Below are 115,343 nucleotides of genomic sequence, written 5' to 3'. Positions count from 1 at the left end.
TTATCTATATTCTGTCATCAGTTTGTAAAGACCTTTTACAAAAATTTCGGTCATTTTCTGCAGACTCTCAATGCTTAAAAATTCATTTGCTTCATGAGCCAGTTCTTCCTCATACGGAAACAGCGGCCCAAATGCCACAGCATTAGGAAGTGCCCTTGCATAGGTAGCTCCGCCAATAGCCATTGGCTCTGTATCCATATCCCCTGTCACTTCCTGATAGGCCTCCATCAGACACCGGATCAGTGCTGAGTCCTTTTTATGGTACACCGGAGCCAGATAATCTACTTCATTATAAAAGAAGCCATATTTTTTCAGCTGTCTCTCCAGCAGCTCCCGAATATCATTATACTCCACAGATGCAGGATAACGAATATTACACTGCAGAAAAATCCTTCCATTTTCATCCATATTCACAGTTCCCACATTAAACGTCAGTGCCCCTGCGGAATCCTCCATGGCACAGCCCAGACGCTCTCCGTCATAATCCATTCCTATGGCCTGATGAAAACATTTCATATAAGAAGCATGAGAAAGTTTTTCGCCAAATTGTCCCAGCGTTTCCAGAAGACAGGAAACTGCATTAAACCCTTTTTCCGGACTCATACAATGTGTACTGATCCCTCTGACTGACAATTTCAAAAATCCATCTGTGATCTTTGCTGTAACCTGTTCCGGAAGCGCAATGCTTTTTACTGCCGCCTTCGGATCTTCACATTTCAGAAGACAGGACGCCTCGTCCGGAACAATATTTCTGCTACGTCCACCTTTTAATTCCACAATTTGTATCTCTGCTCTTTCATCCACAGATTCCACAGAAGAAAGATCAAAGTCAAGAAGTCCTTTTTCGCAGTATAAAAGTGGAAAATTAGCATCTGGTACGATAGATACCTGTGGAAGTATTTCTGCATGATCCAGATAATAACGAATACATTGCCAGCTCTCTTCCTCATCGGTTCCCACAATCATGCGAAGACAGGTATCTTTTGGAATCAACTGATTATCTGCAAGATATTTCATAGCAAAAAGTGAAGACACCAGAGGGCCTTTATCATCTGAAGTTCCTCTTCCATAAAGCTTTCCATCTTTTTCCACAGGATCAAACGGATCTGTGTTCCATCCCTCTCCTGCACTGACCACATCTGTATGGCAGAGGATTCCGATCATCCTGTTTCCCTCTCCGGCAGTGATCTCTCCGGCATAACCATCATAATTTTTTACCTGAAATCCCATTTGCTGTCCCATTCTAAGGACGTACTCCAGAGATTTTTGGATATTTTTTCCAAAAGGTGCTCCTTTAGATGGTGCATCCTCAAAAATCCCGGGAATAGCTACCAGTTCTTTTAGACATCTGACCATTTCCGCTGTATTTTTTTCTACATATTCTCTAGCCATTTATTTATCACCTTTTTTTACCAGTCTCCACACCAGATACAGGATTCCGGAAACCAGCATTCCATTGATAAAAGAAATTCCCACAGTCAAAAACGTAGCTGCAAAACCAAGAGCCCAGGTCACGATTCCAGCCACTGACCATCCTTCACGTAATGTAAAGTTCTCTGCTTTTCCTTTCCCAAGGCTCCAGTATTCCACAATAAACAGAGCAATGATCGGCATAAACGCATTTCCAAGAAGTGTAAGAAATCCCTCAAAATTTCCGGCTACACCAACAGCTGCCAGAACTGTTCCCACAGCTCCAAGTATAACCGTTGCCATAGAACGGCCGCTTTCTTTCAGATTGAATACCATAACTGCATTTAAGCCTGCACTGTAGGCATTGGTAGTATTCGTTGTCCAGGTTGCCAGGATCAGTACGACCATTCCAAGGAACGGAAGGCCAATATTAGAAAATACAAGTGAAATGTCATACTGCTGGGCAATTCTCGTCATTACCGCTCCGAGAATAAGCATAGCCATTCCTGCCGGCATCACACCGATAGCAGAAGAAAGGACTGTATCTTTTCTTGTTCTCTGATATCTGGTAAAATCAGGTGCATTCAAGGCGCCGGTGGCCATAAAACTGATAGTAAGTACAACTCCATCTGCAAAGCTCATGGCCGGATCTTCGATAGTCATACTTAAATTTCCGGTTCCGAAACGCTGGATTGCTACCACACACCCGATCACAGTTACGATCACAAGTGCAGGAATGGCAATCTTATTCAGTTTATCCAGAGCATTGATTCCATATACAGCTGTAACCAGCATGATTATTCCCCACACAACCGTTGATACCGGAATCGGGATTTTTACTCCTGTGCTTGCTTCGATCAGATTGGAAAATGCAGAGCCACAGACACCGTTCTGCACTGCAAACCAACCGATCATGGAGATCATAAATAATGCAGAGATCAGCTTTGATGATCCCTGTTTTCCAAAAACGCCAGATGCAACAACACATGTCGGTACACCAAGATCACTTCCCATGATTCCACAAAATATCATCAACGCCACGATCACTGCATATCCGATTACCCCTGACCAGATGGCCTGAGACATCGGCATAGACTCTGCCAGGATTCCTCCCAGCATCAGACTGGGCACACAGATCATAATTCCCGCCTGGATCATGGCAACATCTGCCCAGCTTTTTCTCTCTTCCATCGGAACCTGTTCCAATGTGACAGATTCCACATTTCCTGTTTTCTTTTCCTGTTCCACTCTCATACCTCTTTATTCTTTTTTATCTCCAGCATAGATTCGATCCGCACAGCCAGAGAAATGATCTCATGAAAAAGCAACGGCTGTTCTTCCACATCAAGATAATTTCTCAGACGGTTAATACGATAACGGATCGTATTCTCGTGCTGTTTCAGTTTTTTGGCAGTTTTTTTAAAATCTCCATTGCACTGTACATACGCCCTTGTTGTAAGAAGCATGTCCTCCATGCCTTCTTCCGTTGTTTTCGCCGCAATCTCTCGACAAAATTCGTCATAAAATTCCTGCATTTCCCGACTTCCCCTGATAGGCAAAAGAAGCTGCTGCGGAGACAATGGATCATAGACCTGCTGCCTCCGGTCCGATGCCTGTGCCATGTCCAGGGCGTCTCCTGCTTCAAGAAGTGTTCGTTCTACTCTGTATCTGGCATAAGGTCTGCCAATTCCAAGTCTGCGGTTATGATAGCTTCTCAAAAGCTGTTCACACACTACATTTTTATGCTGTTCCAGTTCCTTCCTGGAATCTGCACTCAAAATACAGATATCATAGTTATCCGCCGGAATAAATATATCAAAAGATGAACAGACTTCTCCTGTTTTTTTTCTTTGTGTGATCTTCCGCCGTTCATCCCGGATATAAACAGCCTGTACGTACTCCCTGATCCCCGGATTAATGCTAAAAAGGATCTTCATTCGCTCCTGGGGCAGAGTCCTCGATGCTAGGATCTTATCCAGTTTCAGCTGATTAAGCACATTTGTCTGTTCTTCCAGGATACATTGATTAATAACTCCAAGGACCTCTGCATAAGAAATATCTTCCCTCATACAGATCACAGGAAACTGCTTCTCTTCACAGAAAGCAAGCATTTCTTTCGAAAAAAGCTCTGCTCTCTCCTCCATCATCACACAGAGCCCACTGCAGTTTCCTTTTACAAGAAGCGCCAGAACCTGCATCAGTTCTTCTGATTTCGGCTGAAACTGCAAAAGAGATGTGATAAAAAAATCTCCAGGTGCCAGAATATCTTTCTCCAGCACATCCTCTTTAAATGGCGCATCAAAAACAGATGCCCGCTTTACGATCCGGCCAAGTCCGGCCCGTCCTGACAAAATTTTTACATTCTCAAACAAAGGTGCATTTAAAACCTGCAATAAAGATATGTTCATATTATTTATTCTCTGAATGCAGCCAGCTCTTTCAGATATGGATCTGTTATTCTCCCTTCATCCATGATCTGTACACCATCAAGCCATACAGAAGAATTCAGGCAAATGCCATCACAGTGGGATTTTGCATCCTGTCCGTGCGGCGGAGCGTCAAATGGGCTGACATAACCAATTCCCCACTCTGTGGATCCCCATACACGCTCATCCTCCACAATATTGCCGGTAAGAACCGCTCCTGGATTAAACCCATACGCAATATGTGCAAGCTTGAACATTCCCTCATCTTCAAAGCTTTTCAAATGCTCTTCAAAAATGGCTGCATCACGGCCTCCTTCAATTTTTACGATTTTACTGTTTTCAATTGTAAGACGGATCGGCGCATCCGGTGTGGTTCCAAAAGGTGGGGTTACAGATCCGTCAAAAACGATCACGCCATTGATGCTTCCAAATCGCGGCACAACATTGATCTGTCCTGTAAGCATATGGATTCCTGGTACTGTTGCGTTTCCGCAGTCACATGCTGTATAATGGCCAGGATCGATTTCAAATGATATATCACATCCAGCCGGAGTTGTGACACGCATGTTCTTTGCATTTTTTGTTTTTTCAGTGATCGCAAGCATAAATTTTTTGAGCTGCTCTGTCTCCACATTGCCGATGGTACGGATCATGAGGTCAGGGTTAAAATCTACCAGACACATGTAACGCATTTTTTTGTTCTCTGCTTCTGCACGCTCAAATGGTGTGGAATAAAGAAGCCACTGATGATTAAATTCGATCCATACATCTGCACAGAGAAGTGCTGCACTTAACGCATCGACCGGAAGATCCGGATCTGCTGCTTTTCCTACTCCCCCTGGTGTGGGAACTGAAATTACCATTGCATGTGCTCCTGCATTTTTTGCACTGTTTTTTACTGCTTCTACAACCGATGCATCCGAATCATCATCTGCTGTGATGATCACAGTTTCTTCAGGCTTCACGCCAAAAATTTCTTTTACCAGCTTATCTGCTGCTGTTTCAAGTGTGATATCCATGTTTTTTCCTTTCCAATTCGTGGTGTCCCGAAAAATATTTATCTGATCTTTAACTTTTCCAGGTCACTGTAATTGTTTAACATGATAGCACAGTGATTTTTTAATTTGTATGGAATTATTCCAAAATACAGAACAGAAATTTGTAATTTTTTCAAAAAATAAGCCATGGCTTATTTTTTGCCATGGCTTATGGAGATCATCATTTATGCTTTTATCGCCCAGCGCATCTTCGTTGATCTGGCACGTCCATTCTGAGCGCATTCCTGAGCAGACGGTCGGATCACATCTTTGGAATAATCAGAATAAATTCCTTCTTTGTATCCCTGTTTCAGTGCTTTCTTTACCAGTTTGTCTTCTCCGGAATGGAAGGTAAGGATTGCCACACGTCCGCCTGGTTTCAGAGCTCCGGGGAGTTTTTCCATAAAATCATAGAGAACCTCGAATTCCCGGTTTACATCAATACGCAGCGCCTGAAAAACTCTCTGGCATGTTTTTTTGACCATGTCTTTTTTCTCTTTTTCCGGAAGAAAATCCAGAGTCTTCTCGATCACTTCCCGAAGTTTCGTAGTGGTATCTATGCGGTTGCCCTTACGGATCTCATCGGTGATGGCTTTGGCGATCTCCTCACAGTACAGCTCATCGGAATTTTCATCCAGCATTCCGGCAAGTTCTTCTCTGGAAATGGTATCCAAACGTTCCGCCGCACTGATCCCGGATTCCTGATTCAGTCTTAAATCCAGAGGTCCGTCCACTTTAAAGGAAAAACCTCTCTTTGGATTGTCGATCTGCATGGAAGATACTCCGAGATCTGCCAGGATAAAATCAAATCCGCCTACTTCTTTCGCAATCTCATCAATGGTGCAGAAATTCTGGAGTTTAATTGTCAGGATATCTTCCCCGAAACCCTGCTCTGCCAGACGTTTTCTGGTCTTGGCGGATTCTTCCGGGTCCACATCTGTCGCATACATATGACCCTGGCCTTTCAGACATTCCAGCATGGCTCTGGTATGTCCACCATATCCAAGTGTGGCATCAAATCCAACCTGCCCCGGTTTGATCTCCAGAAAATCAATGATCTCCTTCACCATAATGGAAATGTGCATTCCCGCCGGTGTATTCCCCTTGCTGATCACATGTTCAATAGTATCTTTATATTTCTCAGGCTGAAGCTCTTTATATTTCTCCTCAAATTTCTTCGGATATTTTCCTTTATATCGTACCCGCCTCTTATGCGGTGTCTGTGATTCCTGGTTCATAAAATTCTCCTTATCCTCTGGCATGATCTGCCCTGTTTCTTTCATGATACCATGAATCCTTTTTTTCGTAAACTGCCGGAATCACCCCAGCAGAAAACTTTCAGTTATGCAGCCGAAAATTTCTCTGTATAATACTTCTCCAGATACTCATAAAAATGGTCTCTGTCTATATGATATTCCTCCGGAACGTCAAAGAGGAGTTTTTCCAGCATCTCATCCATAATCCCTCTGGCTTCTTCCTGGCTCATCCCTGCTTTCAGATGTTTTCCCAGATACATGTTGGAAATATAATCATAGATCGGATAATATTTTTCTGGGTTCTCTGCCGTCTTTTCATCGTAGTAATCATGATATTGCTCATCCATCAGCGTCAGGATCGTCGTTGCATAGTTGTCATCCTGATTATATTCATCCAGCTGTTTTGCGTAATATCCAAGACTGTGATTCACATAATCATCCAGAGAATAATTGTCCATACATTCGATCATTATTTTATGGGCATTGCTCTGCATCTGATAGGCAATATCGTTTTCCTCATAATCAAAAAGGCTGACCGCAAACAGGGAATTGATTGCCTCCGCATTGGGAACATCATAATAATTCAGTCCGGCAAATTGAATGTATACTTTGTTTCCGTCTTCATCTGTATAATGGCTGTCCCGCAGACAATGGCTCAGTTCATGGAAGATCACCTGATAATCCCAGGTTCCTTCTTCGTATTCTTTATCTTTCAGCACATAAATCTTATTCTCTGATTTCACGTAACATCCGCAGGAATAAACATCCCAGCTGACTTTTAACAGTTCATCCTCTGTACATTCCACAACTTCCAGGCTCTGAAGATTCTGATAAAAAGGACGAAGTTCCACATCCGGATATTTTTCAAACACACATTTGCAATATTCTTCCATAAGTGGTTTGAATTTATCCGGGATTTTCGGATTCTGCCTGATCACCTCCTCAAAATCCTGAAGGCTTTTTTTCTCAAAGGAAATGGCCTTTTCAATATAATCCATGTCGTAAATATACAACCGGTGAGTCATATCTCTGTGATCCAAATACGTATCCAGCTCAAACGCTTTCTTCTCTTCTTCCTCTGAAACTTCTTCGTTCTCCGCAGCTGGCTCATCTTCAGAATCTATCCCCGCAGAATCTGCCCCGGAATTGGCGGATACATGAAAATCTTTTTCAAATTCTTTTACTGCCTGTCTGGTTCTGATCACGGAAGGCACGATAACTATTCCTGCCAGGATACACAGAATCATTCCTGTGATAATAAAAATTTTCTTTTTCATGGTTCTTTCCCCTGTATAAAAAAAGCTCCTGACAATCTGTATTTCTACAGACTGCCAGAAGCTTTCTATGCTTGATCAGGCTGAAGTTTCAGCCTTGAAGCAATATGAAGTTCTGCTTAGGCGTTCTTCTTAGCGATTGCTGCCTGTGCTGCTGCAAGACGAGCGATCGGTACACGGAACGGTGAGCAGGATACATAGTCAAGTCCGATCTCGTTGCAGAACTCTACGGAAGACGGATCTCCACCGTGCTCACCGCAGATACCTACGTGAAGTTTCGGGTTAACCGGTTTTCCAAGCTGGATTGCCATCTTCATGAGTTTACCAACGCCAACCTGATCAAGTTTAGCAAATGGATCGTTCTCGAAGATCTTAGCATCATAGTATGCGTTAAGGAACTTACCAGCGTCATCACGGGAGAATCCGTATGTCATCTGTGTAAGGTCGTTTGTACCGAAGCAGAAGAAGTCAGCCTCTTTAGCGATATCATCAGCTGTAAGAGCTGCTCTCGGGATCTCGATCATAGTACCAACCTCGTACTCAAGGTCAGAACCTGCTGCTTTGATCTCAGCATCTGCTGTCTCTACAACGAATTTCTTAACATATTTAAGCTCTTTGATGTCACCAACAAGCGGAATCATGATCTCCGGTTTGATGTTCCAATCCGGATGATTCTTCTTAACGTTGATAGCTGCGCGGATAACAGCGCTTGTCTGCATCTTAGCAATCTCTGGATAAGTAACAGCAAGACGGCATCCACGATGTCCCATCATCGGGTTGAACTCGTGAAGGGAAGCGATGATTGTCTTGATCTGCTCTACAGTCTTGCCCTGAGCATCAGCCAGTTTCTTGATGTCCTCTTCCTCTGTAGGAACGAACTCATGAAGTGGCGGATCAAGGAAACGAATTGTTACAGGATTTCCTTCAAGTGCCTCATAGAGTTTCTCGAAGTCTCCCTGCTGCTCCGGAAGGATCTTAGCAAGTGCTGCTTCTCTCTCCTCTACTGTCTCAGAGCAGATCATCTCACGGAATGCATCAATTCTGTTGCCCTCAAAGAACATATGCTCTGTACGGCAAAGACCAATTCCCTCTGCACCAAGCTCACGAGCTTTCTTAGCATCAGCAGGAGTATCAGCGTTTGTACGAACTTTCATTGTTCTGTACTTGTCAGCCCATCCCATGATACGTCCGAACTCACCAGCGATCTTAGCATCTACAGTCGGGATAAGTCCGTCATAGATGTTACCTGTTGTACCATCAATGGAGATTGCATCTCCTTCATGGAACTCTTTACCAGCAAGTGTGAATTTCTTGTTCTCCTCATCCATAGCGATATCGCCGCATCCGGATACACAGCAGGATCCCATACCACGAGCAACTACAGCTGCGTGAGATGTCATACCACCACGAACTGTCAGGATACCCTGAGCAGCTTTCATACCTGTGATATCCTCTGGGGATGTCTCAAGACGAACAAGAACAACTTTCTCTCCTCTTGCAGCCCACTCAACAGCGTCCTCTGCAGAGAATACGATCTTGCCGCAAGCAGCTCCTGGAGAAGCACCAAGACCTTTACCCATCGGTGTAGCAGCTTTAAGAGCAGCTGCATCGAACTGCGGATGAAGAAGTGTATCAAGGTTACGAGGATCGATCATTGCAACAGCCTCTTCCTCAGTTCTCATTCCCTCATCAACGAGGTCACAAGCGATCTTAAGAGCAGCCTGTGCAGTTCTCTTACCATTACGTGTCTGAAGCATATACAGTTTACCATGCTCTACAGTAAACTCCATATCCTGCATGTCTCTGTAATGTTTCTCAAGAGTCTCGCAAACCTGTTTGAACTGTACGAATGCTTCCGGGAACTTCTGCTCCATCTCGGAGATGTGCATAGGTGTACGAACACCAGCAACTACGTCCTCACCCTGTGCATTGGTAAGGAACTCACCGAACAGACCGTTAGCACCTGTAGCAGGGTCACGTGTGAAGGCAACACCTGTACCACAGTCATCACCCATGTTACCGAATGCCATCATCTGTACGTTAACAGCTGTACCCCAGGAATATGGGATATCGTTGTCACGACGATATACGTTCGCACGTGGGTTGTCCCAGGAACGGAATACGGCTTTGATTGCGCCTACAAGCTGCTCCTTCGGATCAGTTGGGAAATCAGCACCGATTTTGGATTTATACTCAGCTTTGAACTGGTCAGCAAGCTCATGCAGGTCAGCAGCTGTAAGCTCAACGTCCTGCTTAACACCTCTCTTAGCTTTCATCTCATCGATAAGCTCCTCGAAGTATTTCTTACCAACTTCCATAACTACGTCAGAATACATCTGGATGAATCTTCTGTAGCAGTCCCAAGCCCAACGCTCATTGCCGGATTTCTCAGCAAGAGTGTTAACAACTTCTTCATTTAAACCAAGGTTGAGGATTGTGTCCATCATACCAGGCATAGATGCTCTCGCACCAGAACGAACGGATACAAGCAGAGGATTTTCTTTGTCACCGAATTTCTTACCGGTAACTCCTTCCATCTTGGTAATTGCTTCCATGATCTGAGCCATGATCTCATCGTTGATGGATCTGCCATCCTCGTAGTACTGTGTGCAGGCCTCTGTTGTGATTGTGAAGCCCTGCGGTACAGGAAGACCGAGGTTTGTCATCTCAGCAAGGTTGGCACCTTTGCCGCCCAGAAGATTTCTCATAGTAGCATTACCTTCTGTAAACATGTAAACCCATTTTGCCATTTTACATTTTCCTCCTAATTATTGTTCTTTAAAACATAAAAAATGTATGTTTTCTACGCACATAATTATTTTATAGATTTATCCTTCATTAGTCAAGGTTATTCTTCCAAAAAACAGCAATTTCTCTTGTGAAATATGACAGATTTTCCAGTTATATTTTTCACAGATTGTATTTTTCTCGTTATCATCTGAAAAATGTGCTAAAATAGAAAAAAACATGCAGCAATTCCGAGGTAATATTACCCGAATGCTGTCATACAGGAGGTTTATCATGACACGAACGATTGAAAACAGCTTTCTTAAGATTTCCGTTTCCGATCACGGTGCTGAACTCACCGGCATCTATGACAAGACTAATGACAGGGAGATCCTCTGGCAGGCAGATCCGGCTTACTGGAAACGCCATGCACCTGTACTTTTTCCCAACGTGGGACGTAACTACAAAGATATCTGGCGTCTGAACGGAAAGGAATATCCTTCCAGCCAGCACGGCTTTGCAAGGGACAGCGATTTTATCTGCACGGATATCACCGATACTTCCCTTTCCTTTGTCCTTAAGTCCTCTGAAGAAACCTTGAATGTTTATCCGTTTGCTTTCGCTCTGAAGATCACCTACACTCTGAAGAAGCACGACCTGGAAGTATGCTGGGAAGTAGTTAATAATGATTCTGAAACTATGTATTTTACCATCGGCGGCCATCCGGCATTCCGTGTTCCGGTACGTGAAGGCGAATCCCAGAGTGATTACCGTCTTGCTTTTGAAGGCCTGGACGCTCTTACCTATCTCCTTATCGATACGTCTGTAGGAACAGTCCTTGCTGACGAGCCACATACACTTTCCCTTGAAAACGGAACCTGTTCCATTGCTCCTCACATGTTTGATAAAGACGCTCTTGTTTTTGATAACGGCCAGATCCAAAAGGCCGGTATCCTCTTCCCGGACGGAACTCCATATCTGACACTTACCAGTGAGGGCTTCCCGAATTTCGGTATCTGGTCCGTACCCGGTGCTCCCTTCGTATGCCTGGAGCCGTGGATGGGACGCTGTGATGACTGTGGTTTTGAAAAGCCTCTTTCCAAAAAAGCAAATATCAATGTGCTGAAACCGGATGAGGAATTTATCAAGAGCTATCAGATCACCGTACACTGAGCTATGATAAAAAAGATCCGCCATACATCGGCTTTTTCAGCTGTCTGTATGACGGATCCTTTTATTTATCTTACTGTCTCAATACGCTCTTATTCTCTCACAAAATGATACTGATAAGCTCTGTACTCCCCAAACTCTGCAGGAAGCGGCATTCCACCATGCATCAGAGCAGCTCCGGAATAGATCCTGCCGGTAGTCTGTTCCTTATAAAGTGCACTCTCATCAAGGCCGCGAAGCTGCACATAATTCACAGTCATATTTCCATGGATCTCCTCCATGACAACATTGAGCAGAACTTCTTCCTGAGAATTTCCAACGATCTCCCATGCACAGACCTCACTCTTAAACGGATCTGTCAGGCGATAGTACCGTCCGTTCTGGATCAGTGGCGCATATTTACGGAATTCCCCGATCTGGCTGCGGACCTCGTCTTTTTCTTCCTCAGTCAACTTCAGAAGATCCAGCTCGTAGCCGAAGGTTCCGGACATTGCAACCACACCTCTGGTATGTAACGGGGTGATCCTTCCTGTCTGATGGTTCGGCACTGCAGACACATGTGCTCCCATGGCCGATACCGGATATCCGAAGGAAGTGCCATACTGGATCCGAAGCCTGTCAATAGCATCAGAGTTGTCGCTGCACCAGATCTGCGGTGTGTAATACAGCATGCCTGCGTCAAATCTTCCACCACCGCCGCTGCAGCCCTCGATCAGAAGATCCGGATAACGGTTCACCATACGGTCCAGAAAATCGTACAATCCCAGGACATAATCATACATTACACGTCCCTGATCCTTTGTCATTACGGAAAATACATCCATCAGGCTTCGATTCATGTCCCATTTAACGTACTCAATATTGGCATTATCCAATACCGCACTGATCTGTCCAAAAATTCCGTCTACAACTTCTTTTCTGGAAAAATCAAGTACCAGCTGATTTCTGGATCTCACTGGATTTCTTCCCGGAATCATAAGTGCCCAGTCCGGATGCTCGCGGTAAAGATCACTGTCCTCAGAGATCATCTCCGGCTCAATCCAGATACCGAATTTCACTCCGAGGTCATTGACTCTTTTTACCAGTCCGCCGAGAGTCTCTCCAAGCTTCTTCTCATTGACATACCAGTCCCCAAGACCACTGTTGTCATCGTCACGTTTTCCAAACCAGCCGTCATCCAGAACCAGCATATCGATACCAAGGCTCCTTGCCTCTTTTGCCAGATTATATAAAGTCTCCCCTGTAAAATCAAAATATGCTGCCTCCCAGCTGTTTACCAGCACCGGACGAACCTCTGTCTTATATTTACCACGGCAGATATGATGACGGATGCAGCTGTGCAGATTCTGGGAAAGACGGTTCATTCCCTGATCTGTGTAGCTTAAGATCACCTCAGGTGCATAGAAGGTCTCCCCAGCTTCCAGCGGATACCGGAAGCACTCCTCCTGTACACCAAGGAGCATTCTTGTCTGATTGTACTGATCTTTAAGAACCTCACCCTGGAAATTTCCACTGTATACAAAGGACATAGCATAGCAGCCTCCATGATCCTCTGTTGTGTCCTTCTCTGCCAGGATCATCATCGGATTATACTGATGGCTGGATGTGCCACGGACACTGCCGATCATCTGACTTCCATGAGCCACCGGTACTCTCTGCAGATTCCGCTCCATGGCATGTCTTCCGTAAAAAGTAAGCAGGTCATAATCTCCGTAAAGAAAATCCAGTTCTGCGGACATCACCTTGTTCACATAGATCTTCTCACTGCTCTGATTGCGGATATAGACGCTTCTTGTAATGATATCCAGTTCCGGAAGTACACCGTAAAGAAGCATGGCCTCCACGCCGGTAGCCGGATCCTCCAGTACGATCTCCAGAGTCTGTGCCTCATCATTATCTGCATAAACCGCCGGAAGCCCCGGAAGGCTGTATTTACCGTCACGGATAGTATAGTTCTTGTAACGCATATCACAGCTCATGCTTCCGTCACCGTTTTCCAGCATCAGTGATGCACTGCGGAAATCTCCGTTTCCGTAGCAGGAAAGCTCCTGTGGAAGAGAGTCCATGGAATAGGTTCTGTCTGTTCCCGCATCATAGGGATTTCCGGAAAATCCTCTGTCATAGTAGGTCAGAAGATAATCCATGCAGCCTTCTGCCTTTTTACCATAATAGAGATGAAGAAGAAATCCGTACTGATCCACCTGCATCTGATATGTAGTTTCTTTTGTCTGCAGGGTAAACGTTCTGTCTTTCTCGCAGTAGATGATTCCCATATGTGAATCCTCCTTTTTCTTGTGTTTTTATTTTACGGCACCGTTTACAACACCATTTAAAATGTGCTTCTGGCAGATCAGATAAAACAGAAGGATCGGAAGCAGTGCCAGCAGATAAGAGGCAAACGCAAGGTTATAGTTTGTTCCGAACTGAGTCTGGAAATTCAGCTGTGCCAGAGGCAATGTGGTTCCACCTGTAGATCCGGACATGATAACCAGTGGAGTCATAACGTCATTCCAGGTTCCAAGTGCTGTCAGAACTGCCACTGTGGCATGCATCGGCTTCATGATCGGAAAGATGATCTTCCAATATGTTTTCCAGGTGCTGGCTCCATCCACACAGGCAGCCTCCTCAAGGGCCATTGGAATGTTTGTCAGATATCCGGAATAAAGAAGCACGTTCATAGGCATATAAAATACCGTATAAAGAATGATCACACCGACTTTGTTATCAAGGCCCATCTCAGCAGTCTGCTTTACAAGCGGCATCATCAGGATAGCAAACGGAACAAACATACCGCTCACTACATAGAGATAGATAAATTTATAAAATTTACTTCTCTTGTTTCTGGCTATAGCATAACCTAAAAGTGAATGAATTACAATAGCAAGAACCACTGTGATCACAGTGATCAATACACTGTTTCCAAGAGAATGCCAGAAGTCTGTTACCTCCATAGCTTCCCTGAAATTGGCAAGACTGAATTTCTCTGGCAGAGACAGGATCCCGGCTACACTGTTGGTCATCTCTGTCGGCTGCTTGAATGCGATCACAATTGTCATATAAAGCGGAAATACCACTGTGATAAGGCCAAGGACCAGAAGGATCGTTACCGGCCAGTTCGCTTTTTCTCTTACTTTCGTTTTCATTACAGCTGCTCCTCCTTTTTCCCTGTGATAGTCAACTGCATTGCAGAAATGATCACGATCACAATAAAGAATATAACCGCATTGGCACTCTGGAATCCAAACTGACCGCCACTCATACCATTGTTATAGATCAGATAGGAAATGGATTCTGTACTCTGTGCAGGACCACCCTTTGTCAAAGCCATGATCTGATCAAATACCATCAGGAAGTTTTTCACACAGAGAACCATGTTGATGCTGAAAAACGGAACGATCAGCGGGAATGTCAGGTAACGGAACTTACTGAATCCGGTAGCACCATCAATAGCGCCTGCCTCGTATACATCCTCCGGCACTGTCTGAAGACCGGAAATGTAGATGATCGTATTCATTGCAATGGACTGCCATGCACACACGATCACGATGGCAACCCATGCCAGGCTCGTACTGGAAAGCATGCTGGAAGACAATGTTTTATTTCCGATCATCTTTCCGAATGCAGGCAGGATATATGTAAAGAAATAATTGAAAATATATCCTACGACCAGTGCGCCAAGTACATTAGGAATAAAATAAGCTCCACGCAGTGCACTCTTGAAACGGATCTTGCTGTTCAGTCCAAGTGCCAGGATCAAGCTGAGTACATTCGTTACGATAGTTGCCACGATGGCCAGCTTAAAGGTAAACAGATAGGAACCGCCAACACGGCTGTCTGTAAAAAGATCCTTATAGTTTCGAAGTCCTACCCAGTCATAGCTTCCATAGCCTTTAAAGTTCGTAAAGCTGTAGATCACACCCTTGATCAGAGGCAGTGTGTTAAAGCAGAAAAATAATGCCACGATCGGAATGGTGATCAGAAGAAAGGTCAGCTTTCTTCCACTCATAGATTTTTTTCCCATGATCAGTTCTCTCCTTCCCCGTTCTTCTCCTCATAGTCCTGTACTTTACGGATAATGTCACGGTTATATCTTGTCCAGTCTGTATCAAATTTTTTCAGGAATGCATCTTTATCCTTTTTCATCAGGAAGGTCTGGATCTGTGCATCCACAGCCATCTCTGTAGGATAATAATGATCCTGGTAGTCGGCCATCCTTCCCTCTTCTATGTATTCCTTCATACCATCCAGAGTAGAGGGAAGTGTGAAATCACCCTCTTTACAGGGAACTGCCTTCTGGTCATCCAGATATGTCTGTACATTCTCATCCTCAAGAAGGAAATCCAGCACTTCATATGCAGCTTCCTTATTCTCACAGTCATCCATCACACAGAACTGAAGGTCAACTCCGGAATTCAGTTTGTTTTCTGACGGATCATTGCTTGCCGGTGTTACAAAAGAATCAATATCCATATCCGGATTTACACTCTGGATCTGCGGGATCGCATAGCTTCCGATGGGATACATGGCAGCCTCCCCTTTTGCAAAAGCGGTGCAGGCTCCATTGTAATCATAGGCAAAGGGATCATCCGGTCCATACTGGATAAGCTCCAGCATACGGTCTGCTACTTCCTTATACTCTTTTGCAAAAGTAGTGTTTCCCTGGTTTACCTGGCGGCATACATCGGCTGGTGCAAGATCTACCGCAATAGAATTCCACGGTGCAAGACAGGTCCAGGTATCTTTAAATCCGAAATAAAGCGGCTGGATACCTGCATCCTGAATTTCCTGGCAAAGGTTCATAAATTCATCCCATGTAGTCGGGATCTGCCAGCCATGCTCCTTGAAAAGCTCACGATTGTAAAGGATTCCGGCGGCATTGGCCACGTAAGGAACCGCATAGACTCCGTCTTCCGGAACGAATTCCAGCGCTTTATCAATTTCTTTATATGCATCTTTGATCGAATCCAGTCCCTGATAATCGGAAATATCCATCAGCATATCAGAATCAATAAAATTGGAAAAGTTAACATCGCCTCCGATTCCAATGATATCCGGATTATCCTCACGGATAAATCTTGTCTTCAATACAGTCATAGCATCGTTTGGTGATTCGATGGTAAGATGGATATCATCATGAGTGGCATTGAATTTTTCTTCCAGTTTTTCAAATGCCTTAACCGCTTCCGGTTTATACTGCACAAGTTCGATCTCTGTCTTTCCGCTGTCCTTTTTACCTGTGCCGCATCCGCTCAATGTAACGGAAGCTGCCATGGTAAAGGCAAGTCCCATACAGAGGATCCATTTACTTCTGTTGCGCATCTTGTAATGCTCCTTCCTTTTCCTTTTATTTGATAAGTTGGATATCACCCATTTAACTGATATGGCTATCCGGGTTCTCCAATACTTATTCTCTGGTTTCTTTTTTCTGAAATCTATTTTAACATAGCTTTATGCTTGCATAAATAGCAGCGTTTTTCTTGTTTTATATCAAAATGCAATTTTTCTCTGTCTTCATCAAAGTCCTCTAGCATTTTGATATATTTTACACCTATATCACTACTTTTATCTAAAATTAGTATATTCCGGATTTATCGAAAATCAACAAGTTTCTCGAGAAACTTAATTTTCTCACAAAGTTTTATCGATTATCCTTCTCTTTTTTGTATATTTTACAGGCTGTTTTTGTAATTGCATTTTTATACATATGTTGAAGTTCCCTGCTGTTTTAATATATAATGTTACTGAAACCAGACAAAATCATACGCCTAAAGGATAAAAATATGAATGACCTTCTCTTCTCCGTTTTTCCAAATGAAAACTTTGTTGATATCGGACTATACCAATACGGCTGGGAGCACTGCGCTCCGGCACATTCATTCGGCCCGGCCGCACGAAACCATTATATTTTTCATTATGTGATCTCCGGTACCGGAACTCTGATGGCAGACAATTCCGCAGGAGAGACCATCACCTATCAGGTAAAAAGCGGCCAGGGTTTCATGCTTTTTCCCGGTCAGATCAACACCTACATTGCAGATACCGACTTTCCATGGGAGTACACCTGGGTGGAATTTGACGGGCTCCGGGCAAAAGAGATCGTGGAAACTGCAGGTTTAAGTCCGGACCATCCGGTCTATCACAGCCACTCTGCAGATCTCCGCCAGAAAATGATGGAGGAAATGCTTTATATCAGCCATAATTCCCAGGAATCACCCTTTCATCTTATCGGACATACCTGGCTTTTTCTGGATTACTTTATGCGCTCTACTGAAACTGTCCGCATGAAACAGGATGGAAGTATCCGTGATTTTTATATCAAGGAGGCGCTCTCTTTTATTGAACAGAATTTCCAGAATGATATTTCCATTGAGGATATCGCAGCCTGCTGCGGCCTGAACCGAAGCTACTTCGGTAAGATCTTCCACGACACCATCGGACGTTCTCCCCAGGAATTCCTGATCAGCTATCGCATGACCAAAGCTGCAGAACTTCTTAAGATCACAGCCCTGTCTATCGCAGATATCGGAAATGCAGTCGGATATCCCAATCAGCTGCATTTTTCCCGGGCTTTCAAAAATGTATACGGAATGTCGCCAAGAAACTGGCGGATGAAAAACAGACTTGTTGAAAAAAAGCCTCCGGCCAGAAAATAGCCGGAGGTTTTTTATTAAAAAATGTATTTACTTAAAATGTAAATTTATCAGCAAAGTATGCATCAAGCTCATCGATCTTCACACGTACCTGCTCCATAGTGTCACGGTCACGGACTGTAACTGCACCGTCATTCTCAGACTCGAAGTCATAAGTGATACAGAACGGAGTACCGATCTCATCCTGTCTGCGGTAACGTTTACCGATATTTCCACGGTCATCGTACTCACAGTTGTACTTCTTGGAAAGCTGCTGGTAGATCTTCTCAGCACCCTCGTTAAGCTTCTTGGAAAGCGGAAGCACACCGATCTTAACCGGTGCAAGTACCGGATGGAAATGAAGGACTGTACGGACATCGTTCTTCTCTTCATCCAGAACTTCCTCATCGTAAGCGCTGCAGAGGAAAGCAAGTACCATACGGTCTGCTCCAAGTGATGGCTCGATAACGTATGGGATATATTTCTGTTTCTTCTCATCATCAAAGTATGTGAGATCCTGGCCGGATACATTCTGATGCTGTGTCAGGTCATAATCTGTTCTGTCAGCGATTCCCCAGAGCTCACCCCATCCGAATGGGAAAAGGAATTCCACATCTGTGGTAGCCTTGCTGTAGAAGCTCAGCTCTTCCTTATCATGGTCACGGTAACGAACCTCATCATCCTTAAGTCCGAGAGCACTCAGCCAGTCAAGGCAGAACTTCTTCCAGTATGCAAACCACTCAAGATCTGTATCCGGCTCGCAGAAGAACTCAAGCTCCATCTGCTCGAACTCACGGGTACGGAATGTGAAGTTACCCGGTGTGATCTCGTTACGGAAGGATTTACCGATCTGGCCGATACCAAACGGGATCTTTTTACGGGATGTTCTCTGTACGTTCTTGAAGTTTACAAAAATACCCTGTGCAGTCTCCGGTCTTAAATATACAGTATTCTTGGCATCTTCGGTAACACCCTGGAATGTCTTGAACATCAGGTTGAACTGACGGATATCTGTGAAGTTGTGTTTACCACAGCTCGGACATCCTACCTCGTGTTCTTTGATGAAGTCCATCATCTTCTCCTGGGACCATGCATCTACGCTTCCCTCAATGGCAATGTCATGCTCTGCACAAAAGTCCTCAATGAGCTTATCTGCACGGAAACGCTCGTGGCACTCTTTACAGTCCATAAGAGGATCAGAAAATCCGCCAAGATGTCCGGAAGCGATCCATGTCTGCGGGTTCATAAGGATTGCACAGTCAACACCTACATTGTACGGAGACTCCTGAATGAATTTCTGCCACCATGCACGTTTTACGTTATTTTTAAGCTCTACACCGAGATTTCCATAATCCCATGTGTTTGCCAGGCCGCCGTAGATCTCGGAACCCGGGTAAACAAATCCTCTGGCTTTTGCAAGAGCTACGATCTTTTCCATTGTCTTTTCCATGATTTCTCTCCTCTTGACTTGCAGCTGTTCCGCCAAATGCGTCCGGAAAGCTCCGGAAAAAGCTGCTTTTTTACATTTTTGGTCTTATTATACTAGTATCCTCATGATTTTTCAAGGATATTTCCATTTGCATTGCATCCTGTCCTGCTTTTGAAAAATAAATCGTTACGGTTATTCCGCAGCCGGCAGTGATCTATCTCATCAATTCCAGGATCTCCAGACTTTTAAACCGCTTGTCTGTATTCAGCTCCGTATACCGGTAAATGTGGCGTTCCAGTTCCCGCAGCACATCATTCCGCACTGTAAACGTATACAGCTTTGCCAGGGGGGACACGGCTATGTAGCGCATGGCATACAGGGCAGCCGCTGAGATCCGTTTCCTGTCCATGGCCATCCTGTTGCAGTCCGCACACAGGATCCCATGCTCGTCCTGGGAGAAAAAAAGTTCTCCGGTTTCTTCCTCCGTAAGCTCTCTCCCGCAGCCCGCACACTGGAACAGCTGCGGCATCACGCCCTGGATCACCATAGTCCGCAGTTCATAGATACAGCGCACCAGCCGGTCTTCTATATGAGGATTCAAAATGGCTTTGATGGTCACATAGAGAAGATTCATCATCTCCTTCTCATCCGTTCCCTCTTTGCCAAAATAATCTGCCAGCTCCAGAAAATAATATCCATAGTAAACCCCCGGCTGCCGGGTGGCCAGCTCCACAAAATGATGCTGCACGCTGACCTGGTTCAGATTATAGCTTGTCCTTCCCTCATAAAGAGTAAAGCTTCCGAATACAAACGGGTTAGCTGCTGCCATGAACGGACTGTTCTGCCGTCTCGCTCCCTTGGCAAAAGCGGAGATCTTCCCCCTCTCTCTTGTGAGAAGGACGATCCGCTTGTCATAATCCCCTACCGGCATGGCAGAAAGTACCACTCCCTGTACGGTAATCAGATCACTCATTTTCAGATTTCTTTCTTATCATATCCAAAGTTCTTGATCAGGAAATCACTGTCTCTCCAGTTCTTAGTCACCTTGACCCAGAGCTTTAGGTTTACCTTTGCTTCCAGCATACGCTCCAGCTCATAGCGGGCATTGCTTCCGATCTTTTTCAGCATGGCACCCTGTTTTCCGATGATGATGCCTTTGTGGGAATTACGCTCGCAGATGATGGTCGCATCAATATCTATGATGTTGCTTCTTCCCGGACGTTTCTTCATCAGGTCGATGGCAACGGCGATTCCGTGAGGGATCTCCTCATCCAGTGCATGCAGAGCCTTCTCACGGATGATCTCTGCGGCGATCTGGCGCTGAGGCTGGTCGGTAACTGTATCCTCATCATAGAACATCGGTCCGTACGGAAGATATTTGAAAATACTTGGAATGATATCCTGTGTGTTTTTTCCGCGGAGGGCAGAGCAGGGAATGATCTCTGCAAAATCACAGATCTTACGGTAGGTATCGATTGCAGGAAGAAGCTCTTCTTTTTTTACCGTATCGATCTTGTTGATGATGAGAATCACAGGAACTCCAACCTTCTGCAGCTGCTCGGCAATGTGGCGCTCTCCCGCACCTACGAATGTGGATGGCTCCACCAGCCACATAATGGCATCTACTTCCTTCAGGGTTCTCTCCGCAACCTGTACCATGTATTCTCCAAGCTTGTTTTTTGCCTTGTGGATACCCGGTGTGTCCAAAAATACGATCTGTCCCTCATCACAGGTATACACGGTCTGTATCTTGTTTCTGGTTGTCTGTGGCTTGTTTGATGTGATGGCGATCTTCTGTCCGATAAGATGGTTCATCAGCGTGGATTTTCCAACATTCGGTCTTCCGATGATCGCAACAAAGCCTGATCTAAAATTATTATCCATTCTTTATCCTCTCATAATCCTTTCACAGCCTGCTATCCCATTTAACGGACAGCAGGCTTTGTTTCTCCTCAGCCGATCAGTGGCTTCACTTCCATGAATACATCTTCCGCCTTCTCTATTGCAGTCTCACTTCCTACTACGCAGATCTGATCATCGGAAAGTACTGCTTCTACAAGAGCTGCCAGTTTCTGGATATCCTCCTTCTGCGCTCCGAGGATCTGATTTCTTTCCTTCTGGAGCATATCCTCTGTAACATTGGAGAAATATGCGGTTTTTGAGATACTTCCCTGCATCTGCGGAGTTCTCGGCACATCCTTGTTGCTGATCGTTCCGATGATATATTTTGTCATCTCACGCTCGTCTGCCTCAAAGGCACGGATATAATCCGGCACTCCCTGGTATACTTCCAGGGTTCTCTTTAGATGGGGATCACGGTAGGATACCAGGAAGCTCTCTCCGTTTCTCTTAAAGCCGCTCATGCAGCCATACGCTCCACCCTTTACACGAAGGTTGATCCAGAGATAATCGTAGCTTAAGATCACTTTCAGGATCTCCAGTGCACCGGTATACTCCAGGCCTTTTTTGCGGAAGTTTCCGTTCTGTGCCACATACTGGACCTGGCCGGAGGTCTTGAAGGCTTCGTTTTTCTTTATGCAGGGGGCCTGCTTCACAGGCTCCGGCTTCTGTCCGTTAAACATGACTTTTTTGATCCCGGCAGCCTGTGCTTTTACTACATCCAGAGATTCTCTCTCTCCGGTATAGCTTACACAGAAATTCTCCGGACGAAGGACCTCTTCCATCACCTTACGGAGATTTTTCACGATCTCATCCTTGCAGCTGTCAAAATCCTTCTCCAGTTTTTCGATAAACTGATAATATCCGATTCCTGCCATCTCATCCTGGAATGCCGCCATCGGAGATGCGTAGGAAGCACCACGGAGAACGGCGGTGGAATGGCCTGCACTTGCAAGGCTGGCCTGGGCTCTGGATCTCACTCTGGCAATGATCTCGTAGAGACGTTTGGTGTCATCCAGCTTCGAAGTTGTAAGAACCTCCCGAATCATGGAAAACATGAAATCCATCTCCGGATATAACGCTTTTCCTCTTACGGCAAACATGGCACGGAATGCATCGGTATCCTGGGCATCATCAAAAACCTCTATCCCATAGGCAATACCGCCGGTTCTCGCATTCACTTCATTAAACAGCTCGCCATACGTGTAATTCTCCGTATCCACTGCACCAAGCACAGATTTCAGAAGTCCCAGATAATGGACTGTATCAACATCAAAGTCATGGATCTCAAAAAGAAGATCCGCATAACCGATACCATTGGTGCACACATCATGATACAGAAACAAGCTGTTCTCCACATGGTGCTCCTCGTTTGTCAGCCCTGTGATCTCTTTTTTGATGTCTTCTCTGGAGAGCATGGGGATGCAGGTCAGCGCTTCCGGAGCTTCCTCCGCTTCCTGATAAGCCTCCAGCGCTTTGGTATTCTCTACCATCCGGGTAAGCTCTTCATCAGAAAGGCTCTTTCTGTAATTCTCCAGCTTTTCTTCCAGTTCCTTATCCCTCTTTGCTGCAAGGCCCTTCTCCGGTACCAGGGAAAGGACCGCACCATGGGTGTTGTCCAGAAGATATTTCCGGATCAGCTCCTCAAAATATCCCTCTTCCAGGGCTTTCTTAAGGAACTCAAAGCCCTCCAGAAGCTGCACCTCACAGAACGGCTTCGTATCATCATAAAGCCAGCTGCTTAAAATATCCAGGCCATACATCAGCCCCTTCGGATAGGAAGAAAAATCTGCTTCGCGGAAACGGAATTCATAGTAATTGATCCCGGCTGTTACTGCCTTTTTATCAATTCCATCCTCTGCAATCTTTGTGAGAGTGTCGCGGATCACCTTTATGAATTCCTCTTTCCGACTTAAGTTTGCTCCCTTTGCCACAATGGAGAAATAGGTCTGCTTGATACCGTCCTCAAAGGAGCCGTAGATATCTTTGCCGATCTTTGCATCCAGAAGTGCCTGCTTCAGTGGTGCACCCGGTGCGCTTAAGAGAGCATAATCCAAAACCTCGAAAGCAAGACTCAGGTTGATATCTGCCGCTTCACCCACAACCATATTGTAGGAAAGATAGGTGTTATCCTCTTCTCCCTCATCCTCTGATACCGGATAAGACTTCTGGATGTCCTTTACCCGAGCAAAGGCTTCCTGATCCCGGATCTCGGAATCAATGACAAGAGAATCAAAGGCAGACAGATAATGGCTGTCAAGAAATTCCAGCTTCTCCTCCATATCCATGTTTCCGTAGAGATAGATAAAGCTGTTGGACGGATGATAGTACTGTCTGTGGAAATCCAGAAATTCCTCATAGCTGAGATCCGGAATATTTACAGGATCTCCGCCGGACTCACAGCCATAGGTTGTATCCGGGAACAGCGAATTCATGATCTCTCTCTCCAGAACATCATCCGGTGAGGAAAAAGCACCCTTCATTTCATTGTAAACGACACCGTTGTATTTCAGCGGGCCTTCTTTTTTCTCCAGATGGTAGTTCCAGCCTTCCTGACGGAAGATCTCTTCTTTTTTGTAAATATTCGGATAAAATACCGCATCCAGATATACATGCATCAGATTCTGGAAATCCCGGTCATTACAGCTTGCTACCGGGTAGCAGGTCTTATCCGGATAGGTCATGGCATTAAGGAAGGTATTAAGAGAACCTTTTACCAGCTCCACAAAAGGATCCTTAAGCGGAAATTCCCTGGAGCCGCACAGTACGCTGTGTTCCAATATATGAGCAACACCTGTGCTGTTTTTCGGCGGTGTACGGAATGCAATGTTAAAAACCTTATTCTCATCACTATTCTCGATGAGCATCACTCTGGCTCCTGTTTTTTTGTGTCTCAGAAGCCATCCTTTTGAATGAATATCCTGAAGCTCCTCTTCCTTCAGGACTTCATATGCGTTCAGATGATTGGGATTCATAAAATAGTAACCTCCTGAATGTTTCTCTTCACACCCGACATGGATCTTCGTTCAAAAAATCTCAGAATATTTTATCGGATGCATGGCAACAAAAGGCTGCCTGAGTAGTCAGACAGCCTGAAACGGAAGCTCTCCGGCCTCCTAAATGTTTCCTTCGTTGGGATAATACTGCCTGTAGATCTCTCTGGCAGCTCTTGTGATGATTCCAAGCTCAGCTTCCATTCCAAGATTAACCGGAAGCTCCACAGCTGTTTCCCTGATGTCTCTCTGGACCTTGGCCTTCGCACTGTCCTCCTTGATGTGGATCAGGCCGAAAATCGTTGTGTTATAGGATTTATCTGTCTGACAGAGATCCATGTAGACCAGAACCAGATGACAGCATTCCCGGTAAAGAAGCTCCTCATAAAGGCCGCCCCTTTCCTGGAACTCCTGAAATTTCAGCTTCTTAAGATACTTGCCTATCTCTTTCTTCGCACTTCTTGTACCAAAGAATCTGGAAGCGGAATTCCGGTTAAACTCCATGGTCATCCAGAGACCGAGATAACCGTCTGCCCTGGTATCACCAGTCTCAGCTTTATCGCTGTAACGGATCTCCCAGAGTTCCTTGCGGATCCTGTTTTCTTCCGGTTCTTCTCCTGCTGCAATGGACTGCTCCAGAAGCTTCAGACGCTCCATGGGATCTTTCTCTCTATAGTATTTCGCAATTGTTGGTGTATCCATTCATTCTTCCTCCTGATATCTGAATATTATATCAGACAACCTTCCAAAAATACACCCCTATCTGTGATTTCGAAGCTTTTTCCCGGGGCTTTTCACTTTTTTTCCGCGGTTATCACATAGATATACATTGCGGATATACCACAGGGTCTTATCCTCTCCGTATTTATCCAGGATCCGGAGAAGTCCCTCCAGTTCTTTCTTTGTCTGTGGGTGGATAAACCACAGCTTCTCCTTGCTTTTCAGAAAATACTGCAATGGTTCATGATAGGTATATTCCTCTCCCAGATAGTTTCTGGATGCACTGATCCGGTCCATGACCATTTCCGCCACATATTTTCTGGGCATTCTGGCTCCCATGATCACATGCTCACCGTCAAGGGAATAGTCTACCCAATGTTCAAAATGGTGTCTGTTTCTTCCCTTATGGTGCAGCCAGGACATGGATACGCCGGTTGCCTCACGTTCTGCGTTGTTGGGGCTTCTTGTCCCCTGATAATATTTACAGCCTACCAGAAATTCCGTCGGGGAATATTTGGACAGGTCATGAAGCAACCCCTGCTTATATAACCCGATACGAAAACAATATTTCATCACCAGAAGCTTATGCCTCGTGATGGTCCTGAAGTGCAGCCACGGGTGCCATGATCGCATCTTTCTCCGCCTCCTGTCTGCCCAGCAATACCACAATGGCGCGGGGGCCTATTTCGATTGATTTTTTATATTCTTCTTCCTCCTCCAGACAGAATCCTGTTCCGTGAAGAGAGGTATCTGCGATTTTTTTCCAGCACATGCCTTCCGGGAGATTGGGCAGAGCAAGGCTCCGGTTTTCCCAGTGGAAATTATAGCCGATGTAAATAAAATCATCCTCTGCAGCCTCCAGATCCTCTTTTTCCCTTGCATAGGCTCCGTAGTACATCATACCAAGAAGCCTGCTGGTATTCTCATAGCTCAGATACCAGGCACGTTCCCCGTGAAGAGACACATCCGGGAACCCCTTGGTCAGATAATCTACCCCTTTCAGTTCCACCGGCATATGAAGAACGGGATGGGCCTTACGAAAAGCAATGGCATCCTTTACAAATTCCCTCAGTCCCTGGTTTCTGGAAAGGCCCTTCCAGTCTGTCCAGCCGGTAGCATTATCCTGACAGTAGGCATTATTGTTTCCGCTCTGGGAATTGCCGAATTCATCACCGTGATAGATCATGGGAACACCCTGACTCAGCAGCATCATCAGAAAGGCATTTTTGATCTGGCGTTCCCTCATCTGACGGACGGAAACCTTACGGGTAGGGCCTTCCACACCGCAGTTCCAGGAATAATTATAGCTGCTTCCGTCCTGATTGCCTTCGCCATTGGCCTCGTTATGTTTATAATTGTAGCTCACCAGGTCATTCATGGTAAATCCGTCCTGGCAGACCATGTAATTGATCACTCCATGATTCTCGCTGTTATGACGGATATGCCATGCTGCAGCCTCCACCATACCTTCATCGCTTTTCAGGAAACGGCGCATATCCTGGAGAAAATTCATATTGCTCTCCGCTCCGCAACGTCTGGCCGGAAGCTTTCCTCTGTAAAAATGATCAAAATCAAAGCCCTGGAAGATCAGTTTTGCTCCGGAAAGGATTCCATCCCGAAGAAGCATCTCCCGGTTAAAGCCCTCTCCCAGCACATGAAATCCATCTACATGGTAAAAATCTCTCCAGAACTGCAAAGCTCGAAGAGCCATCAGGCTGTCTGTTTCCTCCGGAAAAAAGAATTCCATGATACAGGCAATGCCGTTCTTGTGCAGTTCCCGGATCAGATACCGAAATTCCTGCTCCGGTTCTCTGGTGCTGCAGTAAGCACTCTTCGGGCTGAAATAAAAGCCGGATGCATAGCCCCAGTAATTCACTACATTTTCCTTTCGACGGGTCTTGATGTGTTCACTGCCTTCCTTCGGTTTATTGATCGGAACCTCACAGAATTCATAGGCAGGCATCAGTTCAATGGCATTGATCCCAAGTTCTTTCCAGTAAGGGATCATCTCTGTCAGGCCAAGAAAAGTCCCCTTATGGGAAACCATCTTTCTGGCAAGCTTCGTATAACCACGGACATGAAGCTTGTACAGGATCATATTTTCATATTCTACTGCCGGTGCAGTTTCATTTTCCCAGCCGGAAACATTCTCATTAAGGAAGCGACAGCGGACCTCCTTTTCCGGATCGTAAGGTACTCCGAAATGCTCTCTCCCGTGAAGTCCGTATGCATACGAATCCTGCACGATCTCACCGTCTATTTTATAATTATATTCAAACTCCTTCAGAGAAGCACTGCACAGCTTCAGCGCCCACACACGTCCTGTATGGAAATCCTTTGGAAAAACGATCTCCACCGGTGCGGCAGCTCCTCTTTTTTTATATAAAAGCAGGGATACTTCAGAATCCTCCGATGCCTCCACTGCAAAATTATAACCGCCCTCCATTTTGTTGGCTCCAAGTATCAGCGGCTGACCTTTTTCCACTCGACCTAATCTGCGGCTTGCCAAGGCAACTCCTCCTTTTCTCTTTTTATTATTCAAATCCATGAAAATCCTTTTCGCCGGATCCGTCACAGATCAATATCCAGTTCAACCGGGCAATGATCGGATCCCATGATCTCTCCGTGGATCTTCGCATCCTGAAGCTTTTCTTTCAGGGAAGGGGAAACAAGGAAATAGTCAATACGCCAGCCGGCATTCTTCTCTCGTGCACGGAAGCGATAGGACCACCAGGAGTAAACACCCTCTTTATCCGGATAAAAATAGCGAAATGTATCAATAAAGCCGCTTTCGAGGGCTCTAGTAAAGCAGGCTCTCTCTTCATCAGTAAAGCCTGCATTTTTGCGGTTGGTCTTCGGGTTCTTGAGATCGATCTCCTGATGTGCCACATTAAGGTCGCCACAACAGATCACCGGTTTCTTCTCCTGCAGTTTTAGGAGATAAGCCAGGAAATCCTCTTCCCATTTCATACGGTATTCCAGACGGCGGAGCTCGCTCTGGGAGTTGGGAGTATATACAGTCACAAAATAATACTCTTCGAATTCCAGTGTGATGACACGTCCTTCTTTATCATGCTCCTCTATCCCGATCCCGTAAGCCGCAGACAATGGCTCCCTCTTCGTAAAAATGGCTGTACCTGAATAGCCTCTGCGGTTTGCGTAGTTCCAGTACTGATGATATCCGGGAAGTTCCAGCTTCACCTGTCCCTGCTGGCATTTCGTCTCCTGCAGACAGAAAATATCCGCATCCAACTCATGAAAGCGTTCCTCAAAGCCCTTGGTGATACAGGCCCGGATCCCATTTACATTCCAGGAAATAAATTTCATATTTTTATATTTTCTCCTCATTTTTTCGTCATATTTTTATTATATCTCACATTGTCGGATTAAGCAAAAAATATTTTGAAAGTTTTCTCAGGCTCTCAAATATTTTGTTGCTGTTCTACGTCATATCTGTTAAAATGTTCTCTATATCATGCAGAGCTGCCCTCTTATTTACAGGCAGCAGCAGAACGGAGGATTTTTTTATGAGTGATGAATTTAACAAAAGCGGATGTGCACCAAGCGACTGCGCTTCCTGCACAGCTAACTGTGAAAGCAGGGTAGATGAAGCACATCATACCATCACCCTGACTATGGATGATGATACTGAGGTAGAATGTGCCATCCTTACTATTTTCCCTGTAGAGAACAAAGAATATATCGCACTTCTCCCACTGGATGAGAACGGCCAGAATGAGACCGGTGAGGTTTATCTCTACAGCTTCTCCCGCACAGCAGACGGCGATCCTATGCTGGCAAACATTGAAGATGATGAAGAGTACGACGCTGCCGCAAATGCCTTTAACGCAATCGTGGAAAAAGCACGTGCAGACGAGGAGGCAGACGCACCTCTCAGCTAAACAGTGCATTTATCGGAAAGCAGTAACTACACAAAACAAGCCCGGAAAATCGGATGTATGTGGTCTTCACACCTCCGCCTTCCGGGCTTTTGTTTTATTTTGTGGTACTTCCGAAGCCGCCGTTTCTTACTGCATCTGCATCGTCATCCACAGTGATTCCGTATTCCACAAAGATCCCCTGCATAAAACCGGTTCCTGCCGGGATCTGGATCGTTTTATCTTCTCTTGTATCGTTAGTCAGCTTGGCAAAGATATGACCTTCGTTGTCGGAAAAGAAATAATCGCTGTCAATGATTCCCACTGTGTTATTCAACTGCAGCCGGAATTTAAATCCCAGTCCGCTTCTCGGATAACATTTCAGAACCCAGCCCTCTTCCATCTCTACACGGATACCGGTCGGTATCTTTACGATCTCACCTGGCTTCATGGTCACATCCACAGGTGCATAAAAATCATATCCTGCACTTCCGGTCGTAGCTCTCTTCGGAAGCTTCAGACTGTCGTAGATATTCCGGATCTCCTCTTCTGAATACTGTTCAAAGGTATCCTTCCAGTCCTTTGCAAACTGTTCAAAACTTACCTTGTGAAATTTCGCAATTCTTTTCATTTTTCGTTCCACTCCCAATAGGTAATTTCAAAAAAACCTCTGATCACTCCGTGTACAGAACCACACGGTTCTCACGAAGTGACGCCTGTACATCGATCACCCTCTGATTTGAGGAGCCTTTCCATTTCAGACGAACCTCTTTCTTGTCCACCTGAAATTCCCCGTCCACGCATACATCCAGATAATGGATGATCTCGTACTGCTGGATTTCTTCCCAGAGAGAACCCGTATACAGCCAGATCGTCTTATCCGGATACTTCTCTCTGATCTCTCTTGCAAGAGCTGTTACCTCAGCGATATTGGAAGGATGCAGAGGATCGCCTCCTGAAAAGGTGATCCCGCTGATATAATCCTTGTCCAGCTCTGCAAATATCTCAGCTCGCTCGCTGTCCGTAAAGGGCAGACCTCCATTCGGATCCCAGGTAATGGGATTCTGGCACTCCCGGCAGCCGTGTGAACAGCCGGCTACCCAGAGCACTACACGAAGTCCGTCTCCGTTTAACATATCGTCCTTGGTAATATTGTGGTATCTCATCATTTATGCTTCTTCCGGTACATCCTTCATGCTGAAGCTGATTCTTCCCATCTTGTCCTTGCCAAGGCAGATAACCTTAACTTTGTCGCCAAGTGTAAGAACATCCTCAACACGGTTGATCCTCTGTTTGGAGATCTTGGAAATGTGTACCATTCCCTCCTTGCCCGGTGCAAACTCAAGGAATGCGCCAAACTCTTTGATGCTGACTACGCGTCCTGTAAAGATCTGTCCTGCCTCAAACTCGGTAGTGATGATCTCGATCATACGTTTTGCTTCATCCATACCCTTCTGGTCTGTTCCGCAAATAGAAACTGCGCCGTCGTCTGTGATGTCGATCTTCACACCTGTACGCTCGATGATCGTGTTGATAGTCTTTCCTCTCTGTCCGACTACATCACCGATCTTCTGCGGGTCGATCTGGATCTGGATGATCTTCGGAGCAAACTCCCCAACAGTTGTACGAGGCTTGTCGATACATTTCTCCATAACTTCTGTCAGGATATATTCTCTTGCCTCTTTTGTTCTGCGGATCGCTTCCTCAACGATTGGTCTTGTAAGACCATGGATTTTGATATCCATCTGGATCGCTGTGATTCCGTCATGTGTTCCGGCTACCTTGAAGTCCATATCTCCGAAGAAGTCCTCAAGGCCCTGGATATCTGTAAGAACGATGTAATCATCGTCTGTTTCACCTGTAACAAGTCCGCAGGAAATACCTGCAACCGGTTTTCTGATCGGTACACCGGCAGCCATCAGTGACATAGTAGATGCACAGATACTTGCCTGGGATGTGGAGCCGTTGGACTCAAATGTCTCAGATACGGTACGGATCGCATATGGGAATTCTTCCTCTGTAGGAAGTACCGGTACCAGTGCTCTCTCAGCAAGTGCTCCGTGACCGATCTCACGACGTCCCGGTCCTCTGGAAGGCTTGGTCTCACCTACAGAGTAGGACGGGAAGTTGTAGTGGTGCATATATCTCTTGGATGTCTCAAACTCATCCAGTCCGTCAAGACGCTGTGCCTCTGTAAGAGGAGCAAGTGTAGTAACGGTACAGATCTGAGTCTGTCCTCTTGTGAACATGGCAGAACCGTGAACTCTCGGGATGATATCTGTCTCTGCAGCCAGCGGACGGATCTGTCTGATCTCACGTCCATCCGGACGTTTATGATCTTTGAGGATCATCTTGCGGACAGTCTTCTTCTGGTACTGATATACAGCCTCACCGAGAACGGCAAGCCATTCCTCATTGTCTGCAAAAGCTTCTTTCAGCTTATCAGTGATCTCGCTGATGTTATTCTCACGTGTCTGCTTGTCATCAGAGAATACGGCAACCTCCATCTCTTCCGGAGGAACGATCTTCTTGATCTCATCAAAAAGCTCCTGAGGTACTGCACAGGACTCGTAGGAATGTTTCTCTTTTCCACACTCTGCTACGATCTGGTCGATGAATTTGATGATCTCCTGGTTCACTTCATGAGCCTTGTAGATAGCCTCGATCATCTTATCTTCCGGAATCTCATTAGCTCCGGCCTCGATCATGATAACCTTCTCTCTTGTAGAAGCAACCGTAAGCTGAAGATCAGAAACTGCCTTCTGTGCAAGTGTCGGGTTGATGATAAACTCGCCGTCGATCATACCAACCTGTGTGGTTGCGCATGGACCGTCAAATGGGATATCAGAAATACAGGTTGCAATGGAAGAACCAAGCATAGCCGGGATCTCCGGATTGCATTCCGGATCAACAGACATGACCATATCTACCAGAGTTACGTCATTTCTGTAATCCTTCGGGAACAACGGACGCATCGGACGGTCGATAACACGGGAAGTAAGGATCGCATGCTCGCTTGCCTTACCCTCTCTCTTGTTGAAGCCTCCCGGGATCTTTCCTACTGCATACATCTTCTCCTCATACTCAACGCTTAACGGGAAGAAATCGATCCCTTCTCTCGGCTCTTTGGATGCGGTAGCAGTAGCAAGGACTGTAGTATCACCATAGTGCATAAGAGCAGCACCATTGGCCTGTTTTGCTACACGTCCGATATCTACAGTCAGTGTTCTTCCTGCAAGTTCCATGGAATAACTTTTGTACATATTCGTTCTCCTTTTCTTATTATATTAATATCTGACAGGAGCCCGAAACAACTGAAAAGACCACTTCCTTTGAAAAAGATCTCGACCGGAAATGGGCTTTTCAGTAGTCTCGGAAATCACTCCTGCGGTAATTCCGTCTGTGTTTATCACACATGTTAAAATGGGGCGGATGGAATCATCCGCCCCTCCCGTAGCAATTATTTTCTTAAACCTAATTTCTCAATCAGTGCACGGTATCTTTCGATGTCTGTTTTCTTAAGATAAGCAAGAAGGCCACGTCTCTGACCTACCATTTTCAGAAGACCTCTTCTGGAATGATGATCTTTGTGGTGTGTTTTAAGATGCTCTGTGAGCTCCTGGATTCTTGCTGTAAGAACTGCAACCTGAACCTCCGGTGAACCTGTGTCACCCTCTGTTCTTGCATACTCTTTCATGATCGCTGTTTTCTTCTCTTTAGAAATCATTGTTGTTTCCTCCTTGAAATTTTAATTAAACGCCGGGTATTAAGAAGTGGTCGGAGTCTCCGGCTTCTGAATACTGGCTTTTTTCACCTCGAACAGTATAGCACACGGTTTCTGACCTGTAAACTGTTTTTTCGAAAAGTTTTTCCCGAAAGTTTTTATTTTTCGAGGCTGCGGAAATAAGCCTTTCCCTTTTCTGCATCCTTCAGGAGCTGCTGCTTCAGTGCTTCTATGGACGAAAAGCGCTTCTCCGGTCTGGAATAATGAAAGAATTCCACTCTGCAGGGCTCTCCGTACAGATCCTCCTCACAGTCAAAAAGATAGGTCTCAACACCCAGGAATTTCTCTCCGATGGTTGGTTTATATCCTACGTTTGTGATCCCGCAAAGGGTTCTGTCCTTAAAATGGGACACTGTATCATAAACGCCATTTGGCGGCATCAGCTTTTCTTTTGCAGGAACGATATTGGTAGTGGGAAGAAGGACCTTATGTCCCATTCCTCTTCCATGTTCGATCACACCGTCCACAAAAAAGGGGATTCCCAGCAGATCATTAACCTTTTCCATATTTCCCTTTTTCAGTTCCTCACGGATAAATGTACTGCTGATCTTTCTGCGGCCTTCCATTTCTTTCGGAACAACATCCACAGTAAAACCAAGCTTCCTTCCCATAGTCTCCAGAAGCTGTGGTGTTCCCTTGCGTTCATACCCGAACCTGAAATCTTCTCCCACTGCAACATGCTCCGCCTGAAGATCTCCCACCAGGATCTCTTTAATAAAGGTTTCCGCCTTCATATGACGGATCCGGTTATCCAGCGGACATTCGATCAGCACATCCACGCCTGCTTTCTCAAGAAGCTGACATCGTTCCTCTTTTGTAAAGATCATCTGACTGCCGATGCCAAGAGAAAAAAGGACTGTCTGCAGACCTTTTTCTTTCTGTTCCAGGATCTTCTCCACCAGTTTCTGGTGTCCACGGTGTATGCCGTCAAATTTTCCAAGTGTCACCGCACTCTTTGAAAGGCGCGGAAATTCTCCGTCGATCTTCAAGTATTCCATATCTTCTGCTGCTCCTGCAAGTTCTTATAAAGTGTCATACAAAAAACATGCGGATGGGTACGTATTTCTGTTTTCTTTCATCCCAGCCGTATATTCCTGTGAAATTTCCGCTGCTTTTATACATCCGGACTTTTTCTTCCCTGCTGCCTCCCTGTACCAGTTCTTCCGGAAGCGGGTTTCCGTTATTGAGAAGTCTGTCTCCCTCCGGTGTACAGGTAAGGACCGGATACATGGAAAGTACATCCTCGATGGAAACAAGCTTTTCCCCGATGGTCCCATCGGCAACCGCCTCCTCCACCTGGGAAAGTGTCATGCTCTCTTCCAGAGTGAAATTTCCGGACCTGGTCCGAAGCAGCTCTTCCATGGCTCCGCCGCAGCCTAATTTTTCTCCGATGTCATTGCAAAGTGTACGGATATAGGTGCCCTTGCTACAGGTAACGCTTATGCGTACCAGCGGAAGCTCCATATCCAGTATCCTTATCTCATAAAAAACCACAGGGCGCGGCTTACGCTCTATGGTCTTTCCTTCTCTGGCCAGTTCGTAAAGCTTCTTTCCGTTTACCTTCAGGGCCGAATACATAGGAGGGACCTGCTGCTGTTCTCCCACAAAGGATCCCACTGCCTCACGGACTTCCTCTTCCGTGACGGTAACAGGTTTCTCAGAAAGAACAGCTCCGGTCATGTCCTGGGTATCTGTGGAAACTCCCAGCCTTAAAACCGCCTCATATGTTTTTTCTTTTTCTGTAAGAAGCTCCACCAGCCGGGTCCCCTTGCCCAGTGCAACAGGAAGTACTCCCTCTGCTGCCGGATCCAGAGTCCCGGTATGGCCGATCTTTTTCATGTGGAGAATCACACGCAGCTTTGCAACAACATCATGAGAGGTATAACCTTTTTCCTTTCGGATCACAAGTATTCCGTCCATGATCTTATCTTTACTCCTCTGCAAGCTGTTTTTCAATTTCAGCGGTAAGGTTGTTGATCACATCGTACATGGAGCCCTGCATATCACAGCCGGCTGCACGCACATGTCCGCCGCCTCCGAAAAATACGGCAATCTTGCTTACATCCACCTTACCATTAGAACGGAGAGATACCTTAAAGAACTGCGTCTGCATCTCATAGATAAAGATCGCAACCTCCACACCAGCAGTCAGACGGAGCTGGCTCACGATTCCCTCCAGATCCTTTCCTTCCACACTGTAGAAATCCATCTCCCGTTTTTTCAGATATCCGACCACACACTTACCGCCCTGAAGGAGAATACTCTCTGCCAGGACACGTCCCATGACCTGATTCTGAAGATATGTTTTCTGGTAAAAGGACTCATCGATGATCCTGCTGAAATCAAATCCTGTTTTCATCAGTTCTCCGGCGATTCTCATGGTTTCCGGTGTTGTGGAAGAATACTGGAACACGCCGGTATCATGTGCCATTCCTGTATAAATAGGAACCGCAATGGAACGATCGATCTTGTCTGAATCCAGAAGTCCGTAAAGAACTTCGCTGGCAGAGCTGACCTCGCCTCTTACATGATTGACATCCGCAAATCCGTTATTGCTCACATGATGATCAATGCAGGCTGTCTTTTTTGCTGCATCGAAATATTTCCGGGCAACAGCAAGCCTGTCCAGTGCGCTGACATCACAGGTGATAAAAAGATCATACACCTTATCTTCTTCTGCTTCTGTCTTAACCTCATCCATTCTGTCAATGTAATCAAATACAGGTTTCCGGTCTTCCAGATAAACATCTGCTTCTATATCAGGAAAATATTTCCGAATATAGAGATACAGAGCCATACAGGAACCAATGCAGTCCCCATCCGGACGGATGTGACCGCCAATGCCAACGGTTTTTACATTTTCCAGTATTTCTGAAATGTTTTTCATTTTTTCCACCTATTCCTCTGTTTCCATCCCACTCATTACGTCATTGATCTTCTTTGACATATTTACACCATATTCAATAGACTCATCCAGAACAAAACGGATCTCCGGTGTATTGCGGAGATTCAGTCTTCTGGCCAGTTCTCTCCGAACATAGCCCTCTGCATTCTTTAAGCCCCGGAGGGTGGAATCCTTGGCCTGTTTCTCGCCCAGCACACTGATGTAAGCTTTGCAGGTCTTAAGATCCGGTGCCACCTCAACAGCTGTCACAGAAGTCATCGGATGAATTCTGGGGTCCTTGATCTCGCTGTGTATGATGGTGCTGAGTTCTTTTTGAACTGCACCATTCACACGTGTATTTTTAATGCTGTTTTTTCTCATTACGAATCACTCCTATCTTGGTACCTCTACCATGATATATGCTTCGACTTTATCTTCTTCTTTGACATCATTAAAGTCATTAAATACAAGACCGCACTCATATCCGGCACGAACTTCCTTGACATCATCCTTAAATCTCTTCAGGGATGCAAGCTCACCCTCGAAGATCTGGTCCTCACCTCGTGTGATACGAACCTTACAGTTACGCTGGAATGTACCATCCAGCACATAGCTTCCTGCGATGGTTCCGACACCGGATGCCTTGAACAGCTGACGAACTTCTGCGTGACCGATAACCTTCTCCTCGAATACAGGATCCAGCATACCCTTCATAGCTGCCTCTACATCCTCGATCGCCTGATAAATGACTTTATAAAGTCGAAGGTCAACGCCCTCCTGCTCAGCAAGCTGTTTTGCTGTAGTATCCGGACGTACGTTAAAGCCGATGATGATCGCATTGGATGTTGCAGCAAGGCTGACATCAGACTCATTGATGGCACCTACACCACCATGGATCACCTTAACGACAACTTCCTCGTTGGAAAGCTTGGTAAGGCTCTGTTTTACAGCCTCAACAGATCCCTGTACATCAGCCTTGACGATGATCGGAAGCTCCTTAAGATCGCTGGCCTGGATCTGGTCAAACAGGTTATCCAGAGAAAGCTTGCCTTTGGTCTCCTCGAGGAGACGGCTCTTGTTCTCTGTAACGAATGCGCCTGCAAAATTCTTGGCTTCTTTATCGCTCTCGAAGGACATCAGGATCTCACCTGCATTGGGAACATCGCCAAGTCCGAGGATCTCAACCGGAGTAGACGGCCCTGCCTCTTTTACACGACGTCCCTTATCATCCATCATTGCACGTACCTTACCATTGCATGCACCTGCGGCAATAAAGTCTCCCACATGAAGAGTACCCTTCTGAACAAGGATGGTAGCAACCGGTCCTTTACCTTTATCAAGCTGAGCCTCAATAACAAGACCTCTTGCCTCACGGTTCGGATTGGCTTTGAGCTCGGAAACCTCAGCAGTAAGAAGAATCATCTCAAGAAGATTCTCAATTCCTTCTCCTGTATGTGCGGATACCGGAACAAAGATGGTGCTTCCGCCCCAGTCCTCAGGAATCAGTTCATACTCGGAAAGCTCCTGTTTTACACGCTCTACATTTGCACTTGGTTTATCGATCTTATTGATGGCAACGATGATCTCAACACCGGCTGCCTTTGCATGGCTGATCGCCTCTACTGTCTGCGGCATTACACCATCGTCTGCGGCAACGACCAGAACTGCGATATCTGTAGCGTTGGCACCACGCATACGCATAGCTGTGAACGCCTCATGTCCCGGTGTATCCAGGAATGTGATCTTCTGACCTTTGATATTTACCACGTAAGCACCGATGTGCTGTGTGATTCCGCCGGCCTCGCCTCTGGTTACGTTTGTATTACGGATGGCATCCAGAAGAGATGTTTTACCATGGTCAACGTGACCCATAACACAGACTACCGGAGGTCTCGGAACCATATCATCCTCATCCTCTTCGTCCTCTTTGAGGAGCTCTGCGATCACATCCACCTTTTCTTCCTTCTCAGCAATGATATCAAAGCCAAGTGCGATCTCCTCTGCCTTTTCAAAGTCGATCTCCTGGTTTACGGTTACCATGACACCTTCCATGAAAAGCTTCTTAACGATCACTGACGGCTGCATCTTCATCGCGTCCGCAAGCTCACGGATAGTAAGCTTCTCTGGAATGGTGATCTCCTTGATCTCCGGTTTCTTCTCTTCCTGCTTCGGCTGTGGATTCGGTTTCTGAAGTGCTTTCGGGATTCTGGAATTCGGTCTACGTCCGCCCTGATTTGGTCTGCGTCCGCCCTGGGTACCTTTCTCGAATTCTTTCTTCTTGTTCTTATTCTCTCTGTCACGCTCACGCTTGCTGTCCTTGGATGTCTTGGTCAGCTCCGGAGTGAATACAGCATCTGAAGAGCCACCGCTTCTTCTCTGTCCCGGACGCTGTCCGCCGCCCTGGCCACCACGATTTGCTCCGCTGAAACGGTTGTCTCCGCCTCTTCCGCCTTCGGAACGTCCGCCCTGGCCTCCCTGGCCACGGTTTGCTCCACCGCCGAAACGGTTTCCTCCGTCTCTTCTTCCTTCAAAGCTTCCGCCCTGACCTCCCTGGCCACGGTTTGCTCCACCTCCGAAACGGCTTCCGCCTCTTCCGTCATTCTGACGTGGGCCTCTGTTTCCCTCGCCCTGTCTTGCCGGACGTCCCTCACCATTCTGGGAACGGTTTCCGCCAAAACGATTTCCGCCGTCTCTTCTTCCCTCGAAGGTTCTTCCGTCACGATTTCCGTCTCTTCTTCCTTCCGGACGGTTGCCCTGCGGTCTTCCGCCCTGAGTACGATTCTGGCCACTCTGACCGTTTCTCTGCTCACCGGACTCACCGTTTCTTGTGTTTGCTCCTGCGCTTCTCTGACCGCCGTTCTGTGGACGTGCCGGTCCCTTTCTCTCGCCTGCTGCCGGTTTTCTTCTTCCTTTACCGCCATCGCTGGCATTCTGTGCATGAAATACACGGATGATATTTTTTTTCTTTTTCGGTGCTTCAGATTTGTTACCTTCTGTATTCACCGTTGTTGTCTTTTCTTCTGTTTTTGGAGTATCCAATTGTCTATATTGCTCCTTTCCCGATCTGTTGAATTTATCTTTTATCATTTCTATCGTCAAACCTCCTTACAGACGCCTGTATCATGCAGGTTATCTGCCGGATTCTTTTTCCAGCGCCTTCATGATCGCCTTTGCAAAATTCTCGTCCTGCACGGCAAGGCTGGCACGGAATTCTTTGCCCATTGCTCTGCCCAGGCTCTCTTTGTCTGAAAGGAAATATAACGGAACTTCATAATAGGTACACATATTCCGAAATTTCTTTTTTGTGTTTTCGGAGGCATCATCTGCCACCAGTGCCAGGAAACCTTTTCCTGTTTTTACGGATTTCTCTGTGGAAAATTCTCCGCTCACTGTTTTTCCTGCTTTTGTCGCAAGTCCGATGAGTGATAAAACCTTATTGTTTTTCAATTGATCCAAACTCCTTTTTGAGGTTCTGATACACTTCATCCGGAACTGCCATTTTCAAGGAACGCTCCAGGCCATGGTTCTTGATAGCCTTTTCCAGGCATTCCTCTGAGAAACAAAGGTATGCGCCGCGTCCGTTTTTCTTACCTGTAGCGTCCAGGATGATCTCATTCTCTGATGTCCTGAGAACTCGTATCATTTCCTTTTTGCTTTTCATTTCCCTGCAGCCGGTACACTGACGCATGGGAATCTTGGTTCTCGTTTTCATTATTTTTCGGCATCTCCATCTGCTGTTTCTTCAGCTTCTGTTTCTGTCTCTTCTGTATCTTCCTCTGCTTCTTCAAGCTCTTCGGAAACAGCCTCTTCTGTCATTTCTTCCTCTGCTTCCTCGTGTTCCTCATCGTAATCATCGTAGAAGTCACCGGACTCTCTTGCCTGTGTCTCGCTCTTGATGTCGATCTTGAAGCCTGTAAGTCTTGCAGCAAGACGTGCGTTCTGTCCTTCCTTACCGATAGCAAGGGAAAGCTGGTAATCCGGAACTACGACCAGTGCGGTCTTCTCATCCGGGTCAGCCATAACTGCGATAACCTTTGCAGGGCTTAATGCATTCTCGATAAGGATCGCCGGGTTCTCATCCCAGTTGATGATATCGATCTTCTCACCGTGAAGCTCGTTAACAACTGCCCCTACACGTGCACCGTTCATACCAACGCATGCTCCCACAGCATCTACATCCGGATCGTTGCTCCATACAGCGATCTTGGTACGGGAGCCTGCCTCACGGGCAATGCTCTTGATCTCAACGGTACCGTCTCTTACCTCTGCAACCTCGGACTCGAAAAGTCTCTTTACAAGACCGGGATGTGTTCTGGAAACCAGGATACGCGGTCCCTTCGGTGTATCCTTAACTTCAAGAATGTAAACTTTTACTCGCTCAGTTGGCTGGAAGGTCTCACCCTTTACCTGTTCGTTCTCTGTAAGGACTGCGTCTGCCTTACCAAGGTTGATGCTGACATTTTTGCCCATTACTCTCTGAACAATACCGGTTACCACTTCTTTTTCGATTCCATAGTACTGATCGTAAAGAACTTTACGCTCTTCCTCACGGATTTTCTGAAGAATGACATTCTTTGCATTCTGGGTTGCGATACGTCCGAATTCCCTGGACTGGATCTCAACCTTCATAACATCACCGATCTCTGCGTTCGTGTTTGTTTTCTGTGCATCCACCAGAGAAATCTCCAGCGCCGGATCCTCCACATGCTCTACAACAGTTCTGTCAGCGTAAACACTGAAGTCACAGGTCTCCGGATCGATCATAACGTGAACGTTATCTGCCTTTCCGAAATGGTTCTTACATGCCTGGATCAGTGACTGCTCAATTGCCTCCAGCAGTGTATCCTTACTGATATTTTTCTCTTTTTCGAGAACGTCCAGCGCATCTCTTAAATCTCTGCTCATTTTTCTTTTTTCCTCCTGAATTTTACAGATTCGATTCTCTTTTAGAATTCGATCGCGAGACGAATCAGGGCAATATCTTTTTTATCAAAGGTACGTTCTGTGCCGTCTTCATCGATTGTCACACTGTTACTATCATATGCATTTAAAATACCACAGAATTCTTTCTGTTTCTCGATGGGCCGGTAGGTACGGATCTCCACCAGCTTGCCAAGGCTTCTCTTAAAGTCTTTTTCTTTTTTAAGAGGCCGGTCAAGTCCCGGAGAACTGATCTCCATAATGTAGCTGTCCTCGATGAAATCCTGCTCATCCAGTATATCGCTGAATGCACGGCTTACGTCCTCGCAGTCATTGACTGTGATTCCGCCCGGCTTGTCGATATAGCCTCTGAGATACCAGGTTCCGGCTTCCTTGACATACTCCACGTCTACCAGCTCAAAGCCCCTGGACTCCACGATTGGTGTAAGGATCGCCTCTGTCTTCTGTTCATATTCTTCCCGTCTGCTCATGCTTCCCACCTGCCTTTCCTGTTTCTGCCTATTTCTGAACAAATTCCTTCTCAGCAAATAGGAGCGGGCTCTCGCCCACTCCTATGCCAATAAGTTCTTAGTTTCGTTTATTGTAACACCAATGTCTGTTAAATGCAAGTATTAATTGCGATTTCCGGTTTTTGTCCCCGCATAGGGAATGTCCCATGTACCACACCGTTTGATTTCCTCTTTGTTATTTCAATTCACGTTCCCACGTGGGGAACGACACTTTCAATCTCCACGAATCTCTTTGCGTTGATATTTCAATCCACGTTCCCGCGTGGGGAACGACAGGCATTCAAGTTCAACGCTTTCATGATCTCATTATTTCAATCCACGTTCCCGCGTGGGGAACGACGATTGCAACAATGTGCTATATCAAATGGCTTGTTGTTCCCTGCAAATGCTCTAATATACTTTGTTCACGTTCACCATCACAATGTGCAATATAATTCATCCTCTTCTCTTCCATTTACAACACCGTACCCTCACTACAAGTTATATATATTATACTGCTTTAGTTCATCTATATCAATGTATCCAAAGCGCCATCTCTTATGATAATCTCCCATTCTCCATCTCATACACCACATTCATAGTGGAGACTCTGTGGGATACCAGGACTACAGTGCGGCGGGTGGTGGCTTCTTTCAGGGACTTGTGGATGGTGGCTTCGTAGAGCTGACCTTTGTCTACGTATTTCAGGGAGGAGAGCCTTCCCCTTATATCTGCCCGTCAAACCGGGAATGAGCGTGCATCTCACGAATGGTCAGTTCCAGCCAGATCACCGTAAGCTGTGAGGTAGATGGCGGGGTAGTGATCAGATTCTCGGCTTCACACCTTTGGTGTCTCGCTTGGCGAGTTTGACTTTGTTAAGTACATATGGTTTGTCGTGGTAGGTAATGGCATATTCCTGCCTGCTTTCCAAAAGATACGCATGGTGGATCCGGTCTTCACCGGTAAGCTTCATGCCGCGGACACCCATAGCGTTTTTCTTAGTGACGGAGATCTCAGTTTTCATGATACGGAGAAAGTAACCCTTTTCAGACTGGAACACAACCTGATCCATCTCATCGGCTGCTCCTACGAATACAAGGCGGTCATCCTCTGCAAGCTTGGTGGAAACAATGGTACGCTTGGAAGCACGGAACTCTTCTCCTTTTACCAGCTTGCACATTCCGTTCTCTGTAACAAAGAGCACTGTGGAGGCTGCTACCTGACTCAGCGGTGCCACATAAAGGATCTGCTCGGAAGTACTGTCATAATTACCCAGATTATCTGCCGGAACACCTTTATCACGGAAACGTACCAGCGGGATATCCTCTGCCTTCACTGTGTGGAGCTTGCCGGTATCTGTAAAGATACAGATCTTGTCCGTATTCATGCAGGTAAAGACATAGCGGCTCTCTGCATGAGCGGCATCCTTATTACGCTCGTAGGCATTCTTGTCAATGAGACGCATATATCCGAAACGATCCATCAGGAAGCAGACTTCGGTCTCTTCCATCTTCTTCTCCTCATAAACAGCTTCCTCTGCGTTTTCAATGGAAGTCTTACGCTTACTGCCGTATTCCTTCTTGATCTGATCCAGTTCACCCATGATCACTGCTGCCATGGAGTCATAATTATTCAGGATATCCTCATAAGCAGCAATGTTCTTCATGGTTTCCTCATGCTCCTTCATCAGAGCATCGATTTCCAGACCGATCAGCTTGTAAAGACGCATGTCCAGGATAGCTGTGGCCTGTTTCTCTGTGAATTTCAAGGATTTTGCCGCTTTTTCGGATGTCTTGGTCTTGAATTTAATCCCTTCTGTGATACCGTCGGTCAGACATTTCTTTACCTGGTCACGGCTCTTGCTGCCACGGAGGATCTCGATGATCAGATCAATGACATCGCAGGCTTTGATAAGACCTTCCTGGATCTCCCGTTTCTCCTGTTCCTTGGCAAGAAGGGTTGTATATTTTCTGGAATTTACTTCAAATACAAAGTCCACATGGTGAGCAATGATCTGCTTCAGTCCCAGTGTTTCCGGTCTTCCGTCTGCAACTGCCAGCATGTTGACACCGAAGGTATCCTCCAGTCGGGTCTTCTTATAGAGCATGTTGGTAAGGTTCTCCACGTCTGCATCGCGCTTCAGTTCCAGAACGATACGGATTCCCTCCTTTGAAGACTGGTTGGAAATATCCACGATATCTGTGGTCTTCTTGGTCTCTACCAGGGTTGCGATATCATTAAGGAATTTTCCGATGTTTGCACCGATCATGGTGTAAGGAATCTCTGTGATCACCAGCTGCTGGCGACCGCCCTTCAGCTTCTCTATTTCCACCCGTCCACGGATACGGAGCTTGCCTGTTCCGGATTCATAGATCTTTACAAGGTCGTCCTTATTTACTACGATACCACCTGTCGGAAAATCCGGGCCCTTGAGATAACGCATCAGCCCACGGGTGCTGATATCATTATTCTTCATGTATGCCTTCACCGCATCCACCACTTCGCCCAGGTTATGCGGCGGGATGCTGGTAGCCATACCAACGGCGATTCCATCTGCTCCGTTTACAAGGAGGTTTGGAATACGCACCGGAAGTACTACCGGCTCCTTCTCTGTTTCATCAAAGTTCGGCATAAAGTCCACAACGTTCTTATCAAGGTCTTCCAGAAAAACCTCCTGGGTCAGCTTCTCCAGGCGGGCCTCTGTGTATCGCATGGCTGCGGCTCCGTCGCCTTCAATGGAACCAAAGTTTCCATGTCCGTCCACCAGTGTACGACCCTTTTTAAATTCCTGCGCCATGACTACAAGCGCATCATAAATGGAGCTGTCACCGTGGGGATGATATTTACCCATAGTATCTCCTACGATACGGGCACATTTACGGTACGGGCGGTCGTAACGGATGCCCAACTCATACATATCGTAAAGGGTACGGCGCTGTACCGGCTTCAGTCCGTCACGTACATCCGGCAGTGCTCTGGAAATGATAACGCTCATGGCGTAATCGATATATGATTTCTGCATGATCTCCGCATAATCGGTGCGGATGATATTGTCCTGTTTCGTATTCATAGTTTATTCTCCCAATCAAATATCCAGCTCTGCATCTGTTGCATGCTCATAGATAAAGGCCTTACGTGGCGGAACATCGCTTCCCATCAGGATCTCTGTCACATCGGAGGCCATGCGGGCATCTTCGATCTCCACACGCTTCATCATTCTTGTCTCAGGGTTCAGGGTAGTCTCCCAGAGCTGCTGGGCGTCCATCTCACCAAGACCTTTGTATCTCTGGAGTGTGAAGCTTCCCGGTTTATGGCTCTTACGGTATTTCTCAAGAGCCTTGTCATCGTAGAGATATTCCTCCTGCCCCTTCTTCGGCATTACCTTATAAAGAGGTGGCATGGCAATATACACATGTCCCTCATAGATAAGCTCCGGCATAAAACGGTAAAACAAGGTCAGAAGCAGAGTAGAGATATGAGCACCATCCACATCCGCATCGGCCATGATCACGATCTTGTCATAGCGAAGCTTCGTGATATCAAAATCATTTCCGTAGCCTTCGGAAAAGCCGCAGCCAAAGGCATTGATCATAGTCTTGATCTCTGCGTTGGCCAGCACCTTGTCAATGGTAGCCTTCTCTACGTTAAGGATCTTACCGCGGATCGGAAGGATTGCCTGATAGTTACGGTCTCTGGCTGTCTTGGCCGAACCGCCGGCGGAATCTCCCTCTACGATAAAGATCTCACACAGTGACGGATCCTTCTTCTCACAGTTGGCCAGCTTGCCGTTGGAATCAAAAGAGTATTTCTGTTTGGTGAGAAGGTTTGTCTTGGCACGCTCCTCGGTCTTACGGATCTTGGCCGCCTTTTCCGCACAGGAAAGGACGCTCTTCAGTGTTTCCAGATTTCGGTCAAAAAACAGTACCAGCTGTTCTCCTGCTACCTTGCCGGTGGCTCTGGATGCGTCCTGGTTGTCCAGCTTGGTCTTGGTCTGTCCCTCAAAGCGGGGTGCCGGATGCTTGATGGAGACTACAGCTGTCATTCCGTTTCGGATATCTGCACCTGTAAAATTGGGGTCTTTATCCTTCAGTACACCGATCTCACGTGCGTAGGTGTTCATTACCGTTGTGAAGGTAGTCTTAAATCCGGTCAGATGAGTTCCTCCCTCTGCATTGTAGATATTATTGCAGAATCCTAGAACGTTCTCACGGAACTCATTGGTAAACTGAAAAGCAACCTCCACCTGGATCCCGTCTGCCTCTCCTTTAAAATAAACCGGATCATGGAGAGACTGTGCATTCTTGTTAAGGTCACGGATAAAGCCTACGATCCCCTCCGGCTCATGATACTCGATATCCTCAGGAGTGTCCCCTCTTCGATCCTCAAAATGGATGGTAAGCTCCGGATTCAGATAGGCAGTCTCATGAAGACGGCTCTTTACATCTGCTGCTCCGAATCTTGTTTTCTCAAAAATCTCCGGATCCGGAAGGAAATTCACACAGGTTCCGGTACCTCTGGTCTTCCCTAATTTGGGGAGAAGTCCTGCTTCCAGTTCAATGGTAGGGATTCCTCTCTCATAGTGGTCATGATGTATATAACCATCACGGCTGATCTTAATATCCAGATACGTAGATAATGCGTTCACTACGGAAGAACCTACACCATGAAGTCCGCCGCTTGTCTTATATGCGGAATTGTCAAACTTACCGCCTGCATGAAGGGTTGTAAAAACAAGACGCTCCGCAGATATTCCCTTGGCATGCATATCCACCGGGATCCCTCGTCCATTATCTTCTACCGTGCAGGAACCGTCCTTCTCAAGAACTACATGGATACGGCTGCAGTACCCTGCAAGGTGCTCATCCACCGCATTGTCTACGATTTCATATATCAGATGGTTCAGTCCCTTTCTGGATACGCTTCCGATATACATACCGGGGCGCTTTCGCACGGCCTCGAGGCCCTCCAGGACAGAGATACTGCCCGCATCATAAGTGTCTTTTTTTGCCATTCCACTGATTCCTTTCTTTTTTATATTCGAACATTTGTTTGTATTATACTCAAAATATATGTACTTGTAAAGTCCACATGATCATCTTTTTTCTGCAATTTTTCCAAAAGATATGCGTGGCAGTTCAAGAAACCGGTCTTCCGAAAAATCGCTTTCTTCAGCCGCCACAGCCTATCTATTCTATCAAAAGTATCTGTAAACTTCAAGCAATTTGTGTCTGTCTGAATACAACAGGCGGAAAACCCTGCTTTTTATAAAAGCATGTTTTCCGCCTGTTTCTGATCATTTCAGGAAATTTTTTCCAGAAGCTTCTCCTCGCACAGGGGCCTGGAAAAATAATATCCCTGTATCATATCCACACCCCATTTTTCCAGAAGTTTTACCTCCTTTTCGGTCTCAGCGCCTTCTGCGATCACCTTATATCCCATATGCTGCAGGATCATGACAATGCTGCGATAAAAGGTAGCCGTCTGAGGATCGCTGCTGACCCCGGACAAAAGAGAACGGTCCATTTTTACTGCTGAAAACGGAATGCGAAGAACTGCGTTCAGATTTGCATAACCGGAACCAAAATCATCCAGGCACATGTGGATTCCCACTTCTGCAAAATCATCAATGGCTGTGCAGAAGCTTTCGCTGTATTCGGTTGCCACGTTTTCCGTGATCTCAAACTGAAAATATCCCGGATCCAATCCATACCCCTGTATGATCCCGATAAGCACATGGCTGTATCCGGGTTTCATCAATTCAGAAGGAGAAAGATTGAATTTCACATTCCGGATCTTCTTCATGATATATTCATGCTCTTTTATAAAACGGCAGACCTTGTGAAGCTGAAGGCATCCCACCGCAGAGATCATTCCCTGTTTTTCCGCGATCCCGATAAACACATCCGGCGGGATCATTCCCAGAACAGGATGTTTCAGCCGGCTCAGTGCCTCCAGAGTAACAAAATCCTCGTTTTTTATGGAATATACCGGCTGATAATATACCTCGAACAGATCCTCTTTCACAGCCTTCTGAAGAAAATGCTCCACTTCCTGCTCATAGCGGAAGCCCTCCAGGATCTTGCTGTCCGACTGGATCAGGACCGTATCCTGACGGTTCTGTATCAGAGAGATCATATATTCAATATAAGAAAGAATACTATCCTCTTTTTCCAGTTTTTCCGCATTCATGATCCCGCAGATCGCAGCATGGAACGACACCTTTTCGTTTTCGATAAAAAACGGCTTTTTCAGAAATTCTTCTATGCCGTCTCTGGCTTTTTCATAATCTGTCAGCGAGTCCAGCACTGCCAGAAAGCAATTGCCTGTGATACGAAAGATCTGCACTGAATCCGTGATCTCCCGAAATCCCTTTGCCGCCCGGATCAGCAGCTGATCTCCCACTCTGGTACCGTAGATCCGGTTGATCTGCTTCATATTGCGGGCATCCACAGCAAGCAGATGAAAGCTTTCTTTTCGATAGAGCTTTTCTCCGATCCATTTGTCAAAATACTGTTTGTCAAATAAACCTGTCATACTGTCCGTATATTCACCTGGATTGTTCATAGTAAGATAGATCAGCCAAAGTCCTACAGAAAGTCCGAAGCCGGTAAGCAGTATTCTTTCCGCGGCAATCTGGAGAAACAGGCAGGCTGCTTCGATAAACCAAAATCTCCATATGGTACGCCGTATTTCTTTTTCTGCTGTTTTTCCATAAAGTAACATAAATGCAACGATCACCAGCATAAAAAAGAATACATATCCATAGAGCAGAAAATGAAAACTTCCCCGGATAAATCTACCTTCCTGGTCAAAATAAAAAAGCCATCCCGTCCGTAAGTTTGCTGTAACTGCCAGCAGCATTGCAGCCGGCAGGACCACCCAGCCGGTTTTCAGCCATTTATACTTCTCCTTCTGTCTTCCGGTGATGATCCGAATGTAGCAGAAAAGCCCGTAGGTAAGTATGACATCACAGAAATAATAGAGCGTCAGGACCAGCGCTGACATTCTGCAGCCTTCGCTGCTGCCGCCTCCCGCGATCACCGCACTCAGCATATCCAGCAGCACGTAAACACCGCTGAAAGCCAGAGAACATACAAAATTCCTGTTTTCCGCATTGTTCAGTCTTTTATGAGAAAAATAATGTATCGCGATCATCGTCACCAGGACAAGGGATGTGATCTGAAAACAGTTAATATACTCCATTTTTCAAATCCTCCTTCTTTTTGTTCTCATAAAGCTTCCTGTCTGCCTCATATTTCCATTCTCCTATGGATTTCAGAGAACCATCCTTATTCCGCAGATGGCTGCATCCCAGAGATAACGAAAAACGATGTCTGCATCCTCTCCCGATATTCCGTAGCTCTTCTTTCAGGCGTTCCGGCCAGAATTCATCCGGTACTTCCGGATCATAGACCAGAACCGCAAATTCATCCCCGCCGATGCGGTAGCAGGTTCCTTTTTCCTGGAAAACGTTCTCCACACATCTGGCCGAGATCACCACCATCTCGTCTCCTGCAGCCCGTCCGTATTCTTCGTTGATCACGCGAAGCTGATCGATATCGATATACATAAGAAGGATATCCCGGTATCTGCCCATATCTGCGGAAATACTTTCCAATTTTTTCTCAAAATTGGCTCTCGTCTCAAGTCCTGTCATCCCATCTTCTCTGGACAGTCGTTCGTAAGCCTGGGATTCCAGACGGTAACGGACGTTGTCTGCCATCATCATGACTGCGTCTGCAATGACCAGCACAAGAAACACAAGATTTCCCAATTCAAAAATGGATCCATAGTAGGAAATCTCGAACAGCCAGTACAGGATCAGCGCTATGATACCGCTTGTTCCCACGATGATATATGCAATGAGAAGCAGATGTATCTCACGCTGTTTATGCTTCCGGTACTCCCGGATCAGAAGTACCGCTGATATCAGGACCCACACAAACAGCAGGATATGTGTTACAAACAGCATATCCTTAAATTCAAAGGCTCCCAGGATCACCAGAACTCCCTGTAAAACAGCATTCAGATAAAATGTAAAGATTCCAAGATCCAGGAGCCTGTATTTTTTCATGTTTCCGATATTCTGCAAAAAACGCAGCATCGGAACTGCCATCAGCATGAACATATAAAAAGAAATGAGACATAATGCTTCGGGGCATCTGCTGTAGCTTTGTGCCAGTGATGAGTCCGTCACCAGCCAGATACTGCACATCATAAGGAACAGTGCCACATCCCGGAACCGTCTGTCCGGCATCTGCCTTATTCTCATATAGATGCAGATGCACAGGGCGATCATACTTAATACGATCATGATCGTTGCTGCCCCTAAAGGAATGGCTGCTTTTCTGATCTGATACCAGGCTATTGCACTTCCGGTTCCTATGCATACCGGCTCTATAACATATTTTCCTCTCTGAGGCGCAGAATAGCTGAACGTCAGGACTTTTCCCTCTGTGTCATTACCCAGAGCGGCGATGCACTGCACCTTGGAACGCATCTGCACATTTTTGGAAAACATGGCCTCCTTATATTCATACAGGATCTTTCCATTCAGGCGTATCACCAGATCGTACTGGGCTCCTGTAGAAACCACGGTCATTCCTCTGCTTTCCGCTCCCAGACTTTCATTGTACAGGATCAGCTTTTCACCTGTTTTTGCCGGAATTTCCGCAGGCAGGGTGATCTCCTGTTTTTTTCCGTCTTTTATGTAGTACCATCCTTTGTTAAGAAGCTGTACACTGTCCTGATTCTGGATCAGCCCCCCTGTGTGGATTGCCGCAAAGATCGCGCCAAAAACCAGCAGCACCACAACAAAAAGAAAGGATTCTCCCTTCCATATCAAATTTTTCTTTTTTCTGTAATCCATACTCTTCCTCTTTATATTTTTTTATTCCATTTCGTTTTGTATCTATCATATCATCAATCGATTTTTCCGTCAAAAAAATTGTCAAAAAACAGGGTGAAAATTTTTTTCAAAAAAAGAAAAAAAGTGCTTGCATTTTGTAAGAAAGTATTATATACTAACGAAGTCGGTTGCGGGAAACAACAGAAATCAAGAGCAAACGACACAAATGAATATGGCCAGTTGGTCAAGGGGTTAAGACGCCGCCCTCTCACGGCGGAAACACGGGTTCGATTCCCGTACTGGCTATCAACTGAAAGCAGTTAGGATTTTTATTCTGACTGCTTTTTTGTGATTGTTATACTTCACTTTTTCCTGTTATCGCTTTCAAACTTTGCTCTGAACATTGCATATAAAAATTTCGTTCTTCCTGTTTATCTGTTTTCTGTATTTTCACATATATTATTTTGCATTTCTTTCTCTTCTGTTTTATAATTTCCCCTGAAAATACTTAAGATAAGGGGGTGACTTCTCATGCATCACAAACGTTCTTTTCGCAGAAAGCTGCAGACATTTTTTCTTTCTCTGCTGCTTGTTCTGCTAACAGTCGCAGGAGTTCCCTCTGCTGCTTACACAGCCGAGGCTGCTTCTGCTGACACAACAATGGCTGTACACTTTCTGGATGTAGGGCAGGGGCTTTCGATCCTGGTCCAGTCACAGGGGCAGAATCTCCTGTATGACGGCGGTGACCGAGGACATTCCAGTTTCGTGGTTTCCTATCTGCAGAAACAGAATATTTCCATCATTGACTATATGATCTCCTCCCATTATGACGAGGACCATGTGGCTGGTCTTGTAGGATGCCTGGACAGCTTTTCCGTAAAAAATGTGATCGGTGCAGATTATGTACAGGATACAAAGATCTATCAATCTTTTGAAAACAGTGTTGCCGCTCAGGGATTAACTGTGCAGCATCCGGAGCCCGGAACGGATTTTACTTTCGGAGGCGGGAAATTTACGGTGCTTTCTCCTCAATCGATCAGCAGCAACGATAACGACAATTCTGTTGCGATCCGGCTGGAAAACGGAAATAACCATTTTCTTTTTACCGGGGATGCAGAATCTGCCGGGGAGGAAGCGATCTGTGATCTGGGACTTGATCTTTCCTGCGATGTGATCGTTCCGGGACATCACGGTTCTGCCACTGCCACCACCTGGGATCTGCTCCAGAAGACTGTTCCGGAATATGCAGTGATCAGCTGCGGCGCCGGTAATTCCTACGGACATCCTCATAAGGATACCATGGATAAGCTTGCGGATATGGGAATACAGGTATTTCGTACTGATGAGCAGGGTACGGTGATCGCAGTCAGCGACGGAAGCAATATCCAGTGGAACCAGAGTCCCTGTAATGATTATTCTGCTGGAGATGAATCGGATACCGGCACACAGCCTTCCTCCGCTTATAAGGATTCCGGTGCGTCCGGCTATGGATCTTCTGATTCGGCTGCTGCAGATCCTCAGACCGGAGTGCAGGCCGATCCGGAGCCAGTGGGTGATATGGTCTGGATCTCCGCTACCGGAAGCAAGTACCACCGGATCCCTAACTGCGGAAATATGAATCCGGATAATGCCACAGAAATGACACGCTCCCAGGCCGAAGCTGCAGGGTATAAAGCCTGCAAGAAGTGTTATTAGAAACGTCCGCATGCTGTCAGGTTTTCTGAATATCATACAGTATTGACGTAATATGGATAATCTTTGAGAACATTATTTAAGGACAGCTGTATCATAAATTGATATGACAGGCTGTCCTTTTCTTTTACTATTTTATAATATCCTCCGCCGGTTCAGCCGGTACGAAAACTCTCTTCTTTTCTTTTTTCTCCTTTTTTGCTGCCTTGGCCCGCTCGGTAGCCTCCCTGCAGAATTCCATCTGGGAATTTATCAGCGTTTTGCCACGTTTGTCCTGCTTCTCATACAAACCGGAGGGCTGCAGGATATGTGCTTTTACATTGTCACGGAATTCCAGATCCAGCACATGCATGATCTCTTCCTTGATCCGCTCATCTTCCACAGGGAAAACAATCTCCACACGACGGTCAAGGTTACGTGGCATCCAGTCCGCACTTCCCATATAGATTTCATCGGAACCGCCATTGCGGAAATAGAAAATACGGCTGTGCTCCAGGAAATTACCAACGATCGAACGCACGTGGATATTTTCGCTGATACCCGGAATGCCCACCTTCAGGCAGCAGATGCCGCGGATCAGAAGATCGATCCTGACCCCACAGGAAGAAGCATAATACAGCGCTGCAATGATCTCAGGGTCGCACAGAGAATTCATCTTTGCCGCAATGTGAGCCTCTTCTCCCTTTTTCGCATGCTCCGCTTCTCTTTCGATCATTTTTACAAAACGGTCCTTCATCCAGATCGGTGCAACGATCAGGCGATTCCAGCGCTTCGGCTCGGAATATCCGGAAAGCATGTTGAACACAGCAGTTGCATCCTCTCCAAACCGTTCATCACAGGTAAATATACCACAGTCTGTATAAAGCTTGGCTGTGGAATCGTTATAGTTTCCGGTTGCCAGATGCACATATCTGCGGATCCCGTTTTCTTCTCTTCTCACAACAAGAGTGATCTTACTGTGTGTTTTCAGGCCCACCAGACCATAGATCACATGACAGCCTGCCTTTTCCAGCATTTTTGCCCAGACGATATTGTTTTCCTCATCAAAACGCGCTTTCAGCTCTACAAGAACAGAAACCTGCTTGCCGTTTTCTGCGGCTTGAGCAAGTGCCGCGATGATGGGTGAATTGCCGCTGACGCGATACAGGGTCTGCTTGATTGCCAGTACATCCGGGTCCTTTGCCGCCTGACGCACGAAATTCACCACCGGATCAAAGCTCATATACGGATGATGCAGGAACACATCACCCTCCCTGATCACCTGAAAAATATCTTTATCATTCTGAAATGCAGGCACTGCTGCCGGTTTGTATTTCGGTTCCTTGAACTGATCGTATCCGTCAATACCATAAACCTTCATCAGCATGGTCAGATCCAGCGGTCCGTTGATAAAAAAGATATCATCTCCATGAACCTGAAACTCCATTTTCAGAATATCCAGAAGCCGCGGATCCATCTTATCTTCCACTTCCAGGCGGATCACCTCTCCCCACTGGCGTTTTTTCAGCTGTTTCTGGATCTCAACCAGAAGATCCTCTGCCTCATCCTCGTCAATAGGAAGATCCGCATTACGCATGATCCTGTACGGATGGGCACAGATCACATCATAGCTTAAGAACAGCTTGTCGATGTTGCGCTCAATGATCTGTTCCAGAAGTGTTACGGTTGTATGGTCTTTTTTCTCAGATGGAATGATCACTACTCTCGGAAGTACAGAAGGCACCTGTACAGTGGCAAAATCAATCTCTTCTTTTCCTTTTTTGGTATCTTTTTTGGAAAGAAGTGCTCCGATATTCAACGTTTTATTACGGATCAGAGGAAACGGTCTGGAAGAATCCATTGCCATTGGTGTCAGGACCGGATATACATTGTCTTCAAAATACTGATCCACAAATTCTTTCTGCTTCTCGGAAAATGCCTCGTGCTCAAAGATCACATGAAGTCCTGCTTTTTCAAGCGCAGGGACCAGAGACCGGTTTAATGTACTGTACTGTACGTGAACAAGATCATGTGTCTGCCGACTGATGGCTTTCAGCTGTTCCTTGGCTGTCATTCCTGCAATATCTGTTTTTTTGTACCCTGCATGAACCTGATCCTTCAGGGATGCAACACGGACCATATAAAATTCATCCAGATTGGATGAGGTGATACTCAAAAATTTCAGTCTCTCAAACAGAGGTAGATTTTTGTCTCTGGCTTCACTGAGCACACGATCATCAAATTTGATCCAGCTCAGCTCTCTGTTTACAAAATATTCCGGTTTGTCAAATTCCTTAAATTTCATACAAAAACCTCCTCCGTTATCTTCTTCCCTTCCGTCTCATTACAAGCCGGATTCCAAACACCTCTTCAAAAAATTCCTTTTTATCTTTCAGAAGCCCCAGTTCCAGAGAAACATCCCTTGCGGAATCCACCACCAGGTAAAGAATCCTGTCTTTTAAGGTTACATTAAGCGCTTTTACCTTCTGGTAATGGCTTCTGTCCATAGCATTGGCCAGGCGGAGAATCGCGGTCAGCTTCGCAGTCAGGAGATAATTTTCCCTACTCATGGATGTTTCACGGTTGATCTCTTTGTAGCAGCCGAATTCTCTGGTATTGTACCTCACCGCACTAGCGATCACCTGCCGCTCCTCTGTGGAAAGACCTATGATCTCCGTAGCCATGATGATCCGGTAAGAGCATTCTGCCACCTCACTCATACTGATATATTTTCCGCAGTCATGAAGAAGAACTGCGATCTGCAGAAGAAGCCGTTCACGTTTTCCCATGCCGTGGATCTTCCTTGTGCTGTCAAAAATATCCAGTGCCACATCGGTAGTTCCTGCAATGTGGTTCTTTCCGCTGGAATACCTTTTGGCAATGTTCCTGGATGCCACCAGGATATCATTTTCAAAATTATGTACACTTTTCAGATATTTGTTTTTTTCCGCATGGTCATAGGCAATCCCGTCCAGAAGAGAAACACCCGGAATCCAGAGTGCTTCTGCCTGAAAGATTTCTATAAAGTTTCGGATGATAACCATGTTCGGCACGATCAGAGACGCATATTCCGGTTCCAACTCCATGGATTCGGCAAGGTCATGATCGGACATGTTTACAATGGTCTCGTATTTCTTCAGGAATTCCTCCTTTGTGATGATATTCTCTCCGGATCTGTCCTGAAAGATCGTATCTGTGAGAAAATCTCCCATCAGGATCAGATTGGAGATTTCCTTGTCCTTAAGATAAAGACGTTGAAAGCTTATCAGATCATTTCGGATAAATTCCTCTATCAGCCGGTCATAATGTGGAGTTGTTTTCTCCAGTTCTTTCAGACGTTCGCGGATACGAAGACTTCCCATACGGATACTCTGGGTCAGCACCAGAGCATCTTTATCAAAGAGAGAGATCTGCAGATTTCCTCCTCCGATATCCAGGATCGCCGTCCCCTTCTGAATAGCCTTTTTGAAGCCGGATTCAATGGCAGCAATGGATTTATATCCCAGAAAATGCTGTTCCGCATTACTCAGGATCTCTACCCGGATACCGGTTCTCTGATAGATCTGCTCCAGAATGATCACCGGATTTTCCAGCTCACGGAGAGAGCTTGTTGCACACGCACGCCAGCTTTCTACCCCAAATTCAGCCATCATGCGTTTAAAATCATTAAGGGTCTCGCAGAGCTCATCCACAGTCTCCATCTCTAGCCGTCCTGCAGCATAAGTTCCACGGCCCAGCTCCAGCTGGTAACGGACATCATTGATCTCCCGGAAGCCGATCCGCTTTGACATTTCAAAGATCTTCATACTGACTTCATAGGAGCCTATATCAATTGCTGCAAAGGTTGTCACCGCCATAGTTTTTCATCCTTTCCCCCAATACACAGGTAAACTATTTCTTTTTTTCTTCCTCTGTTCCCACAATGTAATCGATAAACTGCTGCGCTGCACGTCCGGTCAGTCCGCCGTGAGAGATCTCCCACTGGTTGGCTTTCAGAAGAAGCTCCTCCTCCGGCATGGTAACTCCATAACGGGCTGCCAGTGTGCGGACGATCTCCTGGAACTGTTTTTTGTCCGGTTTGCCAAAGTAGATACGGACGCCAAAGCGATATACCAGGGAAAGCTTCTCCTGCACGGTATCGGAGGAATGCAGATCATTGTCATCTGCGATCTCCAGCTTGTCTGTGGCACGCTCACGGACAAGATTACGCCGGTTACTTGTGGCATAGATCAGGACATTGTCCGGTTTTTTCTCAAGACCGCCCTCGATCACTGCTTTCAGGTATTTATATTCAATCTCAAATTCCTCAAAGGAAAGATCATCCATATAAATGATAAAACGATAGTTACGGTTTTTGATCTGGGCGATAACTTCATTAAGATCCTGGAACTGATGCTTATAGGCCTCAATGATACGAAGTCCCTGATCATAATACTGGTTCAGGATTCCCTTGATACTGGAAGATTTACCGGTTCCCGCATCACCAAAGAGCAGACAGTTGTTCGCCTTTCTCCCCTGTACAAATGCCTCTGTATTATCAATGAGCTTTTTCTTGGCGATCTCATATCCTACCAGATCATCGATCTTCACATGTGCGATCCTTGTGATAGGCTGGATCTCCACCTTTCCCTCCTCATCGTGGCCGATACGGAATGCCTTATGGAGACCAAGCTTGCCAACACCGAAATCTTTATAGAAGGATACCATATCATCCATAAATTCTTCGGTTGTGGTGGCTGCTGCCAGGGTTTTGCTCATCTGACAGATACGGTCACGGATCCTGGTATTAAAGAGCTTGCTGTTCTCATCCGGTGTCTGGTAATCACAGATCACCCTGCAGCATACAGTTCCGAACACTTTATCAAAGACCGTGATGTCAAAATCATACAATTCCTTGAAAATCTGGAAATCATTTTTTGCCAGGTCGTTAATGCTGCCCTTGATCGCTCCTCGTATCTCGCTTGCCATACTGAAAGCGTTCTCATGATTTACCAGAAGGAAGGTAAGATATGTATGCCAGATATTTCCGGAAAAACCGTACATTCCTGCCAGCTCCACCAGCCCGTTGACACTTTTGAAAAACTGGTCTTCTCTTGCCTTGAGTGCTTCTTCATCTGCTTCATAAAGATTAATAAGTTCTGTCATATCGTCCAGTATCTCACCGTTTGAAAATCCACGGTAAAGGATACATTCCTGAATTCTTGCCAACATAATAATTTAACTCCTCTGTATCTTAATAATTTCCAAGAACACGGAGAACATTCGCCTCCGCCTCGATTCCTCTTAACGCATTCTCCACAGCGCTTTCGCCAAGTTTCCCTGTGAAATCCACGAAAAAACGGTATTCCCAGGATTTTCCCGGAATCGGACGGGATTCAATTTTGGTCATGTTCAGTCCGTTGTAGATAATATGGGAAAGCATGTTGTAAAGAGTTCCGCTTTCATGAGGCAGCTCAAAACAGATGCTGATCTTCCCGGCCTTTTCCTCGTATTCCGGTTTCCTGCTTACAATAATAAAACGTGTAGAGTTTGCTTTTTCTCTGCAGATATTTTCTGCAAGGACCTTCAGACCGAATACCTCACCAGCCTCACGGCTTGCGATAGCTGCCACGCCTTTGTCCCCCACCTCACTGACCTTTTTGGCCGCGCCTGCGGTGTTTTCCACTTCCTTCTTTTTCCAGGAAGGGTTTTCCTCCAGAAATGCCTTGCACTGGGCAAGCCCCTGAGGATGAGAGCAGACTTCCCTGATATCCCCTATCTGTGCATCCGGCATGCCCAGAAGCACATGATCCACACGGATGATCTGCTCGCCTACGATATACAGCTTGTACTCCATAAGAAGGTCATAGATATCAGCCACGATACCTGCAGTAGAATTCTCAATAGGAAGTACCGCATAATCGGCCTTGCCATGGGTTACATCTTCCATAGCTGTCCTCCATGTTTTTACATGGTAGCTTTCGATATTTTTCCCAAAGTACTGCCGCATAGCCGCATAGCTGTAGGCTCCCTCTACACCCTGAAACACAACCGTTGCGTTTTCAAGGGGAACATGCTTCACAGTTGTGAAATTGCGCTCTCCGTAAATCCCATGCTCTGTCAACAGCTGGTACTGTCTCTTACGGCTGATGGCCATGATCTGACGGAAAAGCTCCTGCACGCCGAGGCTGTTAAAGTCCCCGTGGGCCTTGTTTTTCAGCGTATGGATCTTCTGACTCTCACGTGCCGGATCCAGTACCTGCTTACCGGTTTTTATTTTATATTCAGCGACTTCCTCACTCACCTTCATTCGTTTTTCAAAGAGACGTACGATCTCACTGTCGATCTCATCGATCTCGTCTCTGTATCTTTCCAAATCCGTCATTGGTTTCCTCCGTTATGTTTCCTGATAATTTCTGTAAGATCCCCCAAGAACGCCAGGGAACCAAAAGCAATGATCACATCCTCTTTTCCTGCCAGCTGATAGGCCTCTGCCACTGCGGCTTCGATGTTGTCAAAGGGCCTTACATCAGAATGAAATTCCCGCACCGCATCTGCCAGCTCCTGCGGGGTCAGAGCCCTGGGGTTATCCGGTGCCGCAATCGTCAGGATGGTATCTGCGTATTTTTCTGTTTTCCGGATAACCTTGCGGTAATCCTTGTCACGGAACATTCCCATGATGTAGATGATCCTTTTTCCCTTAAAATACCGTTCAATGGATGCAGCCAGCATGTCTGCCGCTGCAGGGTTATGAGCTCCATCAACCACAAAATCCGGTTCTGTCCCGAGAAGTGCAAATCTTCCCGGCCAGGTGGTACGTTTCAATCCATCCTGTCTCTGGACCAGTGTTGTGGGATATCCCTGTTCATTCAGGATTTCCAGTGCTCGGAGCGCTGCCACCGCATTTTCCTTCTGATAGGCACCTGCCAGGGATATTGTATATTTTTCTCCTTTATAAAGAAAGGTCTGGCCGGTTATGGATGCTTCCAGTACCTCTGCGCTGTCCCGGTCTGCTACCTCGTATGGCACATTCTGTTCTGAGCATATTCTTCGTATGACCGCCTCTGCCTCTGGCTGCTGCTTTACAGTTACCATATGACTGTTCGGTTTAATGATGCCGGCCTTTTTTTCTGCTATCTCGCCCAGGGTATTTCCAAGAAATGCCGTATGATCCATACTGATGGATACCAGAATGGAAAGAACTGTAGTACTTATAATGTTGGTGGCATCCAGATCACCGCCCATACCAACTTCCATTAATACCAGATCGCATTTCTCATCCCGAAAATAAAGAAATGCGGCTGCAGTTTCAATTTCAAATACTGACGGATGCGGTTTTCCCTCTTTTACGATCTCATCGATCACCTCCGCGATCCTTGTCACATATGCTGCAAATTTCTCTCTGCTGACAGGTTCTCCGTTAACCTCCATCCTCTCTCTGTAGGAATAGACCGCCGGGGAAATATATCTTCCGACCCGGTAACCTGCACCTGATAAAGCGGAATACAGATATGCGATCACAGAACCCTTTCCGTTAGTTCCCGCTACATGAACATACTTCAGTTCATCCTGGGGATCTCCAAGCCGCCTCATCAGTTCTCTCATATTTTCCAGTCCCAGAACAATTCCCTTTTTCAATTCCGCAGCTCTGATGTAGGCACGACTTTCTTCATAATTCATCGTCTGTTTTCTCCTTCCGCATGTGTTGATGATCCATTACTGCTTTTTCACTTTGCAGTAATAATTTTGTTCATTATAACCCACGTGTATATTTTTTTCAAGGCAGGGAAGGCTATTAAAGACGCTTTTCCACGTTAAATATATTTAAAGTCCAGGCGGATATTCGCAGCCCCGCAGGGGACTTTCTTAATTCAGTTAAACTGACATTTTTCCGGAAAACGCAGGATTTCTGCTGATGAGAAGGAGCTTTAAAATGCAAAAGAAGGATTTTTTTCTGTGCGGTTTTACAGGCTGGTGTCTGGAGATCTTATGGACAGGACTGCACTCTCTTGTCACCGGACATTTTACTATGATGGGCAAAACCTCTCTTCTGATGTTCCCTGTTTACGGACTTGCAGCACTGATCCGTCCGGCTTACTACAAGCTTGCCCGCTTTCCAGTTATGGTACGGGGGATCATTTACAGCTGCGGGATTTTTTTCGTGGAATTTTTAAGCGGATCTTTTTTTCAGAAGCTTCACATCTGTCCCTGGGATTATTCTCATGTTCCGCTTCAGTATAAAGGAGTGATCCGGCTGGACTATGCTCCTCTGTGGTTTTTTACCGGTCTCTTTTTCGAATGGCTCCTTCGACAAAATCCTCGGAAAGTCTCTTGAAAATCTCACAGTTATATTATATGATAACTGGAAGGAATCTTATTTCCAGTAAATAATTGGAGGTACAACATGAGACATTTAATGAGTCCATTGGATTTCTCGGTTGAAGAGCTTGATAAGCTTCTGAATCTCGCCGACGACATCGGGAAAAATCCAAAAAAGTATGCACATACCTGTGATGATAAAAGGCTTGCGACATTGTTTTACGAACCAAGTACACGTACACGTTTAAGTTTCGAAGCAGCCATGATGAATCTTGGAGGAAAGGTTCTCGGTTTTTCTTCTGCTGATTCCAGCTCCGCATCCAAAGGCGAAAGCGTTGCCGATACTATTCGCGTTGTTTCCTGTTATGCAGATATCTGTGCTATGCGTCATCCGAAAGAGGGTGCTCCGCTTGTAGCTTCTATGTCATCCAATATTCCGGTGATCAATGCCGGTGATGGCGGCCACCAGCATCCTACCCAGACATTAACCGATCTTTTAACTATCCGCTCCCTGAAGGGCAGACTTGACAATATTACCATCGGCCTCTGCGGTGACCTGAAATTCGGCCGTACCGTTCACTCTCTGATCGAGGCTCTGGTCCGTTATGAAAATGTGAAATTTGTTCTGATCTCTCCGGAGGAGCTTCGTATTCCAAGCTATATCCGTGAGGATGTTCTGAAACGCAACAATGTCGAGTTTGTCGAGGAGGAACGTCTGGAGGATGCACTTCCGGATCTGGATATCCTGTACATGACCCGTGTTCAGAAGGAACGTTTCTTCAACGAAGAGGATTATGTCCGCATGAAAGATTTCTATGTTCTGGACAAACAGAAAATGGAGCTTGCACCGAAGGATATGTATATCCTCCACCCACTCCCACGTGTTAACGAGATTTCTGTTGAAGTGGACTCTGATCCACGTGCCGCTTATTTCAAACAGGCCCAGTATGGTGTGTATGTCCGTATGGCCCTGATTCTTACATTACTGGAGGTGGAACTGCCATGTTAAACGTAGGTGCTCTTCGTGAGGGTTATGTTCTGGATCATATCAAAGCCGGCAAGGCAATGACGATCTATCATGACCTGAAGCTGGATAAGCTGGACTGTACGGTTGCTATCATCAAAAATGCCCGCAGCCAGAAAATGGGAAAAAAGGATATCATCAAGGTTGAATGCCCCATCGAGGATCTGGATCTGGATATCCTTGGTTTTATCGATCATAATATTACCGTAAATATCATCAAGGACGAAAAGATCGTTGCAAAGAAAGAGCTGAAGCTGCCGAAGCAGGTTGTGAACGTGATCAAATGCAAGAATCCTCGCTGCATTACTTCCATCGAGCAGGGACTGGATCAGATTTTTGTTCTTGCAGATGAAGAGAATGAGGTTTACCGGTGTAAGTATTGCGAGGAGAAATATAGAGGTAAACGGAATAAATAGAGTTCATATGAGCATTATTAACAAACGGACGCGTCCGGTCCCCACTTCGATTTTGGCTGTTTCGGAGCCTAGTAATACTAAGCCTGCGAAAGACTGCTAAAAACATTTTCCAAAATCATGAACTCGCTCCTGACGTCGCTCAGACAGCATGATTTTGAAAAATAACGCAGTCTCCCGCAGACCAAGTATTACTACGGCTCCTGCAAAGGCCTGACTATCGATGCGGGGACCGGGCGCTGTGTTTTCATAGATTTTGAAATGGTGGGTTCCTGCTCATTGCTCCTCTGTTTTTTTATTGTTGACTTTTTGTGTTAGATATTTTATTCTTTTAGAAACAGATTTGCATTTCCGGAAAGGATTGTCTGTATTACATTTTTTAGTTTTTCTATTTTTATTCTTATTATAATCTACCGATTCTGGTATTTTTTCATTTTATCAAGTTTACATACACATAGCTGTTACGCAAAGGAAAATGTATTGTCTGTTTTTATTTTTTCTGTTTTTATTTTTTCTGTTATATTGTAATCAGACAATTTCTTTCTGATTTCCTTTTGCAGGAAGGATTTTTTATGACACATTATCAGTATGGCGTTTCTATCACCACATACGTTCTTTATCCGGGAAATATCCGAAATCCGGTCACTTCATTTACTGAAGGAATAAATACTTATCGTATTATTCCGATCATAATGAAGAATCACAATGCAGATAGGCTGATTGAAACGCTGAAAGAGAAATTTTCCTCTGAAGACATTCTTACAAAGGCTGATCTCGTTCCATTAACACTTATCCCTCTGATGGATGGTCAACTTTCTCAAAAGGAACGGTTCCTTCAGGCATTCTCTCTTACCGGAAATACAAAAGATATTCCATCGGAAGATCTGCAGAAAATCGAGGCGATGCTCTATACTATGGCAGATAAGTTTCTTGAAAATGATGATTTTGAACATGTAAAGGAGTGTATTCGTATGACACGTTTGGGTCAGATGCTGTTTAATGATGGTTTTAATGATGGTTTCAACAATGGTTCCCAGAAAAAGCAGCTTGAAATTGCCAGAAATCTGATAGGAAAACTCAGTGATACTTCTATCGCTGAAACTACCGGTTTGTCTTTGGATGTGATTTTGGAGCTGAAAAAAGATAAAACTATGAAACTATAAAAAGCTGTCATTCTTTATCAAAAAAGCAACTGATATTTCACAGATCAGATCTGCAAAATACAGTTGCTTTTATTATGTGCTTATTATCATACACAGTCAGACCGATAAGCCGGGTTATGTCGTTGGGTGATCATCTATCTAGGCCTTCCGTTGCCAGAAGGCTCCAGCGACCTACCTGAAAGCACGACGGGCCGCCGTATGGCTTTCTTCTCGGTCTTGCTTCGAATGGAGTTTACATGTGCCCGCTCTGTTACCACAGCGGCGGTAGTCTCTTACACTGCCTTTCCACCCTTACCCCGCAAAACGGGGCGGTTTATTTCTGTTGCACTGGTCTGGGAGTTACCTCCACCGGACGTTATCCGGCATCCTGCCCTGTGAAGCCCGGACTTTCCTCGTCTGAACCCTTTCGTCTGTCCAGCCGCGATCACCTGGCCTGGCTGCGCACCTGCTATTTTAACACAGGTGTATAGACTTGTAAAGTTGGAATTTTCTTGGTCTCCTATGTCTTTTACATGGAAATCCATCCAAATGCATTTGCCACAGAACTGAAAAGAATGATTGCCGCAAAGATTGGGCAAAGATACTGGATCATAAAATTAAAGATTCTTTTTCTGCGGAAAGTACCACCTTCCTGCAGTACTTCCTCTTCAATCTTCTTTGTACCAACTACTCTGGATATCAGAAGACAGGTAGCAATCGCTGCGATCGGCATCATGACAGAGTTCGTCAGGAAATCAAAGAAATCAAGGAACTGCATTCCAATGATCTTAACACACGCCAGAGTACCATAGCCAAGAGAAGAAAGACTTCCGAGAACAACCATGATAATTCCGACAAATACTGTCGCCTTCTTGCGCCCCCATTTCAGTTCATCCTGAAAAGTAGATACTGCACTCTCAGTCAGTGCAATAGAACTGGTCAGAGCTGCACAGAGAACCAGTATAAAAAACAGGATTCCAACCAGAGTTCCAAATCCCATGCTTGCGAATACCTTCGGAATCGTAATAAACATCAGTGCCGGTCCCGCCTGTAACGTATCCGGATCTCCACCGGAAAATGCAAACACTGCCGGAATGATCATCAGACCTGCCATCATCGCGATCGCTGTGTCAAAAATTTCTACATTTTGTGTAGAACCTTCAATAGATACATCCTTTTTCATATAGGAACCAAAAGTTACCAGAATACCCATCGCGATCGACAAAGAATAAAACATCTGTCCCATTGCCGCAACCACTGTCATCCAGGAGAAGTGTTTGATATTTGGTATCAGAAAATATTTCACACCTTCCAGTGCTCCTGGCCTCGTTACCGAATAAATGACAATGACCACAGACAAGAATACCAGTATCGGCATCATTAATTTGGAAACTCGTTCCACGCCATTCTGCACACCTGCATAAATGATCACTAGCGTAAGCAGTGTAAAAAACAGGAAACAGGTTTCTGTAGAAAATCCATCCGCTATAAAAGCAGAAAAATATCCGTCTTCGGCAAGAGTCTGACTACCTCCCTTTACATATTCCACCAGGTATTTAATTACCCAGCCACCGATCACGGAATAATACGGCACGATCAGAACCGGTATGATCGCATTGATCCAACCGCCCAAAGACAGCCACTTTGATTTACCAAAAGTTCCAAACGCACCTACCGGACTTTTCTTTGTCATACGTCCCAGAGCTGTCTCTGCCACGATCATAGAATATCCGAAGGTCAATGCCAGAATGATATAGATCAGTAAAAAAATTCCACCGCCGTACTTTGCCGCCAGATAAGGGAATCTCCATATATTCCCAAGCCCTACCGAAGCACCAGCTGCAGACAGTACAAATCCAATCTTCCCGGAAAATGTACTTCTCTCATGTTTATGTTTCTCCATAATTCTTCCTTTCCCGTCACATTTTTCATATTCTTTCTTTATGTCTTCTCAATTTCCGCTCATATGATAATACCATGCTTTTATCCCTTAGGCAAACAATATATAAAAAATACAGAGCCTATATTTCATGAATTACTGTTCACTCCATTCTCAGTAACACGCTTCGCGATGCACAGAATTTATGCTAATCACATAAATTCGCGCAGTATGGCTCGGGTTTTCTGTGACCTTCGCTCACAAAAAACACCTCGCGGAATATTACCAGTAAACAGTAATTTTCCTGTTCTGCATCCCACAACCATACTCTCCACACATTTTATGTTTTTCCTACCAGCTGGATGCACCAGCCTGGGGGAGAGGATATCGGTTTGGGCTGCTGCGGAGGAAGGGTGATAACTACTTGGGCTGCGGGAGTCAGCGTTATTGCGGCAGGGTCAGCTGTCTGAGCCAACGACGAGTTCTGGCCCTGCCGCAATGCTTTTAGCCGACTCACGGAGTCCTAGTAGTATCCCCCGACGGAGTCCCTGCCCGGACCGATATCCTCTTCCCCAGGCGTCCGCCATCCGCCATCCGTCATTCTGCTTCCACCACTTTCCCCAGCAGTATCCCCCTACGCAACCATCCACTCTGACGTCATCGCCCAAACATTAGTTTGTAAATTAATTTCCTACCGGAGCACCAACGTCCACTCCTGCCGATCCACAACCTCACCGATCACCCCAGCCTGCATACCAGCCTCATCCAGCCGCTTCATGATCTCCGGCACATCCCTCTCCGGAACCGCCGCCAGCAATCCCCCAGAAGTCTGCGGATCAAACACCAGATCCTCCCGCCAGAGCTCTGCCACACTTTTCACTCCGGTTTTCTCAGCAAACTCCCGGTTCCTGTAAGCCCCACCCGGAATCAATCCCATAGAAGCAAACTCCTCCACATCCGGAAGCACCGGCAGCTTCTCCGTATCGATCACAACCGTCCGGTCACTGGCCACAGCCATCTCCGTAGCATGTCCCCCAAGACCAAACCCCGTCACATCCGTACAGGCATGAACCTCAAACTCTTTAAAAACCTCACAGGCGTCCCGGTTCAGTTTCTTCATGGAAGCCAAAACCGCCTTACGTGCACCTTCCGTCACCATCTCCGCCTTGATCGCCGTATTCACGATCCCCGCACCCAGCGCCTTCGTCAGGATCAGCTTATCTCCGGTCTGCGCTCCAAAATTCTTCCAGAACTTCCTCGGATCTACAAAACCCGTCACACTGAGCCCATACTTTGGTGTATCATCCTGGATCGTATGGCCACCGGCAAGAACCGCCCCGGCCTCCATCACCTTATCTGCACCACCACGCAGGATCTCCCCGAGGATCTCCACATCCATATCCTTCGGAAACGTCACAATATTCAAAGCTGTCTTCGGAGTTCCACCCATGGCATATACATCACTCAATGCATTTGCCGCCGCGATCTGCCCGAAATCATAAGGATCATCTGCCACCGGAGTAAAAAAATCCAGTGTCTGGATCAGTGCCAGATCTTCGGAAACCTTATAAACGGCCGCATCGTCCGAAGTGTCCGTTCCAACCAGAAGATCCGGATCGCAGAACTTTGGCAGCCCTCCAAGAACTCCCGCCAGAGTCCCCGGTCCTACCTTAGCTGCACAGCCACAGTTTGGAGCCAGTTTTGTCAGTTGTACTTTTTCTTTCATGATCATTTTCCCTTTCCTTTAAGCCCTGTAAATCCCGTTATCCATCCGCAGCACCACAGAAGACTTTAACTTTTCCGATTCACACTCAAAAGGCTCCACACACCACAGATCCTATGCACAGAGAAATCCTAATCTTCTCATCTTTGTGCCAACCGATATCTGCACTGCATAGAGCCTTATATCTACATATAGCTTTTTTTATTCATACAATTAATTTATACATTAAAACAACTACCGCCAATAAACTCCCTCAGAAGCGAATTAAACGGAACACCCTCACTGGGCACCGGCACAAAATAATCCAGGAACTTCAAAAGCCGCTTCGCCTCCTGATACTCCGGTTCACTCTTGTCAATTCCAAAAAGCAGCGGTTCCGCATAAACCTTCAGGCAGGCAAGCTCATACACAAGAGCTGAATTAAACATCACATCTGCTTCCTCCTGGAACGGAAAAATATTCTGCTCCTCGCCTCTCCGTACAGAAGGCCACCTTGCAATGGTATCCTTTGCGGAAGTTCCACGTGTACGTGCATCACGGACAATCCGACGGATCAGCCTTCCATCCGTTGTGGGGATCCGGTTATGCTCATCAATGTTCAGCTGTGTCAGCGCACTGATATAGATCTTAAACTTACTCTCTTTTGGAAGGGCATAACTCAGCTTGTCATTAAGCCCGTGAATGCCTTCGATGACCAGGATATCATCTTTTCCAAGCTGAAGCTGGTCTCCCCGGTATTCCCTGCATCCGGTCTTGAAATTAAATGTAGGAAGATCCACGGTTTTTCCCGAAAGAAGATTCAGCATATCTTCATTAAACTGCTTCGTGTCAATGGCTTCCAGACACTCATAATTCTTTTCTCCGAATTCATCCAGCGGCGTATGTTCACGATCCACAAAATAGTTATCCACAGCAATGGGATGCGGCTTCAGACCATGAGCAGAAAGCTGAATAGATAATCTGTGAGAAAAACTGGTCTTTCCGGAAGAAGACGGACCTGCGATCATTACGAACTTTACATTGCCCCTTCTCCGGATCTCCTCGGCAATCGAAGAAATCTTGGCCTCATGGAGTGCCTCCTGGATCAGCATCAGGCTCTGCACACCTTTTCTTGTGATCCGGTCATTGAGATCTCCCACAGTGGCAACATCCAGCTTATCGCCCCACTCTTCCGATTCCTTCTGCACATGGAAGATCTTATCCTGGGGTTCAAAAGGCTCCAGCACATCCGGGTTCTTCTGTCTCGGAAGGATCAGCACAAAGCCTTCATCATAAAGCTGCAGATCAAAATACTTCACATAGCCGGTATCTGGTGCCATAAATCCGTAAAAATAATCCTCGAAATTTTCCAGGCTGTAAATATTCACTCTGGAAACCCGCCGATAACGGAACAGTTTTTCTTTATCATACATATGATGCCTGTGGAACATGGAAACGGCATCATCCGTGCTGACACTGCGTTTGCAGATCGGAAGCTTCCGGTCTACCAGTTCCCGCATCCGCACTTTTACCCGGTCAAGAAGCCCCTGATCCAGGGTAGCACTGCCTTTCATGGTAAAATAAAGAGCATTTCCAATAGAATAATGGATCACAACATGATCCACATTCTCTTTTCCAGCTACATCAAAAATTGCCTTCAAAAGAATAAAGATCGCACTTCTCCGATAGGTTTTTCGACCGGCACTGTCCTTTGCGGTTATAAATCCCAGTGTACAGTCATGCTGAAGCTTCTTGTGAAGCTCACGGAGCTTTCCGTTCTCAGTCACAAGGATCACCGGATACTCTGTTTTGCCCTCATAATCCCTTATGATCTTAGAATACGGTGTCATTTTGGGGTATTCCCTTGTTTCTCCGTTTATGGTCACTTTAATCATTGTCTGTTCCATAACGATCCCCTCCACAGGCTTATATATTTATACAGCTACCCGATTTTTCGGACAGCCATGTGTTTCACAATTCATTTTTCCGAAACAGATAATCGTATTCCGCCCCGCTACATATTCATGAATACAAGCACTTTTTTGCAATCCGCTTTTACAAAACAGTATATGGATTTTTCACACTGGCGCAGGTTGTCTTAAGCGCAGAGAATGCCTCATTCAGTTCCTTCTCCATAGCTTCCGCAAAAATATACTCTGTACCGTAATGTCCGGCATCTACGATCGCCAGACCATCTGCCATAGTATCGATGGCAGTATGATAATCAATATCTCCGGTCACATATACATCCGCACCGGCGGCCATTACATCACCGATCATACTCTTTCCGCTTCCTGTACAGATCGCCACAGTCTCGATCTTCCGATCCAGATCACCGTAAACCCGCACATCCGGAAGATGATTGCATTCTTTTACATATTTTCCAAACTCACCAAGAGTCATAACATAGGGAAGCTTTCCCACTCTTCCGAACCCCTCCGGCTGCTCCCCGGATCCATCAGTAACTGTAAGCACCCTTGTATCCTGAAGCTTCAGATGCTCTGCGCTTAAATCTGCCATTCCGATCACATCATAATTGGTATGCATGGCAAAATACGGGATATCCTCCTTTATCAGACGGAGGATCTTTCTTCCGGTAAAGGTATGATTGTTGATCTTTTTGATTCCGGAAAAGATCATTGGGTGATGGGTAAGGATCATATCCGCACCAGCAGCCACCGCCTCATCCAACACCGGTTCCGTAAGATCCAGTGCAAGAAATACATGGGAAATCTCTTTCTGGTCATCTCCCACCAGCAGTCCCACATTATCCCAGTCCTCCGCAAATTTTTGCGGATGGTGCTCATTCAGCCATTCGATCAGTTCATATGCTTTCATATCGTTTCAGAGCTGTATGGATCAGCTCCATTTCCTCCTTTACTTCTGCCAGACGAGTTTTTGCGGAAACAGACTCTGCCCCGGAAAGACCGGCAAGTATTTTCTTACGGATCATTTCCTCCCGGATAAGATACTCTTTAAGGACCGGGTGACATTTTTTCAGAAGGAGAGGTCCAAACCAGGCCTCTTCCTCTGTGTAAACAGTCTTTTCTCCCGAATTGTTACGTACCGCTTTCATCATAGGATAAAATTTTCCGTCTTCTTTTATCATTTCTTCCCTTACGATCTCCCAGCCAATCTCAGAAAGAAAATGCCGGAAATGAGGAAGGTCCGACTGAGGCTGCAGGATCAGTTCCTGAAACCCCTCCCGGACCTTCGCTCCATCCTTTAATATCCTTTCCATCAGAGGACCACCCATTCCCGCGATCACCAGGGTATCACCTTCTCCCGGCTCAAGCTTCGCAAGCCCGTCGCTCAAACGGGTCTCTATGTAATCTTCAAGGCCATAACGGGTAATATTCTCCCTGGCTCTTGAAAGCGGTCCCGGACGTACATCCATGGCAATGGCTGACGGAACTGTCTTTTCACTAACAAGCCAGATCGACAGATAGCCATGGTCACATCCTACGTCTGCCAGCCGTTTTCCTTTTGTTACCATACCGGCAATGGCACGAAGACGCATGGAAAGCTGTACGGATATATTTTTATCAGTCAAGATAATCCTTCAGCTTGCGGCTGCGGCTGGGATGACGCAGCTTGCGCAGAGCTTTTGCCTCGATCTGACGGATACGCTCTCTTGTGACATTGAACTCTTTACCAACTTCCTCCAGAGTTCTGGCACGTCCGTCGTCCAGTCCGAAACGGAGGCGGAGAACCTTCTGTTCACGGTCAGTAAGCGTACTTAAGACTTCTACCAGCTGCTCCTTCAGAAGTGTAAATGCAGCTGCATCTGCAGGTACCGGAACATTATCATCCTGGATGAAATCGCCAAGATGACTGTCTTCCTCCTCACCGATAGGAGTTTCCAGAGATACCGGCTCCTGGGAGATCTTAAGGATCTCACGTACACGGTCTACCGGCATGTCCATCTCCTCAGCGATTTCTTCCGGCGTAGGTTCACGTCCAAGCTCCTGGAGCAGCTGACGGGAAACACGGATCAGCTTGTTGATGGTCTCAACCATATGCACAGGGATACGGATGGTACGCGCCTGATCTGCAATGGCTCTTGTGATAGCCTGACGGATCCACCAGGTTGCATAGGTACTGAACTTGTAGCCTTTTCTGTAATCAAATTTTTCAACAGCTTTGATAAGGCCAAGATTTCCCTCCTGAATCAGGTCGAGGAACAGCATTCCACGTCCAACATAACGCTTTGCAATGCTGACAACAAGACGGAGATTGGCCTCTGCCAGACGTTTCTTGGCAGCTTCATCCCCCTTTTCCATTCTCTTGGCAAGCTCGATCTCCTCATCTGCACTTAACAGACTGACTTTACCGATCTCTTTCAGGTACATACGGACCGGATCCTCGATGCTGACACCTTCCGGTACAGAGAGGTCGATCTTATCAAGCTCTACCTCTTCTTCATCTTCCATCCCATCCATATCCATATCGTTATCAAGGAGGAGTTCGTCACCGCTGTTTTCTGTGATACGGAGAACGTCCACACCGCTGGCCTCCAGGAAGTCAAAAACCTTCTCCATCTGATCCACTTCCAGTGGAGAGTCCTTGAAAAAGTCACTGATTTCCTGATATTCCAGCACATTCTTTTTCTTTTTTGCAAGTTCAAGAAGCTCTACAAGTTTCTCGCTGAATTTTGCCATATTCATTTCCATAGGTGCTCTATACCTCCATATAGTGTTTATATTTTATCCTTAATTGAAAGAAATATGCAGTTGCTGCCTCTTTCTTCCAAGGTCTTCCAGTTCTTTTTTTGCTTTTATCAGTTCCTGAAGCCCGGCCATGTCTGACGGGTCCCAGGTACGGTTTTTTTCTTTGAGGCTTTCTTCCTTGATCCGTAGCAGCGCATCGGAAAAAGCCCTCTGCTGTTCTCTTTCGTTTTCCAGATGGATGGTGGCGTTAAAAAGAGATGCCACCTCCCGCTGCTCCTCACTGTCTGTAAAGGCGTTGAGAAGCTTCCCCGGATTGGTCTCTCCCTCCTTATGCTGTTCAAACAGCATCTGGGCTACCTCTTTATACAGCGGTACCACAAAATCGGAAGGGGAAATGTATTTTTCCACCTGTTCAAAAATACCCGGATAATTCACAAGCCAGGTCAGCATCAGCTTCTGTGCTTTGTCTGCGGCGGATTCCTTTTTCTTTGTTTCCGGAGTCCCGGACTTCGGCTGGATCCGTTTCTCTGCAGGCGTTCCCTTCAAAGCCAGCGTGTTGACCCTTTTCCGGATATCCTCCGTGCCCACTCCATAGCGGCCATATTCCTTTACGATGGCTTCTATATAAAGATTCCTCTCCAGTTCATCGGAAAGCTCCAGAAGCATCCCGGCACACTGCTCAAAAAACTGATTCTGCCCCTGGGGTGCATCCATGGCAAATTCCTGTTCCGCAATGTGCACACGGAACATAAAGCTGTCCATGGCCCGGTCCAGACGTTCCTCAAAGGCCTCCGCTCCTTCGTTCTTGATGAACTCGTCCGGATCCTTCCAGGGCTTCAGGCTTACTACTCTGGACGTGACTCCCGCCTCCCGCAGGATCGGGATCGCACGAAGTGCCGCCCGGATCCCTGCGCCGTCACTGTCATAAAGAAGCAGAACTTCCTTGGTGTAACGTTTCACAAGACTTGCATGTCCGGAGGTCAGTGCAGTTCCAAGCGACGCCACTGCATTGGTAAAGCCTGCCTGATGCATGGCGATCACATCCATATATCCTTCACAGAGGATCAGATAATTCTTTCTGGTGGTTCTGGCCACATTCAGCCCGTAAAGATTCCGGCTCTTATCAAAGATCTTCGTCTCCGGTGAATTCAGGTACTTGGGCTTGCCATCTCCCATGACGCGGCCTCCGAATCCAATGACCCGGTTGTTTACATCCATGATCGGGAAGATCACACGGTTCCAGAACTTATCATACATGCCTCGCCGCTCATCTACATTGAACAGACCGGATTCCCTGAGAAGTTCATCACTGTAGCCCTTACCCTTAAGATATTTGTACAGATCATCACTGTACTTGTCCGAATATCCAAGACCGAATTTACGGATGGTTTCCTCGGAAAGACCTCTTCCTGTCAGATATCCGTAAGCCGTCTTTCCGCCTTCTCTCCGGAGCTGATAATAAAAGTACTGTGCTGCCAGCTTGTTGATCTCCAGAAGATTTGCTCTCTGTTCTGCTTTTTCTCTGGCTTCTCTGGAATACTCGATCTTCGGAAGCTCTACCCCTGCCCGGTCAGCCAGATGTGACAGCGCCTCACCAAACGAGTAATTCTCATATTCCATGATAAAATTGTATACGTTTCCTCCTGCCCCGCAGCCAAAGCAGTAATACATCTGCTTGGATGGTGTTACGGAAAAGGAAGGGGTTTTCTCATTATGGAAGGGACACAGCCCAAAATAGGAACTCCCCCTCCGTGTCAGTTTCACATACTGGGATATCACGTCTACAATGTCATTTTTCATTCGGACTTCTTCTATGATGTCATCTGAATAACGCATGCTTATCCCTCTTTTCCATTTAATAGACCTCCCAGGCTCTCGGTATATAGATCTCCCTGAATTTCTCCATGGAATACTGATCCGTCATTCCCGAAATATAATCACATACTGCCTGTTCCTTAGGTACTCCCCGGTATTCCACCAGTTCCCTGTATTCCCGGGACATTGCCTCCGGATGGTCAGTATAATATCCGTACAGTTCACGCAGCATCTGGATCACTTTATCCTCTTCCTTCCTGGCAACCGGATTCTCATAGACATTCCGGAACATCAGCGCCCGAAGCTCCATCATCGCCTCAAAAACATCCGGCGACATGGAGATGCTGTCTTTCCCCATACTGTTCTCTATAATATTATGTACGAAAGTATTCAGTCGTTCTCTCGTGGTATAGCCCAGAAAAGTTCTCATTGTGACAGGAATATCATCTTCTGTGATGATCCCTGCCCGCTGGGCATCGTCCATATCATGGTGGATATAGGCGATCTTGTCAGAAAAACGTACCACCTGTCCTTCCAGTGTGAAAGGATTTCCGCTGGTGCGGTGATTCATGATCCCATTGCGGACTTCCCAGGTAAGGTTCAGCCCGTTTCCGTTCTTCTCCAGTACTTCCACAACCCGGACGCTCTGCTTATAGTGGGCAAAGCCACCCGGGTGTACCTGATCCAGCGCTCTCTCTCCTGCATGTCCAAAAGGCGTATGCCCCAGATCATGTCCCAAAGCGATGGCTTCCACCAGATCTTCATTTAAGCGAAGTGCCTTGGCAATAGTCCGGGCGATCTGCGATACCTCCAGTGTATGTGTCAGCCTGGTACGGTAATGATCTCCCTGTGGTGCCAGAAACACCTGTGTCTTATCCTTCATACGGCGAAAAGCCTTACAATGAAGGATCCTGTCTCTGTCTCTCTGATACGTTGTCCGCACATCGCATTCCTCTTCCGGGTGCTCCCGGCCTCTGGTATCTGCGCTGTGAGAAGCATAAGGGCTCAAAAGCTCCCGTTCTCTCTGTTCCATGCTCTCTCTGATGTTCATAAGCATTTCCTCCACAGTCTGACAAACAGCGGCGACAAAATACCCTCTGTTAATTATATTCTACACAAAACCACAAATTCCTCTTTTCTGAAAAAATAATTCAAAAAATATTGGAGTTACGGTCTGATCAGCCCTTAAGATGTCCAAAATTATCCTATTGTATATGAAACGAATACAAATATATCACGCAGATCTTCCCATTTCAGCTTCTCACCAGTGCAGGCAGGCAATAATTTACTTTCATATAGCCAAAAACAGAGCTGCGATTCACAGCTCTGTTTTAAAGTCATGCGGAAGATGGGACTTGAACCCACACAAGCGCAATGCTTACAAGATCCTTAGTCTTGCTCGTCTGCCAGTTCCGACACTTCCGCATATCGCATTTCATTGGAAATTTCCAATGCGGAAGATGGGACTTGAACCCACACGAGCGCAATGCTCACAAGATCCTTAGTCTTGCTCGTCTGCCAGTTCCGACACTTCCGCATGACCGCATTTCCTTGGGATTTTTTATTTTCTCCCTCGCGACAAGTGATAGTATAGCAAAGTGGATCTTGTATGTCAACACCTTTTTTCAAAAGTTTTCTATTTTTTCGGTTTTTCTGTTATTTTGTCACGATTATCTTTGGTCCGGCACCCTTTGCACGGAGGAGTTTTTTGTATGCACTTACCCTGGAAGCCGGTACTTTAAATCTGCAGTTGGAACGGATTCCCTTAAATGCATTGGCTCCGGTCTTCGCTGTCGTAAGCTTTGTGCCGAAGATCGTTACATTGGAGAGTTTATTGCAGCCGTAGAAGGCTTTCGCACCTACTGTCATTATATTCGCTCCGATTTTCACTGTTGTCAGTTTCTTCGCTCCGGACATTGCAGAGGTGCCAATGGCTGTTACACGAAAGCTCTTTCCACCAATCTTTACTGTCGTCGGGATCGTAAGGGCCTTTCTTGCTGCCTTGTCCGTAGCTCCGGTAAAGACTACGGTTCCCTTGCCGGATGTGTCTGCATTGGATATCTTATATTTCAGCCTGCTGACTGTATAGACTGCGTTTTTCTGAACCGTGATCCGGAATTTTTTTGTAACAGAACCGTTATATTTTCCTTTTCCTTTGATAGTAACGGATGCAGTTCCGATGTTTTTATTATTCTCCCAGGTAAGGGTGTAATCCCTGCCATTTACAAGCTTCTTACCGCCGTAGGTTATGGTGAGTGCCTGGGTCAGCGGCTTTCCGGTAAAGGCTCTGGTCTTAAGCGTGGATATCTTTGTTTTGCTGATATTGGTAACCGCTGCAGTCTGTCCACCAATGGAAACAAATTTCACATCTTTAAAAAATACATGATATAAATTTTCACTTTGATGCATTCTCTTTACATATCGTTCCGCTGCCGAGCCTGTATAGCCTTCTACTGTAAAACCACCGGGAATAACTTCCTCTGCACCATTTCCCCTGTTATAACGTATTCCTAATGCCAGTCCACCAATATCTGTAACTGATTTCGGAATACGGATCTTTTTCAGCTTAAGGCAATCATGAAACGCCCCATCTTTGATCTTCGTCAGTCCCTCATGTAAGGTCACACTGGTCAGCCCGGTATTGCGAAATGTGTCAGGCTCGATCTGCTTCAGACCGGCAGGTATGTCAATCTTATCCAAGGATGTACAATCTCTGAATGCATCTATCCCTATTTTATTTAACTGAGACGGAAGCTGGATCTGTGCCAGATTTTCGCAACTGCTAAAGGCGCCATTACCCAGCTCTTTTAATTGAGATGGAAGCTGGACCTGTTCCAGATTTTTGCAGTTACAAAATGCATACGCTCCTATCAGCGTCAGTTTTTCCGGAAGCTGGATATTTCTGAGTCCGGTCTCGAAAAATGCATACTTTTCTATTTCTGTTACGGAATCCGGTAACGCAATAGAACTCAGCGCACTGCAGCCGGAAAACATATCGACGCTGATCTTTTTCAGTGCTACGTTCTCAAATATTACCGATTCAAGGCTACTGCAGCCTTTAAAGACATATTCTCCAACTGACAGGATTCCGTTTTTCAGTATTACCTCTTTCAGTCCGGTACATTTTTCAAACATATATCTCGGCACATCCACAGCACCGGATATCACGATATTCTCTATATTGTCAAGACCGTCAAAACAAAATTCCGGAAGGTTCATCCCCGGATCTCCATTGATCTCCAGCTCCTTGATACAGGTTTTCAGATTTCTCATACTGAACTCATCAAAACCGGTGATTCCCTTCCCGATCACCAGCTTGTTTACTCCGGAAAAATCAATACCTGCATTCTTCAAAGCACTTTCCGATACCTCATTTTCTGTCAGCTCCGTGTTATTTCCCGTAATGGTCAGTGTTCCATTCCCGTCCAGTACCCACGTAAATTTTCCGTCAGAGTATTCTGCTGACGCCTGCACTGCATCCTTCGTTCCATCATCAAAAGCTGCGTTTTCTTCTGCCTGTTCGCATTCCTCCAACGCTTCCGCTCCATCCATTGCTGCTTCCGAATCCTCCAGGTTTTCCTCTTCCGCAATACTCTCTGGTGCTTCTTCACCAGGCTCCATTACGCCGGTTTCCGCATTCTCCTGTACGTTGTTCCCGGTATCTGGCTTGTCTGTATCTGTGGTTTCCTGTTCCTCTGTAGCAGCTGATCCATCTGCAATCTCTGCTTCCACCTCTGCAGAATCTTCTTGATCTGAGGATGCAGTATCTCCACTTTCTTCCCAAAATGATGCTTCCACATTCTCTGTTTCCATTTCTGCCGCCACTGTCAGCTCCGCCGGAGTCAGTGCCAGACTTGCCGCTACAAGTACGACCATGATCTTTTTTCCTGCACTTTTTCTTCTCATATGACTATGCTCCTTCCGTTTTCTTCTATCATATCATATAAACATGATATATTCTATCCGGATTTCTTTTTTACAGATATTTTTAGGTAGCAAAAAAACCTGCATCCGTTTCCAGATGCAGGTTTCCTAAATAAAAAATGCGGAAGATGGGACTTGAACCCACACGAGCGCAATGCTCACAAGATCCTTAGTCTTGCTCGTCTGCCAGTTCCGACACTTCCGCATATCGCATTTCTTCGGGATTCTTTATCTTCTCCCTCGCGACAAGTGATAGTATAGCAAAGTGCTTTTTGTATGTCAACAGTTTTTTTTCTAAAAAATCCAAAAATATTTTTTGTTTATACAATTAATACATTTCGTTTAATAACAATCTGAGACAGAGAATCTTTCATCCCAGAATTTATACTCCGACACAGGTTACGCCTCAGTCGTAAAAAGAGCAGCCTCTTCACAAAGGCCGCCCTTCTGTCTCACTTCTGTTTTTTTCTATATGAATCAGTCAAAAATGATCAGTGCCATGAACACAAGATCTGTGTCGCCTGTATTGGTAAGACCGTGTCCTTTTCCATCTGGTGTGATGGTGATGTCGCCGGCCTTTACCGGGCGTTTCACGCCGTTATCGTCGTACTCGCCTTCACCGCTTAAGATATAATAGGTTTCTGTCTCGCCATGATGCTCATGGTATCCCAGAGAACATCCTTTTTCGATGGTAACCTGTGCGTAAAGTCCGCATTTTCCCTTCAGCTCGTCTCCCTCAAGAATGTCTTTGATGATCACATGGCCTTTACCGCCGCACATATTTTCTACTCTTCTGATACCCATGATAAAATCCCCTTTCGTGATTGCGTAAATTTGTGAAATTTTATGAACACAGACTTTCTGCGGCCTGTGCCTTACTTCCTGTACAATTATAAATGATATGATAAATTTTCGCAATCCTTATTGTTATTTTCGCAAATTAACTTACAGACAAATTTTTCCCGCTGTTTATTGCTTTTCGCAACCCTGTCTGGAGCTTCTATTCGCAATTGAAGCAGGATACTTCTTTGATCCGGTAAAAAAACGAAGCAGCTCTTTTCCAAAGACCTGCTCCGCAATTTATACTCATATTACAGATTTTTAATTCTCTCGATTGCTTCCAGTGTATTCTCATAGCTTCCGAATGCTGTCAGACGGAAATATCCCTCACCATGTGCACCAAAGCCTGAACCTGGTGTTCCTACGATGTGTGCTTTCTCAAGGAGATAATCAAAGAACTCCCAGGAGGTCATCTGATCCGGTGTTTTCAGCCAGATATATGGAGCATTTTTTCCACCGGACACGGAAAATCCTGCTGCGGAAAGTCCCTCCAGGATCGTCTTTGCATTACGCATGTAATAAGCGATCTGCTCCTTCAGCTGTGCTTTTCCCTCCGGAGAGTAAACAGCCTCGCCTGCTCTCTGTACAATGTACGGAGCACCGTTAAACTTGGTTCCGTGGCGTCTTGCCCAGAGACTGTGAAGCTCTACGCCATCACGCACCAGTTCCTTCGGGACAACGGTAAAGCCAAGACGAACGCCTGTAAAGCCAGCATTTTTGGAAAAGCTTCGAAGCTCGATGGCACAGGTTCTCGCACCCTCGCACTCATAAATGCTGTGCGGGACATCCTCCTCGGAAATATATGCCTCATATGCTGCATCATAGATGATCACGCAGCCGTTTTTGTTGGCGTAGTCGACCCACTCCTGAAGAGCTGCCTTTGTGATCGCACCACCGGTGGGATTGTTCGGGAAGCAGAGATAGATCAGATCCGGTACCTCATCTGCCGGGATCTCCGGAAGGAAACCATTCTCCTCTTTGCAGGGCATGTAGATCACACCGTCAAAATTCTCTCTCTCCTTGTTATACAGACCAGTACGTCCGGCCATAACGTTGGTATCTACATATACAGGATAAACCGGGTCGCAGACCGCAACCTTGTTATCCAGTCCGAAAATCTCCTGGATGTTTCCGGAATCACTTTTTGCTCCATCGGAAACAAAAATCTCGTCTGCGCTGATGTCGCAGCCTCTGGACTGATAATCATTTTTTGCAATGGCACTTCTTAAGAACTCATATCCGAGATCCGGAGCATATCCGTGAAAGGTTTCTGCGTGTGCCATCTCGTCTACGGATTTATGAAGGGCATCGATGATCGCCGGTGCAAGCGGCTGTGTCACGTCACCGATTCCAAGACTGATCACAGAATCCTTAAATTCCGGATTGGCCTCCTTATATGCGCTTACCTTCTTTGCGATATTGGAAAACAGATAGCTTCCCGGAAGTTTTAAATAATTCTGATTTACTGTAACCATAGTATTTTATCTCCTTCTCTCAATTTCCTCTGCCAGTGCTTTTCTGACGCTGTCAGGATTTGCCTTGCCTTTCAGTTCTCTCATCAGCTGTCCTACGAAAAATCCCATAACCTTATCCTTGCCGCCCAGAAGCTCTGCCAGCGGTCCAGGGTTTGCATCTACGATCTTTTTCACAGTTTCGGTGAGAAGTCCTGTATCTTCTACGATCTTAAGACCATTCTCTTCTATATATACAACCGGATCAATATCCTCGTCAAACACTTTTTCAAATACTTTCTTGGCATTCTGTGCGCTGACCTCTTTTTTCTCCACCATGGAAAGAAGTTCTGCCAGATGCTTCGGGGTAAAGCTTACGCTTTCCGGGTCAAGGCCCTTGTCCTTTGTCAGGCGGAGAACCTCCACCATAAACCAGTTTGCCACCTTTTTCGGGTTTCCGAGAAGAACTGCTGTCTCCTCAAAAAGTCCTGCCAGATGTCTGGATTCGGTCAGGATCCCTGCATCATAAGCCGGAAGCTCATACTCCTTCTGATAACGCTCCATCTTGGCTTCACGAAGCTCCGGAATGGAAGTACGCAGCTCTTCGATCCATGCATCGGAAATGTGGATCGGCGGAAGATCCGGGTCCGGGAAGTAACGGTAATCCTTTGCATCCTCCTTGGAACGCATAGCATGGGAAGACTCTTTGTTATCGTCCCATCTTCTTGTCTCCTGTACAACGGCTCTTCCTTCTTCCAGAAGCTCGATCTGACGTTCTCTCTCTCCTTCGATTGCTCTCGCAATGGCCTTGAAGGAGTTCAGGTTCTTCATCTCTGTTCTTGTTCCGAAGGTCTCACTTCCCACCTCACGGACAGAAAGGTTGACATCGGCACGCATGGAGCCCTCCTGGAGCTTACAGTCAGAAACTCCAAGATACTGCATGGTGCAGCGGAGCTTTTCCAGATATGCGATAACCTCCTCGGAGCTTCTCATATCCGGCTCGGATACGATCTCGATCAGCGGTACCCCGCTTCGGTTGTAGTCAACCAGGGAGCAGTCTTCCCACTCATCATGGATCAGCTTACCGGCATCCTCCTCCATATGCATCTCATGGATACGTACAGTCTTTTTGCCTGCGGAAGTCTCGATCTCAACAGCTCCGTCATAGCAGATCGGCAGATACAGCTGAGAGATCTGATAGTTCTGGGGGTTATCCGGGTAAAAATAGTTCTTACGGTCAAACTTACAGTACTGATGGATATGACAGTTTGCCGCAAGACCTGCCTTGATGGCAAACTCTACCACTTTTTTGTTGAGGACCGGAAGAGAGCCCGGCATACCGGTGCAGACCGGGCAGGTATGTGTATTTGGTGCGCCTCCGAATTCTGTGGAGCATCCGCAGAAGATCTTTGTTTTTGTGGCAAGCTCCACATGCACCTCAAGTCCTATGACTGTCTCATACTGTTTCATGCCTTTTCTCCCCCTTCCATTGCTGTTCCGAAATCACCGCGTTTTTTCTCATAGGCGTGTGCTGCGCGGAACAGGTTGTTTTCTTTGAAGCAGTCACCGATCATCTGGATTCCGATTGGAAGTCCTGCTGCGTCTTTTCCGCATGGAACTGTGATTCCGGGAAGTCCGCACAGGTTTACTGCTACCGTATAAATATCGCCAAGATACATGGCAAGAGGATCTTTCAGGCTCTCTCCCAGCTTCGGCGCCGTAAATGGTGATGCCGGGGCAAGAAGAACGTCATATTTGGAAAAGGCCTGATCAAATTCCTTTTTGATAAGGGCTTTTGTGCGAAGTGCTTTCAGATAGTAAGCATCGTAGTAACCGGAGCTTAACACAAATGAGCCAAGCATGATACGGCGCTTTACTTCCTCGCCGAAACCTTCAGTCCTTGTCTTCTTGTACATATCATGAAGTCCCTCGTAGTCTTTTGCACGAAAACCGTACTTCACACCGTCAAAGCGCTCCAGATTGGAGCTGGCCTCTGCGCTGGCAATGATGTAGTAAGCAGGGATCATATATTCTGTTGTCTTCATGGAGAAAAATTCTACGACTGCACCCATCTCGGTAAGGCTTTTCAGCGTATTCATAAAGGCCTCTTTTACCTCCGGGTTCAGGCCCTCGGAAAGATATTCCTTCGGCACACCGAATTTCATTCCCACGATCTTATCTGTCATGGAAGAGGAGAAAGCAAGATCCTCTCTCTTCATGGAAGTGCTGTCTTTTGCATCGTGTCCGGCAATGATCTCAAGGAGTGCCGCACAGTCCGCAACATCTTTTCCAACCGGTCCGATCTGGTCCAGAGAGGATGCGTAGGCAACCAGTCCGTAACGGGATACTGTACCATAGGTCGGTTTGATTCCGGTAACACCGCAGTAGGAACTTGGCTGACGGATGGAACCGCCGGTATCGGAGCCAAGTGCCAGGTAAGTTTCCCCTGCTGCCACTGCCGCACAGGAACCGCCGGAAGATCCGCCCGGAACATGCTCCAGATCCCACGGGTTTCTGGTGACGCCGTAAGCGGATGTCTCTGTGGTACTTCCCATGGCGAACTCATCCATGTTTGTCTTTCCGATGATCACAAGACCTGCCTGTTCCAGACGGTCAATAACCTCGGCATTGTACTGCGGCACAAAATTCTCAAGGATCTTCGATGCACAGGTAGTTGTTTTTCCCTTGATGCAGATATTATCCTTAATTGCAATAGGTACACCGGCAAGAGGTCCTGTATAGGTTCCATCCTCAATGCCCTTCTGCACCTCTTTTGCTCTTGCATAGGCTTCTTTTTTGTAAGTATCAAGATAAGCGTGGACCTTGTCCTCTTTTGCTTCGATCTGATCAAATACGTATTTCACACCGTCCAGGACGCTTATCTGATGCTGCTTGATCTTTTCCGCAAGCTGTAATGCGGTTAATTTTCCCAAATCCATGTCCTGTCTCCTGTCTTATCCAATTGTTTTCGGAACCTGATACTGGTTTTCTTTCTGTTTCGGTGCATTGGCAAGCATCGCCTCATGATTGTCTCCGTTTGTCACAATATCTTCACGAAATACATTTTCGTCCTCAAAAATATGGGACATGGGCTCTACGGAAGAGGTGTCAAGCTCATCCAGCTTGTCTACATAGTCCAGCATCTTCTGCATGTCCTCTTTTGCTTTTTCCTTTTCATCCTCTGTCAGAGAAAGCTTTGCAAGGATGCAGACATTTTCCATTGTTTCATCATCGATTATCTTTGCCATCTTTTTTCTCCTTATTACGGCTCAAGTCTGTTCATATCACGTGGGAACAGACAGGTCTCACGAACGTTTTCTTCTCCGAGGATCTGCATGGTAAGACGTTCCAGTCCGATTCCAAGTCCTCCATGAGGCGGCATTCCATGCTTGAAGGTATCCAGGTACTGCTCCATACCCTCTTCATCCATACCACGGGCTGCGATCTTATCCTTCAGCATCTGATAATCATGGATACGCTGTCCGCCTGTAGTTACCTCAAGTCCCTTGAACAGAAGGTCAAAGCTTAATGTAAATTTCTCATCTGACGGATCATCCATTGCGTAGAACGGACGCTTCTTAGACGGATAATGTGTGACAAAAACAAAATCAGCATCATATTCTTCTTTGAAATATCTTCCAATCAGCGCTTCTTCCTCCGGCTCCAGATCATATGGGTTGCGGATCTTACGATTATATTTTTCAGCTACCAGCTCTTTGGCCTTGTCAAAACGTACTGCCGGGATCTTGTCCACCTTCGGAAGCTCCACCTTCAGAATGGAAAGCTCATGAGCGTAGTCTTTCTTAAGAAGTTCTACCGCATACTGGAGAAATCCGGTTTCCATCTCTATGATATCCTCAAATCCGTTGATATAGCCCATCTCAAAATCAAGGCTTGTATATTCATTCAGATGACGTTTTGTGTTATGCTTCTCTGCACGGAATACAGGGCCGGTCTCAAATACACGGTCAAAAACACCTACCATCATCTGTTTATAAAACTGCGGGCTCTGTGCCAGAACTGCCGGTTTATGGAAATAACTCAGCTTGAACAGGTTTGCACCACCCTCTGCACCTCTGGCTCCGATCTTCGGTGTGTGGATCTCGGTGAACCCCTTCTCATAGAGATAATCACGAAATGCCCGCACCAGAGCCTCCTGGATCTTGAATTTTGCACGCTCCTGCACATTACGCAGGGCAATAGGACGATAATTCAGCTTTGCCTCCAGGGAAGTGTTCAGCTTCCATTTGTCGATGGCCAGCGGAAGAGGCTCTGCAGGTGAGGAAAGGATCTCCACATGGCTGATGCGGAGTTCTCTTCCGTGAGGCGCTCTTTCTTCCTCATGAAGAGTTCCTGTGAGGCGCACACACATCGCCTCCTTCAGATCATGAATGGAAACATTTGTCTTGTCGTTTTCATATACGGTCTGAAAAAGCCCTTCTTTTTTTCGAAGTATCACAAATGCCACGTCACCCATATTACGGATGCTGTGTATTGCACCTTCCACTGTTGCTTCCTGGTCTTTCATGCTCTCAGAAAGAAGCACATCCCAGGCACATTCTCTAGTCTTACAGATTCCATCCATAAATTCCATTCCCTCATCCTCCAATTCAAAGTAGTTTCACCGAATCAGGAAATCCCCTGCGGAATTTTCCCCGATCCGGTGTGATATCAGGCATTCAGAACAGATCATTCCTGTCCGCTCTGCTGTTTTTTGTTGTTTTTTACACAGAATCATATAAAAGCATCAGAACCATCTGGGCCGTCTCAACCATATTGGTTCCGGAATCCATACTGCATTTCTGAATATAGCGGTATGCGTCATCCTCGCTCAGGTGATTTCTTTCCATTAAAAGCATCTTTGCATTTGAAATATAATTCTGTTCTTTCCATGAACGCTGCTTCGGCTTTTTCTTATCTTTTTTCCAGCGCCTTTCGATCTGGGAAAGCATCATGCTTACCGTATTTACCAGATCTCCGACTTTCAGAGGCATTCCCACGCATAAAATGGATGTTGGCGCCTCACTGATCACTCCCTGGGAGGCCATAAGCAGCATTTCAAAATAATCCGGCATATAGTCCAGAAGATCACGGTAGTACATATCCTGAAGATGATAACCGCAAAGCAGAACGCCGCCATCAAGCTCCGAAATACTGGCAAGGGCATTGGCACCTGAATTGCATACTGCCGCCACCGTGAATCCATATCGGTTAAGGACTGTGCGGATCTTTTTTGCATCTTCTATTTTCGGTAATGCAATCACGATACTCGTGTTCATAAGCCGCCACTCTCTTTCGTCCCATTATGCCTCGTTCATCAGATCCGATACAGATACTCCTCGATCTCCCAGTCGGAAATCTCCTGGGAATAACGCAGCCACTCTTTTCTCTTGGCCTGCGCATACTGTTTGCAGAAAGCTTCTCCAAGGATTTCCTTCATCCAGCTGCTGTCCTCAAACAGTGTGATCGCTTCCCGCAGGTTCTCCGGTAAATTCTCGATACCCTGTTCCTTCTGATCCGACTCGGAAAGAGAACGGTCAGAAGCTTTTGTAGGATAGATCTTCTTCTGGATTCCATCCAGGCCCGCTGCCAGGCATACCGCAAAAACAAGGTATGGGTTGGATGCAGCATCCGGGCTTCGAAGCTCGATCCTGGTATCAGCACCATTGACTCTCGGGATCCTTACCAGTGAATTCTGGTTATTTCTCGTCCAGGTCAGCTCTGTAGGCGCATCAAATCCAGGTACAAGACGCTTATAAGAATTTACAAGCGGATTGGTGATCAGAGTCATCTCACGGCTGTGAGCCAGAAGACCTCCGATAAAATAGTATGCCTCTTCACTTAATCTGGACGGATCCTCCGGATCCACGAAAATATTTTTTCCATTTTTAAACAGTGAAAAATGGATATGCATGGCTGAACCGTTTACTTCCCGTCTTGGCTTCGGCATAAATGTCGCATGAAGTCCATGACGTTTGGCTACAGTTCTTACTGCCATCTTAAAGGTTATAACTTCGTCTGCCATCTCACGTGCTTCCCCGTAATGAAGGGCGATCTCATGCTGTGCAGGTGCTGTCTCATGATGAGAGGATTCCACCTCAAATCCCATTTCCTCAAGAGTCAGTACCATGTCACGTCTTGCATTTTCGCCTAAGTCCACCGGACTTACATCCAGATATCCGGCCTTTTCGTGAGAAACCGTTGTAGGCATTCCGTTATCATCAATATGAAACAGGAAAAACTCGCATTCCGGGTCAACATAACAGGTATACCCTGCCTCCTCTGCTGCCTGCGCTGTTTTTTTCAGAATATATCTGGAGCTCATCTCATGCTCTGATCCGTCTGCACGGCGCATATCACAGATCAGTCTTGCAACCTTTCCCTGCTGAGGACGCCATGGAAGAATTGAAAAAGTATTATAATCCGGATACAGGATCAGATCCGGCTCCTTTTCTCCCACAATGCCTGCAATATGAGAGCCATATACAACGCACTGGTTATCCAGGGCTCTTGGAAGCTCTCTTGCTGTGATCGCAATATTTTTCAGAGTTCCAAACATATCTGTAAACTGGAGGCGGATGAACTCTACGTCTTCCTCCTCTGCCATTGCAAGAATCTCTTCTCTGGTATAATTCCCCATAGTATTCTCTCCTTTATTTCCTCATCACACAAAATAATTACCCTCAAAATCAGAAAAAGGGTGCACTTCAGAGAGCTTCCGCTCCTGAAGAACACCCTTGTTCATGGACGTAATTATAGCAATCGGTCAATTCTTTGTCAACCATTTTTTAAAAGGGGCAAAAGTTCAAAAGCTTTATCGCGGAAACACGAACAGTTTTTTTGACCTTTTACCCCTGGTATCTGTTATTTTACTGTAAATATGAATAGCTCATCAGTGATTCATCCACTGCTTTCGCAGCCTCACGTCCCTCATGGATCGCCCATACGACAAGGGACTGTCCACGATGCATATCACCTGCTGTGAACACACGATCTACGCTTGTTGCATACTGCTCCGGTTTTGTTTCCACATTGGTTCTTGGTGTAAGCGCTACACGGAAGGCATCTGTCACATATTTCTCGCTGCCAAGGAAGCCTGCCGCAATAAGGACCACATCTGCAGGGATCACTTCCTCACTGTCCTCGACCGGTACCATATTGAATCTTCCGGTCTTTTCATCCTTTACGCTTTTCAGTTTTACGATCTTGGCCTTGCAGACATTTCCTTTTTTGTCCTTGATAAACTCGGTAACGGTTGTCTGATAGATCCGAGGATCATGGCCGAATACTGCAATAGCCTCTTCCTGGCCGTAATCAGTTTTCAGGACCTTCGGCCACTCCGGCCATGGATTGGAAGGAGTTCTTGCTGCAGGAGGCTGCGGCATCATCTCAAGCTGTGTTACAGATTTCGCCCCCAGACGGATGGATGTTCCCACACAGTCATTACCGGTATCACCACCGCCAATGACCAGAACATTTTTGCCCTTTGCAAGCTCATATGGAAATTTTGCAAAATCTGTATCCAGAAGACTTTTTGTTACCTGCTTCAGGAAATCCACTGCAAAGTAAATTCCCTTGGCATCTCTTCCCGGAACCTTGATATCTCTCGGATGAGAAGCTCCACAGCAGAGAAGGACACGATCATAATCTTTCAGAAGCTGTTCTGCAGTGATGTCAACACCAACATTGATATTGGTAACAAATTTCACGCCTTCCTCTTCCATCAGCTTCAGTCTTCGGTCAATGACCTTTTTCTCCAGCTTCATGTTCGGAATGCCGTAGCGGAGAAGTCCTCCGATACGGTCGTTTCTCTCAAATACGGTTACGCTGTGGCCACGGCGGTTCAGCTGCTGCGCTGCTGCCAGTCCGGAAGGACCACTTCCGATAACTGCGATCGTCTTTCCTGTGCGGACAGGCGGGATCTGCGGTTTTACCCATCCTTCTGCATAGGCTGTCTCAATGATTGCTTTCTCATTCTCCTTTGTGCTGACCGGATCTCCGTTCAGGTTACAGGTACATGCAGCTTCGCAAAGTGCTGGACACACTCTGGATGTAAACTCCGGAAAGCTGTGTGTCTTGTTTAAACGAAGGAATGCCTGCTTCCAGTTTCCTGTGTACACAAGATCATTTGTCTCAGGAACCAGGTTGTGCAGCGGACAGCCGGAAGCCATTCCGCCGATCATCATACCTGCCTGGCAGAAGGGGACGCCGCAGGCCATGCAGCGTGCTCCCTGAAGTTTCTGTTTTTCTTTATTTAATGGAATACGAAATTCGTTGAAATTCTGAATACGTTCCTTTGGCGGCAGAACCTTTGCCGTTTCTCTTTCATAATCTAAAAATCCAGTTGGCTTTCCCATTTCCTCATCCTCCTTAATGTTTCACGCCGATGCTCTCATAGAACGCTTCCATCTGTGCCTGCTGGCTGGTCAGACCTTTTTCTTCCAGCTTTGCACTTAATGTGATCATTCTCTTGTACTCATCCGGAATGAGTTTTTTGAAGTGAGGCAGATAGGAATCAAAATCAGCCAGCACCTTCTTACCGATCTCAGAGCCTGTTGCTTCCACATGAGCCTCGATAAGATCACGAAGCTCTTTTTTATCATATTTATTATCCACTTTTTCAATGGAGATCATTGCTTTATTGAGGTTTTTGTAAAGAACGTTATCCACATCAAGGACATAAGCGATACCGCCGCTCATACCTGCTGCAAAGTTCTTTCCTGTTTTTCCAAGAACTACCACACGGCCGCCTGTCATGTACTCGCAGCCATGCTCGCCAACACCCTCAACAACTGCAACCGCACCGGAGTTACGTACTGCAAAACGCTCACCGGCAACACCGTTGATAAATGCAGTTCCGCTGGTCGCACCATAGAGTGCCACGTTTCCGACGATGATGTTCTCCTCAGCCTTGTATCCGGCCTTCTCCGGAACCTTAACGATCAGCTTTCCACCGGAAAGGCCCTTTCCGAAGTAGTCGTTGCTGTCACCGGTCAGCTTCAATGTCAGGCCTTTCGGGATAAAGGCACCGAAGCTCTGTCCGCCTGCACCTGTACAGTTTACAGTTACCGTATCCTCCGGAAGTCCATCCTTATGATTTCTTGTAATCTCAGATCCGAGGATGGTACCAAATGCACGGTCTGTATTGGTAACATTTATATTAACAGAAACTTTCTCACCCTTCTGGATCGCCGGTGCACATTTCTTGACCAGAACTTTTTCATCCAGAGTTTTCTCAAGATTGAAATTGTATACAGCCTTCGGATCAAAGGTTACTTTGCCCTTTCCTGCATATGGGTTATTCAGGATGGCACTTAAGTCAACCTTACCCTTATGCGGCTCCTGCACACTGTCAGAAACTGTAAGAAGGTCTGTACGACCTACCATCTCATCGATGGTGGCAACACCAAGGCGTGCCATGTACTCTCTCAGCTCCTGTGCAATAAAGCGCATGAAGTTCTCCACATACTCCGGTTTTCCGCGGAATCTCTTACGCAGCTCCGGGTTCTGTGTAGCCACACCTACCGGGCAGGTATCCAGATTGCAGACTCTCATCATCACGCAGCCCATCGTTACAAGTGGCGCTGTTGCAAAACCGAATTCCTCTGCACCGAGAAGTGCTGCAATGGCAACGTCACGGCCGCTCATCAGCTTGCCGTCTGTCTCGATACGTACACGGTTACGAAGTCCGTTCATGATCAGCGTCTGGTGTGTTTCTGCAAGTCCAAGCTCCCATGGAAGTCCTGCATTATGGATAGAGCTTCTTGGCGCTGCTCCTGTACCTCCGTCATATCCGGAGATCAGAACAGTCTGTGCACCGGCCTTTGCAACACCGGCTGCAACCGTACCAACACCCGCCTCAGAAACCAGCTTTACGGAAATATCCGCATATTTATTGGCGTTTTTCAGGTCATAGATCAGCTCTGCCAGATCCTCGATAGAGTAGATATCATGATGTGGCGGCGGAGAGATCAGGCTGACTCCCGGTGTGGAATGACGGGTTTTTGCGATCCACGGATATACCTTCTTTGCAGGAAGATGTCCGCCCTCACCCGGCTTTGCACCCTGTGCCATCTTGATCTGGATTTCTCTTGCGGAAACCAGATAACGGCTGGTAACGCCGAAACGTCCGCTGGCTACCTGTTTGATTGCAGAGCAGCGGTCATTGTCTGTTCCTGCTGAATCCAGACGCTCATCACTTTCACCACCCTCACCGGTATTGGATTTTCCATGGAGATGGTTCATGGCAATAGCCAGTGTCTCATGTGCTTCCTGTGAAATAGAACCGTAGGACATGGCACCTGTCTTAAATCGTTTTACAATATCCTCAACACTCTCAACCTGGTCGATCGGAATAGGCTCCTTGGCAAACTTAAAGTCCAGAAGACCTCTTAAGTTTCCATGACCCTCGTCATCTACCAGCTTTGTATATTCCTTGAACATCTCATAGCTGCCCTGTTTTGTGGACTGCTGGAGAAGATGAATGGTACGCGGATTATATTTGTGCTCCTCACCCTGGCTTCTCATCTTATGAGCACCTACGCTGTCCAGAGTAAGATCTGTGGCAAGTCCAAGGGGATCAAATGCCTCAGAATGAAGTTTTTCTACATTATCCTCGATATCTTCCAGTGTGATTCCGCCTACACGACTTACGGTTCCTGTAAAGTAACGATCGATCACATCCTGGGAAATTCCGATTGCCTCAAAGATCTGAGATCCCTGATAGGACTGGATAGTGGAAATACCCATCTTGGAAGCGATCTTTACGATACCGCTGATCACTGCATGATTGTAATCATCAACGGCTGCGTAATAGTCCTTATCCAGCATATGTGTATCGATCAGCTCATGGATCGTATCCAGTGCCAGATACGGATTGACTGCACTTGCACCATATCCGAGGAGTGTTGCGAAATGATGTACCTCTCTCGGCTCACCGGACTCCAGAATCAGGGCAAGGGAAGTGCTCTTCTTTGTTTTTACAAGATGCTGATGTACTGCGGAAACCGCCAGCAGGGACGGGATCGGCATATGGTTCTCATCCACACCGCGGTCAGAAAGGACCAGGATGTTTGCGCCCTCACGGAAGGCTTTGTCTACCTCTACGAACAGACGGTCAATGGCACGTTCAAGCTTTGTGCTCTTATAATATAATGTAGAAAGTGTTACAACCTTGAAGCCGTCCTTTTTCATATTCTTGATCTTCAGCATATCGGTGTTGGTCAGGATCGGATTGTTGATCTTCAGCACCTGACAGTTCTCCGGCTTCTGGATCAGAAGATTTCCGTCTTTTCCTACATATACACTTGTAGAAGTAACGATTTCCTCACGGATCGCATCGATCGGCGGGTTTGTTACCTGTGCAAAAAGCTGCTTGAAATAATCGAACAACGGATAATGTTCCTTGGAAAATACCGCAAGGGGAGTATCATGTCCCATGGCTCCGATGCTTTCTGCGCCGTTTAATGCCATGTTTCGGATCGAAGTACGGTACTGCTCATAAGTATATCCGAAGGCTTTCTGAAGGCGTGCTCTCTCCTCCGGAGTGTATTCGACAACTCTCTGATTCGGGATCTTGATATCACGAAGCTGTACCAGATTGCTGTCCAGCCACTCACCATAAGGCTGTTTTTTCGCATATTTTTCTTTGAGCTCATTGTCATCAATGACACGACCCTGAACGGTATCAACCAGAAGCATTTTTCCCGGATGAAGACGTTCTTTTAATACGATCTTCTCCTCATCCACAGGAAGAACACCAACCTCGGAAGAAAGGATCATATAGCCATCAGATGTGATATAGTATCTGGATGGACGAAGACCGTTTCTGTCAAGAACCGCTCCCATCACATCACCATCTGAGAACAGAATGGACGCAGGACCGTCCCATGGCTCCATCATAGTCGCATAGTACTGATAAAAATCTCTCTTCTCCTGAGAAATCGTATCGTTGTTTGCCCATGGCTCCGGAATCGTGATCATCACTGCAAGTGGAAGATCCATTCCACTCATAACCAGGAATTCCAGGGTATTGTCAAGCATTGCAGAGTCAGAACCATTGCGATTAACTACAGGAAGGACCTTGTGAAGCTCATCCTTCAGATACGGAGACTCCATGTTTTCCTCACGTGCAAGCATCTTATCGGCGTTTCCGCGGATCGTGTTGATCTCACCGTTATGTACGATGAAACGGTTTGGATGTGCTCTCTCCCAGCTTGGATTCGTGTTGGTACTGAAACGGGAATGTACCACTGCAATGGCAGACTCGTAATCCTGGCTCTGAAGATCGCCAAAGAAGGTACGGAGCTGTCCTACCAGGAACATACCTTTGTATACGATGGTACGGCTGTTCATGGAAACTACGTAAGTATTATCATTACTCTGTTCAAATTCACGACGTGCGATGTAAAGCATACGGTCAAAGGCAAGACCTTTTTCCACATCCTCCGGTTTTTTAACAAATGCCTGCATGATGCACGGCATGCACTCTTTCGCTTTATGACCAAGAACCTCCGGGAAGACCGGTACTGTACGCCATCCAAGAAGCTCCAGCCCCTCTTTTTCCACGATGATCTCGAACATCTTCTTTGCCTGGGCACGTTTGATCTCATGCTGCGGGAAAAAGAGCTGGGCTACACCGTATTCTCTCTCTCCGCCGATATCAAAGCCTTCTTTTTTACAGACCTTCTTAAAAAATTTGTGGGAGATCTGAAGAAGGATACCGACACCATCACCGGTTTTTCCTTCTGCATCCTTACCAGCACGATGCTCAAGATTCTCTACGATCTTAAGAGCATTGGCAACTGTATCATGTGTTTTCTTTCCTTTTATATTAACAACGGCTCCGATACCGCAGTTATCATGTTCAAATTCAGGGCGGTAGAGGCCCTGCTGCTGATTTGCTACTTCTCTCATTTTTCTCATCCTTTCATTGCAGCTTCTTCTGCCGTCTTTTTATCAACTGCCGCCTGCACAAATCCACGGAACAGCGGATGTGCATGGTTTGGCCTGGATTTAAATTCCGGATGTCCCTGTGTTCCCACAAAGAACGGATGTCCGGCAATTTCGATCATCTCAACAATGTGAGCATCCGGGGATGTTCCTACAATGGACATTCCCTTTTCGTCCAGTTCCTTACGGAATGCGTTGTTTACCTCATAACGATGTCTGTGACGTTCCTGGATCTCTTTCTTTCCAAAAAGCTCATAGGATCTGGAGCCTTCTGCAAGCACACACGGATAGCTTCCAAGACGAAGAGTTCCTCCAAGATCTTCCACATCCTCCTGATCCGGCATCAGGGCAATGACCGGATGTGTTGTTTCCGGTGCCAGCTCAATACTGTTGGCATCTTCATATCCAAGCACATGGCGGGCAAATTCCACAATAGCCATCTGCATTCCCAGGCAGATCCCAAGGTATGGGATCTTATGAACTCTTGCATACTGTGCCGCAAGGATCATTCCTTCCGTACCACGGTTTCCGAATCCTCCCGGAACCAGGATTCCATCTACAGAATGGAGAGTCTGATCCAGATTTTTTTCATTGAGTTCTTCGGAGTCCACCCAGGTGATATCAACCTTTGCACGGCAAGAGATCCCGCCATGCTTCAGTGCTTCCACAACACTCAAGTATGCATCATGAAGCTGTGTATATTTACCAACCATGGCGATCTTTACTGTTTTATCCGGGTGGCGGAGATTTTCTACCATATTTTCCCAGTCTGTAAGATCTGGTTTGCGATTCTCCAGTCTTAAGCTCTGCAGTACTACGTCTGCAAGCTTTTCTCTCTCCATTGCAAGAGGAGCTTCATATAAATATTCCACATCCAGATTCTGAAGCACATTGCTTACAGGCACATTACAGAACAGGGCGATCTTTCCACGGATATCCTCGGTAAGAGGATACTCACTTCTGCATACCAGGACATCCGGCTGGATTCCCATTCCCTGAAGCTCTTTTACACTGGCCTGGGTGGGTTTGGTCTTCATCTCTCCGGAAGCACGGAGATACGGGATCAGAGTTACATGGATAAGGATCGCATTGTCATGTCCCACATCATGCTGGAACTGACGGATGGATTCCAGGAACGGCTGGCTCTCAATATCACCGACTGTACCACCAACCTCGATGATGGCAATTCTGTCTTCGTCTGCGGATTTTGCTCTGTAAAAACGGCTCTTGATCTCATTGGTAATATGCGGGATCACCTGAACGGTACCTCCGCCGAAATCACCATGACGCTCTTTCTGAAGAACAGACCAGTAAATCTTACCGGTTGTCACATTGGAATTTTTGTCAAGGCTTTCATCAATGAAACGCTCATAATGTCCAAGGTCAAGGTCAGTCTCTGTACCGTCATCCGTTACAAAAACCTCTCCATGCTGAATGGGATTCATAGTTCCCGGGTCAATATTAATGTAGGGATCAAATTTCTGCATGGTCACCTGATACCCTCTGGCTTTCAGAAGGCGCCCAAGAGACGCTGCGGTAATTCCTTTTCCCAGACCGGAAACAACTCCGCCTGTTACAAAAACATACTTTACTGCCATCTTCGATTTCCTCCTCCATTTTGTGTTCCACAACAAAAAGGCGTCCGGAACAGATTCCAAGGGGTGAGAATTCCCCTGTGGTATCCGTTCCTGACGCCTTTGTCAGTTATCTTTCATATAAAATATGGTTTACTATAAACTATTTTTTTTTATTTGTCAATAACTGATTTTTCATATAGTCTGCGGAATTTCTTCCTATGAAATGGATGCAAAGAAAAAACAGACGCCTGCTGAGGATTTCAAACTGATCTCCTGTCTCTGCAGTCACGTCTGCCTTTTCTTTTTATGTCTTTCATATCTTGTCTGTCTCTGCACTGTCTGTCAGGCAACTGCATATTTCTGAAGGAAACGATCAAACTCATGATCCTCGCCATGACAGGTTACTGTAAGAACTCTGGTCAGATCCATGCTGAGGATTCCAAGAATAGATTTTGCATCAATTAAAATTCTGTTATATGAAATATCTACATCAAAATCACATTTACTTGCAGCCTTAACAAATTCTTTAACATCCTCTGTCGCATTCAATCTAATTTTTTTAGACATAAATATCATCCTTTCTTTTATCCCGGCAAAAAACCGGCCTTTTTTCGGTCTTGCTGTTTTCCTGTATATTCCAGACCAGCGGCCTTTTTCATCTGGTTGTCCCACATTATGTCTCATATTGTCAGATTTGTCAAGTTGATGTTTTTTATCGTTTTTAAGAGTCTTTCTATAAAAACCCGGATTTTATATGACAAAATCCGGGTTTTTTATATATTTATTGTGCAGTTTTTACATTTTTGTTTTTCAATCCGTTATTTTTTACTGTGAGATTAATTCCACATAGTTCATTAATCCTGTTTGATTTCTGCCGGTATTTCCATCGGATAATTGCCATCAAAACATGCTTTACACAGCGGAAGTCCACCTGCCATGCCTTCCAGATAATCGATCTGCATATAGCCCAGGGAGTCTGCACCGATCATCTTACGGATTTCTTCCGTGCTGTGCTGTGCTGCGATGAGCTGGTCATTGGACGGCACATCGGTACCAAAATAACAGGGATGTAAAAATGGCGGGGAGCTGATACGTACATGGACTTCTTTTGCTCCTGCTTCTTTCAGCATGTGGATCAGATTGGCAATGGTAGTTCCGCGGACAATGGAATCATCCACCAGAACGATTCTCTTCCCCTTCACCACGGATTCCAGAACGCTCAGCTTCAGATGGACACTGGACTCTCTCTCCTGCTGCGTAGGCTTGATAAAAGTTCTTCCAATGTAACTGTTTTTATAGAACGCAAAGCCAAACGGGATTCCGGATTCCTCAGAATAGCCTTTTGCTGCCGGAAGTCCGGATTCCGGTACACCGGTCACCAGGTCCGCTTCTACCGGATAGGATTTTGCAAGAGATTTTCCTCCACGGATCCTTGCATCATAGATTTTCACGCCATCCATGGTGCTGTCCAGTCTTGCAAAATAAATATATTCAAAAACACAATGAGCATGCTTTTTCTTCTCAGTCAGTTTACTGGATTTCAGTCCGTTCTTGGTGATCGTGACGATCTCACCCGGTTCAATATCACGGATAAATTCCGCTCCTACAGATGTCAGCGCGCAGCTTTCAGATGCAAGGACATAGGCATTATCTCTTTTTCCAAGACAGAGGGGTTTCAGTCCGTAAGGATCACGGGCACCGATCAGCTTCCGGGGGCTCATGATCACAAGAGCATATCCTCCGCGGATCTTCTCTACGGTTTTATGTACTGCTTCCTCTACAGTGGCAGAATGCACACGTTCTCTTGCGATATGGAACGCGATAACCTCTGAGTCGGTAGTTGTATGGAAAATTGCGCCTGTCTGGATCAACTCCCATTTCAGAGCTTCTGTATTAACCAGATTTCCGTTGTGCGCAAGTGCCAGACTTCCCTTGATATAAGAAAGTACCAGCGGCTGTGCATTCTCTGCGACAGATTCTCCGGTGGTGGAATAACGAACATGTCCGATTCCAATATCACCATTCATATTATGTACAACATCTTTTCGCAAAACTTCGCTTACCAGTCCGAGATCTTTATGGAACTGTACGTTTCCTCTTTCTCCGTCCGTCCTTGAAACGGCCATTCCGCAGGACTCCTGTCCCCTGTGCTGCAGCGAGGTAAGACCATAATAAATAGATGGTGCAATATTCCCTCCATCCAGATCATAAATCCCGAATACGCCACATTCTTCCTTTACTCCTGACATATTTCCCTCCATCTGTTCTTTCCGTATTGTACATCTTTGTCACTGGTCAAAAAGCTTCTTTTGCCTCGATCACTTATAGCGATCGCTGACTTTTCGACTGTATAACTACGATATCAGATTATAATAAAAGGACAAGATTTGTCAACCCTGCCTATTTTCCGACAGTCCGATCGCCCTGGTCAATTTTTTAGATTTTTTCAAAAAAGCTCTTGACAATATTTTATTTTGGTGTATACTGCAACACATAAAGCAAAGGCGCTTTGGATACGGCAGGTATCTGAAGCGCTTTTTTTGTTTTCCGGTCCGTTTATACCCGGTTCTTCCGGCAGCGGTCCTTATAAAATAATTAAAAATTATAATGAATGAGTGAAATCGAAAGGAGTGTACCTATATGGCACAGAGTATCCCTGAAATGTATGGCAGCCTTGTATTCAATGACAAAGTGATGCGAAGCAAACTGCCAAAGGACATGTACAAAGCATTAAAGAAAACAATTGAAAACGGAACTCATCTGGAACTGGACGTTGCAAATTCCGTAGCAGTTGCAATGAAAGAATGGGCTACTGAAAACGGTGCGACACATTACACACACTGGTTCCAGCCGATGACAAACGTAACTGCTGAGAAGCATGACAGCTTCATCTCCCCTACAGGTGACGGACAGGTGATCATGGATTTCTCCGGTAAAGAGCTGGTAAAAGGTGAGCCGGATGCATCCAGCTTCCCGTCAGGCGGACTTCGTGCTACTTTTGAAGCAAGAGGATATACAGCATGGGATCCTACTTCACCTGCATTCATTAAAGATAAAACTCTTTACATTCCTACTGCATTCTGTTCCTACAGCGGAGAGGCACTGGATAAGAAAACTCCTCTTCTTCGTTCCATGGATGTTCTGAACAAAGAAGCGGTTCGTATTCTTCACATCCTTGGAAACAAAGAGGTCCGTCACATCGACACAACCGTAGGACCTGAGCAGGAATATTTCCTGGTTGACAAGGATCTTTACAAAAAGAGAAAAGACCTGATCTTCTGCGGCCGTACTCTTCTGGGCGCTTCTGCACCAAAAGGACAGGAAATGGAAGATCATTACTTCGGAGCCCTGAAGCCTCGCGTTGCTGCTTACATGCATGATCTTGACGAAGAGCTTTGGAAGCTTGGCATTCCAGCAAAAACAAAACATAACGAGGTTGCTCCTGCACAGCACGAACTGGCTCCTGTATTTGATACCACAAATGTTGCTGTTGACCACAACCAGCTGACCATGGAGATCATGAAGAAGGTTGCCGACAAGCACAACATGGTCTGCCTCCTTCACGAGAAACCATTTGAGGGAATCAACGGAAGCGGTAAACACAACAACTGGTCCATGAGCACAGACACAGGTGTAAACCTTCTTGATCCAGGAAAAACACCGGCAGAAAATACACAGTTCCTGGTATTCCTGGTAGCTGTCATCAAAGCCGTTGACGATTATGCTGATCTTCTCCGCGTATCCGTTGCAAGCGCCGGAAACGATCATCGTCTTGGAGCAAACGAGGCACCGCCTGCGATCGTATCCATCTTCCTTGGAGATGAGCTGACAGACGTACTGAAATCTATTGAAAACGATACCTTCTTCAGCAATAAGCATGCGGTACAGATGGATATCGGAGCAAAGGTACTTCCGCACTTCATAAAGGATACCACAGACAGAAACCGTACTTCACCATTTGCATTTACCGGAAACAAATTTGAGTTCCGTATGCTTGGTTCTGCAGCATCTGTCGCAAACCCGAACATCGTACTGAATACCGCTGTTGCAGAGGTTCTTGCAGAATTCAGCGCAGCTCTTAAGGATGTTCCGGAAGAAGAAATGGAAAGCGCAGTACATGCACTTCTTAAGAAGACCATTGAAGAGCATAAACGCATCATCTTTAACGGAAACGGATATACAGACGAATGGGTTGAAGAAGCTGAGAAACGTGGTCTCTACAATCTGAAAACAACTCCGGATGCACTTCCGCATTTCATTGCTGAGAAGAACATTGAGCTGTTTACAAAGCATGGCATTTTTACAAAGGAAGAGCTTTTCTCCCGTTACGAGATCTGGCTTGAGAACTATTACAAGACCATCAACATCGAGTCCAACACTCTGGCTGAGATGATCCAGAAGCAGGTAATTCCTTCTGTATATACATATGTTGAAAAGCTTGCAGATACTGCAGCTGCAAAGAAATCCGTAGTAGCTGATATTTCTGTAGCAAGTGAAGCTGCTCTGATCTCCAAACTGAGTACACTTGCAGACACCATGGCAAAAGATCTGGAAACTCTGAAAGCAGATACAGCAAAAGCTCTTGCTTCTTCTGACGATGTACTTGCATGCTCCAAGGCTTATCAGGAAACTGTTCTGGAAGACATGGAAACTTTAAGAAAATCTGCAGATGAGGCAGAGGCTCTGATCCCGGATGAGTTACTTCCTTATCCGACCTACGACGAGCTGTTATTCTCCATCTGATCACGGATATCAGATAACAATTTCATACGGTAAATACAGGGGATATCCCTTATGAACTCTACTTCATAATTCATTATCGATTTCCTCATCCATTAATCACACGATACAAATATCCCCTGTTTTACATATACTAATTTTGATTTCGTAAAGGCGCGGAAGAGAATTTCCTCTCTCCTGCGCTTTTTCGTTATACTGATACCGGATAAATTCTGTCTGTTTTTTCTGTCCGGTATTACAAAAATTCTTTCTATACATAATAGGAAAGAAAAAAATTGGGAAAGGGAGTGTTACTATGTATTCTTCAGTAAACACAACTTGGGTCCTCGTCGGTGCAGCACTGGTCTTCTTCATGCAGGCTGGATTTGCAATGGTCGAAACAGGATTCACAAGAGCAAAAAACGCAGGAAATATCATCATGAAAAACCTGATGGACTTCTGTATCGGTACACCGGTCTTCTGGCTGGTTGGATTTGGCATCATGTTCGGTGCAGGAAACGGTTTCTTCGGCAAGATCGGCGGAATCGCCTCAGAGGCAAACTACGGAAACGCAATGCTTCCGGATGGAGTTCCTTTCTGGGCATTTCTCATCTTCCAGACTGTATTCTGTGCTACCTCTGCTACCATCGTATCCGGTGCCATGGCAGAGCGTACTAAATTCATCTCCTACTGTATCTACAGTTTACTGATCAGTCTCGTTGTATATCCGGTATCCGGTCACTGGATCTGGGGCGGCGGCTTTATCAGCCAGATGGGATTTCATGATTTCGCAGGTTCCTGTGCCGTTCACATGGTTGGTGGTGTTGCTGCACTGATCGGTGCTATCATCCTCGGACCTCGTATCGGAAAATATTCCAAATCCGGTAAATCCAGAGCGATCCCGGGACATAACCTTACGGTTGGTGCACTTGGTGTATTCATTCTCTGGTTCTGCTGGTTCGGTTTCAACGGTGCATCTACTGTCAGCATGGAAGGCGATGCCATTGTAAGCGCCGGAAAGATCTTTGTAACAACAAACCTTGCAGCTGCTGTTGCTACTGTAACAGTTATGCTGATCACATGGATCCGCTATAAAAAACCGGATGTTTCCATGTCCCTGAACGGTTCTCTTGCAGGACTGGTAGCCATCACCGCAGGCTGTGATACCGTATCTCCTACATCTGCAGCTATCATCGGAATCCTCTCCGGATTCATTGTAGTACTTGGTATTGAATTTGTTGATAAAGTTCTCAAAATTGATGACCCGGTTGGTGCTGTTGGCGTTCACGGTCTTAACGGTGCTTTCGGAACTCTTGCTGTCGGTCTTTTCTCCGACGGTGCAGGTACCGAGTGGAAAGGTCTTCTCACAGGCGGTGGTTTCCATGGCTTCGTTGTTCAGTTTATTGGTATGGTTATCACCATCGCATGGGTTGCTGTTACTATGACAATTATCTTCCAGGTGATCAAACACACGATCGGCCTTCGTGTTTCCGCTGAAGAAGAGATCGCAGGTCTGGATATGAAAGAGCATGGCCTCGCAAGTGCATACGATGGATTCTTTGTACAGGATACCATGACAAAGGCTCCGACTCCAATGGGAACTTCCGTAAAAGCCCCTGTTGTAAAACATGCTCCTTCTGCTCCTGCTGAATCTGTTCCTGAAATTCCTGCAGACGGCGTACACAAACTGACAAAGGTTGTTATCATCACACGTCAGAACAAGCTGGATGAGTTTATGCAGGCTATGAACGAGATCGGCGTAACCGGTATCACTATCACAAACGTTATGGGCTGTGGTGTTCAGAAGGGTGCTCCAACCTACTATCGTGGTGTTGAGGTTGACATGAACCTCCGTCCGAAGGTTAAGATCGAGATCGTTGTAAGTCTTGTACCGGTTCAGAAGGTTATTGATACTGCAAAAGAAGTTCTTCATACCGGTCAGATCGGTGATGGTAAGGTCTTCGTTTACGATATCGAAAACGTTGTCAAGATCCGTACCGGCGAGGAAGGCTTCCTGGCTCTGCAGGATACAGACGCATGATTCTCTTATGAGAGGAACAGATAAAATCTTCTACGCAATATAAACCAAATAAAAGCCAAAAAGCTCCGGAACATTATTCCTTAAATGTTCCGGAGCTTTTCATATCTTTTTTATTCTCTTCTCAGTCTCGGCAGATTCCACCGGTAATGTGCCGCCAGGTACCGGATCAGGATCACTACTACCGTTCCGATCACCATGGCCGGCACTCCGCCCCACAGCCTGTATATCCAAGCACAGGCAATGGCCCCTACAATAGACGCACAGGCATAAATATGGCGCACAAAAATATATGGCGGTACTCCTGCCATCATATCACGGATAAGGCCACCTCCAACTCCTGTGACAGTCCCAAGAAATACAAGAAAAAAAGTTCTTTCCATATACCCCTGGGAAATCCCCTTATCAACCCCCATGACAGTAAACACACCAATGCCAACCGTATCCATCACCAGCATCACCTTATCATAGACCAGCCGGTTCCCGCCTTCCAAAAGCTCCTGCTTCCAGTACATTACTGCAAATACAATACAGGACGTCACGGTTGCCACAATGGTATACAGCGGATCCTGAAACATTCCCGGCGGCACGATTCCCAGGATAATATCCCTGGTAGCTCCTCCGCCCACTGCAGTCACCACTCCAAGAACGCAGACTCCGAAAATATCCATTCCTCTCTGCGCCCCCACCATAGCTCCGGAAGCAGCAAACGCAATAGTTCCTGCCATCTCCAGCATAAATGTAAACATACTCTGATAATCCATTTCCCCCTCCATACATATCCGGCCGTATTTTTTCTCACCCTTATATCTGCATCCTGTTTTCCCTGTCTGTACATTTCCACAAGGTGCACATTTCCGCAGGGTGCAAGAAGGAACCCTGCCATGCAGGATTCCCTCTCCTATTTTCGTGATCACTATATTTTCATATTAACAGAATTTTCTCATTCTGTATATCTTTTCTTTTTATATCTGACTTCTGCTATTCTGCTTCGATCAGAAATCCTCGTCGTTTCAGCATATCCTGGATCATATCCAGGATTTCCTCGGATTCTGCTTCTACTTTATGATAATGATAATCCGATGTGATATTCTTCAGAGGACTGGACTTGCCGCTTCGGATATCCTCCATAAAATTCTCAACCTGGCGCCTGGAGCTGATATTCAGTTCTGCCTCGATATGCCCGTAAACTCTGTGATTCACCATTACATTGATCACTTTTCCGCCGAGATCCACAATCCCGCAGAGCTCGTTCTCCAGATCCGCATCTGTATGATGCACCTTGAATATCCGGCTCACAGTATGGGGAGCAGTAAAAATATATCCTCTGTTGGTGGAAATCACATCATTCCCCTCCGCGCGTATCAGCGCAATATCCTGCACGATCACCTGTCTGCTGACCTGAAATGTTCTGGCCAGAGCACTTCCTGAGACCGGCCGTTCACTGTTTTTAATTTGATCCATGATCGCTGTCCTGCGTTCTGAACCAGTCATTTAAGTTCCCCTTTCCTGGCTGTGCCTGTACTTTTTATTCCGATACCTCTCTCCTTCATTCTCGCGATCTCTCCAACCCGGCCCGACATCACCTGCTATGCCTCTGCTTCCGGCAATTCACGCTTCTTTTCTGATATTCGGGGTATTTCCTGTCACAGCACTCGGTATTCTGTAAAATCCTGTATTTTTCAGGAAAGCGGATGAAGATTCTTAAGCGAAATATCAAGGATCGGTGCAGAATGCGTTAATGCACCACTTGATACATAGTCTACACCAACATCCCTGATCTTTGCAATGTTTTCTTTTGTAACATTTCCGGAACATTCAGTTTTTGCTCTTCCATCGATCAGCTGCACCGCCTCTTTCATCATCTCCGGAGTCATGTTATCAAGCATGATGATATCTGCGCCGGCCTCAACAGCTTCTTTTACCTGATCAAGAGTTTCTACCTCAACTTCGATCTTGCGGACAAAAGGAGCGTACTCCTGCGCCATTTTTACAGCATTCGCAACGCTTCCTGCTGCTCCGATGTGATTGTCTTTCAGAAGAACTCCATCTGAAAGATTATATCTGTGGTTCTGTCCGCCGCCTACACGAACAGCATATTTCTCAAAAATACGCATATTCGGCGTCGTTTTTCTGGTATCCAGCAATGTGATCCCTGTTCCTTCAAGAAGTGACGCAACCGAATGTGTATAGGTTGCGATCCCGCTCATTCTCTGAAGATAATTCAGTGCCACACGCTCGCCGGAAAGAAGCACCCGGATATCTCCTGTAACTTTTCCCATTTTCTGACCTTTTTTTACTTCATCGCCGTCCTTGCAGAACAGCTCCACTTTTGTGTCAGCATCCAGAAGCGTAAATACACGGCTGAAGATTTCCAGTCCCGCAATGATTCCATCCTCTTTACAGATCAGATCTACCTCTCCCGGAACTGCTTCTTTCATAACAGAGTTTGTGGTAACGTCTTCGCTTGAAATATCTTCCTTTAAAGCCTCCAGGATCAGGTGATCTACCTGAAGTGTCATTGTAATCTTATTCATTTTACAATACCTTCTCTTTCTTAATTATCACAGCAGCCCTATTCTCCAAAGCAAGGCTGCTCCTGTCTTTCATAATACGGATATTTATATTCCGTCTGCATTCACGCCGCACCTGCAGCACTTTTCTTTTCTGCTGAGATTGCTTTGGCTGCACGTTTTGCAAATACAAGGCTCTCCAGCAGGGAATTACTTGCCAGTCTGTTCGCGCCATGTACACCGTTGCAGCTGGTTTCTCCCACTGCATAAAGCTGGTCCATGCTGGTCTTGCTGTCAGAATCCACCCAGATACCGCCCATGAAATAATGCTGAGCAGGAACAACAGGGATGCATTCTTTTGTCACATCATAGCCTTCTTCCAGACACCTCTGATAAATATTCGGAAAATGATTCAGGATCGTATCTTTGTCAATATTTTCCATGGAAAGCCATACGTGGTCTGTTCCTTCTTTTTTCATTTCTTCCCGGATCGCATTTGTTACTACATCCCTTGGAAGAAGTTCATTGACAAAACGCTCTTTTTTGCTGTTATAAAGTACTGCACCTTCTCCTCGAACCGATTCTGAGATCAGGAATCTGCGGCCCGGTCTCTTGGAATACAGCGTTGTCGGATGGATCTGCACATAATCCAGATGTTCCAGACGCACATTGTGTTTTTTTGCAATATCAAGAGCATCCCCTGTGAGATGCGGATAGTTGGTGGAATGCGCATATCTTCCTCCGATCCCGCCGCTGGCCAGGATCGTATCCTGTGCATAAATCTCTACCGGGATCTCTCCGCCCGGCTGGATCTCTTCCTGGGTCTTCACCGCTTCTTCGGCTTCCATAGCTTCAAGACGTGCCCTGTTCGCTTCTGCGGAAACTGCCTTCAGACCTGTACATTTGCCGTTTTCCACAAGAATATCCTGCATGGTAGTATATTCCAGAATTGTTACATTTTCAAGCTTCAGGACTTGCTGGAGCAGTTTTTCGGAAATTTCTTTTCCTGTGATATCCTCATGATAAAGGATCCTCGGTCTGGAATGTGCACCTTCTCTTGTATAGGCAAAATCATCTCCATCCATCTTGAAATCCACGCCATATCCGACAAGGTCATTAATGATGTCTCTGGAGCCTCGGATCATAATGTCTACCGACTCTTTTCTGTTTTCGTAATGTCCTGCCTTCATGGTGTCTTCAAAATAGCTGTCGTAATCGTTTTCATCACGAAGCACACAGATCCCGCCCTGCGCCAGAAAAGAATCACTGCTCCTCATATCCTCTTTTGTGATGATCACGATCTTTTTGTCCCGCGGAAGCTTCAAGGCACTGAACATACCTGCAACACCTGTTCCCACGATCACTACGTCTGTTTTAATTCTCATTGCTTTTCGCCTCTCTGTCTTGATTTCTCTTTTCAGCCAACTCAGACAAATCTTTTATACAAATGTGTTTTATTTATTTTGCCAGTTCCAGCATCCGCTCCAGCGGTCTCTTCGCGTTTTCACGTGTCTCGTCTGTTACATGAACCTCATTCTCCCCGGTTTTCAGAACGTGGAGAACATTTTCCAGAAATACTTTTTTCATGTTTTTGCAGATCGGTACGGTTTCTGTGAAGTAGAATTTTTTATCCGGGCAGGTAGTTTCCAGCTTGTACTGAACGCCACATTCTGTGCAGATGATAAACTCTTTATTGTCACTTTCCTGTGCATATTTAATGATTCCGGATGTGCTTCCGATGTAATCAGCCTGTTTCAGAACTGTCTGAGGACATTCCGGATGTGCCAGAACCAGTGCATTCGGGTGCGCTTCTTTTGCTGCTTTTACTTCTTCCGGATCCATAAATTCATGGACAATACAGAAACCTTCGTTATAAATAAAGTTCTTCTCAGGAACCTGTTCTGCAATAAAATGTGCAAGATTTCTGTCCGGGATAAAAAAGATGTTTTTGTTCGGAAGCGCTTTTACGATCTTTACTGCATTTGCGGAAGTAACACATACATCAGAAAGCTCCTTCAATGCTGCTGTGGAATTAATGTAACATACAACTGCCACATCGTCATATTCCTCTCGCACCTTGCGGATGCCTTCTTCTGTTGCCATATGAGCCATCGGACAGTCTGCATCCATGGCAGGCATCAGAACAGTTTTATCCGGACTTAAGATCTTGGCGCTCTCTCCCATAAATCCTACTCCACAGAACACGATCGTCTTCTCTTTCGCGCTGGCTGCGATCTTGCTGAGATAAAAGGAATCTCCTATATAGTCAGCTACATCCTGTACTTCGGGACGCACGTAGTAGTGTGCAAGGATGATGGCATCTTTTTCTTTTTTTAATTTCTGGATTTCTTCTGCAACTGTCATTATCTTTCACCTTTCCTGCAGGATTTCTTTTTTGAGTTCCTGCTTTTGCTTTCTAGTACAGCGAAAATTAAGTAACCGCCATATTGACTTGTCTGATTTTTCATCTGCTGCGTCAATATAGCAGAAACTTAATTTTCGCTGTACTAGTCTTTATTATGCAGATGCTTCTAATCTGCTTTTTTATTATCATGTAACTTTTTTCAAAACATCTTACACATAATACCACAGTCCTTTACATGTGACAAGACAGTTGTTTGATATATGTAAAGTTTTTTTGTAAAGAAAGACATCAAAAAACACGGTTTCCACAATGAAACTTTCATCCTGGAAACCGTGTTTCTGCACACATTCATTATTTTATCATTCTTATTCACCGTTCTGCGTACTGTCAGCTGCTCATTTATTGCAGTTTTCTTTCTGATCTGCCGCGATCACCCGATCATTTCCCCAGCAGTTCTCTCTCAATCCGCTCTCTTGCTTCCGGTGCCTGCTTATCCATCTTTTCCGGAAAACCAAACATGGAAACGCAGGCAATGTTATCGCCGCCGGCTTTCGGTGCATCCGGATTCAGCTGCTTGCTGGCAAAATCCATTTCTCTCAATGTTTCAAAAATACCATCAAAATCCACATCACCCTCACCCATTGCAAGATGCTGATGTACCGTCACATCCGCTTTTCCACGGCCATTCAGCCACGGCGGATTTAAAATGTATCTGCAGTCCATGGTCTGGTTAAAGGTATCCGCAAAAAGTACATGGGTCAGTTCATCTCCCGCATATTTCAGCATGGACCGCACATCTCCTTTGCCCTCATCGTAGAAGAAGCCGTGAGGAGAAGAATACACATAACCAAGGTTTGGAGAACGGAAGGATTTCACCATATCACAGGTCTCATTATTCAGCTCACAGAAATCATAAGGATGAGACTGGATCTCCACACGGATACCCTCACGCTCGATCAGCGGAAGCAATTCCTCCATGGATCTAAACCACATTCCATTGCAGATCTCCTGCTGGTTCGGATCACCCGAAAGCTCTGTATTGATAACCTTCACTCCCATATCTCCGGCGATCTGGATCATCCGTTTCCAGTTTGCAACTGCAAACTGTCTCTGTTCCTCCGTCGGACCAGACCAGCGATACACCACGATAAAGGACGAAATCTCAACGCCAGTCTCTTTAAGAGCCTGTCTGTATTCCTGTTCACATTCTTTTGAAAACAACGGATGCTTATAGAACGGATTGATCCTCGGATGCGGAGACTGTTCAATATATTTATATCCCCAGTCCGCCACCTGATGGACCATACGGTTGATATCCATCTGTTTTGCAAGAACATCTACGTCAAATGCGATCTTCATGATGCATTCCCTCCTTTTTCCTCTTCTTTATTCCGGATATAATCAAGAATCAGGCTGGCCGCTCCGGCTGCACCTGTTTTGGATACATTGATCACCATATCGTAATAATGGGGATCGTCTCTGCGGATTCCGGTAAACTTCTCATAGTATTCATTTCGGATCTGATCACGTTTCTTCAGTTCTCCAAGAGACTGGCCTTTATAATATTCCTGGCCCTCTTTTTCCCGGTAAGCATCATCTGCATAAACGAAAAAGCTGTATGTATGCGGCTCTCCACGAAGCACATAGTTGGCACATCTTCCCAGGAATACACCTGGTCTTCTCTCAGAAAGCTCACGGATGATCCGGCTCTGCACCTCAAACATCTGAACACCTGTATAATCTGCTGCCGCACCTGACGATGAATGTCCATACGGGGAAAATGTAAGCTCAGAATCCTCATAATTGTAGGAATCCAGATACTGCCTTACACTTTCCAGATCTGCTTTTTCCATACCGAACTTTTCTGCCATAAGACAGATGATCTGACGATCATAAACCTTGCAGTCCAGTGCTTTTGCAACATCCTCGGCAATCTTTCTTCCACTGCTGCCATACAGTCTTCCAATTGCCACGTTGATCCGGTTTCCGGAAGCTTCCGGTAACGGCATGGACTGAATCTCGCCCGGCACAGAGCCGCTTTCCTCTCCCGATTCTCGCTGGATCAGTTCACGCATCATTTTGTCATAAACTTTGTCCAGCTGGTAGCATGCTGCGATCACAAACATCACTACCCAGATTGCTATCGGAACATACAGATAAAATCCCTTGATCACGCGGATTGCCTCTGCAGACTGCTCTGCCGCTGTCGCCTTTGTTCCGTCAAAGTATGCCGCCGAAAGAATTCCTCCCATAATAGCAGAAGTCAGTCCGGAACCGGCTTTCTGACCCATGCTCATAGATGAGAACATCAGACCCTCCACACGCTTGCCTGTTTTCCACTGGCCATACTCAATAGCATCGCTTGGAAGAGAATACTGCACACCATAGAATGGGGCGATTCCGATACCTCTCATGATACAGGTTACAACACCAAGCGAAACACTGGTAATATTCATCAGGAACAGAAGCTGTCCTGCAACGCCCAGGATGCAGCCGGCACAGATGAGATTTCTTTTTCCATAACGGGGAAGTACCTTCGGCAGAAGGGCAATTCCTACCACAGTTGCCAGTTTCTCAGCTGCGGAAAGAGGCATGACGAGGTCTACATTTCCGAGTACATACTGGCAGTAATAGGTAAGGTCCGTTCCGATAATGATCTGATATGCGGTATAAAAGATCATCAGCCCCAGAGCGATAAGGAAATACCGGTTGGTAACAGTTGCTTTAAATGCTTCCACAAAAGGAATATCTTCCTTTTCCTGTTTTGCTGCAGAAACACGCTCTGTACAGACCATATAAGTATTCACAAGTACACCGACAGAAATGATCGCATAGCCGGCAGTTACCAGGATCCAGGCCATCTGCTGATTGCCGGTAATATTCGCTACGACATTGATCAGCGGCAGTGTGAACGCAGTAATGATCATACTTGCTGTGATCGACAATACCATGCGGATGTTACAGATCACATCACGTTCACGACGGTCACGGCTCATCAGAGATCCCAGTGCATGGAATGGCTGGCTGATAGCAGTGTATACAACCGTATTCATGATATTATAGGTAACAAAAGCATAGATGATCTTTCCCATATTTCCCATTGGCGGCATGGTGAACAAAAGCACCGCTGCCAGCGCATAAGGAACCGCAAGTCTTAAGATCCAGATCCTGGCTTTTCCATACTTGGAATGAGTCCGGTCGATAATAGTTCCCATCAGCACATCGGAAAATCCATCAAAAACACGGGACAAAAGCATGATCATTCCTACCGCACCTGCTGATATTCCAACAACGTTGGTATAAAAATAGATCAGCAGAGTTGTAGTCATGGTATACATCAAGGTCAGTGCCGGATCACCAAAACAGTATGCCAGCTTTTCCGACAACGGAACCTTGATGAATTCATTCAAGTCTTTCCCCTTCTGCTTGTAATTCAACAATTCAGGGATTCCCTTACCAGCCATAGTATCTACCTCCTATCGGTTTAAGGTCGGACCTTTCTGAATGAATTATCCGAAATATTTCTGCACAAAGTCTCTGGTAACTTCCGCAGCCTTTTTCACGTTGTCCTCATGACTCATTGCATAGTATTCCGGACGGAACTCTTCGATGGTGCAAACGCCATCAAAACCGATCTCCTTCAGTGCAGCTGCGATTCCTGCATGATCTACAACACCCTCACCCGGCCACAGTCTCTTGTCGTCTCCGCAGGAGCCAAGCGGAAGATCCTCACAGTCATTTAAATGGTATGCAAAAATCTTCTTGCCATCAGCAGCTCTCAGGTCCTCAAGGCGGGAGCACATCTCATGGAAATGGAAGGTATCCACGGTAACGCCTACATTATCTCTGTCTACTGCTTTTACCACATCATAGGCTGTTCCAAACTGGTTGATGGAGCAGTTCGGTGCACCACAGAACTCCAAGGAGATCTTCATATCCGCGCCAACCTTATCGGAAAGATAACGAAGACGTGCAACTGCTTCTTCTTTGATCTCACTGACAGATTTGTCTTTTACATCAAAGCTTGGAACGGTGATCAGCATTTTCATTCCGATCGCTTTGGAAACCTTCAGGATAAAATCAACTTCTTTGTCAATCTCTTTTTCCCCTGCCTCATCTCTCTGGTTAAAGAAGATCAGAGTGTTGTATGCCCATGGTTTCAGATGATGATTCTTAAACCAGTCTGCAAGTTCTTCCAGTGTATGCTCTTTAAGATAGTCCTTTACGCAGTCAAAGCGGATCTCAATATAATCAAAACCATATTTCTCGCACATCTCCAGGTCTGCCATAAGAGACTGTCCTTTACATTCCAGTGCAGTTGCTTCATTAAATCCTAATTTCATCTTCAATACCCTCCATATGTTTTTACTTTTCAGCCAATTTTTACGGTTAATCTCACCGGCAGGTTTTCCACTGCAGTTTCAACAAAGCCGAAGCGGAATCGGATCCTGCCGGTAACTGCCGCCGCAGACTCATTGGGGAAGTCTGTAGCAATAAGTTGGTATGATAACTCACACTTGATGAGGTGGAGCTCGTAAAATATATTTATTTATAAAATTCCGGCTTCTCAACTGCTGAAACGATTTTCTCGATCTGTCCGGTTTCCTGCGCTTTTACAAGAGCATCTGCAGTGATCGCTGCCAGGTATCCATCCCATGCATTCGGTCCTGTGATCACTCCTGCCTCTGCATTATCAACCCAGTCCTGAACCTCTTTATCATAAGCGTCTTTAAATCTTACGAAGCAGTCTATGTCAATAGCAGTGGACACTGCCGCATTCTTGCGGATAGACGGATAAGCCGGCTGTGCCATTTTCAGTGCACCGTCCTCACATACAACTTCACAGTTGATGTCATATCCGAACTTGCAGTTTACAAATACTTCTACATCAATGCATACACCTTTTTTAGTACGGAGCATCATGATCTGCGGATCCTTCAGCTCAGAGTGGGAATATTTCGTCACTCTTGGCATTACTACCTGTGCTGATTCATACTCATCATCTACAAGCCAGTGAAGGACATCGATCTCATGGATTGCGGTATCGTGCACAGCCATTGGTGTGTTGTAATTGGTACCTACCTCCGGATTTCTGTGTGTACAGTGAAGGATCAGCGGCTCGCCGTATTCTCCGGTTGCAAGCGCTTCCTTGATCTGCTGATATCCCTTGTCATAGCGTCTCATAAATCCAAGCTGGATGAGATGTTTGCCGGCTGCCTCCTCTGCCTTTACTACTTTCAGGCAGTCCTCAGCAGTTGTACATAATGGTTTCTCACAGAAAATCCTCTTGCCGGCCTCGATCGCCTGAAGAAGAGAATCTACATGTGCGAAGCCCGGAGATACGATAAATACTGCATCTACGTTCTCTGCATTGATGAGCTCCTTACTGTCTGCATAGACTTTTGCTCCGCAGATCTCGGCTGCTTTCCTGGCACTTTCCTCAAATACATCGGAAACAGCTACTACTTCTGCTCCCTGGATCTTCTCTGTCAGTCTTCTGATATGATCTCTTCCCATTCCGCCGCATCCGATAACTCCTACTCTTAACATTTTAAATTCCTCCGTTCATTTTTTTATTGTTTTCTGTTTTTGTGTTCTTTTTGATGATGTTATATTATCATTTTGTGCACGTGAACGCAATGTCTTTTTTGTACAAAATTTTCATTTTGTTTTTATGCGATTTTCACTATTTGTTACTTTATTCACATATTTTGTTTGTTTTACAGTATTTTTTCGGCATTCACTCACATTTTTGCATCTATAAAATGACTTACTATGCTTATTACAAACGTTGATCATATAGTGTTTTATTATGTGCACCAGAACGCAATATTTTATTTCCCTTATACCCTAGTAGAGTTTATGTAGAATATTATTGTATTTCAACACATAAAGAGTTATACTTATATGTAGTTTTATTTAAAATACACAAATGCATTTTTCATACTTTATTTAGCCGAACTGTAAGGATCAAAGCTTCTCTCAGAAATCCCTGAAACGCAGGCAAACTTCCCTGATTCGGTTAAATTCATACGAAAAACACAGTAGAAAGGACTTATCCCTATGAGCGACTATAATTTAGAAACTAAATGTATCCACTCCGGCTATACCCCATCCAAGGGCGAGCCCTGTGCACTTCCTGTCTATCAAAGCACTACTTACAAATATGACACCACTGACGAAATGGGCCAGTTATTTGATCTGAAGGCAGACGGATATTTTTACACCCGTCTCCAGAACCCGACCAACGATGCCGTAGCTGCAAAGATCGCAGATCTGGAAGGCGGTGTTGCTGCGATCCTGACTTCTTCCGGACAGGCAGCCAACTTCTACGCAGTATTTAATATCTGTGAGGCAGGCGATCACGTTGTTGCCGCTTCTACCATTTACGGAGGAACCTTCAACCTTCTTGCCGTCACCTTCAAGAAGCTCGGCATTGACTGCACCTTTGTTGATACCGATGCAACAGAAGAAGAAATTGCTGCCGCATTTAAACCGAACACAAAGGTTCTCTTTGCAGAAACCATCGCCAATCCGGCTCTGGTCGTCCTGGACATCGAGAAATTTGCACACGTTGCACACCAGAACGGCGTGCCTCTTATTGTGGATAACACCTTTGCCACACCGGTAAACTGCCGTCCCTTCGAGTGGGGTGCAGATATCGTTACCCACTCCACCACTAAATATATGGACGGACATGCCGTTCAGGTAGGCGGTGCCATTGTCGACAGCGGTAACTTCGACTGGGACGCCTATGGCCATAAATATCACGGTCTGACAGAGCCGGATGAATCCTATCACGGTGTTGTCTATACAAAGCAGTTTGGAAAAAAAGCTTACATCACTAAGGCTACTTCCCAGCTGATGCGTGATCTGGGCTCTATTCCGTCTCCGATGAACTGCTTCCTTCTGAACCTCGGCCTGGAAACGCTTCCACTGCGTGTTGAACGCCATTGCTCCAACGCCCAGAAGATCGCAGAATACCTAAACGCACACGAAAAGGTTTCTCATGTAAATTATGCAGGACTTCCGGAGGATAAATATCACGCACTGGCTCAGAAATATATGAAGGATGGCCGTACCTGCGGCGTTATCTCCTTTGAACTGACCGGTGGCCGTGATGCAGCAGTCCGTTTTATGGACAGTCTGAAGCTTGCCACCATCGCAACTCATGTTGCTGCTTCCATCACTATGGTCCTTCACCCAGCCAGCCATACCCACCGTCAGATGAACGACGAGCAGCTGGTTGAAGCAGGAGTTTCTCCCGGAATGATCCGTCTTTCCATTGGTATCGAAAATGTGGATGATATTATCAAAGATCTGGATCAGGCACTGAAAAATGCATAAATAACCAATTCAAAAAGGAAGGATGCATCTGCTCATGCATGATGTATCCTTCCTTTTTATGATATATTTTCTCCTACTCTCAATTATGGCATTTCCGCAAATTACCTGCATCCTGTTCTGAACGGCTTTCTTCTGGCGCATAAGTTCCTGCAGCTGCTGCAAGTATCTGAAACTACCTTACAAAATCCATTATTCATCTTTTTCCAGCTGTTTGATCAGCTGGTTCACATATGTAGAAAGCCCCGCCACCAGGACTCCCTGTGTCGTGGATGTAAATACTGCCATTGCAATATCCTGTGCATTTTTACAGGAACAGGTAGCAAAAACATAAATTCCGCATATAAGGATCCCTGCACACCCCAGTATCAGCGGAATATATTTATCCTTCACAGCCTGAGCCTCCTTCAGTGCGATTCCCATAAAATACAAAGCGATCGCTGTGATCAGCAATTCCGGTTTAATATAATCCACAAGCGCTTCCATAAATATTCTCAGTATCTCCCCTGCCGCTTTGATTTATTTTATGAATTTCTCCAAAAAATATTTCATAAATTCCCCAAAAATGTTAGCTACGTGTTCACTATTACTGTTTTCGCACTTTTTGAGAATATTTTGTTCTATTGCAGAGCAAAAAGAAAAAGGCCATAAACCCTAAAGTTTACAGCCTTTCACACTATTTTTCGTTATCTGAAATCAGAATTTGCCAGCGTCAGCAGCTTCCTGTACGGAAACAGCTGTTCCTTTATTTTCATGCTTTTTCCACATAATGTTAGCTATTTGTTAGCTATCGCTTCATTCTTACCCGTTCTTATACTTATTTTGTGTTGGCTTTCATGTGTTCAATCACCTTTGTCCAGGTGTCTATTCCGCATGAGCCATCTGCAGTAATAGCAACGTTTTTCTGGAATACTTTCAAAGATGTTTCTGTATCGTTTCCGAAAGAACCGTCTACTTCAACACCAAGCACGGCCTGCAGGGAAGATACTGCTGCTCCGGAGCTGCCTTTTTTAATAACCGGAAGCTGAACCTTAATTTCTTTTGTCAGTGTTATTGCACTTGTCTTTTCCACTGGATACACCGCTTTTCCGTTCCAGTCGTAGATGGTGTAGCCTTCTTTCCATTCTTTCTTTGCATTTTCAAGACTCTTATATGCTCCGATCTGGCTCTTACTGTCAGCCCAGGATTTTCTTGTGCGGTAGTATTTATCTACTGTTGCCGTGGTGGTCTTGGCTCCGATCAGCTGCTTGAAACGATTCCAGTCACCCTTGGCCCGGATTGCTGACGGGCAGTTCTTGGCGCATACATCATAATGCTGTACAACTCTGTCTGACGGGATTCCCAGCTGTTTCATGATCTGTTTGCATACCTGGACTGTATTCTGGAATGCTTTCTCGTAATTGTAGCCCTCCTGGACGCACATCTCGATTCCTACCGCATTTCTGTTGTTGACTGTCCCGAACAAACGGTCGCCATAATTAACTCCTACATGCCACGCGCCACGATCATACGGAAGTGCCTGGTATGCTTCTGTATCATCAACGAATACATGCGCGGAGTAGCCTTTAAAATTTCCATCATGCTGGGCCTTTGCGTGTGCTTTTGCATTTGCTCCCTTTGCATAGTTGTCTGTGTTGTGAATAACAATATACACCGGTGTCTGACCTGCATAGCTGTTATTATTGCTGATAAAGCTTGTATTGATATTCATAGTATCATTCTCCTTCTCTGTCTTAATTGATAATATGCTGTTCAGAATGTTGATGATCTTCTGGCCGTAGTTCTGTCCGGATGCCCAGCCCTGGCCCTTCGGGTTTTCATGCGTGCCGAGATGCTCGACATACTCTGCGCCTCCTCTCGACACGTATGTATAGCGCGGATCAATACATTTCTGTTTTAACCGATCTGTACAAGCATATGCCTGCAGGTGCTGGATCTGTGCCCGGATACCTTCTTTCGCAGTTTTAAAGCTGTAGCCTTTCTTTCCTGTGGCGTTCACACCTAATCCACAGAAATTGTTCTGATCAAGTGTTACTGCTGATCCCGAAAACGTGAAGTTTCCTGTTTCCAAACAGGACTGGGCAAAAGCAATGTCACCACGCACGCCCTCTGCCGTGCCTTCCGTGATATACAGAGAAATCATCTTTGTGACCGAATCGGACACCTGTGGATTTACTTTTTTGATGTAAACCTTCATCTGTTCAATGCTGGCCTGTGGGGTTCCCATGATCTTTATCATATTTTCCTCCTGTGAGGGTGATCACTCACCCTCTGAATTTTTATATTTTGTTCTTTCCCAGATCTCCTTGACTTTCTCCCAGCCTCCGGTTGCAACCAGATACACGATAAATGCTGCAATCACAGATGCTACAATGTAATACCAGGTTATTGCAGTTTTATAATATGTGCACAGAATCAGTAATGCTACCGGGCACAGAATCAGGGATGCTACAAGGGCAACAATACTGGTCTGAATGTTCTTCAGGCCTGGAAGATCTTTGATCACCTGCACGATTGCTGAAACGATAAATGCCAGGATTCCGATCAGGGCCAGGGCGTAAGTTACATACTGTGTGATAGTGTTAATATTCATAGTCATTCTCCTTTTCTTTTGATATGCAGTTCTTCAATTTCCTGTTTCATTTTTGTTACCATGCCATTTCCACCAAGTCTGTGGTAGGCTTCGTACATTTCGCAGAAATTCTGATATGCGTATGACGGAATATCTCCCATCTTCGTATACTTTGAGTGATACTCAATCATCTGGACGCGAAGCAAGAGCATAGTTCCCTTACTGTTTGCGTCTCGATCTTTCTTCTGATTTTTCAGAAGCCAGACGATATAACCAAGCAAAATCGGCAATGCGATAAGATATGTTTGTGTGAGTATTTCTTTCAATTATTCACGCTTTCTCCGGTGTTGCGCCGGCGCAATTTTGTATAAAAATAAGAGCCTTCCGGCTCTGCTCTGATTTTCATAGTCTTCTCCTTTCAAAAAAGAGAGCTTTTCAGCTCTCTAAATTGCATATTTCATGTGTGACATTTTGATATCCGCGTCTGATACTTTTGCATAGATCATAGTTATATTGATATTGACGTGTCCTAAAATCTTTTGCCCTCTTTAATACTTGATCCGACTGCTTTTCTTGATCATGGCAATCACATCCATTCCTTTGCGCTTGATTGCCGTAATCTGAGCAGGATTAGAGAACCAG

At 45.9% G+C, this 115,343-nt stretch carries 88 protein-coding genes, 4 tRNA genes and 1 other RNA gene; 13 read left to right on the top strand and 80 right to left on the bottom strand.

Annotated features, from left to right (window positions below; all coding sequences use genetic code 11):
- The 7 genes from pepV to ppdK form a co-directional block, all read right to left on the bottom strand.
- A complete protein-coding gene (pepV, locus tag ACTNDQ_RS01850) occupies nucleotides 1-1,392 on the bottom strand; it encodes a dipeptidase PepV (RefSeq protein WP_021977544.1) in 1,392 nt (463 codons plus the stop codon).
- Nucleotides 1,393-2,658: a cytosine permease gene (locus ACTNDQ_RS01845; RefSeq protein WP_059085206.1), complete on the bottom strand. Its 1,266-nt coding sequence runs from the start codon at nucleotides 2,656-2,658 to the stop codon at nucleotides 1,393-1,395.
- Nucleotides 2,659-2,660: 2 nt separating this feature from the next.
- Nucleotides 2,661-3,818, bottom strand: coding sequence for a PucR family transcriptional regulator (locus tag ACTNDQ_RS01840; RefSeq protein WP_021977542.1), 1,158 nt, complete (start codon nucleotides 3,816-3,818; stop codon nucleotides 2,661-2,663).
- Nucleotides 3,819-3,823: 5 nt separating this feature from the next.
- Nucleotides 3,824-4,855 (bottom strand): hypothetical protein, encoded by a 1,032-nt coding sequence (locus tag ACTNDQ_RS01835; RefSeq protein ID WP_021977541.1) that lies wholly within the window; start codon nucleotides 4,853-4,855, stop codon nucleotides 3,824-3,826.
- 203 nt (nucleotides 4,856-5,058) lie between these two features.
- On the bottom strand, nucleotides 5,059-6,111 hold the full coding sequence (gene rsmH, locus ACTNDQ_RS01830; protein ID WP_279198953.1) for a 16S rRNA (cytosine(1402)-N(4))-methyltransferase RsmH: 1,053 nt from the start codon (nucleotides 6,109-6,111) through the stop codon (nucleotides 5,059-5,061).
- 104 nt (nucleotides 6,112-6,215) lie between these two features.
- Nucleotides 6,216-7,406: a hypothetical protein gene (locus ACTNDQ_RS01825; protein ID WP_441063440.1), complete on the bottom strand. Its 1,191-nt coding sequence runs from the start codon at nucleotides 7,404-7,406 to the stop codon at nucleotides 6,216-6,218.
- Between the two features lie 116 nt (nucleotides 7,407-7,522).
- A complete protein-coding gene (ppdK, locus tag ACTNDQ_RS01820) occupies nucleotides 7,523-10,153 on the bottom strand; it encodes a pyruvate, phosphate dikinase (RefSeq protein WP_110101998.1) in 2,631 nt (876 codons plus the stop codon).
- Nucleotides 10,154-10,424: 271 nt separating this feature from the next.
- Here ppdK and ACTNDQ_RS01815 point away from each other — a divergent pair, with 271 nt between their 5' ends.
- The gene (locus ACTNDQ_RS01815; protein ID WP_441063436.1) at nucleotides 10,425-11,303 is read left to right on the top strand and encodes an aldose 1-epimerase family protein; all 879 of its coding nucleotides are present in this window, start codon (nucleotides 10,425-10,427) and stop codon (nucleotides 11,301-11,303) included.
- An 89-nt stretch (nucleotides 11,304-11,392) separates the two neighbouring features.
- Here ACTNDQ_RS01815 and ACTNDQ_RS01810 read toward each other — a convergent pair whose 3' ends face one another.
- From ACTNDQ_RS01810 to ACTNDQ_RS01795, 4 genes are read right to left on the bottom strand one after another with little or no spacing between them, the layout of a single operon-like run.
- Complete coding sequence (locus ACTNDQ_RS01810; RefSeq protein ID WP_302690743.1) at nucleotides 11,393-13,573, bottom strand: alpha-galactosidase; 2,181 nt, start codon at nucleotides 13,571-13,573, stop codon at nucleotides 11,393-11,395.
- A gap of 27 nt (nucleotides 13,574-13,600) precedes the next feature.
- Entirely contained in the window at nucleotides 13,601-14,443 is an 843-nt protein-coding gene (locus ACTNDQ_RS01805) for a carbohydrate ABC transporter permease (protein WP_441063434.1), read from the bottom strand.
- Complete coding sequence (locus tag ACTNDQ_RS01800) at nucleotides 14,443-15,321, bottom strand: carbohydrate ABC transporter permease (protein ID WP_114001452.1); 879 nt, start codon at nucleotides 15,319-15,321, stop codon at nucleotides 14,443-14,445. Before ACTNDQ_RS01800 ends, ACTNDQ_RS01805 begins: the two co-directional genes overlap by 1 nt.
- Nucleotides 15,322-15,323: 2 nt before the next feature.
- On the bottom strand, nucleotides 15,324-16,619 hold the full coding sequence (locus ACTNDQ_RS01795) for an ABC transporter substrate-binding protein (protein ID WP_441063431.1): 1,296 nt from the start codon (nucleotides 16,617-16,619) through the stop codon (nucleotides 15,324-15,326).
- Between the two features lie 461 nt (nucleotides 16,620-17,080).
- Here ACTNDQ_RS01795 and ACTNDQ_RS01790 point away from each other — a divergent pair, with 461 nt between their 5' ends.
- Nucleotides 17,081-17,953 (top strand): AraC family transcriptional regulator, encoded by an 873-nt coding sequence (locus ACTNDQ_RS01790; RefSeq protein WP_173762106.1) that lies wholly within the window; start codon nucleotides 17,081-17,083, stop codon nucleotides 17,951-17,953.
- A gap of 31 nt (nucleotides 17,954-17,984) precedes the next feature.
- Here ACTNDQ_RS01790 and ACTNDQ_RS01785 read toward each other — a convergent pair whose 3' ends face one another.
- From ACTNDQ_RS01785 to ACTNDQ_RS01750, 8 genes are all read right to left on the bottom strand, one after another.
- Complete coding sequence (locus tag ACTNDQ_RS01785; RefSeq protein ID WP_092069375.1) at nucleotides 17,985-19,379, bottom strand: glycine--tRNA ligase; 1,395 nt, start codon at nucleotides 19,377-19,379, stop codon at nucleotides 17,985-17,987.
- 193 nt (nucleotides 19,380-19,572) lie between these two features.
- Nucleotides 19,573-20,331 (bottom strand): DNA repair protein RecO, encoded by a 759-nt coding sequence (gene recO / locus ACTNDQ_RS01780; RefSeq protein WP_279201119.1) that lies wholly within the window; start codon nucleotides 20,329-20,331, stop codon nucleotides 19,573-19,575.
- 2 nt (nucleotides 20,332-20,333) lie between these two features.
- Nucleotides 20,334-21,242, bottom strand: a complete 909-nt coding sequence (gene era, locus ACTNDQ_RS01775; protein ID WP_279201117.1) for a GTPase Era — start codon at nucleotides 21,240-21,242, stop codon at nucleotides 20,334-20,336.
- Between the two features lie 68 nt (nucleotides 21,243-21,310).
- On the bottom strand, nucleotides 21,311-24,232 hold the full coding sequence (locus tag ACTNDQ_RS01770; RefSeq protein ID WP_441063426.1) for an insulinase family protein: 2,922 nt from the start codon (nucleotides 24,230-24,232) through the stop codon (nucleotides 21,311-21,313).
- Nucleotides 24,233-24,373: 141 nt separating this feature from the next.
- Nucleotides 24,374-24,952 (bottom strand): DUF6553 family protein, encoded by a 579-nt coding sequence (locus tag ACTNDQ_RS01765; RefSeq protein WP_279198808.1) that lies wholly within the window; start codon nucleotides 24,950-24,952, stop codon nucleotides 24,374-24,376.
- 57 nt (nucleotides 24,953-25,009) lie between these two features.
- A complete protein-coding gene (locus ACTNDQ_RS01760; protein ID WP_021977109.1) occupies nucleotides 25,010-25,603 on the bottom strand; it encodes a DUF5662 family protein in 594 nt (197 codons plus the stop codon).
- Complete coding sequence (locus ACTNDQ_RS01755) at nucleotides 25,554-27,479, bottom strand: Type II secretory pathway, pullulanase PulA and related glycosidase (RefSeq protein ID WP_441063424.1); 1,926 nt, start codon at nucleotides 27,477-27,479, stop codon at nucleotides 25,554-25,556. The genes ACTNDQ_RS01760 and ACTNDQ_RS01755 overlap by 50 nt, the downstream gene beginning before the upstream one ends.
- 62 nt (nucleotides 27,480-27,541) lie before the next feature.
- Entirely contained in the window at nucleotides 27,542-28,297 is a 756-nt protein-coding gene (locus ACTNDQ_RS01750) for an exodeoxyribonuclease III (protein WP_178004229.1), read from the bottom strand.
- 200 nt (nucleotides 28,298-28,497) lie between these two features.
- On the opposite strand from ACTNDQ_RS01750, the gene ACTNDQ_RS01745 reads away from it, so the two are divergent.
- Nucleotides 28,498-28,872, top strand: a complete 375-nt coding sequence (locus ACTNDQ_RS01745) for a DUF1292 domain-containing protein (protein WP_279198811.1) — start codon at nucleotides 28,498-28,500, stop codon at nucleotides 28,870-28,872.
- Between the two features lie 94 nt (nucleotides 28,873-28,966).
- Here ACTNDQ_RS01745 and ACTNDQ_RS01740 read toward each other — a convergent pair whose 3' ends face one another.
- The 13 genes from ACTNDQ_RS01740 to rimP all read right to left on the bottom strand — a co-directional run bounded on the left by ACTNDQ_RS01740 (nucleotide 28,967) and on the right by rimP (nucleotide 40,927).
- Nucleotides 28,967-29,479 (bottom strand): deoxyuridine 5'-triphosphate nucleotidohydrolase, encoded by a 513-nt coding sequence (locus ACTNDQ_RS01740; protein WP_015525804.1) that lies wholly within the window; start codon nucleotides 29,477-29,479, stop codon nucleotides 28,967-28,969.
- A gap of 43 nt (nucleotides 29,480-29,522) precedes the next feature.
- Nucleotides 29,523-30,014, bottom strand: a complete 492-nt coding sequence (gene nrdG, locus ACTNDQ_RS01735; RefSeq protein ID WP_044961222.1) for an anaerobic ribonucleoside-triphosphate reductase activating protein — start codon at nucleotides 30,012-30,014, stop codon at nucleotides 29,523-29,525.
- 3 nt (nucleotides 30,015-30,017) lie between these two features.
- Nucleotides 30,018-32,111 carry a polyribonucleotide nucleotidyltransferase gene (locus ACTNDQ_RS01730; protein WP_015525802.1) on the bottom strand — a complete coding sequence of 698 codons (2,094 nt, stop codon included), beginning with the start codon at nucleotides 32,109-32,111 and terminating at the stop codon, nucleotides 30,018-30,020.
- A gap of 197 nt (nucleotides 32,112-32,308) precedes the next feature.
- Nucleotides 32,309-32,575: a 30S ribosomal protein S15 gene (gene rpsO, locus ACTNDQ_RS01725; RefSeq protein WP_015525801.1), complete on the bottom strand. Its 267-nt coding sequence runs from the start codon at nucleotides 32,573-32,575 to the stop codon at nucleotides 32,309-32,311.
- 155 nt (nucleotides 32,576-32,730) lie between these two features.
- Nucleotides 32,731-33,630, bottom strand: coding sequence for a bifunctional riboflavin kinase/FAD synthetase (locus ACTNDQ_RS01720; RefSeq protein ID WP_118625419.1), 900 nt, complete (start codon nucleotides 33,628-33,630; stop codon nucleotides 32,731-32,733).
- 34 nt (nucleotides 33,631-33,664) lie between these two features.
- A complete protein-coding gene (truB, locus tag ACTNDQ_RS01715; protein ID WP_441063468.1) occupies nucleotides 33,665-34,555 on the bottom strand; it encodes a tRNA pseudouridine(55) synthase TruB in 891 nt (296 codons plus the stop codon).
- A 7-nt stretch (nucleotides 34,556-34,562) separates the two neighbouring features.
- On the bottom strand, nucleotides 34,563-35,519 hold the full coding sequence (locus ACTNDQ_RS01710) for a DHH family phosphoesterase (RefSeq protein ID WP_288788124.1): 957 nt from the start codon (nucleotides 35,517-35,519) through the stop codon (nucleotides 34,563-34,565).
- Between the two features lie 9 nt (nucleotides 35,520-35,528).
- Entirely contained in the window at nucleotides 35,529-35,897 is a 369-nt protein-coding gene (rbfA, locus tag ACTNDQ_RS01705) for a 30S ribosome-binding factor RbfA (RefSeq protein ID WP_015525797.1), read from the bottom strand.
- Between the two features lie 12 nt (nucleotides 35,898-35,909).
- Nucleotides 35,910-38,603 (bottom strand): translation initiation factor IF-2, encoded by a 2,694-nt coding sequence (infB, locus tag ACTNDQ_RS01700; protein ID WP_441063419.1) that lies wholly within the window; start codon nucleotides 38,601-38,603, stop codon nucleotides 35,910-35,912.
- A 42-nt stretch (nucleotides 38,604-38,645) separates the two neighbouring features.
- Nucleotides 38,646-38,963 carry a L7Ae/L30e/S12e/Gadd45 family ribosomal protein gene (locus tag ACTNDQ_RS01695; RefSeq protein WP_021650310.1) on the bottom strand — a complete coding sequence of 106 codons (318 nt, stop codon included), beginning with the start codon at nucleotides 38,961-38,963 and terminating at the stop codon, nucleotides 38,646-38,648.
- The gene (gene rnpM, locus ACTNDQ_RS01690; protein ID WP_015525795.1) at nucleotides 38,950-39,228 is read right to left on the bottom strand and encodes an RNase P modulator RnpM; all 279 of its coding nucleotides are present in this window, start codon (nucleotides 39,226-39,228) and stop codon (nucleotides 38,950-38,952) included. The genes ACTNDQ_RS01695 and rnpM overlap by 14 nt, the downstream gene beginning before the upstream one ends.
- Nucleotides 39,228-40,421: a transcription termination factor NusA gene (gene nusA, locus ACTNDQ_RS01685; protein ID WP_278796488.1), complete on the bottom strand. Its 1,194-nt coding sequence runs from the start codon at nucleotides 40,419-40,421 to the stop codon at nucleotides 39,228-39,230. The genes rnpM and nusA overlap by 1 nt, the downstream gene beginning before the upstream one ends.
- 41 nt (nucleotides 40,422-40,462) lie before the next feature.
- Nucleotides 40,463-40,927, bottom strand: a complete 465-nt coding sequence (gene rimP / locus ACTNDQ_RS01680; protein ID WP_021650312.1) for a ribosome maturation factor RimP — start codon at nucleotides 40,925-40,927, stop codon at nucleotides 40,463-40,465.
- A 630-nt stretch (nucleotides 40,928-41,557) separates the two neighbouring features.
- Here rimP and ACTNDQ_RS01675 point away from each other — a divergent pair.
- Nucleotides 41,558-41,698: a hypothetical protein gene (locus ACTNDQ_RS01675; RefSeq protein ID WP_279199473.1), complete on the top strand. Its 141-nt coding sequence runs from the start codon at nucleotides 41,558-41,560 to the stop codon at nucleotides 41,696-41,698.
- A 70-nt stretch (nucleotides 41,699-41,768) separates the two neighbouring features.
- Here ACTNDQ_RS01675 and ACTNDQ_RS01670 read toward each other — a convergent pair whose 3' ends face one another.
- The 4 genes from ACTNDQ_RS01670 to ACTNDQ_RS01655 all read right to left on the bottom strand — a co-directional run bounded on the left by ACTNDQ_RS01670 (nucleotide 41,769) and on the right by ACTNDQ_RS01655 (nucleotide 49,814).
- Nucleotides 41,769-44,015 carry a DNA gyrase/topoisomerase IV subunit A gene (locus ACTNDQ_RS01670; protein WP_441063415.1) on the bottom strand — a complete coding sequence of 749 codons (2,247 nt, stop codon included), beginning with the start codon at nucleotides 44,013-44,015 and terminating at the stop codon, nucleotides 41,769-41,771.
- 15 nt (nucleotides 44,016-44,030) lie between these two features.
- Nucleotides 44,031-45,956: a DNA gyrase/topoisomerase IV subunit B gene (locus ACTNDQ_RS01665; protein WP_441063412.1), complete on the bottom strand. Its 1,926-nt coding sequence runs from the start codon at nucleotides 45,954-45,956 to the stop codon at nucleotides 44,031-44,033.
- 287 nt (nucleotides 45,957-46,243) lie between these two features.
- Nucleotides 46,244-48,148 (bottom strand): EAL domain-containing protein, encoded by a 1,905-nt coding sequence (locus ACTNDQ_RS01660; RefSeq protein ID WP_441063410.1) that lies wholly within the window; start codon nucleotides 48,146-48,148, stop codon nucleotides 46,244-46,246.
- Entirely contained in the window at nucleotides 48,135-49,814 is a 1,680-nt protein-coding gene (locus ACTNDQ_RS01655; RefSeq protein ID WP_441063408.1) for a GGDEF domain-containing protein, read from the bottom strand. The genes ACTNDQ_RS01660 and ACTNDQ_RS01655 overlap by 14 nt, the downstream gene beginning before the upstream one ends.
- Before the next feature lie 213 nt (nucleotides 49,815-50,027).
- On the opposite strand from ACTNDQ_RS01655, the gene ACTNDQ_RS01650 reads away from it, so the two are divergent.
- Both ACTNDQ_RS01650 and ACTNDQ_RS01645 read left to right on the top strand, forming a co-directional pair.
- Nucleotides 50,028-50,099, top strand: a tRNA-Glu gene (locus ACTNDQ_RS01650).
- 225 nt (nucleotides 50,100-50,324) lie between these two features.
- Nucleotides 50,325-51,488, top strand: coding sequence for a ComEC/Rec2 family competence protein (locus ACTNDQ_RS01645; RefSeq protein WP_441063406.1), 1,164 nt, complete (start codon nucleotides 50,325-50,327; stop codon nucleotides 51,486-51,488).
- Between the two features lie 127 nt (nucleotides 51,489-51,615).
- Here the strand turns inward: ACTNDQ_RS01645 and ACTNDQ_RS01640 are convergent, their stop codons facing one another.
- Genes ACTNDQ_RS01640 through ACTNDQ_RS01620 form a run of 5 tightly spaced genes read right to left on the bottom strand, consistent with a single transcriptional unit; the run spans nucleotide 51,616 to nucleotide 59,123 of the window.
- On the bottom strand, nucleotides 51,616-53,769 hold the full coding sequence (locus ACTNDQ_RS01640) for an RNA degradosome polyphosphate kinase (RefSeq protein WP_278796509.1): 2,154 nt from the start codon (nucleotides 53,767-53,769) through the stop codon (nucleotides 51,616-51,618).
- 16 nt (nucleotides 53,770-53,785) lie between these two features.
- The gene (locus ACTNDQ_RS01635; protein ID WP_161209011.1) at nucleotides 53,786-55,321 is read right to left on the bottom strand and encodes a Ppx/GppA phosphatase family protein; all 1,536 of its coding nucleotides are present in this window, start codon (nucleotides 55,319-55,321) and stop codon (nucleotides 53,786-53,788) included.
- Between the two features lie 34 nt (nucleotides 55,322-55,355).
- Complete coding sequence (locus ACTNDQ_RS01630; protein ID WP_044960616.1) at nucleotides 55,356-56,672, bottom strand: ATP-binding protein; 1,317 nt, start codon at nucleotides 56,670-56,672, stop codon at nucleotides 55,356-55,358.
- A 25-nt stretch (nucleotides 56,673-56,697) separates the two neighbouring features.
- Nucleotides 56,698-57,828 (bottom strand): prephenate dehydratase, encoded by a 1,131-nt coding sequence (gene pheA / locus ACTNDQ_RS01625; RefSeq protein ID WP_021650329.1) that lies wholly within the window; start codon nucleotides 57,826-57,828, stop codon nucleotides 56,698-56,700.
- The gene (locus tag ACTNDQ_RS01620; protein ID WP_279201468.1) at nucleotides 57,825-59,123 is read right to left on the bottom strand and encodes a bifunctional folylpolyglutamate synthase/dihydrofolate synthase; all 1,299 of its coding nucleotides are present in this window, start codon (nucleotides 59,121-59,123) and stop codon (nucleotides 57,825-57,827) included. Before ACTNDQ_RS01620 ends, pheA begins: the two co-directional genes overlap by 4 nt.
- Nucleotides 59,124-59,376: 253 nt before the next feature.
- On the opposite strand from ACTNDQ_RS01620, the gene ACTNDQ_RS01615 reads away from it, so the two are divergent.
- From ACTNDQ_RS01615 to ACTNDQ_RS01600, 4 genes are all read left to right on the top strand, one after another.
- Complete coding sequence (locus ACTNDQ_RS01615) at nucleotides 59,377-59,778, top strand: putative ABC transporter permease (protein WP_022426606.1); 402 nt, start codon at nucleotides 59,377-59,379, stop codon at nucleotides 59,776-59,778.
- A 69-nt stretch (nucleotides 59,779-59,847) separates the two neighbouring features.
- Entirely contained in the window at nucleotides 59,848-60,771 is a 924-nt protein-coding gene (pyrB, locus tag ACTNDQ_RS01610; protein WP_270614067.1) for an aspartate carbamoyltransferase, read from the top strand.
- Entirely contained in the window at nucleotides 60,765-61,202 is a 438-nt protein-coding gene (locus ACTNDQ_RS01605; protein ID WP_015525765.1) for an aspartate carbamoyltransferase regulatory subunit, read from the top strand. The genes pyrB and ACTNDQ_RS01605 overlap by 7 nt, the downstream gene beginning before the upstream one ends.
- Nucleotides 61,203-61,771: 569 nt before the next feature.
- On the top strand, nucleotides 61,772-62,362 hold the full coding sequence (locus ACTNDQ_RS01600) for a hypothetical protein (RefSeq protein ID WP_279201471.1): 591 nt from the start codon (nucleotides 61,772-61,774) through the stop codon (nucleotides 62,360-62,362).
- Between the two features lie 89 nt (nucleotides 62,363-62,451).
- Here the strand turns inward: ACTNDQ_RS01600 and rnpB are convergent.
- From rnpB to purF, 26 genes are all read right to left on the bottom strand, one after another.
- Nucleotides 62,452-62,802: RNase P RNA component class A (gene rnpB, locus ACTNDQ_RS01595), an RNA gene on the bottom strand.
- A gap of 68 nt (nucleotides 62,803-62,870) precedes the next feature.
- Entirely contained in the window at nucleotides 62,871-64,244 is a 1,374-nt protein-coding gene (locus ACTNDQ_RS01590) for a sodium-dependent transporter (protein WP_279201473.1), read from the bottom strand.
- 667 nt (nucleotides 64,245-64,911) lie between these two features.
- Nucleotides 64,912-65,946 (bottom strand): selenide, water dikinase SelD, encoded by a 1,035-nt coding sequence (gene selD / locus ACTNDQ_RS01585; RefSeq protein WP_330664863.1) that lies wholly within the window; start codon nucleotides 65,944-65,946, stop codon nucleotides 64,912-64,914.
- Between the two features lie 215 nt (nucleotides 65,947-66,161).
- Complete coding sequence (locus ACTNDQ_RS01580) at nucleotides 66,162-67,829, bottom strand: nucleoside kinase (RefSeq protein ID WP_288787489.1); 1,668 nt, start codon at nucleotides 67,827-67,829, stop codon at nucleotides 66,162-66,164.
- Nucleotides 67,830-67,977: 148 nt separating this feature from the next.
- Nucleotides 67,978-68,760 carry a Nif3-like dinuclear metal center hexameric protein gene (locus ACTNDQ_RS01575; RefSeq protein ID WP_279201478.1) on the bottom strand — a complete coding sequence of 261 codons (783 nt, stop codon included), beginning with the start codon at nucleotides 68,758-68,760 and terminating at the stop codon, nucleotides 67,978-67,980.
- Nucleotides 68,747-69,475 (bottom strand): tRNA (adenine(22)-N(1))-methyltransferase, encoded by a 729-nt coding sequence (locus tag ACTNDQ_RS01570; RefSeq protein ID WP_278796518.1) that lies wholly within the window; start codon nucleotides 69,473-69,475, stop codon nucleotides 68,747-68,749. Before ACTNDQ_RS01570 ends, ACTNDQ_RS01575 begins: the two co-directional genes overlap by 14 nt.
- Entirely contained in the window at nucleotides 69,468-70,595 is a 1,128-nt protein-coding gene (rpoD, locus tag ACTNDQ_RS01565; RefSeq protein ID WP_021651146.1) for an RNA polymerase sigma factor RpoD, read from the bottom strand. Before rpoD ends, ACTNDQ_RS01570 begins: the two co-directional genes overlap by 8 nt.
- A 39-nt stretch (nucleotides 70,596-70,634) precedes the next feature.
- Complete coding sequence (gene dnaG / locus ACTNDQ_RS01560; protein ID WP_441063399.1) at nucleotides 70,635-72,428, bottom strand: DNA primase; 1,794 nt, start codon at nucleotides 72,426-72,428, stop codon at nucleotides 70,635-70,637.
- 19 nt (nucleotides 72,429-72,447) lie between these two features.
- On the bottom strand, nucleotides 72,448-73,458 hold the full coding sequence (locus ACTNDQ_RS01555) for a deoxyguanosinetriphosphate triphosphohydrolase (RefSeq protein WP_278796519.1): 1,011 nt from the start codon (nucleotides 73,456-73,458) through the stop codon (nucleotides 72,448-72,450).
- 289 nt (nucleotides 73,459-73,747) lie between these two features.
- Nucleotides 73,748-73,832 (bottom strand) — tRNA-Leu (locus ACTNDQ_RS01550).
- 27 nt (nucleotides 73,833-73,859) lie between these two features.
- A tRNA-Leu gene (locus ACTNDQ_RS01545) sits at nucleotides 73,860-73,944 on the bottom strand.
- Between the two features lie 119 nt (nucleotides 73,945-74,063).
- Nucleotides 74,064-76,313 (bottom strand): leucine-rich repeat protein, encoded by a 2,250-nt coding sequence (locus ACTNDQ_RS01540; protein ID WP_441063397.1) that lies wholly within the window; start codon nucleotides 76,311-76,313, stop codon nucleotides 74,064-74,066.
- Nucleotides 76,314-76,451: 138 nt separating this feature from the next.
- Nucleotides 76,452-76,536 (bottom strand) — tRNA-Leu (locus ACTNDQ_RS01535).
- A 272-nt stretch (nucleotides 76,537-76,808) separates the two neighbouring features.
- Nucleotides 76,809-77,135, bottom strand: coding sequence for a cupin domain-containing protein (locus ACTNDQ_RS01530; protein ID WP_015525755.1), 327 nt, complete (start codon nucleotides 77,133-77,135; stop codon nucleotides 76,809-76,811).
- A gap of 287 nt (nucleotides 77,136-77,422) precedes the next feature.
- Nucleotides 77,423-78,646 carry an LL-diaminopimelate aminotransferase gene (locus ACTNDQ_RS01525; RefSeq protein WP_021651140.1) on the bottom strand — a complete coding sequence of 408 codons (1,224 nt, stop codon included), beginning with the start codon at nucleotides 78,644-78,646 and terminating at the stop codon, nucleotides 77,423-77,425.
- A gap of 6 nt (nucleotides 78,647-78,652) precedes the next feature.
- A complete protein-coding gene (gene gatB / locus ACTNDQ_RS01520; protein ID WP_441063394.1) occupies nucleotides 78,653-80,092 on the bottom strand; it encodes an Asp-tRNA(Asn)/Glu-tRNA(Gln) amidotransferase subunit GatB in 1,440 nt (479 codons plus the stop codon).
- A complete protein-coding gene (gene gatA, locus ACTNDQ_RS01515; protein WP_441063392.1) occupies nucleotides 80,089-81,561 on the bottom strand; it encodes an Asp-tRNA(Asn)/Glu-tRNA(Gln) amidotransferase subunit GatA in 1,473 nt (490 codons plus the stop codon). The genes gatB and gatA overlap by 4 nt, the downstream gene beginning before the upstream one ends.
- 15 nt (nucleotides 81,562-81,576) lie before the next feature.
- Nucleotides 81,577-81,870 carry an Asp-tRNA(Asn)/Glu-tRNA(Gln) amidotransferase subunit GatC gene (gene gatC, locus ACTNDQ_RS01510; protein ID WP_110102034.1) on the bottom strand — a complete coding sequence of 98 codons (294 nt, stop codon included), beginning with the start codon at nucleotides 81,868-81,870 and terminating at the stop codon, nucleotides 81,577-81,579.
- Between the two features lie 14 nt (nucleotides 81,871-81,884).
- Nucleotides 81,885-83,216, bottom strand: a complete 1,332-nt coding sequence (gene aspS / locus ACTNDQ_RS01505; RefSeq protein WP_441063389.1) for an aspartate--tRNA(Asn) ligase — start codon at nucleotides 83,214-83,216, stop codon at nucleotides 81,885-81,887.
- A gap of 130 nt (nucleotides 83,217-83,346) precedes the next feature.
- The gene (locus ACTNDQ_RS01500; protein WP_278796523.1) at nucleotides 83,347-83,901 is read right to left on the bottom strand and encodes an ANTAR domain-containing response regulator; all 555 of its coding nucleotides are present in this window, start codon (nucleotides 83,899-83,901) and stop codon (nucleotides 83,347-83,349) included.
- Between the two features lie 38 nt (nucleotides 83,902-83,939).
- The gene (gene glnA, locus ACTNDQ_RS01495) at nucleotides 83,940-85,262 is read right to left on the bottom strand and encodes a type I glutamate--ammonia ligase (protein WP_441063387.1); all 1,323 of its coding nucleotides are present in this window, start codon (nucleotides 85,260-85,262) and stop codon (nucleotides 83,940-83,942) included.
- Nucleotides 85,263-85,491: 229 nt separating this feature from the next.
- Complete coding sequence (locus tag ACTNDQ_RS01490) at nucleotides 85,492-86,979, bottom strand: glutamate synthase subunit beta (protein WP_441063385.1); 1,488 nt, start codon at nucleotides 86,977-86,979, stop codon at nucleotides 85,492-85,494.
- Between the two features lie 13 nt (nucleotides 86,980-86,992).
- Complete coding sequence (gene gltB, locus ACTNDQ_RS01485; protein ID WP_441063383.1) at nucleotides 86,993-91,546, bottom strand: glutamate synthase large subunit; 4,554 nt, start codon at nucleotides 91,544-91,546, stop codon at nucleotides 86,993-86,995.
- Nucleotides 91,543-93,171, bottom strand: a complete 1,629-nt coding sequence (locus tag ACTNDQ_RS01480) for a CTP synthase (RefSeq protein ID WP_022426745.1) — start codon at nucleotides 93,169-93,171, stop codon at nucleotides 91,543-91,545. The genes gltB and ACTNDQ_RS01480 overlap by 4 nt, the downstream gene beginning before the upstream one ends.
- Nucleotides 93,172-93,492: 321 nt before the next feature.
- Nucleotides 93,493-93,717: an HPr family phosphocarrier protein gene (locus ACTNDQ_RS01475; protein ID WP_022426744.1), complete on the bottom strand. Its 225-nt coding sequence runs from the start codon at nucleotides 93,715-93,717 to the stop codon at nucleotides 93,493-93,495.
- 287 nt (nucleotides 93,718-94,004) lie between these two features.
- Nucleotides 94,005-95,399 (bottom strand): amidophosphoribosyltransferase, encoded by a 1,395-nt coding sequence (gene purF / locus ACTNDQ_RS01470; RefSeq protein WP_015525743.1) that lies wholly within the window; start codon nucleotides 95,397-95,399, stop codon nucleotides 94,005-94,007.
- A gap of 391 nt (nucleotides 95,400-95,790) precedes the next feature.
- Between purF and ACTNDQ_RS01465 the strand changes: the two genes are divergently transcribed.
- Together ACTNDQ_RS01465 and ACTNDQ_RS01460 are read left to right on the top strand one after the other, a co-directional pair.
- The gene (locus tag ACTNDQ_RS01465; protein ID WP_059086298.1) at nucleotides 95,791-97,893 is read left to right on the top strand and encodes a glutamine synthetase III family protein; all 2,103 of its coding nucleotides are present in this window, start codon (nucleotides 95,791-95,793) and stop codon (nucleotides 97,891-97,893) included.
- 292 nt (nucleotides 97,894-98,185) lie between these two features.
- Nucleotides 98,186-99,910 (top strand): ammonium transporter, encoded by a 1,725-nt coding sequence (locus ACTNDQ_RS01460; protein WP_441063380.1) that lies wholly within the window; start codon nucleotides 98,186-98,188, stop codon nucleotides 99,908-99,910.
- Nucleotides 99,911-100,020: 110 nt separating this feature from the next.
- On the opposite strand, the gene ACTNDQ_RS01455 is transcribed toward ACTNDQ_RS01460, so the two are convergent.
- From ACTNDQ_RS01455 to ACTNDQ_RS01415, 9 genes are all read right to left on the bottom strand, one after another.
- On the bottom strand, nucleotides 100,021-100,671 hold the full coding sequence (locus ACTNDQ_RS01455) for a trimeric intracellular cation channel family protein (protein WP_441063378.1): 651 nt from the start codon (nucleotides 100,669-100,671) through the stop codon (nucleotides 100,021-100,023).
- 217 nt (nucleotides 100,672-100,888) lie between these two features.
- Nucleotides 100,889-101,401 (bottom strand): transcription repressor NadR, encoded by a 513-nt coding sequence (locus ACTNDQ_RS01450; protein WP_021651124.1) that lies wholly within the window; start codon nucleotides 101,399-101,401, stop codon nucleotides 100,889-100,891.
- Nucleotides 101,402-101,589: 188 nt separating this feature from the next.
- Entirely contained in the window at nucleotides 101,590-102,444 is an 855-nt protein-coding gene (nadC, locus tag ACTNDQ_RS01445) for a carboxylating nicotinate-nucleotide diphosphorylase (protein WP_059086301.1), read from the bottom strand.
- Between the two features lie 101 nt (nucleotides 102,445-102,545).
- On the bottom strand, nucleotides 102,546-103,805 hold the full coding sequence (locus ACTNDQ_RS01440; protein ID WP_173739921.1) for an FAD-binding protein: 1,260 nt from the start codon (nucleotides 103,803-103,805) through the stop codon (nucleotides 102,546-102,548).
- A gap of 73 nt (nucleotides 103,806-103,878) precedes the next feature.
- Nucleotides 103,879-104,784 (bottom strand): quinolinate synthase NadA, encoded by a 906-nt coding sequence (nadA, locus tag ACTNDQ_RS01435; RefSeq protein ID WP_278796530.1) that lies wholly within the window; start codon nucleotides 104,782-104,784, stop codon nucleotides 103,879-103,881.
- A gap of 439 nt (nucleotides 104,785-105,223) precedes the next feature.
- On the bottom strand, nucleotides 105,224-106,144 hold the full coding sequence (locus ACTNDQ_RS01430) for a sugar phosphate isomerase/epimerase family protein (protein WP_441063373.1): 921 nt from the start codon (nucleotides 106,142-106,144) through the stop codon (nucleotides 105,224-105,226).
- Nucleotides 106,141-108,249 (bottom strand): cytidylate kinase family protein, encoded by a 2,109-nt coding sequence (locus tag ACTNDQ_RS01425; protein WP_441063371.1) that lies wholly within the window; start codon nucleotides 108,247-108,249, stop codon nucleotides 106,141-106,143. The genes ACTNDQ_RS01430 and ACTNDQ_RS01425 overlap by 4 nt, the downstream gene beginning before the upstream one ends.
- 45 nt (nucleotides 108,250-108,294) lie before the next feature.
- Nucleotides 108,295-109,128 (bottom strand): sugar phosphate isomerase/epimerase family protein, encoded by an 834-nt coding sequence (locus ACTNDQ_RS01420; RefSeq protein ID WP_278796532.1) that lies wholly within the window; start codon nucleotides 109,126-109,128, stop codon nucleotides 108,295-108,297.
- 202 nt (nucleotides 109,129-109,330) lie between these two features.
- The gene (locus tag ACTNDQ_RS01415) at nucleotides 109,331-110,335 is read right to left on the bottom strand and encodes a Gfo/Idh/MocA family protein (protein WP_441063369.1); all 1,005 of its coding nucleotides are present in this window, start codon (nucleotides 110,333-110,335) and stop codon (nucleotides 109,331-109,333) included.
- A 513-nt stretch (nucleotides 110,336-110,848) separates the two neighbouring features.
- Between ACTNDQ_RS01415 and ACTNDQ_RS01410 the strand changes: the two genes are divergently transcribed.
- Nucleotides 110,849-112,132, top strand: a complete 1,284-nt coding sequence (locus ACTNDQ_RS01410) for an O-acetylhomoserine aminocarboxypropyltransferase/cysteine synthase family protein (RefSeq protein WP_118752456.1) — start codon at nucleotides 110,849-110,851, stop codon at nucleotides 112,130-112,132.
- A 189-nt stretch (nucleotides 112,133-112,321) separates the two neighbouring features.
- Here ACTNDQ_RS01410 and ACTNDQ_RS01405 read toward each other — a convergent pair whose 3' ends face one another.
- From ACTNDQ_RS01405 to ACTNDQ_RS01390, 4 genes are all read right to left on the bottom strand, one after another.
- A complete protein-coding gene (locus ACTNDQ_RS01405) occupies nucleotides 112,322-112,615 on the bottom strand; it encodes a phage holin family protein (protein ID WP_059086307.1) in 294 nt (97 codons plus the stop codon).
- 331 nt (nucleotides 112,616-112,946) lie between these two features.
- Nucleotides 112,947-114,368: an N-acetylmuramoyl-L-alanine amidase gene (locus ACTNDQ_RS01400; protein WP_441063366.1), complete on the bottom strand. Its 1,422-nt coding sequence runs from the start codon at nucleotides 114,366-114,368 to the stop codon at nucleotides 112,947-112,949.
- 21 nt (nucleotides 114,369-114,389) lie between these two features.
- Nucleotides 114,390-114,722, bottom strand: a complete 333-nt coding sequence (locus ACTNDQ_RS01395) for a ribonuclease (RefSeq protein WP_288787470.1) — start codon at nucleotides 114,720-114,722, stop codon at nucleotides 114,390-114,392.
- Nucleotides 114,723-114,724: 2 nt separating this feature from the next.
- Nucleotides 114,725-115,027, bottom strand: a complete 303-nt coding sequence (locus tag ACTNDQ_RS01390; RefSeq protein ID WP_092070745.1) for a hypothetical protein — start codon at nucleotides 115,025-115,027, stop codon at nucleotides 114,725-114,727.
- Between the last annotated feature and the right edge of the window lie 316 nt (nucleotides 115,028-115,343).

Source organism: Blautia massiliensis (ex Liu et al. 2021) (assembly GCF_052064225.1).
Taxonomy (GTDB): Bacteria; Bacillota; Clostridia; order Lachnospirales; family Lachnospiraceae; genus Blautia_A; species Blautia_A fusiformis.
This window is presented reverse-complemented; position numbering and strand designations above follow the sequence as displayed.

Bases quoted from the DNA above. Each gene is read 5' to 3' on its own strand.
- gltB (WP_441063383.1), bottom strand. From the start codon at position 91,546: ATGAGAAAAATGAGAGAAGTAGCAAATCAGCAGCAGGGCCTCTACCGC.
- dnaG (WP_441063399.1), bottom strand. From the start codon at position 72,428: ATGCGTTATTCAGATGACATCATAGAAGAAGTCCGAATGAAAAATGAC.
- nusA (WP_278796488.1), bottom strand. From the start codon at position 40,421: ATGAGCAGAGATTTAAGAGATGCGCTGGACGTTCTCGAAAAAGAGAAA.
- ACTNDQ_RS01800 (WP_114001452.1), bottom strand. From the start codon at position 15,321: ATGGGAAAAAAATCTATGAGTGGAAGAAAGCTGACCTTTCTTCTGATC.
- ACTNDQ_RS01710 (WP_288788124.1), bottom strand. From the start codon at position 35,519: ATGAAAAACATTTCAGAAATACTGGAAAATGTAAAAACCGTTGGCATT.
- gatC (WP_110102034.1), bottom strand. From the start codon at position 81,870: ATGGCAAAGATAATCGATGATGAAACAATGGAAAATGTCTGCATCCTT.
- rnpM (WP_015525795.1), bottom strand. From the start codon at position 39,228: ATGAAAACGAGAACCAAGATTCCCATGCGTCAGTGTACCGGCTGCAGG.
- ACTNDQ_RS01760 (WP_021977109.1), bottom strand. From the start codon at position 25,603: ATGCGATCATGGCACCCGTGGCTGCACTTCAGGACCATCACGAGGCAT.
- ACTNDQ_RS01665 (WP_441063412.1), bottom strand. From the start codon at position 45,956: ATGGCAAAAAAAGACACTTATGATGCGGGCAGTATCTCTGTCCTGGAG.
- ACTNDQ_RS01805 (WP_441063434.1), bottom strand. From the start codon at position 14,443: ATGAAAACGAAAGTAAGAGAAAAAGCGAACTGGCCGGTAACGATCCTT.
- rsmH (WP_279198953.1), bottom strand. From the start codon at position 6,111: ATGAACCAGGAATCACAGACACCGCATAAGAGGCGGGTACGATATAAA.
- ACTNDQ_RS01720 (WP_118625419.1), bottom strand. From the start codon at position 33,630: ATGGAATACTTGAAGATCGACGGAGAATTTCCGCGCCTTTCAAAGAGT.
- ACTNDQ_RS01785 (WP_092069375.1), bottom strand. From the start codon at position 19,379: ATGGAAAAGACAATGGAAAAGATCGTAGCTCTTGCAAAAGCCAGAGGA.
- ACTNDQ_RS01555 (WP_278796519.1), bottom strand. From the start codon at position 73,458: ATGAACATCAGAGAGAGCATGGAACAGAGAGAACGGGAGCTTTTGAGC.
- purF (WP_015525743.1), bottom strand. From the start codon at position 95,399: ATGTCAGGAGTAAAGGAAGAATGTGGCGTATTCGGGATTTATGATCTG.
- ACTNDQ_RS01525 (WP_021651140.1), bottom strand. From the start codon at position 78,646: ATGGTTACAGTAAATCAGAATTATTTAAAACTTCCGGGAAGCTATCTG.
- ACTNDQ_RS01655 (WP_441063408.1), bottom strand. From the start codon at position 49,814: ATGGATTACAGAAAAAAGAAAAATTTGATATGGAAGGGAGAATCCTTT.
- nadA (WP_278796530.1), bottom strand. From the start codon at position 104,784: ATGACAGTTGCAGAAGAAATCCAGAAATTAAAAAAAGAAAAAGATGCC.
- ACTNDQ_RS01420 (WP_278796532.1), bottom strand. From the start codon at position 109,128: ATGAAATTAGGATTTAATGAAGCAACTGCACTGGAATGTAAAGGACAG.
- ACTNDQ_RS01465 (WP_059086298.1), top strand. From the start codon at position 95,791: ATGGCACAGAGTATCCCTGAAATGTATGGCAGCCTTGTATTCAATGAC.
- ACTNDQ_RS01530 (WP_015525755.1), bottom strand. From the start codon at position 77,135: ATGGGTATCAGAAGAGTAGAAAATATGTGCGGCGGTAAAGGCCATGTG.
- ACTNDQ_RS01745 (WP_279198811.1), top strand. From the start codon at position 28,498: ATGAGTGATGAATTTAACAAAAGCGGATGTGCACCAAGCGACTGCGCT.
- ACTNDQ_RS01770 (WP_441063426.1), bottom strand. From the start codon at position 24,232: ATGAATCCCAATCATCTGAACGCATATGAAGTCCTGAAGGAAGAGGAG.
- pheA (WP_021650329.1), bottom strand. From the start codon at position 57,828: ATGACGGATTTGGAAAGATACAGAGACGAGATCGATGAGATCGACAGT.
- ACTNDQ_RS01450 (WP_021651124.1), bottom strand. From the start codon at position 101,401: ATGACTGGTTCAGAACGCAGGACAGCGATCATGGATCAAATTAAAAAC.
- ACTNDQ_RS01620 (WP_279201468.1), bottom strand. From the start codon at position 59,123: ATGAATTATGAAGAAAGTCGTGCCTACATCAGAGCTGCGGAATTGAAA.
- ACTNDQ_RS01475 (WP_022426744.1), bottom strand. From the start codon at position 93,717: ATGTCTAAAAAAATTAGATTGAATGCGACAGAGGATGTTAAAGAATTT.
- ACTNDQ_RS01395 (WP_288787470.1), bottom strand. From the start codon at position 114,722: ATGAATATTAACACTATCACACAGTATGTAACTTACGCCCTGGCCCTG.
- pepV (WP_021977544.1), bottom strand. From the start codon at position 1,392: ATGGCTAGAGAATATGTAGAAAAAAATACAGCGGAAATGGTCAGATGT.
- rbfA (WP_015525797.1), bottom strand. From the start codon at position 35,897: ATGAGAAAAAACAGCATTAAAAATACACGTGTGAATGGTGCAGTTCAA.
- pyrB (WP_270614067.1), top strand. From the start codon at position 59,848: ATGAGACATTTAATGAGTCCATTGGATTTCTCGGTTGAAGAGCTTGAT.
- ACTNDQ_RS01835 (WP_021977541.1), bottom strand. From the start codon at position 4,855: ATGGATATCACACTTGAAACAGCAGCAGATAAGCTGGTAAAAGAAATT.
- gatA (WP_441063392.1), bottom strand. From the start codon at position 81,561: ATGGATTTGGGAAAATTAACCGCATTACAGCTTGCGGAAAAGATCAAG.
- ACTNDQ_RS01605 (WP_015525765.1), top strand. From the start codon at position 60,765: ATGTTAAACGTAGGTGCTCTTCGTGAGGGTTATGTTCTGGATCATATC.
- ACTNDQ_RS01750 (WP_178004229.1), bottom strand. From the start codon at position 28,297: ATGAAATTTATTTCCTGGAATGTAAATGGGATCCGGGCCTGTATCACC.
- selD (WP_330664863.1), bottom strand. From the start codon at position 65,946: ATGAAAGAAAAAGTACAACTGACAAAACTGGCTCCAAACTGTGGCTGT.
- ACTNDQ_RS01600 (WP_279201471.1), top strand. From the start codon at position 61,772: ATGACACATTATCAGTATGGCGTTTCTATCACCACATACGTTCTTTAT.
- ACTNDQ_RS01460 (WP_441063380.1), top strand. From the start codon at position 98,186: ATGTATTCTTCAGTAAACACAACTTGGGTCCTCGTCGGTGCAGCACTG.
- ACTNDQ_RS01480 (WP_022426745.1), bottom strand. From the start codon at position 93,171: ATGGCAGTAAAGTATGTTTTTGTAACAGGCGGAGTTGTTTCCGGTCTG.
- recO (WP_279201119.1), bottom strand. From the start codon at position 20,331: ATGAGTGATCTGATTACCGTACAGGGAGTGGTACTTTCTGCCATGCCG.
- ppdK (WP_110101998.1), bottom strand. From the start codon at position 10,153: ATGGCAAAATGGGTTTACATGTTTACAGAAGGTAATGCTACTATGAGA.
- ACTNDQ_RS01500 (WP_278796523.1), bottom strand. From the start codon at position 83,901: ATGAACACGAGTATCGTGATTGCATTACCGAAAATAGAAGATGCAAAA.
- ACTNDQ_RS01575 (WP_279201478.1), bottom strand. From the start codon at position 68,760: ATGAAAGCATATGAACTGATCGAATGGCTGAATGAGCACCATCCGCAA.
- ACTNDQ_RS01405 (WP_059086307.1), bottom strand. From the start codon at position 112,615: ATGGAAGCGCTTGTGGATTATATTAAACCGGAATTGCTGATCACAGCG.
- ACTNDQ_RS01645 (WP_441063406.1), top strand. From the start codon at position 50,325: ATGCATCACAAACGTTCTTTTCGCAGAAAGCTGCAGACATTTTTTCTT.
- ACTNDQ_RS01580 (WP_288787489.1), bottom strand. From the start codon at position 67,829: ATGGAACAGACAATGATTAAAGTGACCATAAACGGAGAAACAAGGGAA.
- ACTNDQ_RS01670 (WP_441063415.1), bottom strand. From the start codon at position 44,015: ATGAATACGAAACAGGACAATATCATCCGCACCGATTATGCGGAGATC.
- ACTNDQ_RS01795 (WP_441063431.1), bottom strand. From the start codon at position 16,619: ATGCGCAACAGAAGTAAATGGATCCTCTGTATGGGACTTGCCTTTACC.
- ACTNDQ_RS01540 (WP_441063397.1), bottom strand. From the start codon at position 76,313: ATGAGAAGAAAAAGTGCAGGAAAAAAGATCATGGTCGTACTTGTAGCG.
- infB (WP_441063419.1), bottom strand. From the start codon at position 38,603: ATGATAAAAGATAAATTCAACAGATCGGGAAAGGAGCAATATAGACAA.
- ACTNDQ_RS01635 (WP_161209011.1), bottom strand. From the start codon at position 55,321: ATGGCGGTGACAACCTTTGCAGCAATTGATATAGGCTCCTATGAAGTC.
- ACTNDQ_RS01590 (WP_279201473.1), bottom strand. From the start codon at position 64,244: ATGGAGAAACATAAACATGAGAGAAGTACATTTTCCGGGAAGATTGGA.
- ACTNDQ_RS01425 (WP_441063371.1), bottom strand. From the start codon at position 108,249: ATGGCTGGTAAGGGAATCCCTGAATTGTTGAATTACAAGCAGAAGGGG.
- ACTNDQ_RS01815 (WP_441063436.1), top strand. From the start codon at position 10,425: ATGACACGAACGATTGAAAACAGCTTTCTTAAGATTTCCGTTTCCGAT.
- nrdG (WP_044961222.1), bottom strand. From the start codon at position 30,014: ATGAGATACCACAATATTACCAAGGACGATATGTTAAACGGAGACGGA.
- ACTNDQ_RS01660 (WP_441063410.1), bottom strand. From the start codon at position 48,148: ATGGAGTATATTAACTGTTTTCAGATCACATCCCTTGTCCTGGTGACG.
- ACTNDQ_RS01455 (WP_441063378.1), bottom strand. From the start codon at position 100,671: ATGGATTATCAGAGTATGTTTACATTTATGCTGGAGATGGCAGGAACT.
- ACTNDQ_RS01440 (WP_173739921.1), bottom strand. From the start codon at position 103,805: ATGAGAATTAAAACAGACGTAGTGATCGTGGGAACAGGTGTTGCAGGT.
- ACTNDQ_RS01400 (WP_441063366.1), bottom strand. From the start codon at position 114,368: ATGATAAAGATCATGGGAACCCCACAGGCCAGCATTGAACAGATGAAG.
- ACTNDQ_RS01840 (WP_021977542.1), bottom strand. From the start codon at position 3,818: ATGAACATATCTTTATTGCAGGTTTTAAATGCACCTTTGTTTGAGAAT.
- gatB (WP_441063394.1), bottom strand. From the start codon at position 80,092: ATGAAACAGTATGAGACAGTCATAGGACTTGAGGTGCATGTGGAGCTT.
- rimP (WP_021650312.1), bottom strand. From the start codon at position 40,927: ATGAGCAGACGGGAAGAATATGAACAGAAGACAGAGGCGATCCTTACA.
- ACTNDQ_RS01765 (WP_279198808.1), bottom strand. From the start codon at position 24,952: ATGGATACACCAACAATTGCGAAATACTATAGAGAGAAAGATCCCATG.
- ACTNDQ_RS01730 (WP_015525802.1), bottom strand. From the start codon at position 32,111: ATGTACAAAAGTTATTCCATGGAACTTGCAGGAAGAACACTGACTGTA.
- ACTNDQ_RS01490 (WP_441063385.1), bottom strand. From the start codon at position 86,979: ATGGGAAAGCCAACTGGATTTTTAGATTATGAAAGAGAAACGGCAAAG.
- ACTNDQ_RS01825 (WP_441063440.1), bottom strand. From the start codon at position 7,406: ATGAAAAAGAAAATTTTTATTATCACAGGAATGATTCTGTGTATCCTG.
- rpoD (WP_021651146.1), bottom strand. From the start codon at position 70,595: ATGGAAATGAATATGGCAAAATTCAGCGAGAAACTTGTAGAGCTTCTT.
- glnA (WP_441063387.1), bottom strand. From the start codon at position 85,262: ATGGGGAATTATACCAGAGAAGAGATTCTTGCAATGGCAGAGGAGGAA.
- ACTNDQ_RS01430 (WP_441063373.1), bottom strand. From the start codon at position 106,144: ATGAAGATCGCATTTGACGTAGATGTTCTTGCAAAACAGATGGATATC.
- ACTNDQ_RS01790 (WP_173762106.1), top strand. From the start codon at position 17,081: ATGAATGACCTTCTCTTCTCCGTTTTTCCAAATGAAAACTTTGTTGAT.
- ACTNDQ_RS01640 (WP_278796509.1), bottom strand. From the start codon at position 53,769: ATGAAATTTAAGGAATTTGACAAACCGGAATATTTTGTAAACAGAGAG.
- ACTNDQ_RS01740 (WP_015525804.1), bottom strand. From the start codon at position 29,479: ATGAAAAGAATTGCGAAATTTCACAAGGTAAGTTTTGAACAGTTTGCA.
- rpsO (WP_015525801.1), bottom strand. From the start codon at position 32,575: ATGATTTCTAAAGAGAAGAAAACAGCGATCATGAAAGAGTATGCAAGA.
- aspS (WP_441063389.1), bottom strand. From the start codon at position 83,216: ATGGAATTTATGGATGGAATCTGTAAGACTAGAGAATGTGCCTGGGAT.
- ACTNDQ_RS01615 (WP_022426606.1), top strand. From the start codon at position 59,377: ATGCAAAAGAAGGATTTTTTTCTGTGCGGTTTTACAGGCTGGTGTCTG.
- ACTNDQ_RS01810 (WP_302690743.1), bottom strand. From the start codon at position 13,573: ATGGGAATCATCTACTGCGAGAAAGACAGAACGTTTACCCTGCAGACA.
- nadC (WP_059086301.1), bottom strand. From the start codon at position 102,444: ATGAATAAGATTACAATGACACTTCAGGTAGATCACCTGATCCTGGAG.
- era (WP_279201117.1), bottom strand. From the start codon at position 21,242: ATGGATAATAATTTTAGATCAGGCTTTGTTGCGATCATCGGAAGACCG.
- ACTNDQ_RS01410 (WP_118752456.1), top strand. From the start codon at position 110,849: ATGAGCGACTATAATTTAGAAACTAAATGTATCCACTCCGGCTATACC.
- ACTNDQ_RS01415 (WP_441063369.1), bottom strand. From the start codon at position 110,335: ATGTTAAGAGTAGGAGTTATCGGATGCGGCGGAATGGGAAGAGATCAT.